This is a genomic window from Brachybacterium sillae (genome assembly GCF_025028335.1).
GTDB lineage: Bacteria > Actinomycetota > Actinomycetes > Actinomycetales > Dermabacteraceae > Brachybacterium > Brachybacterium sillae.
The window spans coordinates 345,116-460,458 of the sequence record NZ_JAFEUW010000001.1 but is presented as its reverse complement, the minus strand read 5'-3'; the positions used below and the strand labels follow the sequence as shown (position 1 = coordinate 460,458).

Below are 115,343 nucleotides of genomic sequence, written 5' to 3'. Positions count from 1 at the left end.
CGCCACCAAGCGACAGACTGAGGGCTCTGGCCTGCCCGAGCGTCCCGCCGGTGTGCGGGTGAACCTCCTGAACTGGGATGGGAAGGGCACTCCGCAGGGACTGTTCCCCCAGCGCGCCGAAGGGACGGCCTGAAATGGGCACCCTCGCGCGTCTTCTGGATCGTCGCCGCACCTCATCCGGGCCGCAGAGAGTGACTGGAGGGCGTGCCTCGCATCAGACGGGTGCGGGGAAGGGGACCTCCCGTGAGGATCTGCTGCATGCCGCTGGTCTGGAGGATGATGCGCTCCGGTCCACGTGGTTGGCTGCGTCGTGGTTGTTGGGCTATCCCGATGCGGATCTGTTCGATCGGATTCCCGCCCTGCGCACCCTCGTGGACAGTCTCCCGGAGGTCACACGAGGCCCGCTGACGAGTACTCTCGACGCCCTCGTCCAGGGTGACGCTCTGAAGCTGCAGGAACGCTACGTCGATACCTTCGATACGCGACGACGAGGCTGTCTGTACCTGACGTATTTCAGTCAGGGCGACACCCGTCGACGGGGAATGGCGCTGGTACGCATCAAGCAGGATTTTCGTGCCGGGGGTGTGGACGTCTCCGACACGGAACTTCCTGATTATCTTCCCATGGTGCTCGAGTTCGCCGCCGCGCATGATGCTGCGCGAGGAGCCAAGATCCTGAGAGATAACCGGCCAGGTCTGGAGCTGCTGCGCCTTCACCTAGCCGACATCTCGTCCTCCTGGCACGGTGCTGTCGGGGCAGTCTGCGCGACCCTGCCGCCGTTGGACGCCGACGATCGCGAGGCAGTGCTACGCCTGGCAGCGGAGGGGCCCGCCGAAGAGACTGTGGGACTGGATGGTTACGGACAGGAGTCCGACGCCCTAGATCTCCACCATCAGACCGCCGCGGCCGGAGCATGCGGTGGCACAGCATCCGCGCCGGGCCCTGTGCCCGTCGAACTGTTGAGAGGACGCCCCTGATGACCGACGTGACTATTCCCGGATTGCTGCTGTGGGTCGTGGTGCCCTACATGGTGCTCGCGATCTTCGTGCTGGGGCACGTGTGGCGTTTCCGTCATGACCGATTCGGCTGGACCACCCGTTCGAGCCAGATCTACGAGTCGAGGCTGTTGGCCATCGGGTCGCCGCTGTTCCACTTCGGGATCATCGGCATCTTCTTCGGCCACGTGGTGGGATTGGGGATACCGAAATCCTGGATGGACGCCATCGGTATCCACGACCACGTCTATCACCTGATGGCGGTCATCATCGGGCTTGCGGCTGCCGTGGCCTGCGTGGGGGGGCTGCTTATCCTGCTGTATCGACGCCGCACCAATCGCCGCGTCTTCGGGGCGACCACGTCCGGGGACAAATTGATGTACCTCGTACTGACGGCGGTCATCGTGTTCGGGGTACTCGCCACCGTTGTCCACTCCGTCTTCGGTGACTACGACTACCGAGAGGGCGTCTCGGTGTGGTTCCGACAGTTCTGGAGCTTCCGTCCGGACCCCGTGACGATGGGACAGGCGCCGATCTTCTTCCAGCTGCACGTGCTGTCCGCCCTTGCGCTGTTCGCCATCTGGCCCTTCACCCGCCTGGTCCATGTGTTTGCGGTTCCGCTGGGGTATCTGACCCGGCCGTACATCGTGTATCGCTCGAAGGATCCGCGGAAGGAAGCGGAGCGTCGAGGCTGGGAGAAGGTGTCCTTTTGAGCGTGGCGACCCCACCGGCTCTGCTCGTGTTGGCGGGTGGCTCAGGGCAGCGTCTGGGGGGTGTCTGCAAGGCTGATCTGAGAGTCAATGGCCGTCGGCTGCTCGACATCGTGCTGGAGTCGGTCCCGACCACGACGTGTCGTGTTGTCGTCGCCCCACCGACGGTTGCTGTACCGCAAGGCGTGCATCAGACGCTGGAGAACCCCCCAGGCGGGGGTCCTGTGGCGGGAATCGCCGCCGGACTGACCCTGCTCGACAGGATCGCGCCGCCGGGTACGCCCGGAGCTCCCGCAGACGTGCTCGTTCTGGCCTGTGACATGCCGGGGGCGCCCGCATTGGTCCCCGCTCTTCTGGAAGGCGCGAAGCACCGCCGATCCTCAACGGACGGTGTCGTCGCCGTGCACCCCGATGGGCATCGCGAGCATCTCGCGTTGTGCGTGTCACGGAAGGCTTTGTTCGAGGTGCTTCATGCAGGGGGACATCGAGATCGATCGGTGCGGTCGGTCTTGGAACAGCTGACCGTGGCCCCGGTAGAGGTCCCTGCATGGGCTGCGGATGACATCGATGAATGGGAGCAGTGGGAGCGATGGGAGTCTCGGACATGAACGCCACCAAGCCGCCGGTCACACAGACCGCGCAGTGGGCGACATACCTGGAACCATGGATCCGTCAGGTGGAAGCGGAACTCAACCTTGGGCAGGACACCGTCGATGTCGACCGCGTGCACCAGATGACGTCGGTGGTGGCCGAACACATTCAACGGTCGATGGCGCCGATCGCCTCGTACCTCGTCGGGTACGCCGTCGGGCGCGGAGCCCGGATCGAGGAGGCATGCGTCGTTGTGGAGCGCCTCTGCCGGGAGAGTGACGCCGCTCCCTCGCGGTGAGGATCGTTACGAGCCGTTGAACTCCCCGGCCCGCACCATCCGCAGCACGGGTTCCCCGGCCTCATCGGTGGCCTCCAGGTCGAGCTCTGCCTCGAGGGCCCAGTCGCGGTCGCCCTCGGGGTCGGCGAGCACCTGCCGGACCCGCCAGATCTTCGATTCCTCCTGGATCTGCAGCAGCTGCGGGGAGCGGGCGGCATCGTCGATCCCCACGTGGTCGTGGCGGTCGTAGTAGTCGTCCATCGCCGCGGCCCACCGGTCGCGGTCCCATCCGTCGGCGCCGTCGAGTTCCGCCAGACGCTCCTCCCGCTCGAAGGCGAAGTGCTCGACCCGCTGCCACATGGCCGCCCGGACCATGGTGCGCAGCACCTTCGTCTGCGCCGACAGGGCCCGCGGGGAATCGGGTCGCAGCTCACCGGCCACGTCCGGGGCTCCGTCCTCGGGATGAGCGAGGGCCTCCCACTCATCCAGCAGGGAGGAGTCGATGCCGCGCACCAGCACACCCAGCCACTCCAGCATCTCCTCGAGCTGCTCGGTGCGCAGATCCTGCGGGATCGTGCGGCGCAGGGTGCGGTACGCGTCGGAGAGGTACCGCAGGACGATGCCCTCGGAACGCGCCAGCTGGTACCGCTGGACGAACTCGCTGAAGGTCTGCCCGGTCTCGTAGATCTCCCGCACGATCGACTTCGGGGAGAGGTCCTCGCCGCGCAGCCACGGGGCATGCCGCCGGTAGATCTCCAGCGCCGCGGTGAGTTCCTCCGCGAGGGGTTGAGGCCAGGTGACCTCCTCCAGGCGGGCCATCCGCTCGGTGTACTCCACACCGTCGGCCTTCATCTCGGCCAGCAGCTCCCCGCGGGCCGCGTTCTGCTGCGCCAGCAGGATCGGCATGGGGTCGTCGAGGATCGCCTCGATGGTGGAGACCGTATCGAGGGTGAGGGTGGGGGAGTCCTCCTCGAAAGAGTCGATCATCGCGATCGCGAACGGTGCGAGCGGCTGGGTGAGGGTGAAATCCAGCTGCAGGTCCTCCACCAGGGCGAGCCGTCGACCCAGGTGGTCGGGCTCCGGCAGCACCTGCACGATGTCCGCATCGATCAGGCCCCGCAGGATCTGCACCGCCTCCCGGACCAGTGCCAGCTTCTGCGTGGTGGTCTGGTGGCTGGTCATGATGAGGTGCCGGGCGGAGGCGACGGCATCCCCCGGGCGGGCGATCAGAGCCAGCGCCATCGCCGGGGTGAAACGCAGGTGAGGACGCAGCGGCGCGGGCGGGTTCTCCACCAGCTTCGTGAGGTTCGCCTCGGACCACGAGATCGCGCCCTCGGGCACCTTGGGCTTGGGCTCCCTGCGTTTCTTCTTGGCGTTGTTCGGCACCGCCCCGGACTCGACCCGGGCGGCGGCCTTCGCCTGTTGCTTGAGGAACTCGACCGTCCACGGTGGCGCCTGCACCACCACGTGCCCGATGGTGTCGAATCCAGCGCGGCCCGCCCGCCCGGCGATCTGGTGGAACTCGCGGGCGTTCAGCAGCCGCATCCGCCGCCCGTCGAACTTCGCCAGACCCGTCAGCAGCACCGTGCGGATCGGCACGTTGATCCCGACGCCGAGGGTGTCGGTGCCACAGATGATCTTCAACAGGCCCGACTGCGCCAGACGCTCCACCAGGCGGCGGTACTTCGGGAGCATCCCTGCGTGATGCACCCCGATACCCTCGCGGACCAGCCCGGACAACTGCCGGCCGAAGCCCTTCGCGAAGCGGAAGTCGCCGATCAGGCGACGCACCTGCTCCTTCTCCTCGGCGGTGAGGATGTCCTGGCGCCGCAGGGCTAACGCCTGCTCCACCGCGTCCTTCTGGGTGAAGTGGACGATGTAGACGGGGGCGTCGCGCTCCTCCAGGATCTGCGCGATGGTGTCGGGCAGGGTCTCGGTGGACCAGCGGAAGTCGAGCGGCACCGGGCGTGGGGCGTCGGCGATGACGCTCACATCGCGGCCGGTGCGGTCGGTGAGATCACGCTCGAGATCGGTGGTGTCACCGAGGGTGGCACTCATGAGCACGAACTGGCAGTCGGGCAGTTCCAGCAACGGCACCTGCCAGGCCCAGCCGCGCTGCGGATCCCCGTAGTAGTGGAACTCGTCCATCACGGCCAGACCGACGTCGGAGAACGAGCCCTCCCGCAGGGCGTGCTGGGCGAAGATCTCCGCGGTGCACACCAGGATGGGGGCGTCGTGGTTGACCGAGGAGTCCCCGGTCATCATGCCGACGTTCTCCGCCCCGAACTGTGCCACCAGGTCGAAGAACTTCTCACTGACCAGGGCCTTGATGGGCGCTGTGTAGTAGGAGCGCTCCCCACGGGCCATGGCCGCGAAGATCGCGCTGTAGCCGATGGTCGTCTTGCCGGAGCCGGTGGGGGTCGCCGCGATCACGTGATCGCCCGCGGCGATCGCCAGCAGGGCCTCCTCCTGATGCGGGTACAGCGTGCGCCCGATCTGCGCCTGGGCGGCGACGAAGGCGTCGACGATCGCGTCCTGGGAGGCGGGGGCGTCGGGCAGGTGATCTGCGAGGAGGGGCATGCCCCCAGTCTCTCAGGCGGGGCCGACAGACGAGGTCGGCAGCAGGCCCTCACGAGCCGGGCGCCGGGCGCAGGGGTTCCAGAATCGTCAGCAGCCGCGCACGGAGGTCCTGCGAAAGCTCCGCAAGGGCACGCTGACGACGCACGTACTCGGCCTTCCCGGCGGCGGTCTCGATCGGCACCACGCCGTATCCGAGGGGCCGCACGTCGTAGGGGCTCGCTTCCATGTCTAGCACCCGGATCTCCCGGGCGTGTTCGAAACAATCGAGCACCAGCTCCGAGGGCACCAGCGGCGTCATCTTCATCGCCCACTTGTACAGGTCCATCCCCACGTGCAGGCACGCGGGATTGTCGAGGTCACGCTGGGCCGGACGCGTCGGCTGCAGGGTGTTGCGCGGCGCCGCCGACGGGGTGAAGAAACGGAAGGCGTCGATGTGGGAACACACCAGGCGCTCCCGTTCCACCACCGCGTCGGTCTCCTCCTGGCTGAGCCGCAACGGGAGGTCTTCATGCCGCTGCTGCCCGGGCCGCAGACCGTGGACCATCGCCCACTCGTGCAAGCCGAAACAGCCGAACTGCGGTGTCCGGGCGGGGAGGGAGGACCGTTGCAGCAGCTCCGTGACGAAGGCCAGGGCGTCGGCACGCTCGGCGATGAACCGGGACACGTCGGCGCGGCGCAGGATACGGCCGGTACCGGTGGGATCGGGGGAGTCCGTGTACCAGTGGCGGCCGCATTCATCGGCATCGGCCAGGGGCGGCCGGCCCTCGCCCGGTTCATCGGCGGCGGCGTCGTAGGCGATCGCCCACCCGGGGTGCCAGCGGCGCAGGCGGGCGGAGGAGAAGGGGTAGTAGGTGGTGAGGAAGTCCTCCACCGGGTGCTTCTCCCCGCGGGCCCGACGCTCACGGATGCTCGCGGTCAGGGTGTCGGCCCGAGCCTCGTGGGCGGCGCGGGCGCGGCGAGCCTGCTCGGCCGTCATGACGGATTCAGGCGTGCCCACGGCCGCTCCCGGGAAGATCCTCCGCCTCGGCCACGGCATCGGCTAGAGCGGCGCCTGCTCCTGCATACAGGTGGACGACGGTCCGCAGGCCGTGGTTGTGCAGCTCCGCGACGTCCTCGCGGTACTGGGCGATCGCCGCGATCTGGCGATCATCCCGATCGGACCCCGCGGCGCGCAGGCGGCGCAGCGCCTCGAGGTTCGCATGCTGCGAGGGCAATGCCAGGATGATCGCCTCGATGTCGTCGTCCTCGCGCACGCGCGCCCAGAAATCCGCGTCGGTGGCATCCCCCTCGATCACCCGCACGCCCTGCTCCCGCAGCACCTCCACCCGCTGGGGGTCCTGCTCCACGCCGAGCACGGGTATGCCGTACTCGGTCTCCAGTCGCTGGGCGGCCACGCGACCCACCCGCCCCATGCCCAGCACGATCGTGCGGGCGTCCCCGAGATCCAGGGGGCGCTCCTCGGGATGCAGGCGTTCCACGGGCCTCGGGCCCAGCCAGGAGGAGATACGGGTGGCGAGTCCCACCGACAGCGGGTTCAGCAGGCCTGACAGGACGAAGCTCGCGGCCACCGCGATCACCAGTGAGTTCAGCCAGTGCGCATCGAGGGTGCCGTCGTCGACCCCGAGTGCGGCGACGATGAGTGCGAACTCGGAGAAGTTGGTGAGGGTCAGGGAGGCGAGGACGGCGGTGCGGTGGCGCATTCCCAGCCACATCAACAGCAGCCAGTAGCCCACGCCCTGCATCGGCAGCAGCAGAAGCATCAGCAGCCCCTCCCGCACGTTCGCGAGGTCGGGCAGACCCAGGTAACCGATGTTCACGAAGAAGCCGACCAGCAGCAGCTCGCGCACGGAGGCGACGGTGCGCGCGAGTTTGTCGGCGCCGTCGTGGCGGGCGAGGATCACGCCCATCACCAGGGCCCCGAGCTCCCCGGAGAGCCCCAGCCAGGTGAACAGGGCGTATCCCGGGACCAGCGCCATGAGCACCCCGAACAGCACGCCCAGGTCACCGTCACCGAGATGCGGCCAGTGCCGGGTGGCCCACACCAGCAGGGGGATGACCGCCACCAGGGCCAGGGCCCATGGACGCGGCGGATGCCCGGTGGACACAGAGATGATCACCACCGCTGCGATGTCCTGTATCAGCAGGATGCCGATGGCGATGCGGCCGTACAGCGAGGAGGTATCGCCGCGGTCCTGCAGGATCTTCAGCGCCAGGATCGTCGAGGAGAACGACAGCAGCAGGCCGATCACAGCGACATCGCGCCAGGAGGCCGGGGCCAGCAGCGTGGCGGCCGCCAGACCCGCCAGGCCGAGGGCCGACAGCACCGTCACCGCGAGCATGTGCGCCGTGGCCGTGAGCCACACCTGCGGGCGCAGCAGAGTGCGCAGATCGAGGTGCAGGCCGATGGTGAACAGCATGAGCGCCACCCCGACCTCCGCCATCACCTCGAGGCCCGGGGGAGCGGCCACCCCGGCGATACTGAGGGCGAATCCGGCGGCGAGATATCCGATCAGGGGTGGCAGACGCACCAGGTGGGCCAGGGCACCGAGGCCGAAGGCCGCCAGCACCGGAACCACGAGGACGTCCATGGGAACATTCTGGCCGATCCGGGACGCGCCCGGCGGCGCGCCTAGACTGGAGCCCATGCGCATCGCCCGTTACACCACCGGGGAGGATCCCGCCTACGGCATCGTTCAGGAGAAGGACGGCCGCGACATGGTCTACGGCATCACCGGGGACCCTCTCTACACCGAGATCCGCCCCACCGGCCGGATCCTGCCGCTGGACGGGGTGCGGTTGCTGGCCCCGGTGATCCCCCGCTCGAAGGTGGTGTGCGTCGGCCGCAACTACGCCGAGCACGCCCGCGAGCTCGGCAATGAGGTGCCCGAGCAGGCCCTGTTCTTCCTCAAGCCCAACACCGCGGTGGTCGGCCCCGGTGAGCCGGTGATGCTGCCCGCCTACAGCCGGGAGGTCAGCCTCGAGGCCGAGCTCGCCGTCGTGATCAAGCACATGGTCAAGGACCTCACCCCCGAGCAGGTGCCCGCCGCGATCCTCGGCTACACCTGCGCGAACGATCTCACCGCACGCGATGCGCAACGTGACGAGTCGCAGTGGTTCCGCGCCAAGGCCTTCGATACCTCCTGTCCGCTGGGGCCGTGGATCGAGACGGATCTCGACCCGTCGTCCCTGCGTATCGGCTCGGCCGTCGACGGGCAGAGCGCCCAGGACGGCACCACCGCCGACATGTTGCGACCGGTGGCCGAGCTGATCGCGGAGATCTCCCACGTCACCACGCTGCTGCCCGGTGACGTGGTGCTCACCGGCACCCCGGCCGGGGTGCGCACCGTCGAGGCCGGCAGCACGGTCGATGTGACCATCGAGGGCATCGGCACCCTCACCTCACCGATCGTGCGACGCTGACCACCGCGCGATCCCGCCCCCACCCGCGCCACCTGTACCCGAGGAGACCCCTGTGACCGGCACCGTCACGCCCGACGCCCCCGCCACCGGCAGCGACGTGCGCGTCCGCTTCTGCCCCAGCCCCACCGGCACGCCGCACGTCGGACTGGTGCGCACCGCCCTGTTCAACTGGGGGTACGCCCGCCATACCGGTGGGAAGCTGATCTTCCGCATCGAGGACACCGATGCCAAGCGCGACAGCGAGGAGTCCTACCAGCAGCTGCTCGAGGCCATGCGCTGGCTCGGCATCGACTGGGACGAGGGCGTCGAGGTCGGCGGGCCGCACGGTCCCTACCGCCAGTCGCAGCGAAGCGAGATCTACGCCGACGTCATCGAGCGGCTCAAGACCGCCGGCCACATCTACGAGTCGTTCTCCACCGCCGAGGAGATCGCCGACCGCCACCGCGCCGCCGGCCGCGACCCACAGATCGGGTACGACGGGTACGACCGCGACCTCACTGAGGAGCAGAAGCAGGCCTTCCGGGACGAGGGCCGTGAGCCCACCTGGCGTCTGCGGATGCCCGATGAGGACATCACCTTCTCCGACCTGGTGCGTGGGGAGATCACCTTCCGGGCGGGTTCCACCCCCGACTACGTGGTGGTCCGCGCCAACGGACAGCCGCTGTACACCCTGGTGAACCCGGTCGACGACGCGCTGATGGGTGTCACTCATGTGCTGCGTGGTGAGGATCTGCTCTCCTCGACGCCACGGCAGATCGCGCTGTACCGCGCGCTGGTCGACATCGGAGTGGCCGATCGGATCCCCGTCTTCGGGCACCTGCCGTACGTGATGGGGGAGGGCAACAAGAAGCTCTCCAAGCGCGACCCCGAGTCCAACCTGTTCCTCTACCGCGAGCAGGGGTTCCTGCCCGAGGGCATGGTGAACTACCTGGCTCTGCTCGGCTGGGGCTACAGCGCCGACCAGGACGTCTTCACCCGGGAGCAGTTCGTCGAGCGCTTCGACGTCGCCGATGTGAACCCGAACCCGGCGCGCGTGGACCTCAAGAAGGCGACCGCCCTGAACGCCGACCACATGCGTCTGCTGCCGCCGGAGGAGTTCACCGAGCGGATGGTGCCGTACCTGCAGGGGGCCGGTCTGCTGAGCGATCCGCCGACCGCCGAACAGCGCGCTCTGCTGGTGGCCGCGACACCGCTGGTGCAGCCCCGCATGAACCTGCTGGGGGAGGCGCCGGACATGCTCCGCTTCCTGTTCGTCGACGATGCGGATCTGGAGGTCGCCGAGGAGGCCTTCGCGAAGCTCGGGGAGGATCCCCTGGGCGTGCTCGACCGGGCGATCGCAGAGATCGAGGCCCTTCCCGAGGATGATTTCCGGGCCGAGACCCTCGAGTCCACCCTGCGCGCAGCGATCGTCGACGACATGGGGGTGAAGCCGCGCCTGGCCTTCGGTCCGCTGCGCAGCGCGGTGTCCGGCCGCCGGGTCTCGCCGCCGCTGTTCGAGTCAATGGAGCTGCTGGGGCGCCCCTCGACGCTGGCCCGTCTGCGGTCCTTCCGGACGCAGCTCGCCGCGCGCGCCTGAGTCGCCGGGTGGGAGACCTCACAGGCCGCAGGGCCTCTACGGCTTTGCGCCGAGGTCTCGGGAGCAGGTATGGTCGTACCTCGGTACGGCGCGGCCGATGCCTTCGGGAGACCGGGGGAATCGACCGGAAAAGTGCCTTCCACCATGGGGTATGGTGTAATTGGCAACACGGCTGATTCTGGTTCAGTTGTTCTTGGTTCGAGTCCAGGTACCCCAGCGCTGAGCGATTCTTCGGGATCGCGACGCTCGCGCCCCGTTCGTCTAGCGGCCCAGGACGTCGCCCTCTCACGGCGGTAACACCGGTTCAAATCCGGTACGGGGTACGAAGCAGTCGCCGCGGCGGCTGCCCTGCCCCGTTCGTCTAGCGGCCCAGGACGTCGCCCTCTCACGGCGGTAACACCGGTTCAAATCCGGTACGGGGTACGAGCAAGGCCGGCACACACAGGTGTGCCGGCCTTCGTCGTGGAGCCGGTTGTGTCACCAGCGGTCGATAGGATCAGGCCATGACCACCAGCACCCCCAGCCCGCAGCCCGCTACCGACCTCCCCGTCGTGGTCGTCGGCATCTCCGACTCCGACGATTCCGACCGCGCGATCCGCTGGGGTGCCGAGCACGCCCGTCGCATCGGAGGGCAGCTGCGCCTGGTCCACGCCTTCGTGTGGCCTCTGCTGAACGTGGACGTCGACCCGGTGCCCGGTGTGGCGGGCTCCGGTCTGCGCGCCGGGGCGGAGACGCTCGTCGCGCATGCCGAGGCGGTCGCCCGCGAGGTCGCTCCCGAGATCCCCGTCCTCACCGAGATCGTGGAGGGACGCTCGGCCGACGTGCTCGTCACCGAGTCCCGCGGGGCCGCGGTGCTCGCGGTGGGCAGCCGCGGGCTCGGCCGGATGATGGCCGTCGTCATGGGCTCCACCAGCCTCGCCCTCGCCCGCTACGCCGCCTGCCCCGTGGTGGTGGTGCGCGGCGATGAGGCCACCGACGGTCCCATCGGCGTGGCGTACGAATCCTCCGACCTGGGGGAGCAGGCGCTCGAGCGCGCCGGACGCCTGGCGGCCGCCTATGAGGCCGAGGTGCACGTCGTCATCGGCGTCCACACCCCCGCCGCCGAACACGACCGGATCCTCGCCCACACCCGGCAGGCCGTGGCCCGCGCCGGCGTCGACGTGCCCGTGAAGCTGTCCGACCTCGCGACCGCACATTCGGCGAAGGACCTTGTCGCCGCGAGTGAGGGCTCCCGCATGCTCGTCGTGCCCGCCGCGTCCGAGGGGCTGGCCTCGGCGTCGTCGCGAACCGGCGCTGTGGTGCAGCTGGCCCACACGCCGATCTGGATCGAGCGTCCGCTGCAGCACCGCGGCTGACCGCGGGGTCAGACCCCGCTGTGGCGCAGCACGTCGCTGAGGTGGTTCGCCGAGGCGATCACCGCGGCAGCGTGGAGGCGTCCCGGCTGGCGAGTGATCCGTTCGATCGGTCCGGAGACCGACAGCGCCGCGACCACCCGGCCGTTGGGCCCGCGCACGGGTGCTGACACCGAACCGACCCCGGCCTCGCGCTCACCGACGGACTGGGCCCAGCCGCGACGGCGCACCGCCGAGAGCATGGTGGCAGTGAAACGAGCCCCGTGCAGACCGCGGTGCATGCGGTCGGGCTCCTCCCACGCCAACAGGATCTGGGCAGCCGACCCCGCCTTCATCGACAGCGCCGCGCCCAGGGGAACGGAGTCACGCAAGCCGATCGGACGTTCCGCGGTGGCGACGCAGATGCGGTGGTCCCCCTGACGGCGGTAGAGCTGAGCGGACTCCCCGGTGCGATCCCGCAACGCGGCGAGCACCGGGCCTGCCGAGGCGAGCAGGCGGTCCTCACCCGCGGCACTGGCGAGCTCCCCGAGCCGCGGTCCCAACACGAACCTGCCCTGCATGTCCCGCGCGACGAGGCGATGGTGCTCCAGCGCGACGGCCAGCCGATGGGCGGTCGGTCGCGCCAGCCCCGTGGATTGCACCAGCTGCGTGAGGGTGGCGGGCCCGGTCTCGAGGGCCCCGAGCACCGTCGCGGCCTTGTCGAGCACCCCGACGCCGCTGCCCCCGTCCGGGGAGATCTCTGTGGTGTCCATGGGTCGATATTGCCGTCTTGAAAGTTGAGACGCAACTGCAGTGGTGCGAGTCGGCTTCCATGATGGGGCGAGCGCCGGGGCGTGACAGGTACGCCCTGACACGGCGATGACATCGCGAGGACAGGCCCTCCGGCCCGGGACGCGCGACGGTCGTCGCGGAGAGGCCGCGGCACGGAAGGAGCAGGTGGACGATGGCGGGCACGCTCGCGGAGAAGGTGTGGAACGACCATGTGGTGCGTCGTGGGGAGAACGGCGAGCCCGACCTGCTCTACATCGACCTCCACCTCCTCCATGAGGTCACCAGCCCCCAGGCCTTCGACGGCCTGCGGCAGGAGGGACGCGCCCTGCGCCGGACCGATCTGACGCTCGCGACCGAGGACCACAACACCCCGACGGTCGACATCGACCGTCCGATCGCCGACATCACCTCCCGCACACAGATCGAGACGCTGCGCCGCAACGCCGAGGAGTTCGGGGTGCGGCTGCATCCGCTGGGGGACATCGAGCAGGGCATCGTGCACGTGGTCGGTCCGCAGCTGGGCCTGACCATGCCGGGCATCACCGTGGTGTGCGGTGACTCCCACACCTCCACCCACGGTGCCTTCGGGGCGCTCGCCTTCGGCATCGGAACCAGCGAGGTGGAGCATGTGATGGCCACCCAGACGCTGCCGCTGAAGCCGTTCCGGACGATGGCCGTGACCGTCGAGGGCACCCTGAAGCCGGGCGTGACCGCGAAGGACATCATCCTCGCAGTGATCGCGAAGATCGGCACCGGCGGTGGGGCCGGTCATGTCATCGAGTATCGCGGCGAGGCCATCCGGGCGCTCTCCATGGAGGGCCGCATGACCATCTGCAACATGTCCATCGAGGCGGGTGCCCGCGCCGGGATGATCGCCCCCGATGAGATCACCTTCGAGTACGTGAAGGGCCGGCCCCACGCCCCGCAGGGTGCCGACTGGGACGAGGCTGTGGCCTACTGGCGGACGCTGCGCAGCGACGACGACGCCGTGTTCGACACGGAGGTCGTGATCGACGCCGACGAGCTGGAGCCCTTCGTCACCTGGGGCACGAACCCCGGGCAGGGACTGCCGCTGAGCGCCACCGTGCCGGACCCGGCCGCGATCGTCGACGAGTCCGAACGGGTCGCTGCCGAGCGCGCTCTGGAGTACATGGATCTGCAGCCCGGCACCCCCCTGCGGGAGGTCGCCGTCGACACCGTGTTCATGGGCTCGTGCACCAACAGTCGGATCGAGGACCTGCGGGCCTTCGCCGACGTGATCCGCGGCCGCACCAAGCACCCCGACGTGCGGGTGCTGGTCGTCCCCGGCAGCGCCCGCGTGCGTCGCCAGGCCGAGGATGAGGGGCTGGATCGGGAGTTCCTCGCCTTCGGGGCGGAGTGGCGACAGGCCGGGTGCTCCATGTGCCTGGGCATGAACCCCGATCAGCTCGCGCCGGGGGAGCGATCCGCCTCCACCTCCAACCGGAACTTCGAGGGCCGGCAGGGCAAGGGCGGGCGCACCCACCTCGTCTCCCCGGTGGTGGCCGCCGCCACCGCCGTGCGCGGCACCCTGTCCGCGCCGTCAGACCTCGACGACACGCCGCACGGCTCCACCGCAGCGCAGCGCGGCGCCGCCGCCTGAGTCGAGCCCGCCGCGACAACCGGGCGCCCCCACTCCGTACCTCCTGGAAGGACCCCTCCCGTGGAAGCTGTCACCACCCACACCGGCGTCGGCGTGCCGCTGCGCCGCAGCAACGTCGACACCGACCAGATCATCCCCGCCGTCTACCTCAAGCGGGTCACCAAGACCGGCTTCGACGACGGCCTGTTCGCCGCCTGGCGCCGCTCCGACGATTTCGTGCTGAACCAGCCCGCCTACCGCTCGGGATCCGTGCTGGTGGCCGGCCCCGACTTCGGCACCGGCTCCTCCCGGGAGCATGCGGTCTGGGCGCTGCGCGACTACGGGTTCCGGGCCGTGCTCTCCAGCCGCTTCGCCGACATCTTCCGCGGCAACGCCGGCAAGCAGGGGCTCATCGCGGCCCAGCTGGCACAGGACGACATCGAGCTGCTGTGGAAGATCCTGGAGGAGCAGCCCGGCACCGAGGTGACCGTCGACCTCTCAGAACGCCAGGTGCGAGCCGCCGGGACGGACCTGCCCTTCGTCATCGACGACTACACGCGCTGGCGCCTGATGGAGGGCCTCGACGACGTCGGCCTCACGCTGCGGCACGCCGCCGACATCGACGCCTTCGAGGCACGGCGTCCCGCGTGGATGCCCAGGACGCTCCCGACGCGGACGGCATCGGGGGTCTGAGCGTCGCACGCGCCACGACTCACCGACTTCCCGAGGCCGCTCCGGTAAGGTGAGTCGGTCCCCGGGCCCCGTGCCCGCCCCTCACCCTGTCCAAGGACACCATGAACTCGACCTTCAACGTCCGCGGCGGCCGGCCGCTGTCCGGTGAGATCACCGTGCGCGGTGCGAAGAACCTCGTCTCGAAGGCGATGGTCGCCGCCCTGCTGGGCGAAGAACCCAGCACCCTGCACTCCGTGCCGGACATCCGCGACGTGCAGATCGTCAGCGAGCTGCTGAAGGTGCACGGCGTCAAGGTGGAGCGCGACGTCGACGGCGGCCTGCTGCGGATGGACCCGTCCAACGTGGAGCGGGCCCACGTGGTCGACATCGATGCCCATGCCGGGTCCTCCCGCATCCCGATCCTGTTCTGCGGACCGCTCCTGCACCGCCTCGGGGAGGCGATCATCCCGGACCTCGGCGGCTGCCGCATCGGCAACCGGCCGATCAACTACCACCTCGACGTGCTGCGCAACTTCGGGGCCGTGGTCGACAAACGCGAGATGGGCATCTCCATCACCGCGCCGAACGGCCTGCGGGGTGCGAAGATCCACCTCGAATACCCGAGCGTCGGAGCCACCGAGCAGGTGCTGTTGACCGCCGTGCGGGCCGAGGGCATCACCGAGCTCACCAACGCCGCGGTGGAGCCGGAGATCGAGGACCTCATCGCCGTGCTGCAGAAGATGGGCGCGATCATCTCCCTGCAGACCGACCGCACCATCACCATCGAGGGTGTCGAGCGTCTGGGCGGCTACGAGCACGTGGCCCTGCCCGACCGTATCGAGGCCGCCAGCTGGGCCTGCGCCGCCCTGGTCACCCGCGGTGACGTGTTCGTCCGCGGTGCCCAGCAGAAGCCGATGAGCACCTTCCTCAACATGTTCCGCAAGATCGGCGGCGGGATGGACATCACCCCGGAGGGCATCCGGTTCTTCCACCCCGGCGGACCGCTCCGTTCCATCGCGGTGGAGACCGACGTCCACCCCGGTTTCATGACCGACTGGCAGCAGCCGCTGGTGGTCGCTCTGACCCAGGCCGAGGGCATCTCCATCGTCCACGAGACGGTGTATGAGAACCGCCTCGGATTCACCAGCGCGCTGAACGACATGGGTGCGCAGATCCAGGTGTACCGCGAATGCCTCGGTAGCTCCAGCTGCCGTTTCGGACGCCGCAACTTCAACCATTCCGCCGTGATCTCCGGCCCGAAGCCCCTCCACGGCGCGGAGATCACCGTGCCGGACCTGCGCGGCGGCTTCAGCTACCTCATCGCGGCCCTGGGCGCGGAGGGGGTCTCCCGGATCCACGGCATCGACCTCATCGACCGCGGCTATGAGAGCTTCCGCTCCAAGCTGACCGCCCTCGGGGCCGAATACTGGGAGGACTGACCCCATGCAGGAACGGCCGCTCGACTCCTCGGACGCCATCACCCCGACCGGTGCGGCCGGGTCCCTGGCCCTGCGTGACATCCCGGCACCGGACTACTGCGATGTCGTGATCGTGCCGACCCGGGGCGTGGACGAGCCCGACCCGCGGGTGTGGGCCGAGGCGATCTTCGCGCATGAGAACAGCACGCTCGGTGCCCGCGGTCTGCGGGCGCTGCGCGATGAGGCCGTTCGGCTCCTCGACATGGTGCCGCCGCCGGAGAGGACCTACGTCACCAACGAGGTCCGCGGCAGCGAGGCACTGATCGTCGACGACACCCCCGATCTGCGGGTACGCATCGCTGTGGCGTTGCTGCCCGGTGGCACCCTGCTGCAGGTCACCACCGCCGTGCAGTACCGCACGCTGCGCGGGCGTCTCGCCTTCGCACCCCGTCGCCTCATGCATGCCGCGGCGGTGCACACCCTGGCCCGGCGCGCGCCGGCGACCGTCCGACGCCGGGCTCGTGCCCGAGGCGAGCTCACGACCGGGCCCGGGGGCGGGCTCCGTCTGCCCCGCGCCGCCGCCCGGTTGTTGCCTCCGTCGGCATCCTCCGACCGTTCGTGACCGCCCAGGAGGCCCCCATGAGCCCGCGCACCACCGTCGCCCTGCTCTTCGGCGGTCGCAGCAGCGAGCACGGCATCTCCTGCGTCACGGCCGGCGGTGTCCTCTCGGCTCTCGACCCCGCCCGGTTCGACGTGGTGGCCGTGGGTGTCACCCGCCAGGGCCGCTGCGTCGAGGTGTCCTCCGACCCGGAGCACTGGCAGATCCGCGACGGCCGCGCCCCCGAGGTCCCCGTGGACGGTGACGAGGTGCTCCTGCCCCTCGAGGCCGTGCCCCACGGCGGACGTACCGAACTGCGCGTGGTGCGCGACGGTCGTGTGGAGCACCTGGCGGACGTCGACGTGGTGTTCCCGCTGCTCCACGGCCCTTTCGGGGAGGACGGCACCGTCCAGGGCCTGCTGGACCTCGCGGACATCCCGTACGTCGGCTCCGGGGTGCTGGCCTCCGCCCTGTGCATGGACAAGGCCGCCACCAAGCAGGCCCTGCAGGCCGCCGGGATCGCCGTGGCACCCGGGGAGCTCGTGACCGCCGCCCAGTGGGTCACCGACCCGGACGCCGTGCGCACGCGCCTCGAGACGCTGCCCCTGCCGTGGTTCGTCAAGCCCACCCGTGCCGGCTCCAGCATGGGTGTCACCCGTGTGCACACGCCCGACGGTCTGGAGGAGGCGATGCGGATCGCCGTCGCCGAGGACCCGCGCGTGCTGGTCGAGACCGAGGTCGAGGGCCGCGAGATCGAATGCGGTGTGCTGGAGGGACGCGACGGCGAGGCGCCGCGCACCACGGCGCCCGGTGAGGTGATCCTCGGGGACGATCTCGACTTCTACGACTACGAATCGAAGTACTTCGGCAAGGGCACCGTCACCATCCAGGTGCCCGCCGAGCTCACACCGGAGCAGAGCGACCGGGTGCGGCAGGTCGCCGCCGAGGCCTTCACCGCGCTGCGGCTCGAGGGACTCGCCCGGGTCGACGTGTTCGTCACCCGGCAGGGTGAGGTCGTGGTCAACGAGGTCAACACCATGCCCGGTTTCACGCCGTTCTCCATGTTCCCTGTGCTCTGGGAGAACATGGGCCTGACGTACTCGGACCTCGTCGCGGAACTCATCGAGCTGGCGCGATCCCGGCCCGTCGGGCCGCGCTGACCCAGGGGCACCGCCGCGTCGAGACCTGCACGATCAGGTCAGGTCCTCCGGGCCGACGCACTGCCGGTCCACCGGAAGGGGCGCCACCAGCGGCGCGAGGGCCAACGGCACGGCGGAGGGCTGATCCGGCGCCACGCTGCGGGGCACCGTGACGTCGATCGCCGGCAGGCGCCCGTAGGTGGTGAAGTGCACGATGCCGTCGTCACCCTCCTCCACCAGCCAGTCGACGCTCACCCCGTTCTGGTCCTCCAACCTGGTGCATTGGTCGGTGGTGGGGCCCGGCGGCACGACCCCGCAGCGCAGGACGATCGTGTCCGCACCGCTGCCCCAGGCGACAGTGCCCTGACTCGTGGTCTCGGACCGCGGCAGCCCCTCCATCTCCCCCGGGGCACCGACCACCAGATCGGCGCAGCGGGGGTCGGCGGCCTCCGGCCCGGGAGGGACCCGCACGCCGCAGGAACTCGCCGTCACGACGAGCAGCAGGGCAGCACCGATGCGGGCCAGGGCGCGCGGCGAGCGGGGGAGTCCGGAGTGGGGGAGCACGGTCCGAGCCTATCGGGCGTGGGGGCACCTGCCCGCCCGTCGGTCCGCGTGGGCCTCGGGCACACTGGGGGCATGCGTCTCGACCAGCTCAGCGAAGACGGGATCCTGGAGCGGATCGTCCCGGCCATGGCCGGGGTCGCGGCCGCCGATCCCCGCACCCGGGACGCTCTCGGGAGCGTCCTGGTCGGCCCGGGGGATGACGCCGCGGTGCTGCAGCTTTCCTCGCCGCGCCTGGTCGTCACGACCGACACCCTCACCGAGGGCCAGGACTTCCTGCCGGATGCGACGCGACCAGCATGGATCGGGGCGAAGGCGGCAGTGCAGAACCTCGCGGATGTCATCGCGATGGGAGCCCGGCCCCTCGCCCTGGTGGTGAGCCTCAGCGCCCCGGGAGGTGCCCCCGCCGAGGCGATCGAGGAGATCATGACCGCGCTGTCGGCGCGGGCGGCCCGCAGCGGCGCGATCGTCGTCGGCGGCGATCTGGGACGAGCCGAGGCTTTGTCACTGACCGTCACGGCCCTCGGGGTGCTGCCCGATGGGCGCGCGCCCGTGCTCCGGAGCGGCGCCCGACCGGGGGACATCCTCGCGGTCAGCGCGGGGCGGCTGGGACGCTCCGCCGCGGGCCTGGCGCTGGTGCTCAGCGGGCGGCGCCCCGGCCGGTGTCGCGATGACCGTGAAGAGGAGCTCCTGGCCTGGCATAACGCCCCGGACCCGGACCTGCGACGGGGGTTGATCGCCGCTGAGAACGGGGTTCACGCAATGCTCGACCTGTCCGATGGGCCCGTCCGCGATGGCCTACGGATCGCTCGCAGCAGCGGGGTCGACCTCGACCTCGACGGTACGGCCTTCGCCGCGGACGTGGCGGCCCTGTCACCGGTGGCGCGGCGCCTGCTGGACGAGGTGGAGGCGGCATCCGACGGGGCTCCCGCCGGAGCCGCTGCGGGAGCCCCCGGCGGTGCCCTCCACAGGGCACGGGAGTGGGTGCTTCACGGCGGTGAGGAACACGCCCTGCTCGCCTGTTTCCCCGCCGGTGCGCTGCCGGAGGGTTTCCGTGCGATCGGCCGGGTGCAGGAACCGGAGGATGGCGACGCGCCCCAGGTTCTCCTGGACGGTGACCCGGTGCCCGGTGCCCCCTTCGACCACTTCAGCGGGTGAGAGGGCACACGGCGCCAGAGCACCGAGAAATCCCCCAGGACCTGCGGCGTAAGGTGGTCGACGACCATCCCACGACGCGTCACCAGCATGGAGCAGGAGGACCGCCCCCATGCCTCAGACCGTGAAGGCCCTGCAGAAGACCGGACCGGACCAGCCGTTCCGTGTCGCCGAGATCGAGCGGCGCGACCCGCGGCCCACGGACGTCGTCATCGACATCAAGGCCGCCGGCATCTGCCACAGTGACATCCACACCATCCGCAACGAGTGGGGTGAGGCGCATTTCCCCCTCACCGTCGGCCACGAGATCGCCGGGGTCGTGGAGGCCGTCGGCGATGAGGTCACCCGCGTCAAGGTCGGTGACCGCGTCGGCGTCGGCTGCCTCGTGGACTCCTGCGGCGAGTGCGAGCAGTGCCGCGCCGGCAACGAGCAGAACTGCCTGAACGGCGCCGTCGGCACCTACAACAGCGAGGACGTCGACGGCACGATCACCCAGGGCGGGTACAGCCAGAAGGTCGTCGTCGACGAGCGCTTCGTGCTGACCATCCCCGACGCGCTCGAGTTCGACGTCGCCGCGCCGCTGCTGTGCGCCGGCATCACCACCTACTCGCCCCTGGCCCGCTGGGGCGCCGGTGAGGGCCGGAAGGTCGCGGTGCTCGGCCTCGGCGGGCTCGGCCACATGGGTGTGCAGATCGCCGCGGCCATGGGAGCCGAGGTCACCGTGCTCACCCGTACCCTGCGCAAGGAGGCGGAGGCCAAGGAGCTCGGCGCCACCCGGGTGCTCGCCACCTCCGAGGACGGCTTCTTCGAGGAGCACAAGGGCGAGTTCGACCTGATCCTCAACACCATCAGCGCCGATATCCCCGTCGACAAGTACCTCGGCCTGCTCGCGCCGTACGGGACCATGGTCGTCGTCGGCCTGCCTCCGGAGCAGCAGCCGATGAGCTTCGGCAGCGTCATCAGCGGGGGCAAGGCTCTCGCCGGGTCGAACATCGGCGGCATCCGCGAGACCCAGGAGATGCTGGACTTCTGCGCCGAGCACGGCCTGGCCGCGCGCATCGAGAAGATCGGCGTGGATGAGGTCGACGCCGCCTATGACCGGGTCGTGGAGGGCGACGTGAAGTTCCGCGTCGTCATCGACACCGCCACCTTCGAGGACGCGCCGGTGGCCTGATCGCCGGCCGCCGGAACGACGTGAGCCCCCGTCCGGAAGGACGGGGGCTCACGAGTGCGCGGGGAAGAGGCTCAGGCGGAGAGCTTCTCGACCTTGCCCGCCTTGATGCAGGAGGTGCACACGTTCAGACGGCGGGGGGTGCCCTTGATCACGGCGCGCACGGTCTGGATGTTCGGGTTCCAGCGGCGCGAGGTGCGGCGGTGCGAGTGGGACACGCTCTTGCCGAAGCTCGGGCCCTTGGCGCAGAGGTCACACGTAGAAGCCACGGTTCGTCTCCTGAAGAAATCGGTTCGCAGGTGGGTGCCCCCACCTCGGCGGTCCCGGCACCGAGCAGGGCCGCATCCCGAAGGGGGCGGGCCGAGGGTGCCGACGGGCGAGCGCCGGTGCACAGGGCAACCCCGGCAGCATAACCGACCCGGCCCCTTCGCCGCAGGGGGGTGGGGCAGTCCAGGTTGTGGAACCTGCCACAGGCCCGGGGTGGCCGGAGACTCGGGGCGGCCGGAGACCGGGGAGGCGGAACCCTCGGATGTCGGCGGCCGATGGCACCATGATGCCGACCGGGATGATGCGATGCCATCGCGTGAGAGCGGGCCGAAGAGTGCGAGCGGACGAGCATGGGGAGAGGAGCCGAGGTGGAGGATCCCACGGCGACGCTGCACCGCCTGTTCACGCCCAAGGAGCTGCGCGCGATCCAGGCGCTCGGGGTGGAGGACCTCGACGAGCTCCTGCGGGTCACGCCGCTGCGGTATGTGGTGCCCGGGCCGCTGCGCGCGTTGGACGATGTCCGCGACGGGGAGGAGGTCTCCGTCATCGTGCAGGTGCGCCGCGTCAGCGACCGGCCGATGCGCAACCGTCCCGGGCACCTGCTGCAGGTCCGGGTCGGTGACGACGGCGGGGCCCTCGACCTCACCTTCTTCCTGCGCAAGAAGCACCAGGTGGCGTGGCACCGGGGCCAGCTGACCGAAGGGCGGACGATTCTGGTGCGCGGCACCGTGGAGCGTTCCCGCGACGGATCCCCGCAGATCGTCCACCCCGAGTACGAGGGGTACGACCCGGCCGCCGCCGACGCCGCCGAGCTGCGCCGGCCCCAGCCGGTGTACCCGTTGCGAGAGCGGATGAACCAGGCGGGCATGCGGCGCCTGTTCGCGACCGCCCTGGAGCACGCGGGAGAGCTGACGGATCCCCTGCCGGAGGCGGTGCTGCGCTCCCAGCAGCTGCCTCCCCTGGCCGAGGCGCTGCGCCTGCTGCACGCGCCCCACAGCCTCGCCGATCCCCCCGTGGCACTGCGGCGTCTGGCCGCGGAGGAGGCCTTCGTCCTGCAGACGATTTTCGCCCGGCGTCGCGCCCTCGATGCCTCCCTCACGGCCCCGTCGATGACGGCCGACGGGCCGCTGCGCCCGCTGGTCGAGCAGCGTCTGCCGTTCACCCTCACCGCCGGGCAGCAGGAGGTCGGGGCGCAGATCGATGCTCTCCTCGCCCAGCCGCATCCCACCAGCGTGCTGCTGCAGGGGGATGTCGGCTCCGGCAAGACCGTGGTGGCACTGCGCGCGATGCTGCGGGCCGTCGACTCCGGCCGGCAGGCGGTGCTGCTCGCCCCCACGGAGGTGCTCGCCGCGCAGCATCACCGCACGATCATGGAATTGCTGGGGGATCTCGGGCTCGGGGGGAGGCTGGATGCCGCGCCCGACGCGACCGCCGTGCGCCTGCTGACCGGTTCGCTGCCGCAGTCGCAGCGTCGGCAAACCCTCGCGGACATCCTCTCCGGGGAGGCCGGGCTGGTGATCGGCACCCACGCACTGCTCACCGACACCGTGGAGTTCGCCTCGCTGGGCCTGGTCGTGATCGATGAGCAGCACCGCTTCGGCGTCGATCACCGGCGCCGACTGCGCTCCAAGGGAGAGGCGGACCTCAGCCCCCATGTGATCGTCATGACCGCCACGCCGATCCCGCGCACCGCCGCCCTCGCCACCGTCGGCGACCTCGATGTGCTGTCCCTGCGTGAGGCCCCCGGCCGCCGAGCCGGCATGAGCAGTTTCGTGGTGGAGGAGGGCAACCCGGCCTGGTTGCGCCGCATGTGGGAACGCACCGCCGAGGAGATCGCGGCCGGGCATCGCGCCTTCGTGGTGTGCCCCCGGATCGACGAGACGGAGGACACCACGGCCGGGGAGGATGGGCGGGTGCCCCGCGGGGTGGTGCAGACCGCCGCCCGTCTGTCCCGGTTGCCGGCTCTCGACGGGGTCCGCATCGGTATGCTCCACGGCCGCATGGGGGCAGAGGAGAAACGGCAGGCGATGGAGCAGCTCGCCTCCGGGGAGGTCGACCTTCTCGTCGCCACCACGGTGGTGGAGGTCGGCGTGGACGTGCCCGAGGCCACCGTGATGATCGTGCTGGATGCCGAACGGTTCGGCGTCTCCCAGCTGCACCAGCTGCGCGGCCGCGTGGGCCGCGGCAGCGCCCCCGGCATCGCCTTCTTCGAGACCCGCGCCCCCGGGGACTCCGACACCGCAGAGCACCTGCGGGCCGTCGCGGGGACCCTCGACGGATTCGCCCTGGCGGAGCTCGACCTCGGCCGTCGCGGCATCGGGGACCTCGTGGGGACGGAACAGTCCGGCCTCGGCCGCACCCTTCGGTTCCTCGACCCGTTGCGGGACCGGGCCGTGGTGGAGTCCGCCCGGACCGACGCCCAGCAGCTCGTGGCGCACGATCCCCAGCTGTCGGCCCACCCGGGGCTGGCCGCCGCGATCGACCGCCGCCTGCGGGATGTCGATCCCGACGTGGAGAGGAGCTGACGTGCCCCGCATCATCGCCGGACGCCTCGGAGGCCGTCCCATCCCCGGCTCCGTCGGGCCCGGCACCCGTCCCACCTCCGACCGGGTACGAGAGGCCGTGTTCTCCCGGCTCGACGGCTGGGATGCCCTCGACGGCGCGCGGGTGGCCGATCTCTACGCCGGCACCGGGGCGCTCGCTCTCGAGGCCCTCTCCCGGGGGGCCGCCCACGCCCTCGTGGTCGAGGCCCACGGGCCCACTGCTTCCACGCTGCGCCGCGCCACCCGGGCACTCGGGCTCGCCGACGTCACGGAGGTGCGCCACGGCCGCGCCGAACAGTCCGTCGACGCCCTCGCCCCGGGCAGCCTCGACCTGGTGTTCCTGGATCCGCCCTACGACGTGGCGACCGTGCAGATCGAGGATCTGCTGCAGCGGCTCCTGCCCGCGCTCACCCCGGACGCCGTCGTGGTGGTGGAGCGCTCCGCCCGCGGGCAGGAACTGCAGTGGCCCCAGGGATATGCCGACGACGGCGCGAAACGGTACGGGGAGACCGTCGTGCACTACGGCGGGCCTACAGTGGCGGCATGACCACCCTCGTGCTGCCGGGATCCTTCGATCCCTTCACCCTCGGCCACCTCGACCTCGCACGTCGCGCCGCCGCCCTGGCTGATGAGGTGGTCATCGCCGTCTCCCACAACCCCTCGAAAGCGGGTCTGCTCAGTCTGGAGCAGCGCCGCAGAGCGATCGAGGAGACCCTGCAGGCGGAGGGCCTGGCTCCGCGGGTGCGGGTGGAGGACCTGCCCGCCGGCCTGCTGGTGGACTTCTGCCGCCGCATCGGCGCCCGCGCCGTGGTCCGTGGCCTGCGCTCACAGCTCGACCTGTCCTATGAGGAGCCCATGGCACGGATGAACGCCCACCTGGCGCAGGTCGACACCGTCTTCCTCCTCACCGACCAGAGCCTCGCCCACATCTCCTCCAGCCTGGTGCGGGAGGTGCACGCCCTCGGCGGTCCGGTGGAGGACATGCTCCCCTCCGCGTCCGTGGAGGCGCTGCGTCGCGTCTGATCGCCCTCCGCTGACACGGAGCCACCCGGGGGCCGCATCCAGGCGGTCCGCCGTATCCTGGACGACGCCCGCGGCCACCGCTGCGGGCACCTGCATCAGCGCACCGAGGAGACACCGTGACCAGCCCGACCACCCCAGGTGACCTGCGCTTCGACGTCGTCGACCTCATCTCCCGCCCGGGCGCCCACCGGCACGTGGAGGCGACCGTCCGCGCCACGGACGACACCGAGGGCGGGTTGGCCATGCGGGTTCCCGTCGGTGACCCCCTGCACGTCCAGGCGCACCTGGAATCCGTGGTCGAGGGCATCTTCGTCAGCGGGACCGTCGAGGCCCGTCTCACAGGGGAGTGCTCCCGGTGCCTGGACCCGGTCGAGCAGCACATCGACGCCCGCCTCGATGAGCTGTTCAGCTACCCCGAGAAGGTGCCCTCCGACGTCGACCCCGACGAAGTCGTGATCCTCGAGGGCGATGCCGTCGACCTGGCGCCACTGGTGCATGACGCCCTGGCCGTCGCCGCCGACGACCGCCCGCTGTGCCGGCCCGACTGCCCGGGGCTGTGCGCCCAGTGCGGTCTGCGCCTGGAGGATGACCCCGACCACCACCATGAGGTGATCGACCCCCGGTTCGCCCTCCTGCAGCAGCTGCTCGACGAGGGGGATGAGCGCGGCGACCGCGGCCCTGAGGGGGCCGCCCACTGATGGCCCGAGCCCGGAAGCTGCGCCCCGCGGCGGATCCCGAGGGGCTGGTGCAGGCACTCCCGCTCGATGGCGCCCAGGCCGCCGACCTGCGCGAATCCGGCCTGTTGGAGCTGGCGCTGACCCACCGGTCCTACGCCTTCGAGCACGAGGCCACCCCGCACAACGAGCGCCTCGAGTTCCTCGGCGATTCCGTGCTCGGACTCGCCACCACCGAGCACCTCTACACGACCTACCCGACCGTCCCCGAGGGAGTCCTGGCGAAGCGGCGCGCCGCGATCGTGTCGATGCGGGCGCTCGCGATCCTCGCCCGCCGCCTGCACCTCGGGGACTACGTGCGCCTGGGCCGCGGGGAGGACCTCTCGGGCGGACGGGAGAAGCCGTCGATCCTCGCAGACACCCTGGAGGCGGTGTTCGGAGCGGTCCACCTGGCCTGCGGTCCCGACGTCTCACGCCGCGTCGTGCTGGAGGTGCTGGCCCCGCTGCTCGACTCCGACGAGATGCTCGAGGCCGGGTTCGACTTCAAGACCCGTCTGCAGGAGATCGCCGCCGAGGTCGGTACGGTTCCCGTCTACACCGTCACCGGATCCGGCCCGGAGCACTCCCCGGTGTTCACCGCGGTCGCGACCGTGCAGGGAGTGGTGACTGCGGAGGGCACCGGTCCCTCCAAGAAGGAGGCCGAGCTCGCCGCCGCGCAGCAAGCCGTCCGCGCGGTGCTCACGGAACGCGGCGAGTCGCTGTTCCCCCGGGCCTGATCGACGATGCCCGAGCTGCCCGAGGTCGAGGTGGTGCGACGCGGTCTGCTGCCGCATGTGCTCGGCCGGGAGATCACCGCGGTGCGCATCGGCGACGAACGGTCCGTGCGCCGCCAGAGTGGGGGTCCCCGGGAGCTCCTCGACCGCCTGCCCGGCACGCGCGTCACCGCTCTGGCCCGGCGCGGGAAGTTCCTCTGGTGGCGGCTGGCCGACGCCCGGACCGGGCGACCGTGTGCGGACGCGCTCATGGTGCACCTGGGGATGAGCGGCCAGTTGAGAGTGCGAGGTGGCGCCGACGGCACGGCGCAGGAGCCGGTGGCGCAGGAACCTGTGGCGCAGGAAACGGTGGCGCAGGAGGGACCCGCGTCCGATCCGGTGCGGCACCTCCGGGTGCGCCTCACCCTGGAAGGCGGTGTCACCGTCGACTTCCTCGACCAGCGACTCTTCGGTGGACTGTGGCTCTCCCCGCTGGTCGCCGCCCCCGATGGTCTCCCCGCCGGATGGGGCAGCACCGATGAGCAGCTGCCCGTGGACGCCTCCCACATCGCCCGGGACCTGCTCGATGAGCACGCCGACCTCCCGGGCATCGCCCGCGTCCTGCGGGGACGCAGTGCCGGCGTGAAGAGCCTGCTGCTGTCTCAGCAGATCGTCTCGGGCATCGGCAACATCTACGCCGACGAGGCCCTGTGGGCGGCCCGGGCGCATCCCGCCCAGCCCGGTCGGGACCTGTCGCAGATCCGAGCGCTGCGGATTCTCCGCACCGGCCGCGAGGTGATGCAACGGGCTCTCGAGGTCGGGGGTACCAGTTTCGACGCGCTGTACGTCAACGTCGATGGTCGCTCGGGGTACTTCGCGCGCTCCCTCGATGCCTACGGCCGGGAGGGAGAACCGTGCCGGCGGTGCGGGACACCGCTGGTGCGCACGGTGGTCGCGCAGCGCTCCAGCCACCTGTGCCCGCGCTGTCAACGACTGCGTTCATCGGGCGGTGCGGCACGGGTGGCGGCGTCGGGGCGATGACACCTCTGGACCCCGGTGGACGGGATCCGGCCCGGGGGACAGTAGCCTTGACCCGTTGAGACCATCTGCTGAGTGAGGAGAACCGTGTCCGAGGAGTCGACCCTGCGCGTGATGATCGTCGACGACCACGAGATCGTGCGACGAGGCATCATCGGTGTGATCGACGCGGCCCGGGACCTCGAGGTGGTCGGGGAGGCGGGATCGGTGACCGAGGCGCTGCGCCGCCTCCCGGCGGTGCGGCCCCAGGTCCTGGTCGTCGACCTTCAGCTGCCCGACGGCACCGGCATCGACGTCATGAAGGCCGCACGTGATCTGGATCCCGAGCAGGTGATGCTGGTGCTCACCTCCTTCGACGATGACGCGGCACTGCGTGAGTCCAAGGCCGCCGGTGCCCGCGGACTGCTGCTGAAGTCCTCCCGGTCCCTCGAGATCGTGCAGGCGGTGCGGTCTGTGGCGCGTGGTGAGGAGATCTGGCCCGCCCAGGCCGCGCACGACGAGCCGGAGCTGCCGGAGACCGATCAGCGGATCGTCTCGCTCATCGGCGACGGGCTCTCCAATCGGGAGATCGCCGAGGAGCTCGGCATCGCCGAGAAGACCGTGAAGAACCGTCTCACCTCCATCCTGCACACCCTCGGTCTGCAGCGCCGCACGCAGGTGGCGGCCCGGGAGGCGGCGCGGCGTCGGGCCGACTGGCGCTGATCCCGCGCGGCCGCCCCGCTCACACCGGCGGCAGTGTGACCCGCCAGGAGATCATCGTGCCGGGATCCAACGGGATCGCGTCGACCCAGCCGGAGTGACGGCGGGCGCGGCTGGCCATGTTCGCCAGGCCGCTGCGGCGCGTCACCGACGGGTCGATCCCGCGGCCGTTGTCCGACACGTTCACCTGCACCACCCGGTCCACGCCCTCATCGATCACCCCGATCGCGACCGCCACCGCGCTGGCGTGCGCGTGCCGTGCGGCATTGGCCAGACATTCCCGGACCACCGCGACGACGTCCTCCGCGATGTCCTCCGGGATCTCTCGGTCCAGCGACTCCGGCGGTGACGGCAGACGCAGGCTCGGGGCGAAACCCAGCCCGGCGGTCGCCAGCCCGGCCTCATGGCGCAGCCGCTCCGTCAGCGTCGCCTCGGGGCGGACGCGTCGCAGGGACTGCACGATCTGACGGATCTGCGCGACGGCGTTCTCCACGCCGCGGGTGCTGGATCCCAGGCGGCGGACGACCGTCTGCGGCGTGGAGGCTCCTGATTCGGCCTCCGCCACCAGTGATTCGAGTTCCATCCCGACCGCGAACAGTTCCTGGATCGCCAGGTCATGCAGATCGCGGGCGATCCGCGCGCGTTCGTCCTCGGCATCCTGAGCCGGCTGATGGGTGACGTCGCGCAGGGCGAGGGAGACCAGCGCGGCGATGCCGTCGACCCGGTCGGCCGTGATCCAGGGTTCGCTCTCCGCGACCACCAGCAGCGCCCCGGGGCCGTCGGGACCGCGCAGGCCGGACTGGCGCCGCAGGGGGAGGTCGGTACCAGGGACGGCGTCGGTGCGGCCGTTCAGGGCCGACAGACGCGCGGTCTCCCCGCTGTGGATGGCGGCGCACAGGATCTGGTTCTCGTGCAGCTCCTGTCCCAGCAGATCCGCGCTGGCCGGACCATCGGCCAGTTCCACCGTCCAGCAGCCGGGCCCCAGCGGCAGCACCAGGGCCACGGTGGTGTGGGGCCCGGATTCCGCCGACGCCATCGCCACCAGTCGCCCGAGCACCTCTTCGAGATCATCACTGGCCAGGACGGCGTCGAGCAGCTCACTCATCGAGGGGCGCCGACTCATGAGGGGACCTCCGGTTCGGGAGACGGGGACGGGGGGAGAGGCGGGGTGGCACCGGGGTGCGCCGGCATCGGCAGGGGCCGCAACGGCAGGAGCGGCACGGCCGCCGGCAGGGCGTCACGCTGGTGCGTGACCACCACGACGGTGCCCTCCGGAGGAAAGAGGCCGTCGGGGCCGGGATCGAGGATCCGGTGCAGCAGGCGCCGGGCGCGCTCCGGATCGAGGTGCTCCGTCGGCTCGTCCAGCAGGGTGAGGGGGCTGCGGCGCAGCACCGCGCGCGCCAGCAGCAGACGCCGCCGCTCCCCACCGGAGACAGTGGTCCCGGCCGCGCCGAGCAGGGTGTCCAGACCCTCGGGAAGCGACCGCACCCAGTCGTCGAGCTCCACGTCGGTGAGTGCAGCGAGGATCTCCTCGTCGGAGGCATCACCCCGCGCCACCCGAAGGTTCTCCCGCACGGTCGTCCCGAAGACATGGGCGTCCTCCGCGTAGCAGACGATCGTGCTGCGCACCTCCGTCGCGGACAGATCACCCACCGGGCGGCCGTCGAGGAGAACCTCTCCGTCGAGCGGCGGCAGCAGACCGGCGAGGGTCTGCAGCAGCGTCGACTTCCCCGCCCCGGAGGGGCCGACGATCGCCAGCCGTGACCCCGAGGGGAGGTCGAGGTGCACCGGCTCCGTGAGGGGGCGGCCCCGAATCCAGCCGACCCGCAGCGCGTGGGCTGTCAGGCGGGCGGCGGGGACGGGGACCGGCGAGGGGTGCGGGGGAGCGGCCGGCGCGCCCGTGCCCGTGGCGTCGGACTCCGTGCCCGTGGCGTCGGACCCCGAGCTCGTGGCGTCGGACGTCGCAGCGGAAGGCCCGTCCGTCTCCATCACTTCCGCGAGGCGGCGAGCGGCAGCTCGGGAGCGGGCGTATTGGGTCGCCGCCGCGGGAAGGGTCTGCGCCGCCTCGAAGGACGACAGCGGCAGCAGCACCAGCATGCCGATCACCCCGGCGCTCGCGGTGCCACCGGCCCAGGCGGGTCCGGCGGCGAGCAGCGACCCGGCGACTGCCAGGACCATCGCGGCGGGAGAGGCCGCGGCCGCGACGGCACTGGGGAGCGCGGCGGCATCGACGGCACGATCCTGGGTGCGCTGATCCTCGTCCAGACGGTCCAGGGCGGCGTCGAGGCGGTCCTCCAGGCGCAGGGCGGAGGCATCATCCAGCACGTGCAGCACCCCGGCGGTCACGGCGCCGCGGGCAGTGACCATCTCCTGCCCGGGTGCCTCGGCGGCGCGCAGTGCCGCCCAGGGAGCGACCACGTAGGCCAGCAGCAGGGAGGCCCCGACCGCCAGCGTCGCCGGCAGGGAGATCGCGGCGAAGGTGACGAGGGCCGCGACCCCCAGCACCACGGCGACGGCAGCCGGCACCACGGCCCGGATCACATGATCCCCGAGCTCCTGGGCGTCATCGCCGAATCGGGCCAGCAGCTCACCGCGACGCACGCGGGCGAGCGGGGTGCCGTGGGCCGCCACCCGTGCGAAGAGGTTCGCCCGGAGATCCACCACCCCGCGCAGCGCCACATCATGGGTGAGCATCCGCTCCAGCCAGCGGAAGGCACCGCGGGACACCCCGAGGGCGCGCACCGCCACGACCGCGACGGTGAGATCGAGCACCGGTGGCATCGTCCAGGCGCGGGTCACCAGATGGGCGGAGACCGCGGCCAGGGCGAAGGCGGCCCCGAGGGTCGCGGAGCCCGCGCCGATGGCTGCGAGCAGTCGCGGACGCTCCAGCTGCAGCAGGGGCATCACCCGGGCGAGAGCGTGGGACGCGCGGCGGCTCATCGGGTCACCTCCACGATCGTCCGGGCGGCAGCGGCGGTGCGGCCACGGTGGGTGACGACGAGCACCGTCCGACCCTCGGCGGACCATCGCCGCATCAGCCCGACGACCAGCTCCTCACTGGCGCCGTCCAGGTGCGCTGTCGGCTCATCCAGGATCACTACCGGGGCGGAGCTCAGCACGGCTCGCGCCAGAGCCAGGCGCTGTCGCTCCCCGAGGGAGGCCCCGGATCCGTCCCGGCCCAGCACGGGTTCCTCCTCGCGAGCGGCCAGCATCGTGTCCAGACCGACCGCGGACAGTGCCTCGTCCAGCTCGGCGTCGGAGGCCTCGGGCCGGGCCTCTCGCAGGACGTCGCGCAGGGGCCCGGGGGGCAGCACCGGACGCTGCGGCAGGTGCACGATCTGATCCCAGTACGTCCGGCGCTGCAGGGCGGTCACGTCCACGGCGTCCCCGCCGGCGGGGATCACCTCGGCGTGACCCTCGTCGGGCTGCAGCAGCCCCAGGAGCACGTGGACGGCGGTGGTCTTCCCCGCGCCACTGGGGCCGATCAGCGCGAGGCTGTGGCCGGGAGGCACCTCGAGGTCGAGCCGGTCGGGTGCGTGGCCCCCATCGCGCGAGCGGACCCCCACGCCCCGCAACCGCAGGGTGCACCGGCGCAGGTCCGGGGCGGGGAGGGTTCCGTCGGCGGGGGCGGGTTCCTCCAGGACGGTGAAGACGGCATCGAGCGCGGCGAGACCGTCGGTGGAGGCATGGAACTGCTGCCCGACCTGCCGCAGCGGCAGGTACGCCTCGGGGGCGAGCACCAACACCGCGAGGGCCGGGAACAGCTCCATCTGCCCGTACACCAGGCGCATGCCGATGGCGACCGCCACCAGAGCCACGCACAGCGTCGCCAGGAGTTCCAACACGGTCGAGGACAGGAACGCCACCCTCAAGGTGTCCATCGTGGAGCGGCGGTGCCGGTCCCCGAGGTCGTGGACGGTGCGCTCCGGGCCGCGTTCGCGTCCCAGGGCTCGCAGCGTCGGCAGACCGTCGACCAGGTCGAGGGTCTGTGCCCACAGACGGCGCTGATCCGCCAGCAGCCGCTCGGAACGACCCTGGGTGAGCAGGCCGATGAGGATCATGAAGATCGGCACCAGGGGAAGGGTGCCCAGGACGATGAGCCCGCTGGTGAGATCCAGCAGGGTGATCGCCACGAGGGCCAGCGGGGTCACGGTCGCGGCGAGCACCAGCTGCGGCACATACCCCACCAGGTAGGGACGCAGCAGCTCCAGGCCGGTGGTGGCGAGGGTCGCCAGGTCACCGCCGCGCCCGGCCCCAGCGCGAGGGCCGAGCAGCGCGGCATGCTCCACCACATCACGGCGCAGCTCGGCGACGGCCGCGGTGGCGGCCCGATGCCCCGTGCGCTGCTGGAGGAACACCGCGCCGGCGCGCACCATCAGCACCCCCAGCAGGGCCAGCAGCACAGCTGGCTGCGCGCTCGGGAGCACACCGTCGACCAGCAGATCCGCACCGATCCGAGCGAGCAGCACGGCGGTGAGGATCACGCACACCGCCTGCAGCAGTCCGAGACCGACGGTCAGTGCGAGGTGCCCACGGGCCGCCCGGACATGCCGCACGAGCCGCGGATCGATCGGCGCGGGGCGCCGTCGACCGCGGCTCGTGACGGGGGTGTCGGTCATGCGGTGGTGGAGCGGGCGTCAGCCCTGATCGAAGGCCTCGCGGTAGCGGGAGCGGACCATGGCCCACATGCCGCCGGCGGGGGTCTCGACCTCGTCCTCCGTCACGCGACGGCGGAACACCCAGTAGGTCCACACCTGGTAGGCCAGGACGATCGGCAGCAGGATCACAGTGGCAATGGTCATGACCATCAGGGTGTGCTCCGAGCTGGAGGCGTTCGCCACGGTCAGGGAGAGCGCGTCGTCACCGCGGGCCGGCAGCAGGTAGGGGAACAGGCCGCCGAACAGCTGGATCGTCGCCGCGGCGATCGCCAGGCTGCTCGCCGCGAAGGCGAGGCCCTCCTTGCGGGCCCGGTTCAGCGGGATCACCGCCACCAAGGCGAGGGCCGCCACCAGCAGCGGAAGCCAGGTCAGCACGCTGCGGGAGTAGGCCAGCTGGGCCCAGATGAGGAAGATCGCGCCACCCACGATGGTGGGGATGATCAGCTTCCCGGCCAGAGAGTGTGCCCGCTCGCGAACCTCGCCGGTGGTGCGCAGTGCCAGGTACAGGGTGCCGTGCAGCCAGAACAGCAGCACGAAGACCAGACCGCCGAGCAGGCCGAAGGGGTTGAGCAGCCCGAGCAGCGAGGTGGTGATCCAGCGGTTCTCGTCGATGCCGACGCCCTGGACGATGTTGGCGAAGGCCACGCCCCACAGCAGCGCCGGGAGCAGCCCGCCGATGACGTGCATGATGTCCCAGGTGCGGTGCCAGGTCGGGTTGTCGATCTTGTCGCGGTACTTGAAGGCGCACACGCGCACGATCAGTGCCACGAGGATCAGCAGCAGGGCCAGGTAGAAGCCCGAGAAGAGCGTCGCGTACATCTCCGGGAAGGCGGCGAACATCGCGCCGCCGGCGACGATCAGCCACACCTGGTTGCCGTCCCACACCGGGGCGATGGTCCGCAGCACCTGGCGGGTGCGGGTGTCGTCACCCTTGCCGATGGCGGCGACGTTCATGCCGACGCCGAAGTCGAAGCCCTCGAGCACGAAGTAGCCCAGGAACAGGACCGTCAGCAGGATGAACCAGAGGGTCTGGAGCGCGGTGGTGTCCATGATCGAGACCGTTCCTCTCAGTAGCCGAAGGACAGCACGGGGGTGTCGACCTCGCCCGTGGAGCGTTCACGACGCGGGGTGGGGATGCCCTTGCGCGCGGTGCTGCGCATCAGGTGGAACCACACCACCGCGAGCACCCCGTACAGGAGGGTGAAGACGGCCAGGGAGGTCACGACCATCCAGGCCGGATGGTTGGAGACACCCTGCATGGTCAGCAGGCTGATGGTCGGGTCACCCATCGGGTTGGGCGCGACGACCCACGGCTGGCGGCCCATCTCGGTGAACACCCAGCCGGCGGTGTTGGCCAGGAACGGCATGGCGATCGCGAGCACCGCGAACCAGGCGAAGGCCTGGGAGCCGGTGGTGCGGGCGGCCTCGCCCTTGCCGCGGGTGGCCAGCAGTGCCCAGAGGGCCAGGATGCCGCTGAACGCGGCCAGGCCGATCATGAGGCGGAAGCTCCAGTAGGTCACGAACAGGTTCGGCCGGTAGTCGACGGCCTGCTCGGTGCCCTCGATGTCGGTGGCGGTGGCGCCGAACTGGGCGGCGTACTCCTCCTGCAGGGCGTCCACGCCCTTCAGCTCAGCGTTCGGATCGTTGGTGGCGAGGAACGAGGTGAGGTTCGGGATCTCGATCAGGTGGGTCACGCTCGAGCAGTCGGCCGTGAACGCGTCCGGCCCGCCGATGGTGAGGATGGAGAAGGGGGCACCCTCCTGCGTCTCGCACAGCGCCTCGGCCGAGGCCATCTTCATCGGCTGCTGCTGGAACATGATCTTCGCCTGCGCATCACCGGAGACGACGAGGACGACGGCGGAGATCAGCATGACGATGACACCGAAACGGGTGGCGGGGCGGAAGATCTCCCGCGCCATGTGCCAGTGGCTCTCGGCCTCGCGTGAGCCGACCGGGGCCGCCTCGGCCATCCGGTGATGACGGACCATGTGCCACGCCGCGACACCGGTGACGAACGCACCGGCGGTGAGCCAGGCCCCCGAGATCACATGGGGGAAGGCCACCAGGGTGGTGACGTTGGTGAGGACGGAGATGATCCCGCCCTGGGCCGGATCGAGTTCGGCGCGACCGGTCTCCGGGTTGAAGTGGGCGCCGACCGGGTGCTGCATGAAGGAGTTCGCGGCGAGGATGAAGTACGCCGAGAGCATGGTGCCGATGGCGACGCACCAGATGGTGAGCAGGTGCAGCTTCTCCGGCAGGCGGTTCCAGCCGAAGATCCACAGGCCCAGGAACACGGACTCGAGGAAGAAGGCGGCGAGGCCCTCGAGGGCCAGCGGGGCGCCGAAGATGTCACCGACGAAGCGGGAGTACTCCGACCAGTTCATGCCGAACTGGAACTCCTGCACGATGCCGGTGGCGATTCCGATGCCGAAGTTGACGATGAGCATCGACCCGAAGAACTTCGTCAGGCGGGTCCAGGCGTCGCGGCGGACCGCGTCACGGGAGGTGTGGGCGATCGTCTGCATGATCGCCACGAGCAGCGACAGACCGATCGTGAGCGGCACGAAGATGAAGTGGTAGACGGTCGTGATGCCGAACTGCCATCGGGCCAGATCGAGGGCGTCCATGGTGTCTCCGGGAACAGGGATGGGGTAGTGCGCTCTTAACCTACTCCCGCGTACGCGCGCGTGCACCGGGACGATGGTCCCCCAGCGTGCCGCCTGACCGTGAGAGGGGACTCAGGTGACGCGGATCTCTCCCCGTAGACTCGCCGGGACAGCGACCCGTCGGGTCCGACCGTCCCCGCCGACTGGAGGAACCATGACCGCCAAGCAGTCCATCCTCGGCCGCATCGCCCAGCTGACCCGAGCCAACATCCACGCCCTGTTGGACCAGGCCGGGGATCCGGAGAAGATGCTGGATCAGATGATCCGTGACTACACCGATTCCATCCGAGAGGCCGAGACCGCGGTCGCGCAGACCATCGGGAACCTGCGTCTCATGGAGCAGGACCAGGAGGAGGATCGCCGCGCCGCCGAGGAGTGGGGGCGCAAGGCGCTCGTGGCCTCCCAGCGCGGTGATGAGCTGCGCGCCCAGGGGAACACCTCGGAGGCTGACCGTTTCGACGCGCTCGCCCGCGTCGCCATCGAGCGTCAGATGCAGGCCGAGGAGGAGATCCGGGCGGTGCAGCCGTCGATCGACTCACAGAACGAGGTCGTGGGCAAGCTGAAGTCCGGGCTGGACATCATGCACGGCAAGCTCAACGAGCTGCGTTCGCGTCGGGATCAGCTGGTGGCCCGCTCCCGCGCGGCGCAGGCGCAGAACCGCATGGCCGACGCCATGGGCGCCATCGACGTGCTCGATCCCACCAGTGAACTCTCCCGCTTCGAGGAGAAGGTGCGCCGCGAGGAGGCGCGCGTCATCGGCCGCGAGGAGCTCGCCGCCAGCAGCATCGACAACCAGTTCGAGGCACTCGAGGTCGAAGCGCGTCGGGTGGATGTCGATGAGCGCCTCAAGGCCCTGAAGGCCGGGACCCGACCGGCCGACGCGATCGAGTCCTGAGACCGGTCACCGGCCCGGCCGGCCGATGGTCCTACGGCGGCGGCGCGACCAGGGTTCTCCCCGGTCGTGCCACCGCTCTGTGCCATACTGGCTCGGATCCGTCGTCGCCCCGTACCGGGTGAGGGCGGCCTCCCGGCGTCGATCCGCCGCACCGGGTCCGCGAGAGCTCGCGACCGTGATGCATCGTCGATCGACATCGCTGCGCTCTGTCGAGCTGCGCGACGGCGAGGAGACACGACTTCCGTCCTCCGGGACGATGACACGCAGGGCCCAGGGTGCGCTGGTGACCCGTGAGGAGCCTTCCCATGGCCGATACCGACCGCACGCCCTCGGACTCGTCGGACTCGACGCCCGAATCCTCCACCGCCTCCGCACCGCGCCGTCGGCGACGCGCCGGAGCGCCCGCCGGGGCGCCGACCGTGACGGTCCCGGAGGCCCCGGCCGGCTCCGAGGGCCAGGCCCCGACGCGGCGCACCAGCGTTCCCGAGCAGCATGCGGCCGCGGAGAGCACCGAGTCGGCGCCCCGCGCTCGTCGCCCGCGTCGGCGCGCCGGATCCCCGGCCGGGGCACCGGTGATCCCGGCGGAGACCGCGACGTCGGTCGAGGGGACCGCGTCGGTGGAGTCCGCCGACGCCCCCGCGGCCCCCGAGACGCCCGAGACGGTGGAGGTCCCCGAGGCGCCCGAGACGGTGGAGGTCCCCGAGGCGCCCGAGACGGTGGAGGGCGCGGACCGGGTCGATGCGATGGAGCAGGTCGAGGCTCCGCAGTCCCCTCAGGAGGAGGCTCCCACGCCGACGCCGGGTGGCATCGCCGATGATCTGCGCGCCCTGGCGGCCTCGCATCCGAGCCCGGAGGCTCCGGCCCGCACCGCTGCCGAGCGGGAGCAGGCGCAGATGGACTTCGCTTCGCTTCTCTTCCAGGCGCCCGTCGCGCCGACCGCCCGCGCTGCGGGTGACGACACCGGGACGGGCGACGAGGACGACGCTGCCGCGGATGAGACCCCGACCACCGAGGTCGCCTTCGACTCCGGGGAGGGAGCGCGCCGGTCGCGTCGCCACTCCCGCCGGGCAGGTGCCCCCGCTGGTGCACCGCGCAGTGAGGGCGATCCGCAGGACGAGGACGACCGGAACGCCGCCTTTGATGAGACCTCGACGGAGACCTCGACGGAGACCTCGACTGAAGGGGAGGCCGAGGGGGAGACCGACACCGCCACCGACCAGGATGAGCGTTCCGGGGAGGGCGGTGGCCGTCGCCGCCGACGCCGCGGGGGGCGTGGCCGTCGCGGCCGTGGCCGTGGGGAGGACGCCGCCACCTCCGAGGACGATTCCGCCTCCGATGATGCTTCCGGTGAGGGCCGGGACGCGGACCGAGCGGACCGGGATCCCGAGGACGGTGAGTCCGAGGGGGAGGGCCGCGAGGTCTCCGAGGACGACACCACCGGTGAGGATTCCTCCGGCGGGGAGGGTTCAGGTGGCTCCTCCAGCTCCCGGCGTCGGCGTCGGCGCCGCCGCTCCGGCTCCTCCCAGGGGGAGGACGCCTCGCCGGATGATCCGCCGAACACCGTCGTGAAGGTCCGCGAGGGCCGCGACGAGGTCAAGGCCGTCAAGGGCTCCACCCGCCTGGAGGCCAAGAAGCAGCGCCGCCGGGAGGGCCGCGAGTCGGGCCGCCGCCGCAGCGTCATCACCGAGGCCGAGTTCCTCGCCCGCCGTGAGAGCGTCAAACGCTCCATGGTGGTGCGCGAGATGACCGGGCGTACCCAGATCGCGGTGCTCGAGGACGATGTGCTCGTCGAGCACTACGTCGCGCAGAAGACCCAGACCTCGATGGTCGGCAACGTGTACCTGGGCAAGGTGCAGAACGTGCTGCCCAGCATGGAGGCGGCCTTCGTCGACATCGGGAAGGGCCGCAACGCCGTGCTCTACGCCGGCGAGGTCAACTGGGATGCTACGGGTCTCGACGGCCAGCCGCGTCGCATCGAGCTGGCGCTCAAGAGCGGCGACTCCGTCCTGGTGCAGGTCACCAAGGACCCCATCGGCCACAAGGGCGCCCGCCTGACCAGCCAGATCTCTCTGCCGGGTCGTTACCTGGTGTATGTGCCGGGCGGATCCATGACCGGCATCTCCCGCAAGCTGCCCGATACCGAGCGCAATCGCCTGAAGAAGATCATGCGGCAGGTGATCCCCGAGGACGCCGGTGTCATCGTGCGCACCGCCGCGGAGGGCGCCAGTGAGGAGGAGCTGGCGCGGGATGTCGAGCGTCTGCAGGCGCAGTGGGAGAAGATCCAGAAGGCCCAGAAGTCCAAGAGCGCCCCGGTGGCGCTCTCCCAGGAGCCCGACATCGCCATCAAGGTGGTGCGTGACGTCTTCAACGAGGACTTCACCTCGCTGATCGTCGAGGGGGAGGGCGTCTACCAGGACGTCCACGAGTACGTCTCCGCCGTCGCGCCGGACCTGCTGGAGCGGGTCACCCGCCACGTGGGTGACAAGGACGTGTTCGCCAAGCACCGGATCGACGAGCAGCTGCTCAAGGCGATGGACCGCAAGGTGTATCTGCCCTCCGGCGGCTCGCTGGTGATCGACCGCACCGAAGCCATGACCGTCATCGACGTCAACACCGGCAAGTTCACCGGTTCCGGCGGGTCGCTCGAGGAGACGGTCACCCGCAACAACCTCGAGGCGGCGGAGGAGATCGTCCGCCAGCTGCGACTGCGCGACATCGGCGGCATCATCGTCATCGACTTCATCGACATGGTGCTCGAGTCCAACCGCGACCTGGTGCTGCGGCGACTGGTCGAGTGCCTCGGCCGCGACCGCACCAAGCATCAGGTGGCGGAGGTGACCTCGCTGGGTCTGGTGCAGATGACCCGTAAGCGCGTCGGCCAGGGGCTGGTGGAGACCTTCTCCCACAGGTGCGAGACCTGCAACGGCCGCGGTCTGGTGATCGACCTCGACGGCACCCCGGTGGAGCACTCCCACGGCACGGACGAGGAGTCCTCCGGCGGCTCCCGTCGTCGGCGGGGCAAGAACCGCGGGAAGTCCACCAACGGGTCTGCCAAGGACGCGGTGAACGACCTGCTCGAGGGCCGCAGCGCCGACGTGCACCGGCTGGAGCAGGACGAGAAGTCCCGCGAGCTGGCGCGCGCGACCATCGCCTCGATCGCCCGGGCCACCACCACCGCGCGGTCCGCGCCGGAGGTCGTGGTCGACGGCGAGGTGGTCAGGGTCGATGACGCGCAGGTGTCGGACTCCGACACCTCGGAGGAGTCCCGCGCCGAGAGCCCGGAGGAGTCGACTGCCGACGCTTCGCAGGCTGCGACGTCGGCGGAACCCTCGACCGGTGAGCAGGAGCACTCGCCCGAAGGGTGACCAGTTCCACAGCTGACGGGCGGTATCCGTGCAGGTCGCGGGCCGGTTCATGGTTGACCTGAGCGGAACCGCCGCCGTAAGCTATCCCCTGGCGCTTTTCCGCGCCGAGTCGTGCCCGCCCTCAGGGTTTCGCGCGACCGCGCGTCCTGCGCCAGGAACCCGAACGGTGGATGCCGTGAGGGGGTGCGGTTCGACGGTCGACGGTCGGCGACGACCACGGCGGGATCGCAACAGGTTTCCGATGAAGATGGAGCAGTGACGTGGTGTACGCAATCGTCCGCGCAGGCGGTCGTCAGGAGAAGGTGTCGGTCGGCGACACCATCGTGATCAACCGCGTGGCCGGCGAGGCGGGCGCGAGCGTCGAGCTCACCCCGGTGCTGGTCGTCGACGGCGACAAGGTCACCTCCGGCAAGGACGACCTCGCCAAGGTGACGGTCTCCGCGGAGAAGGTCGAGGACCTGCGCGGTCCGAAGATCCGCATCCTCAAGTACAAGAACAAGACGGGTTACAAGCGGCGCCAGGGCCATCGCCAGGAGCTCACCCGCCTGAAGATCACCGGCATCGCCTGAGCGGCGAGGCTACGGGACCAGAACGAGAGAAGGTTCGACATGGCACATAAGAAGGGCGCGAGCTCCTCGAAGAACGGTCGCGACTCGAACGCGCAGCGTCTCGGCGTGAAGCGTTTCGGCGGCCAGGTCGTCGGCGCGGGCGAGATCCTTGTGCGTCAGCGCGGCACCAGCATCCACCCGGGTGACGGCGTGGGCCGTGGCTCCGACGACACCCTGTTCGCCCTCGTGGCGGGCACCGTCGAGTTCGGTCGCAAGCGTGACCGCAAGGTGGTCAGTGTCGTCGCCGACGCGTGATCCCGGCCCGGGCGCACTGCCCGGACCCCATGACCTGAAGAGGGGCGGAGCGAGCAGCTCCGCCCCTCGTCGTCCCTCCCCACCTCGTCACCCGCGCCGCCCGCCCCGAGCAGGCTTCCCGTGGAAGGAACACCCATGGCCACCTTCGTCGATCGCGTGGTGCTGCACGTCGCCGGCGGCAATGGCGGACACGGTGCCGCCTCCATCCGCCGTGAGAAGTTCAAGCCCCTGGCGGGGCCCGACGGCGCCAACGGCGGCCGCGGTGGGGACGTGATCCTCGAGGTCGACCCCTCCACGACCACCCTGCTGGCGTACCACCACAAGCCGCACCAGCGCGCCACCTCCGGGGACTTCGGCAAGGGGGACATGCGCGCCGGCGCCAACGGCGAGGACCTGGTGCTGCCGGTGCCCGACGGCACTGTCGTGACCACCCAGGACGGTCGTGTCCTCGCGGACATGGTCGGCGTCGGTACCCGCTTCGTCGCCGCTCGCGGCGGGCAGGGCGGCCTCGGCAACGCCGCCCTCGCCTCCCCGAAGCGCAAGGCTCCCGGTTTCGCCCTGCTCGGTGAGCCCGGTGAGGAGCGCAGCCTGGTGCTGGAGCTCAAGTCCGTCGCGGACGTCGCCCTCGTCGGCTACCCCAGCGCCGGGAAGAGCTCCCTCATCGCCGCGATGAGCGCCGCCCGTCCGAAGATCGCCGACTACCCCTTCACCACCCTGGTGCCGAACCTCGGGGTGGTCGAGGCGGGGGAGTACCGCTACACCATCGCCGACGTCCCCGGCCTCATTCCCGGTGCCAGCCAGGGCAAGGGCCTGGGTCTGGACTTCCTGCGGCACATCGAGCGCTGCCACGTGATCGTGCATGTGCTCGACGCCGCCACCCCCGAGTCGGACCGCGACCCGCTGCACGATCTCGAGGTCATCGAGGGGGAGCTGGCGGCCTATGCGGAGCGGCTCGACGCGGAGGTCCGCGCGGGGGATGACCCGGTGGGCACCGCGCGCATGCCACTGATGGAACGGCCGACCGTGGTCGTGCTCAACAAGACCGACCTGCCCGACGGCGCCGACATGGCCGAGATGGTCCGCGATCATCTGGCCGACCGCGGGGTGCCGGTGCTCGAGGTCAGCGCTGTCTCCCACAAGGGCCTGCGGGAGCTGTCGTTCACCCTGGGGCGGTTGGTGGAGCAGGCCCGCGCCGCCCTGCCCGAACCGACCCGCGCCCCGATCGTGCTCACTCCCCGTGCCGTGGACGAGGTGCCGTTCCGGGTGGAGAAGGAGCAGTACGAGGGGGACGTCGCGTACCGCGTGATCGGCGACAAGCCGGAGCGCTGGGTGCGGCAGACCGACTTCCGCAACGACGAGGCCGTCGGCTACCTCGCGGATCGCCTCGCGAAGCTCGGGGTGGAGGAGAAGCTGTACGAGGTCGGCGCCCGCGCCGGGGACACCGTGGTGATCGGCCCCGGGGAGGACGCGGTCGTCTTCGACTGGGAGCCGACGATGGTCGGCGGGGCCGAGCTGCTCGGCGCCCGCGGGACCGACGTGCGGCTGGAGGATCGTTCGCGACCCACCCGAGAGGCCAAGCGCGCCGAGCAGAAGGCCCGCACCGCAGCCCGCATGGAGCGGATCGCTGCGATGGAGGAGGAACGTCGGGCTGGCCACTGGTCCGATCCCTCCCGCGTCGACGACCCGACCGGACTCGAGGGGCGCGAGGGCTGACCCGTGCCGCGTCGTGACCCCGAGATCCACGCCCCCGCCGACACGCGCCAACCCGCGCGATTGCGTGGCCGCGGTGACGTCGGTGGTGCCCGTCGCGTGGTGGTGAAGATCGGCTCCTCCAGCCTCACCGATGCCACCGGGCATCTCGATGCGGCGCGCGTGCAGGAGCTGACGGACACGGCGGCGGCCTGGCGGGCGCGAGGCACCGAGGTGCTGCTGGTGTCCTCGGGGGCGATCGCCGCGGCCCTCGGGGTGCTCGGGCTGGAGCACCGGCCCTCCGAGATCGGTGCCCAGCAGGCCGCCGCCGCGGTTGGACAGTCGATCCTCGCCACCGCCTGGTCCCAGGCCTTCGTCCGGCACGGAGTGGTGACCGGGCAGGTGCTGCTCACCGAGAGCGATGTGATCCGCCCGGTGACGTACCGCCACGTCCGCACCGCCCTGGAGGAGATGCTGCGGCTCGGGGTGGTGCCGATCATCAACGAGAACGACACCACCGCCACGCATGAAGTCCGGTTCGGGGACAACGACCGCCTGGCGGCGCTGGTCGCGCAGCTGATCGGAGCCGACCTGCTGGTGCTGCTCACCGACGTCGACGCCCTGTACACCGCCCCGCCGAGCAGACCCGGGGCGCGGCGCCTCGCGACGGTGGAGGATCCCCACGCTCTGCAGGGGGTGGAGATCGGATCCGTCGGGTCCCGCGTCGGCACCGGTGGCATGGTCACGAAGCTCGCTGCGGCGCAGCACGCCGTCAGCACCGGAACCGCCACCCTTCTCACCGCCGCGCAGAGGTTCGCCGAGGCCGCCGCGGGTGAGGACGTGGGCACCTTCTTCCCGGCGCAGGAGGGCCGGCGCCGCTCCCGGCTGATGTGGCTGCGGTTCGCGGCGCGCGGAGCCGGGCTGCTGCACGTCGATGCGGGCGCCGCCGAGGCGCTGCGCAGCGGACGCCGCTCCCTGCTGGCTGTCGGCGTCACCGGCGTCGAGGGCGTCTTCGGGCCCGGGGTCCCGGTGGACGTGATCTCCGCCGACGGCTCCCCGATCGCCCGGGGACTCGTCGCCTACGGCAGTGATGACCTGCGATCCATGTGCGGCCGCAGCACCGCCCAGCTGCGCCGCGAGATGGGGGAGGGCTACGCCCGCCCCGTCCTGCACCGGGACGACCTGGTGCTGCTGTGACCCCTGGGGGCCGGGCTCACCGGTTCCCTCTCCATCCACCACCGGGGAGTTCTCTTCATGCCACGTCCCGTTCTCGGCATCATCATCGCCAGCATCCGCCCGCAGCGCGTGGGCGACAAGGTCGCCCGCTGGATCGCGGAGCTCGCTGACTCCACGGGGGAGTGGGAGGTCGACCTCATCGACCTGGCTGAGGTGGATCTGCCACTGCAGACCGGAGAGCCGAAGTCCCCCATGGCCGGGAACTACACGCAGGAGCACACCAAGCGGTGGAGCCGCCGGGTGAACCGACTCGACGCGATCATCATCGTCACCCCCGAGTACAACCACGGGTACCCGGCGCAGCTGAAGCTCGCCCTGGACAGCCTGGGTCGCGAATGGGCCTACAAGCCGCTGGGTTTCGCCTCCTACGGCGGCATCTCCGGGGGCCTGCGGGCGGTGGCGCAGCTGAAGCTCACCGCGGTGTTCCTGCGGATGGTGGTCTCTGCCGAGGCACTGGTCGTGCCCATGGTCCACGCGCAGATCGTCGACGGGCGTTTCGAGCCCACCGATCAGCAGGCGGCGGGCACCGAGCGGATGCTCACCGACCTGGCACAGCTGCAGCGGGCCCTCGCTCCGCTGACCATCGACGTGCCGGTGCAGACGCAGGAGGAGGCGCAGGAACAGTCGGCCGACGAGGCCGGCAACCCCTCCGAGTCCGACGAGCCGCACCCCGTGGACGAGCGCCGCTGACGCGGCGACACCACCGTAGGGTGGGCGCATGAACACCACCCCCAGTCCGGACCCCTCGCCCGCGGCCGACTCCGCCGACGCCACCCGCGAGGGAGTGCTCGCCGCCGCCCGGTCCGCTCGGGCCGCCCAACCGGCCCTTGCGCGTCTGCACCGGGACCGTAAGGACCAGGTGCTGCGGGCCATGGCCGACGCCCTGGTGGAGGCTGCCCACGAGATCGTCACGGCCAACGCCGAAGACCTCGAGGCGGCGGACCGCTCCGGGATAGAGGCGGGGCTGCGGGACCGCCTGGCACTGGACCCGCAGCGGGTCACCGCCATCGCCCAACAGCTGCGGGACGCCGCCGCGCTGCCGGACCCCGTCGGAGAGGTGGTGCGCGGTTCCGTCCTCGCCAACGGGTTGGAGCTGCGGCAGGTGCGGGTGCCGCTCGGCGTGGTCGGCATGGTCTACGAAGCGCGACCGAATGTCACGGTGGACGCCGCCGGTCTGGCGCTGAAGTCCGGGAACGCGGTGGTCCTGCGCGGCGGTTCCGCGGCGGTGCACTCCAACACCGCCCTCATCGGTGTGCTGCGGCGGGTGCTCGGGGAGCAGGGCCTGCCGGAGGATCTGATCGTCGGCATCGACGCCTTCGGTCGCGACGGCGTGGACGTGCTCATGCGGGCCCGCGGCCTGGTGGACGTGCTCATCCCGCGCGGCGGCGCCGGGCTCATCCGCCGGGTGGTGGAGAACTCGACGGTCCCCGTGATCGAGACCGGCACCGGCAACACCCACGTCTTCGTCGACGCGAGCGCGGACCTCGACCAGGCCGAGGCGATCATCGAGAACGCGAAGACACAGCGCATCGGCGTGTGCAACGCCCTGGAGACTCTCCTCGTGCATCGCGATGTGGCGGCGCGGGCGCTGCCGCGGATCGCCCGGCGTCTCGCCCCGCACGGGGTGACACTGCACGCCGATGAGGCCGCCCGCGCGGTGCTCACGTCGGGGACCGACGGTCAGGCGGGAGCGACGTCGCTGCGGGTGGTCCCGGCGCAGGAGTCCGACTGGGACACCGAATACCTGGACCTCGATCTGGCGGTGGCCGTGGTGGACGACCTCGATGCCGCGCTGGAGCACATCCGTGCGCATTCCTCCGGCCACACCGAGTCGATCCTCACCCGGGACCTGACTTCCGAGCGGCGGTTCCTGGCGGAGGTGGATTCCGCGGTGGTGATGGCCAACGCGTCCACCCGGTTCAGCGACGGCGGCGAGTTCGGCTTCGGCGCGGAGATCGGTATCTCCACCCAGAAGCTCCACGCCCGCGGGCCGATGGGCCTGCCCGAGCTGACCACCACGAAGTGGATCGTCATCGGCCAGGGGCACGTGCGCGCCTGAGGGCGAGGTGGGGACGCCCTGTGGGATGATGGGGCCGCTTCCGACGTGTGAAAGGTGCACCATGCTCGAGAACATCGTGATCCTCGCCGAGGCCGGCTCCCATGAGGCCGGAGGGATCAACCCCTACCTCGTGGGGCTGGCGATGCTGGTCGTCCTGCTGTGCCTGCTGGGCATCACCTACCTGTTCAGCGGCCTGAACCAGACCCGCCGCGGTTCCGGTTCCACCGCCCCGACCGCCCGTTCCGAGCACGAGCGCATCCCCGGCGTTGCCGACCAGGGTCCGCGTCACTGACCCCCCGTCACTGACACGGATGGAGTCCCAGCGGCGCCGCATCGGCGTGATGGGCGGCACCTTCGACCCGATCCATCACGGGCACCTCGTCGCCGCCAGTGAGGTCCAGAGCGTCTTCGGTCTGGATGAGGTGATCTTCGTGCCCACGGGACGCCCGTGGCAGAAGGAGGGGCGTGCGATCTCCGACCCCGAGCATCGGTACCTGATGACGGTGATCGCGACCGCTGCGAACCCGGTGTTCACCGTGTCCCGCGTGGACGTCGACCGACCCGGCGCCACGTACACCATCGACACGCTGCGCGACCTCACCCGTCAGCATCCCGACGCCGACCTGTTCTTCATCACCGGTGCCGACGCCCTGCAGTCCATCCTCACGTGGAAGGACAGCCAGGAGATGTTCGAGATGGCCCATTTCGTGGGTGTCACCCGGCCCGGGCACGAGCTCGACACGGGCGGCCTGCCCGCCGACCGGGTGACCCTCATCGAGGTGCCGGCCATGGCGATCAGCTCGACGGCGTGCCGGGAGCGCGTCGCCAGTGGCGCGCCGGTCTGGTACCTCGTGCCCGACGGCGTCGTGCAGTACATCACCAAGTACCACCTCTACACAGGAAGCGGGGAGAGCCATCGTGACCTCTGACCCCACCACGGAGACGGGCACGCCCCGCCGCCACGGCCGCCGCGCCCGCGCCCTGACCCCGGAGGAGCAGGCGCGACGGGACGAGCTGCTCGCCGCCGAGAAGGACGCCGCGGCGGAGCCCGGCACCGCCACGGAAACGATCAGCCTGCGCGGGGTCGTCGCGCCGCCGACGTCCGACACCCCGCTGCCGACCGTCCGGCGCAGCGGCCGCCGTGCGCGCGTCATCGAGATCGACGAGGAGCCGCGTCCCGAGGACCGACATGCTGCCGAGACCGTGGTGACGGGGGAGCCGGAAGCGGAGCATCACGCCGCTGGTGCCGACACCTCCGCCGGTCCCCACTCTGATGCGGCCACGACGGGCGCACCGGAGGCGTCGGCGCCGACTGTGTCCCCGACCGTGTCGGCCGAACCGGTGACGGCGGTGTCCACCGCGACCGCGACGGCTGAACCGCCCGTGCAGATCGCGCGCGATGAGGACGGGGTGGAGCTCGGCGAGCTGAGCGGGTCCGAGGCCCCGAGCCCGAAGCCCTCACCCCGGTTCGACGGGCGCGTGCTGCACCGCCCGGAGTCCGCCGGCGGCCGCTCGATGCTGTGGATCGTGTGGGCGCTCGTCGCGTTGGCGGTGCTCGCCCTCATCGTGCTGCTGCTGACCGGTGTGCTCGGCGGGTCCCAGACCTCCGCCGAGGCCCTCGCCCAGGCCATCCTGACCCCGATGATCGAAGAGGTTCCCACGCAGTGACCGCCCCCCAGGAGTCCATCGACCTCGCCCGCGTCGCCGGCCAGGCCGCCGCCGACAAGCTCGCCACCGAGGTCATCGCTCTCGACGTCTCCGAGCAGCTCGTCATCACCGACATCTTCCTGGTGTGCTCCGGCTCCAGTGAGCGCCAGGTCAACGCCATCGTCGACGGCATCGAGGAGGAGCTGCTGAAGACGCTGCGCCGCAAGCCCGTGCGCCGCGAGGGGGAGCGGGATGCACGCTGGGTGCTGCTGGACTACACCGACATCGTGGTGCATGTGCAGCACGCCGAGGACCGGGCCTTCTACGCCCTCGAGCGGCTGTGGCGCGACGCGCCCGTGATCGACCTGCAGCTCGACACCGGACAGCCCGCGTGACGGGACGCGGGCCCGCCCCCTCCGCCGGCACGGGTGTCGCACCCGGCCCCGAGAGCGCGGGCCGCAGCCTGCTGATCCTCGCCCGGCACGGGCAGACGGATCACAATGTGGCGCGGCGCCTGCAGGGACAGATCGACATTCCGCTCAACGCGCGCGGACGTGAGCAGGCGGTGGCACTCGGCCGCAGCCTGGCTGCGGCGCCCCCCGATCTGATCATCACGAGTCCGCTGGGGCGGGCCCAGGAGACCGCGCAGGCGGTGGGCGACGCCACCGGAGCACCCGTGCAGGTGGACGCCGCGTTCTTGGAACGGGGCTTCGGCCAGTGGGAGGGCCTGACCTACGACGAGATCGATCAGCGGTGGCCCGAGGAATATGCCTCCTGGCGCGAGGACGATGCCGTGCAGTTGCCGCAGCTGGGCATCGAGGACCGCCCCGCGGTGGCGCGACGCGTGGGGGAGCGGTGCCGACAGTTGCTGGGTGAGCACCCCGGCCGTCGGATCCTGGTGGTGGCGCACGGTGCCGCGATCACACTGGGGATCGTGGACCTGCTGGGACTGGACCCGTACGCGTTCCGCGGGCTCTCGGGCCTGGGCAACTGCCATCGCAGCGAGCTGGAGTGGCTGCAGCGGGACCCCGAAGGCCGCCTGATGAGGCTGCTGTCACACAACCAAGCTCCCGATTTCGCGTGACGGCGGATCGGCGCTAAGCTTGAACGGTCGCCGCGGCGAGGAGCGAGTCTCCGGACCGAGGCAACACCCACGGGGCTATGGCGCAGTTGGTAGCGCGCTTCCATGGCATGGAAGAGGTCAGGGGTTCGAATCCCCTTAGCTCCACCATTGATCCCGGAGTGAAACCTCTGGCATGGAAAATGCCGGTGAGGGTTGGCTCCCGGTTCTCGGGTTCGTGAGCGAGAGGCTCGCCCTTCGGGGCGGGCCTCTTCGCGTTGGCGGGAATGGTGCGCTGGCTGGCGGCATGTGCGGCGTGGAGGCGCAGTGCGGGGTTGAGGAGCTGGTTGAACGGCTCGGCCAGTTCGCCCTGGGTGCGGAGCTGTCCGTGCTCGTCGGGGTTGATGCGCACGACCTCGTAGAAGACCTGGTTGAGCTGTCGCTTGATGTGCTCTGGTGCTGACTTGTAGAGCTGGTCGCAGTCCTCCGCCAGGGTGAGTGCGTCGGAGAGGTTGGTCAGGACGCTGTCGTGGTCGGCGGTAGCGCCCTCGAGCTCTCGCTTGATCTGTCAGTGACCGCCAGTAGCGTAGGACACGGCACTATGAGCACAACTTCAGACGCGCCCTCGGCGCGGAGGAGCACAACCCGATGAAGCGCAGAGTGGCACGACCATCCCGCTGCGGCTGCCACCGAGCCGCCGCGGTTTCGTTGCGCTCGCGAAGGCCTGCTCGGAGGGCACGCTGATGACCTCCCAGCTGACTGACTACCAGGCGAAGTACTACGCCCACGAGCTGCAGCGCAGCTACGCGAACGATCACGTCGGCAAGCTCGCCGGCCTGCTGTTCGATGCCCAGGTGGAGCCGAAGCCGCATCAGATCGATGCGGCGTTGTTCGCGTTGCAGACACCGTTCCTGCCGGGCGTGATCCTCGCTGACGAGGTGGGTCTCGGTAAGACGATCGAGGCGGGCATCGTCATATCGCAGTACTGGGCCGAGCGCCGCCGCAGCCTCCTGATCGTTGCCCCGTCGAGCCTGCGGCAGCAGTGGCAGCAGGAGCTGTACGAGAAGTTCCTGATCCCGTCTGCCATCCTCGACCCGAAGTCGAAGGACGCGCTGCTTGCTGCTGCGGGCGGTCGCTCGGCGCAGGTGCTGATCTGCTCCTACGAGTTCGCGCTCCGGCACGAGACCTCACTGCTCAAGGCATGGGATCTCGTAGTCGCGGACGAAGCACACAGGCTACGGAACTACTGGACGGGTAAGACGAAGGCTGCCGAGGCGGTGGCGCACATCGTCAAGGGCGCCCACAAGACGGTGCTGCTGACGGCGACGCCGCTGCAGAACAAGCTCGAGGAGCTGTACGGGCTGGTGTCGATCTTTGACCCGGACTACTTTTACTCGCTTGATGCGTTCCGTGAGCGGTATGTCAAGAATCGCGACCTTGGCGGTGACGACGACCTGGTGGAGCGGGTCGCGGCGGTTTCGAAGCGCACGCTGCGGCGTGACGTCGACAAGTACATCCACTTCACCAAGCGCCTGCCGCTGACGGTCGAGTTCACCCCGTCGCCGGATGAGGTGCGGCTCTACGACCTGGTGAACGACTACCTGCAGCGCGACGAGCTGTTCGCCTTCGCGGGCAGCCAGCGTCACCTCTCTGCCCTGATCATCCGTAAGCGCCTCGGATCGTCGACCTATGCGGTCGCGAGCACGCTGGAGAACATTGCGAACCGCCTGGCGGACGAGGTTGCGGCCGGGCGGCGCCGCGATGGTCGCGGTGGCCTCGTGGCAGCCGACTTCGCCGTCGACGATGAGATCACCAGCGAGGAGTTGGAGGAAGCCGAGGAGATCGACGGCACCGCCAACGGTTCCCGCTCGTCGTCGTTGCCGCTGGACGCGTCGCTGCTGGAGGCGATGCGTGCTGAGGTTGCCGAGCTGCGCGAGTACGCGGCGCTTGCTCGTTCGATCACGGAGAACCAGAAGGCGGTCAAGCTTGGTGAGGCGCTCGACCTTGGCTTCGAGCGGCTGCGTGAGCTGGGTGCTCCTGAGAAGGCCATCATCTTCACGGACTCGACCAAGACGCAGGAGTACATCGCCCGCTCGTTGCGTGAAGCCGGTCGTGGCGAGGGACTCGTCTTGTTCAACGGCTCGAATAACGGGCCTGAGCAGACTGCGATCTACCAGGCGTGGCTGGAGAAGAACAAGGACGGTGACCTGATCACCGGCATCGCCGCAGTGGATCGCCGCAAGGCGCTCGTGGATTACTTCCGCACCGAGGGCACGATCATGATTGCGACCGAGGCGGCGGCGGAGGGCATCAACCTGCAGTTCTGCTCGATGCTCGTCAACTATGACCTGCCCTGGAACCCGCAGCGGGTTGAGCAGCGCATCGGACGCGTGCACCGCTTCGGACAGAAGCACAACGTCGTCGTCGTGAACTTCTCGAACAAGGGCAACATCGCCGAGCAGCGCATCCTGGAGTTGCTGACGAACAAGTTCCAGCTGTTCTCCAGCGTCTTCGGCGCGAGCGACGAGGTGCTCGGAGCGATCGAGGATGGCCTGGACTTCGAGAAGACGATCAGCGACATCCTCACCCGCTGCAGGACCGCCGAGGAGTTGGACTCGGCGTTCAGGGAGCTGGAGGAACAGTACGCGGGCGAGATCTCACGTGAGATGGCCAGCGCCAAGGCGAAGGTCTTCGACAACCTCGACCCCCATGTCCAGGATCGCCTCAAGGCGTATGACACACAGTCCGGCGAGGTGCTCAACAAGTTCGAGCGCCTCCTGCTCGCGGTGACCCGGCACGAGCTGGACGAGTACGCGACCTTCGAGGGCGATGGGCGCACCTTCGTGTTGAACCATTCGCCGGTGAAGGACGCGCCGACCGGGCGCTACTTCTTCAAGTCACAGCCGCTGGAGAACGCCCACCAGTACCGCTACGCGAGCCCGCTGGCCCAGCACGTGAACGAGGCCTCGAAGACCCATGACACGCCAGCGCGGGAGCTGACGTTCTCGCTGAGCCAGTCGGAGCGTGTGAGCAGCGCGATCCGGGCGCTGGAGGGCGCGAGCGGTGAGCTGACGGTGAGCGTTGCGACCTTCCGCATGAAGGCACGCGATGAGGACATCTCCGAGTCCTACATGCTCGCCGGCGCGCTGACCGACGACGGCCGGTGGCTCGACGAGGAATACGTCGCAGACATCCTCGACCTGGCCTGTATTGATGTTGGGACGCAGCCGGTGGCGATCGACGCGGCACGCTTCACGCCGCACCTGGACACTCGACGGGCGGAGCTGGAGAAGGAAGTCCAGGGCCGCAACTCCCGCTACTACGACCAGCAGGAGGAACTGCTCTACCGCAATCAGCAGGATCGCAAGGCCGAGCACGAAGGCAAGATCCGTGAGTACCGGGCCAAGGAGAAGGAAGCCCGCAAGCTCGCCCGGCAGGCCGACGACCCGATGGAGCAGCTACGACTCAAGAAAGAGGCCCGGAAGTGGGAGCAGCGTGCCGAGGAGGCCGACGAGGACTTCCGGGACGCGCGCAAGAAGCTCCGCGCCGAGGCCGACAAATACCTCGAGCTGATCGAGCAGGCTCTCCAGGGCACCCAGGAGACCGAGCACCTGTTCACGATTCGCTGGCGGGTTGTCACATAGACCACGGATCATTCACAAACCCGACGCAAATTGTTAAAATCATGAAAGAGAATCACCCGAATGACTGACGAGATCTACGAAACACCATCCACTACTCCGAACTTCCGGACCGAGCTGGCGGCGCAGCTTGCCGATCTGATTCCCGAGGCTATCGCCGACGGCAAGGTGGATGTCGAGAAACTCAAGGAACTGCTCGACGGCGACGTAGCCGATAGCACCGAGCGTTTCGGACTGTTCTGGCCCGGCAAGAAGCGCGCCCTGCGAGCAGCGCAGGAGCCGACCACGGCGACGCTGAAGCCGGACTTCGAGAACTCGAAGGACTGGGACACGACGAAGAACGTCTTCATCGAGGGTGACAACCTCGAAGTGCTCAAGATTCTGCAGAAGCACTACCACGCGAAGATCAAGATGATCTACATCGACCCTCCGTACAACACCGGCAAGGACTTCGTCTACCCGGACAACTACAAGGAAGGTCTCGACACCTACCTCGAGTGGACACGTCAGGTCAACGAGGAGGGCAAGAAGGTCACGACGAACGCCGAGACCGAGGGCCGCTACCACTCCAACTGGCTCAACATGATGTACCCGCGCCTGAAGCTCGCGCGGAACCTACTGACACAGGACGGTATCATGTTCATCTCGATCGACGAGAACGAACTCGCCCACCTCGTCCGTCTCTGCGAGGAGATCTTCGGGTCCGACAATGTCCTCGGCGCCTTCCCCGTGATCATGAATCTCAAGGGCAATCAGGATGCCTTCGGCTTCGCTGAAACCCATGAGTTCGTCATCGCATGCGCTCGCAACAAGGCGGCCTGTGTGCTGAACAAGTTCCCCGTCGACGAGGAGAAGGTCCTCGCTGAGTGGCAAGAGGACGATCACGGCCTGTTCAAGGAAGCAGACAACCTTCGCGCCACTGGCGTCAACGCTCCGCGAAGCAAGCGGCCGAAGCTCTGGTACCCGATTTTCATCGATCCGGAGACCGGTGACTTCTACGTCACTGAAGACGATGAGCCGAAGGACCCGGCACACGACACTTTGTGGCCACTTAACCCGGCGGGCGATGAACTCAGCTGGTACTGGAGCAAGGCCAAGCTGAATGCTGAGAAGCACAACCTGATCCTGAAGCACACAAGTAACGGCTGGCAGTTCTATAAGAAGCAGCGCCCTGATCTTGGCGATCTCCCCAGCAGCAAGCCGAAGTCCATCTTCTTCAAGCCTGCTTACAGCACGAGCACTGCGACTAAGCAACTCAAGGAGCTTCTCGGCGGCCGCTACTTCGATGGCCCCAAGCCGGTTCCTTTCCTGGCTGACCTCGTTCAGATCGGGACGACCTCTAAGGACTCGATCGTTCTTGACTTCTTTGCGGGCTCGGGGACAAGCGCACACGCAGTGATGGAGCAAAACGCTCGCGACGGTGGTTCTCGCCGTTTCATTCAGGTACAGCTGCCCGAGCCCACGCCCGTTGGGTCGGAGGCGCGCGGTGCGGGCTTCGACTCCATCGCAGCAATCTCCAGGCGACGAATCGAACTGGCGGGAGAGAAGGTCGCGAAGGACTTCGCGCTGTACATCAAGGCGCGCGATGAGGCACTCGATACTGGATTCCGCGCGTTTCGTCTGGCCGATACGAACTTCTCGAAGTGGAGGCTCTCGAGCGATGTCGAGGAAGACGCGCTTCAGCAGCACCTGCTCAGTCTTCGTGACAGTGCGACTGACGATGCGTCGGCCGATGAGCTGCTCACTGAGATCCTGCTCAAGCAGGGCTACTCGCTGTCCGAGGACATCTCGCCTGCTGAGGTCGGTGGCCTAGACGTCCGGCTTGTGCGTGACCGTGACGGAGATGTCGCCGTGCTGGCGTACCTGAACGAGCACGTGAAGCCGACGCTCGAGCAGCTCCGTGCGCTTGTTGATGAGTCTCCGACGCGGATCATCGTGCTCGAGGACGCATTCCAGGGCGATGACGAACTCAAGACCAACCTGGCCCAGCTCTGCAAGAGCAAGGGCATTGAGCTCTGGACGGCGTGATGAGCAGCGGGTTCAAGTTCGACGCCAGTCAGCCGTATCAGCTGGATGCAATCGCGTCCGTGGTCGACCTGTTCGACGGGCAGCCGAAGGACGCAGAGAAGCTGGTCACCACCCTGCGTGGTGCAGCGGTACTGCCCGACTCGGATCAGGCCGCACTCGATATCGATCTCACGCAGGAGGTCGGTGCGGTCGGTAACAGCCTCGTGCTCGACCGCGACCTGATCCTCGCGAACCTGCAACGTGTGCAGGATCGCAACGGCCTCGAGGTCGCGCCGTCGCTCGCGGGCGACGCGCTCGACTTCGATATCGAGATGGAGACCGGTACGGGTAAGACCTACGTCTACCTGCGCACGATCTTTGATCTGGCCGTCCGGTACAACTTCACGAAGTTCGTGATCCTCGTGCCCAGCGTGGCGATCCGCGAGGGCGTCAGCACGAGCATCCGGCTCATGCGCGAGCACTTCGAGAACCTCTACAAGCCGCACGGCATCACCTTCGATGCCTCCATCTATAGCGGCAAGAGCGCCGAGGAGGTGCAGTCATTCGCGACGTCCACGAACGTGCAGATCCTGATCATGACGATCGACTCGATCCGTGGCAACGCGAACACGCGCATCATCCACCAGACGCGCGACAAGCTGAACGGCCTGCGCCCGATCGACTACCTGAAGGCGACCCACCCGGTCGTGATCATGGACGAGCCGCAGAACATGGAGTCACAGCTCTCACAGTCGGCGGTCGGCGAACTCGATCCCGTCTTCACACTGCGCTACAGCGCGACGCACAAGAAGCAGCGCAACGTCGTCTACCGCCTCGATCCCGTCGACGCCCACGATCTCGGGCTGGTGAAGCAGATCGTTGTGGCAGAGGTCGCCCAGCAGGGTGCCGATGCGACGCCGTATATCAAGCTGGTTGAGGTGCGGCGTGAGCCGTCGTGGTCGGCCCGGCTGGAGCTGTCCTGCCGCAAGGCCGATGGCTCGCTTGAGCGCCGGGTCGTGAGCGTGAGGCAGCACCAGGAGCTGTCGGATGCACGCCTGACGAACAACCCGATCTACGAGGGCTGGCGCATCAACGAGATGAGCATCGAGCCTGCCTACGTCGACCTCACCACCCACGGCTTCCTCTACGAGGGCGAGAGCATCGGCGCCTCGGCCGGCGCGATCTACAAGGAGATGATCCGCGAGACCGTCCGTGAGCACCTGCGCAAGGAATCGAAGCTGCGAGCCAAGGGCATCAAGGTGCTCAGCCTCTTCTTCGTCGACAAGGTCGCCAGCTACCTGGGCGACGGCACGAACAACGACGATGCCAACGGCGACTTCGTGCAGTGGTTCGACGAGGTCTTCGTCGAGGAACGCGCGAAGTCCGCGCGCTACCAGGAGCTGCTGCCGCAGGCGCCGAGCGAACTGCGCCGGGCCTACTTCTCCCAGATCAAACGCGGCAAGACGACCACCTTCCAGGACTCGTCCGGCACCACTAAGGCCGATGACGACGCCTATGAACTGATCATGCAAGACAAGCAGCGGCTGCTCGACGAGAACGAGCCCGTGCGGTTCATCTTCAGCCACTCTGCCCTGCGCGAGGGCTGGGACAACCCGAACGTCTTCCAGATCTGCACCCTGCGTGAAATGGGCAAAGAAGTTGAACGCCGCCAGACGCTCGGACGTGGCCTGCGCCTCCCCGTCGCCAAGACCGCTGACGGCTACACCCGTGTTGCTGACCGTGGTGTTGCGACGCTGACGGTCGTGGCGAACGAGTCGTACACGAAGTTCGCAGACGCGCTCCAGCGCGAGTACAAGGACGCCGGTGTCGAGATCGGGCGGGTGCGCCGGGCCGAGTTCTCGAAGATCCCGCTGCAGGACGAGAACGGTACGCTCACCGACGACCAGTTCGGCTACCAGCGCTCCGTCCTCGTCTGGGAGCACCTCAAAGACAAGGGCTTCATCGACAAGGACGGCGTTGTCACTCCGAAGTTCCAGCCGAACCAACTCGGCTTCGACCTCGGCCTGCCCGTCGACTTCGTCTGGGCTGAGCCGATCATCATCGAGCTGGTCGAGCGCGCGAACATCGGCAAGTACGTCAAGCCGGTCAGCAAGCGTCAGCCACGCGTGCTCAACAAGCAGCTCTACTCGACACCGGAGTTCGAGGAGTTCTGGGAGACGATCAGCCAGAAGACCACCTACCGCGTCAAGGTCGAGCGTAAGCAGCTGATTGAGAACGCCATCCAGGCGATCCGTGAAGCGCCGAAGATCGACGCGCTGCGCATCCAGGTCACCCGCGCCGGAGTCAAGGTGTTGCGAGGCGGTGCCAAGGGCGAAGAACTCGGCACCCGCTCGGCCGATCTCAAGGGCAGCTACGACCTGCCAGACATCATCACGGAGCTTCAGGAAGCCACCTCCCTCACCCGCAAGACCATCGTCGACATCCTGATCGGCAGCGGCCGGCTGGGCGAGTTCATCAGCAACCCGAACGACTTCATCACGATGGTCAAGCGCGTGCTCAAAGCGGAACTCGGCGCGCTCCTTGTCGATGGCGTCCAGTACGAGCGGATCGCGGGCTCGGTATACGAGCTGCGCGAGCTGCAGAAGGACGGTGAGGAGGAGAAGGAGCGCTTCCTCGACCAGATGTACAAGGTGCAGCACACTCAGAAGACCGACTTCGACTACGTCGTCTTTGACTCGGACGTGGAGCGCCAGTTCGCGGAGCTGCTCGATTCCCGCGAGGACATCAAGCTGTTCATGAAGCTGCCCGCCAAGTTCAAGATCGACACCCCGGTCGGCCCGTACAACCCCGACTGGGCGATCATCAAGCAGGAGGACGGCGAGGACCGGATCTACATGATCCGAGAGACGAAGAGCACGCTCGACGACTCGAAGCTCCGCCCGACAGAGCTCGCCAAGATCAAGTCCGCCAAGCGCCACTTCGAAGCCATCGGCATCGACGACTACGCGCGGGCAGTACCGGAGAAATGGAACCTCTAATGCGTGCAGTTGAAGTCCAGATCCACAACTTCCGCAGTATCCACGATGCGAGGATTCGGCTCGAGCCGCTCTCACTGATCGCCGGTGCCAACAATGCGGGCAAGAGCAACATGATTGATGCGATCCGCTTGTTCTATGGCGACCTGAAGTGGGATGACGCTCGCGACAAACCGAAGGTTGCCTCGGGCGACCCCGAGGCATGGGTTGAGGTGGAGTTCAAGCCGACCGAAGATGAACTGGCGCAACTGAAGGATGACTACAAGAGTGCCGACGGCACATTCCGGGTTCGCAACTACGTCAGTCCGTCAACGGGCGCCGACGGAAAAGCCCGCTCGGGCTACTACGCCTACGAAAACGGCAACCTCTCTAACAACCTCTTCTACGGCGCGAAGAACGTCGGCTCCGGCAAAGTTGGTCACATCGTTTACATCCCTGCGGTGAGCAAGATCGATGAGAACACCAAGCTGACCGGCCTGTCAGCGCTGCGTGAGCTTGTAGCCGAAGTGCTCAACAAGGTTGTGGCCGACAGCCCCGCATACAAGCACCTGACGGAAGCATTCGGCACCTTCGAGGGCTCAATTAAGACGCAGGCAAGCGCTGATGGTCGGTCTCTCGAGTCGCTCGAGGAGGAAATAACTGATGAGATATCGAGCTGGGAAGCCTCGTTCTCGTTGGCAGTTCAGAGTATTCAGCCTGAAGAAATCCTGAAGACCCTGATCAAGCCCCAGCTCATTGATGAGACGCACGGCGGAGAAATTGATCAGTCGGGATTCGGCGCGGGGTTCCAGCGGCATCTGATCTACACGCTCATCAAGCTAGCCGCGAAGCACGCAAACCCGCCGAAGGCGTCGTCCAGCGAGAAGAAGGAGTTCACGCCGCAGCTCACCTGGATTCTCTTTGAGGAACCGGAAGCCTTTCTGCACCCGTCGCAGGAAGAAGTACTGCACGACAGCCTGCTGAAGCTCGTACAGGACGGCAAAACGCAGGTGTTGCTAACGACGCATAGTTCACGGTTCGTGAGCCAATCGATGGACGACTTGACGAGGCTGATCCGTCTCCGTCGAGATGCAGGTGTGACCACCTCGTATCAGCTATCCCAGTCACAACTTGATCAGCTCTTTGCCGACGCACTCGTCGCTGACGATAGCATCGTGCCGCACGGCAATAGTGCAGTCGGTGTCAACAAGGCGGCGATGATGGCGTCGTTGAAGACCGAACTTTGGATGCAGTCGACTCGGACCACCGCATTCTTCAGTCAGCGGGTCATCCTTGTCGAGGGGCCGAGCGAGACTGCGCTCTACAGGTATCTCACGACGCGCGGGCACATGGAGCCGCCGGTTCGCGGTCTCGCTGTCATCGACTGCATGGGCAAGTTCAATATCCACCGCTTTGTCGCGATTTTGAGTGCCTTCGGCATTGATCACTCGGTGCTCTACGACGGTGACAATGGCAGCGCTCACGACACCGAGGTTACGGAGGCCATCAGCGAGGCAAAGACTACGTTTACGAAGCGGATCACTCGGTTCGCACAAGACCTCGAAACTGAACTTGGCATCGTTCCGCTCCCCAGGAAACAGCCCGAGTCGAGTCGGAAGCCGCAGTATGTGCTCTACAACCTCGAGTCCGGGCTAGTTGAACAAGCAAAGATTGATGCCCTCAAGCAGGAGTTTGTGAACCTCGCGACTGCGTCGTAGCAAAAGTCCGAAGAGAAGGCCAGCATCATGCGCGAAATCAAGTTCCCGCGCTCCGGGAAGGTGTTAACAGCTGAAGAAGCGGGATATACTGACATGGTCAATCGGGTTCGGGACAGCGAGTTCGAGAAACACCTCCACGAGGGGTTATATCCGGCAGCGCAGGACAAGCAGAAGGCGCTAGCCTCGATGTTTCATGGGGCTGGTGAGCGGGGTGGGTCGGCGTCGTTGCCGGTGTTCAGCTGCTGATTCTGGCATTCGGGTGTGACAGATCGTCGCAGTGTCCGTTGCGGGCGGTCGGGTTCCACTCCCGAGAAGAGATGCTGCTGGTCGGTGGGGCGGGTGGAGCCGCCTGGTCAGGTCTGCGCGACGGCGGTGCGGAGCCGGTTGACGCCGGTCAGGACCCTCACGGCTTCGGGTGCATGTTCGGCGAGGTGGAGGAGGTTGTGCCGGGCGCGGCGCACGAGAGTCGCGGGGATCTCGAACAAGCGTGCGCGGAGCCGTTTGGGTTCCCACTTCCTCGCGTCATGGCCGGTCAGCGCGATGGTCTGCATCCAGGCGACGAGCTCGGGGGCGAGTTGGATGATCTGGCACCAGATCTGGTTCTGCGCGAAGCCCTGCAGCGGGAACTTCATCAAGCCCAGGTCCTTGGCGTTGCGGATCCGGTCTTCGCAGCGTGCACGGCGACGGTGACGCAGCTCCAAGACCGGGAGCTGGCCGCGCGGGGAGTTGGTGGCGAACGCGGTGATGCGCATCCCCTCGTGATCGGTGATCCGCAGCTGCGCCCCAGGATGAGGACGTTCCTTCCGCACGATCACCCGCATCCCGGCAGGCCACCCGGACAGGTCCAGCAGTCCGGTCAGCTCCGCCACCCACGCCCCGTCGCGGATCCCCTCGTCCTCGGTGTCGTAGGCGGGAGTCCACGCCTCCGCCTCGTCGAGGCGTTTCAGCAGGTCGGGAGTGTTTGCGGGGAGGGTGAACCCGACTGAGTAGGCCAGACGCTGCCGCTGGAGCCAGGCCAGGAAGTCCTTGGTGCCGCCGGCCCCGTCGGTGCGGATCAGGATCTTCTTCGACCCCCGCCCGCCCCGGGCCAGCAGGCCCGCAGGCAGCTGCGCGAGAGCCTGCCGGGTGACGGTGATGTGATCAGCGGCGGTGTTCGAGCCGGCGTTGCCGGGGCGCAGCTGGATCGCCAGTGGTTCCCCGGTCCCTTCGCTGCCGTGGTCCAGGAACGCACACAGCGGGTGGTATCCGAACCCGCGTTTGAACGTCGGTGCGGCCTGCTCCTTCTCACTGTGGACGTTGATCAGGGTGGCATCGAGGTCGATGACCAGCGGGTTCTTCGCACTGACCCCCGCAGCCGGGGAATGCGCTCCGGCGAGGGTCCAGGCTCTTTCCCGCGCGGCCCGGCGGGCTTTCGAGATCGCCTCGATCACGGTGGGCGCGTCCTGGGCGAGGGTGGTGAGCGTGCGGGAGATCGTGGGGGTCGAGGCGACATCACCGAACAGGCCCGGCTCGCAACGCAGCAGATCAGTATCCGAAGCGTGCTCGCCGCCGATTGCGAGAGTGAGTGCGAGGTCCAGCAGGACCTTCGCCGCGTGGTGCTCGGCCAGCGGTTTCGTCCAAGGAGCCAGTGCTTCACGCAGCGAAGAGGCGAGGCCGGTGGCGTGGATCGTGTCGGTCAGCAGCACCGCGCCGGCGTGTGAGACCGCGGGGACCTCAGCGATGTCCACGCGCGGACGGGGGTAGAAGAACAAGGTAGGGTGGGACACCTGAAAGGTGCTCCTTCCAGCGGATGGCTACGAGACTCAACACCCCGTATCATCCCAGGCCAGGAGCACCTTTCTCTATGCCTTCCACCCATCGAGACCACACCGCTATGAAAACTCGAGGCTACTGGGTGACGAGGTCCTGATAGTCAGGATGCTTGTCGATCCAGTTGCGGACGTAGCTGCACTGCGGGTCGACGGTCTTGCCCGCCTCGCGGATGGCATCGAGGGCCGTCCGCACCAGGGTGGAGGCGATGCCGCGACCTCCGTACTCGGGATCGACCACGGTGTGGGCCATGACGATCAGGTCCTCACCCTGCGGTGTGGTCTCCGTGAACCCCGCGAGCTCCCCGGCGACATGCGCCTCGAAGCGGTGCTCCTGCGGGTTGTGGTTGACGACGACATCCGTGGACATGCGGTCCTCCTTCGGTGCGGACGGGTATGACCAGCCTAATCGGCGTCGGCCGGGACTCCCGGGGGACCGGCGAGTAGGGCGGGTTGCGCGGCCACGCCGGGGGAGCGACCGAGGATCCGTGCCTCACACTCCCCGATAGTTGATATGGCAACTACCAGGGGAGGGTGGTTAGCGTGCAGACACACGCCTGGAGCGGACCCGGGGGAGAGGCCCTCGGTCCGAGACCAAGGAGGAATCCTCATGGCTGCCGAGTACACGCGTCTGGATCGGGACAACGCCGCCGTCCTGCTGGTGGATCATCAGACCGGGCTGTTCTCGCTGGTGAAGGATCAGCAGCCCGACCAGTTCAAGAACAACGTGCTGGCCCTCGCGGATCTCGCCGACTACTTCGAGCTCCCCACCATTCTCACGACATCCTTCGAGGAGGGCCCGAACGGCCCGCTCCTGCCGGAGATCGTGGAGAAGTTCCCGAACGCGCCGTACATCGCCCGACCGGGGCAGATCAATGCCTGGGACAACGAGGACTTCGTCAAGGCCATCGAAGCCACCGGCAAGAAGCAGCTGATCATCGCCGGCATCGTCACGGAGGTGCGCGTCGCCTTCCCCGCTCTGTCGGCGATCGAGGCGGGATACGACGTGTTCGTCATCGCCGACGCGTCCGGGACGTTCAACCAGATCACCCGCGACGCGGCCTGGGAGCGCATGAGCGCCGCCGGAGTCCAGCTCATGACCTGGTTCGCCGCCGCGAGCGAACTGCACCGCGACTGGCGCCGTGACGCCGAGGGACTTGGCCAGCTGTTCGCGGACCACATTCCGGACTACAAGAACCTCATGGCCTCCCAGGAGGCTCAGGCGAAGGCTGCCGCCAAAGCCTGACCGGTCAAAGCTGCCGAAGCACATGTCGGCCACGTATGGACGGCCGCCGGCCCGGATCCACGGATCGGGGTCGGCGGCCCGTTCTGTTCATCGATCGCTGCCGGGCGGTGTGCGTGGGGTCGGTGTGGTTATCGGGTTTCGTGTCCGGCTCGGGGGTTGGGGTGGCCTTCGGTGTCGGGGGTGCGGTCAGGAACGATGGGTTCGGGGGGCTGGGTGGAGTTCGGGTTCACCAAGCGGGATTCGAGGGAATTGGAGTACAGCGGCACGGGGTCGGAGTCGATGGTGATGGTGCCGTCGATGTCCTGCCAGGGGCCACCGTTGACGGAGAACTGTCCGGCGAACGTGGTGGTCAGGGTGATGTCATACCAGCCCTCGGTCTCGTAGTAGTAAGCGACCTCTTCAGACGGATACGGCTTGCCGCGTTTGGTGGTGGTGATGGTGGCGCCATCACCCATCGACCAGGTGTAGGAGACCGGGATCGCTCGGACCTGGACGGGAGTGCCCAGCAGCGTGGTGTCGAGAATCTGATCGGTGGGCTCGACATACAGGACGGTGGGGGAGTTGACCGGGATCCACCCGGCCTCCGGGCCCGCATGCGGCACCAACGGTTCGACGGGCAGGCGAGCGAAGTCCTCCCGTGTCACCGTGATCACCACCGGCGCCCCCGCCCCCGCCACACCGCCAGTGCTGCCGGGTTGTCCGGGGGTGACACACCGGAACCCCAGGTCGCTGGTCGCGCCGGTCGCGACCTCCGTCCGCGTCCCACGCTGCGAGTAGGCATCGGCCGCGGCCCCCGAGGCACCAGGCTGCGGGATACCCACGACATCCGACCCGGTCAGCCGCCACCGGGCCTGACCCTGCGCCTCACAACTCCCCGCCGCGAAACCACACTCACCGGCCTCCGAACACTCCGGAGTCACCGCCTCCTCACGCTCCCACCACGTCGTAAACGCCGGAAGACGACGAGAAGCGCCGCCCGCGGATGCTGGCCGCACCGTGGAATCACCACTACCCGGCTTTTTGCCTTCCCTATTTGCTGTCGCCCTGTCTCGCAGAGTAACCAGAATCGCGTTCCTCTTGTCAGGGTCTCCGGTGGGCGTCGTGTCGTACTCTCCAATCGTTGAGTCGCCGGGAGAGAGAGGGGCTAGATTCTCGAGAGCGACCCACGGGGCCAGGGAAAGATTCGACGAGTGAGAGGCAGTCGGATCCAACGCCCGACTTTCATCGGCGTAGACGCTGAAGATTGCTCCGAAGAGTACGATCCAGACCAAACATAGAGCAGGGGCCGGAGGGTGAAGTCTCGAATGCCCTGAGCAGACTTTGAGTGCCATGAGGTCAGTCCCCCTGAAGTGGATCGTTGCTCTGGATTCCCAACTCGCCGACGACCCACTCGCCGTCGATCCATTCAAGAGCAGCGGCCGCCTCTGAGCTGTCATCGTCCGCGCTCCCAGAGGTTGCCGAATCGGCACCTTCTTTCGGCCGTAGGGTGCCCGAAACAATGTACTCAGCGACGTCACTCTCTTGAGTATCGACGTTGACCACCTCTAGGTCGACGGTTGCGCTGACCGCCGCCTCACTTCTCATCGATTCAAAACGCTCAATGAGGTCATGGCATCCGGTGCAGTCGGCGGCTGACATGTCTCGCATTAGAGAACCATCCCCGGTACGTCGGGTCCACGACATGGCGTCGACGTAGAACCTGAACGCCTGTTCCGCGCCTTCCTGAGTGTGTTGGTCCATGCCCGGGTAGTCCTTGGGGTCGGGCTTGGGGATGTTCGCGACCACGGTTCCGCCGCCATCGGATGCGCCACCGTCGGTAGTGCCGCCGCCATCGCTCGGTGCGCCCGGGGTCGTCTCCCCGCCGCCGTCAGAGGTGACCGGGAAGTCCGAGACCACCGTCGGGGGAAACGTGGCTGCGTCCCTCGAGCCCTCCCCACCACAGGCCGCGACACCCAGCATCACGACCCCCGCCAGGGCAACAGCCCCCAGACGGCGCACCCCACCGGGCCGACGTCGGTCGGCCCACGTCGGGAGAGGCGTCTCCTGGGCAGAGACAGCGGCGGTGGTCGTTTCAACGCTCAGCGGGGGCATCACGAAGTCCTCGAGATCGGCGACGGGTCCGCTCAGCACCCTAGCCAGACGTGACCCCCGGCACATCGGTCGAAGGTGCCCTGTGGACAACCACGGCCCACCCCGGTGTGGCGTCACCCTGCGGCGCGTTCCGCGCCGCTCCGGTTCTCGCGCCCCCGTCGGCTTCGGCTGGGAACCGCAGAGCCCTGCGTCAGGCCCCGTCGACCCCCAGGCCCTTCAGGACCTCGGGCGCGGCAGCGCCGGCGGCGCGGGCGATCTCCTGCGGGTCACCCACGACGACCAGGAGGGATCGGGCCCGCGAGAGCCCCACATACAGCATGTGCGCCGCTCGTTCCGGACTCTGGAAACCGTTGACCGCCAGCACCACGACGCTGCGCTCCAGGCCTTTGAAGTTCAGGACGTGACCGTAGAACACGTCCTCGTTGGCGAAGAAGTCATCCCAGTAGCCGTCATACCCCATCAGCTCCACGGCGGCGCGCTGCTCCGGGTGGCGACGTCCCGTCGTCAATAGCGCGATTTCTCCGGGTTCCCATCCGTCCTCGATCAGCAGGTCCACGCAGTCATCCGCGGTGGAGACCGCAGACTCTGTCGGACAGGCGATGAACCGCACCGGGGATCCCTCGTCCAGGCGGGGGGTCTGAGGGGCTCCCGCCAGTGGGGCGAACGCCCGGGCGATGGTCGCGGTGGAGCGGAGGTTCTCGTCCAGGGGGAAGGGGCTGAGGGTGATCGGGGCGCTACCCGTCCGATCGAACACCGTCTGGTGCGCGTCGGTGAACACGAACAGCACTCCCTCGTCCGGATCCCGCAGGCACACACGCAGCCCGTCCCACCACAGGTCCGCGAAGTCCTGAGCCTCGTCCACCACGATCGCGTCGAACAGCTCCTCCGGGGGCTGGGCGGCCGCCACCTCCGGCAGCGCCCGCGGCAGATGCTCCTCGTAGAAGGCGGCGATCGTCTCCCGCTGTTCCTGGGGTGAGAGCGCGTCCCCACCCCGGGCCAGCAGGTGGGCCTGCTCGTCGTCCGCGCCCCAATGCACCGGGAGGTCGTGGAACAGGCCGACGTAGGCGGGTCGTTCATTCAGGGGCCACTGCGCCGCCAGCAGTTGGAAGTGACGAGCGAGCCCGCGGGAGTAGCACAACAGTGCGGTCCGGTGACCCTCCCGCGTCAGATGCCGCGCCTTGATCATCGCCAGGTGCGTCTTCCCCGAGCCGGCGCCGCCGACGATCTGCGCTCGGTTCTGGTAGCGCAGCAGGGCGATCATTCGTTCCTGCTCGCGGGTGAGGTCATTGCCGACCGCTTCGATCCGCTGCGACAGCACCCGGTGGTTCTCGACAGCGCGGTGCGTGCCGCGCAGCATCTTCACCACGGCGTCGGCCTGCGCCTCGTCGAGCGGGTCGTGGTGGTCGGACCCGTGCAGGGTCAGCGCCCGCGTGATCCGACCTGCCAGGCGCGGGAGATCTGAGGAGTCGAGCATGATCGACCGCGGGGCGTTCGGTACGGACCATCCACCCGGCAGAGTGGAGAACGGCACCGCCACCAGGTGCACGATCCGGCCGAGGGGCCGGGAGGACCGGTGGTTCACCCACCGCAGGAGGGTGTGTTTGGCCGTCTGGGCCTGATCCGGCGGTGACGGGCGCAGAACGCGGGTGGTGCCCTGCGCGGACAGCTCCCACTCGCCCGCGCGCACCGTAACGGCCCCGCCCTTCACCTCGATCACGGCGACCCCGACCCCCGGCCACAGGACCAGCAGGTCGATCTCCACCTCGTCGGTGCCGTCGGTGAGCCGTTGACCGGCGATCAGCGTCGCGTTCGCGGGCAGCTGGGAGCGTAGGTGCTCCCAGACGGTGCGCTCGGAGTCGGTGATGAAGTCCGGGATCGGCGGGATGAGGCGGGGCATGGCAGGAGTCTGCCAGCGCCAGCCGGGTCAGCGAACCCCGCGGTCGCCATCCCGATCGGTGTCGCGGATGGCCGTGCCGGACTCGTCGATGACCTCGACGACCTCCCGCTGCACCTCGCCGGAGACGATCTGGGTGCCGGTCTTCCTCACCTTGCGCACGATCACGCGCTCCACCGGGACCACCTCCATGGTCACCACCGGGCGCTCCTCCGACAGGACGATCTCGAGGGTGTCGTCGTCCTGGGCATCGATGATGTCGCCGCCGAGGCCGCCGCGCTCCCCACGACCCTCGGCCGAATCGGCGGTGGCGGTGGGGGCCGGGGTGTCGCCGACGACGCCGTCGGCGTCCTCCTCGATGATCTCGATCTCCTCGCGGCGGACCGTCACCTGCAGGGTGCGCTCCTCCTCGACGATGCGCTTGCGGACGCGGACGCGTCCGGAGACGACACGCTCGGTGCCGACACGCAGGTGCTCCTCGTGGACGGTCAGCGAACCGCCGTCGTGGGTGATGCCGTCGTCGGTCAGGCCGAGGTTGTCCGTGCGGTCGTGCTCGTGCGCCATGCGTCTCTCCTTCGCTGAGGCGGTCGGCCCGGAGTGTCGCGGCGCGAGGCCGCATCACCGGTGAGCCGGTCCGTCGCCACCATTGTGTGGCGGCCCTGAACGTACGTCACCTCCCCGGACGATGACTGACCGTTCGATCCGGCGGGCGCGGCCCGACGCGATAGCTCTCAGGCGGCTGCGCGTGCATCCACCATCAGATCGGCGGGCATAGGTCGATCGAGCTCCCACACGATCCGCATCGGACGGGACCCCTCGGCGTTCACGAAGCTGGCGGTTCCCAGGCAGGTGAACGGCTCGGTGCCGAGGTCCCCGTTCTTGGCGCGGCGGACGAACAGCACCACCTGACTGCCGCGCAGGCGATGCTCGCGATAGCGACGACCGGTGGGGCTGTCCACCGAGGTGGTGCTCTGCGACTCCCAGGGGTGAGGGCTGCTGACCTAGCGCTCGGACATGGTTCGTCTGTCGGACCCTCCTCCTAGGCTCAACGGGAGTCGATCTGGCGCGCCGTGGGTCCGATGTCACGGACGCCACGGCTGCCGAGCGCGCCTTGGAGGGTGCGCTTGAGGCATCATGTCTTGTCTGATTGGAGGCCGCTCATGACCTACAACTCGCTGGAGCTATGCGCCGGGGCAGGTGGGCAGGCGCTGGGGCTCGAGGAGGCCGGCTTCGAGCATTCGGCGCTAGTGGAACTTGACGAACATGCCGTCCAGACTCTTCGTCTGAATCGTCCCGAGTGGAAAGTGATTCAGGCCGACCTCTTCACATGGGAGGCGCCTTGCGATTTGAAGGGTGTAGATTTGCTGGCCGGTGGAGTTCCGTGCCCTCCATTTTCGCATGCCGGGCTCCAACTGGGCGAAGCGGACGAACGCAATCTTTTTGATCGCGCACTGGAAATCGTGGAAACCGTGAGCCCAAGAGGGGTCATGATTGAAAACGTTCGCGGGCTTCTGGACCCTAAGTTTGATGCCTACCGCCAGAAGATAATGTCCCGCCTGGAGGGAGCGGGCTACGTGGCCGAATGGCGTTTGCTGAACGCGTCTGACTATGGCGTACCGCAACTGCGACCACGTTCCATTTTGATTGCACTCCAATCGCAGGATTTTGCCAATTTTCAATGGCCCGCGGGGGGCGGGGAGCCAACGACCGTAGGTGGAGCACTTATCGATCTCATGGCGTCCAACGGTTGGGAAGGTGCAAGTAGCTGGGCGATGGGCGCTGATCGGATCGCGCCCACTCTCGTCGGCGGAAGCAAGAAGCATGGCGGTCCAGACCTTGGCCCGACGCGCGCTAAAAAAGCCTGGGAGGCATTGGGGGTTGACGCCCGAGGTGTTGCTAACGAAGCCCCAGCGCAGGGTTTTGAGGGATCGCCGCGCCTAACCGTCCGCATGGCCGCACGAATTCAAGGCTTTCCTGACAGCTGGTCTTTTGTTGGGCGGAAGACTTCTGCCTATAGGCAGGTCGGCAATGCGTTCCCGCCACCGGTGGCTGAGGCGGTGGGTCGAGCTATCAGGATGGCATTTGAGGCGACAGATCGGAATGCAAATTCGTCGACCGTTCGGGCAGCTCGGACCAGTGGGCGCGCGCAGAACGCGGTCCTCGTTTCTGGCGGCACAAGTGAGCAGATCGTATTCCAGCTCTGACGCTATGATCCACCCCTCGATGAATGAACGAACGCCTTTAGGGCGCACGGGGGCAGCTGGATACGCTCCTATTGCCCTCTAATCAACGGTGCCATAACGGGGGATGCGTCCGTTGCATTTTCCATTTTCCAGTAAGACCCGTCGATCTGAACGCCCTCCGACTCTGAACTGGGGGATACCCTGATGCTCACGAACTCGCCGGGTCGAGGAACTTGCGCCCTTAGGGACTCGGCGAGCTTTACCTGATACGAATAGTCGCCCGAGAGGATAATAATCCCCTCACTTCTCAGGGTACTCCGTGCTCCGCCGTTGTTTCGGACTCGTTTCATGTAATCCTCTTGTCGAGCAACTGTCGCAACGACATTGCGGGTGATACGTCGATTCAGAGCCCTGCGGAACAGTTCATTGACTCGCTTCTGTCCGCTGCCGTGTGACAAGATTGCTCTCGTGGTCTGGTCCGGGAGTTGGAGTAGAATGTTTGGGGGCATTGAGTTGTTGCGAAATATCCATGTGATGTTGTCGCGACCTTCTTTGTTGAGTCCGGTCTTTCGGTCGCGATTTGCCCCCGTTCGCCTGAACTCTTTGCGAACTCGCACTATGCCCATGCTCCATCTTGACGTTGAGTCATCGGCCGTGCAGACGAGGACTAGTTGCTCGAACGACTCTGGTGGGAGCATCCAGGCGGACGTCAAGGAAAACTTGCAGTCCACCTCGTGTCCCGCGATTCGGTAGTCTAGGAGTGTTCCACTCTCGAAATTGAATTCTCGCTGAAGGTTGATTTCAATCAGAGTGCCAAAATGGGTTTTTTCCGTCTTAAATAGTTGGTCTACTCGATAGCGGCCCGTACGTTGTCCATCATAAAGTTGGTCGAAGGTTGCACGAAACGTCCGCGCGGTGCGCAATCCATCCGGATCTATCTCGTGAATGCGTGTGACCACATCTGAAAGTGCCACGTCGACGTTTTCTCCCGGTATGTAAAATCCGAGGTCGTACATTCGCTTGCTTCTCTCGCTTTGTTCTTTCGGGGTATCGGTATATACCTGGCTTCGGTCAACCTCTTGGATTGTGCTGCAGGCGAGTGCAAATCGCGTTCAGCACGGGCACATCACCGGGTGCCCACGCGTAGTCCTCGAAGGACTCTGTGGGGATCCATTCGAGGGCGTCGTGGTCGGTGCTCCCGGTCGGCGCGGGCCCGGTGAGCGTCGCGAGGTAGCAGGCGAGGCGGATGGTCCGACCGTTCTGCTCGGTGCGGGAGGTCGCCACATGCTCCCCGATACGCACCTGCACGCCGAGCTCCTCACGCAGTTCCCGCTGCAGCGCCTGCTGCGGGGTCTCCCCGGGTTCCACCTTCCCGCCGGGAAACTCCCACAGGCCACCGGCGGACCGCTCGGGGGCGCGGCGTGCGGCGAAGACCCGCGAGGGGTGGGCCGCAGGGTCGACGATGACAGCAGCCACCACGTCCAGGGGAGGTTTCTCTGCCCCCTGAGGATCGAGGCCCGCGTCGGAGAAGTGTGTGGACTGGTCGGTGCGCGGGGTGTTGGTGGCGTACGAGGTCTGGGTTCCGCGTCGCGTGACGGAATCGGCGGCGTAGTGCACCCCCGCGGTGATCGCGGCCCGGATGTCGCGGGTGCGCGTCCAGTGCTCGGCGAAGGCTCCGATGAACGCGTCGCCCGCTCCGGTGGTGTCGACCGGCGTGACCCGCGGCGCCTCGATGAGTTCGGAGCCCGACGGATGCACCCACAGCGCCCCGCGGGCGCCGAGTGTCACGATCATCTGAGCGACGCCCTCTGACAGCACCTCGGACGCGGCCTCGGTGACCTGGTCGATCGTGGAGAGGTCGGCGACGTCACGGCCGGTGAGCAGCGCCAGTTCGGTTTCGTTCGGCACCAGGAACTCCACCCCTCGCAGCTGCGAGACGTCGAGGTGGGGGTCGGCCGGAGCGGGATTGAGCAGCACGGGGATGCCGAGCTCGCTGCCGAGGCGGATGGCGGCGTGCACTGTGGCGAGGGGGATCTCCAGCTGCAGGACGATCAGGTCGCAGGTGGTGATCCGCTTTCGCGCGGCGAGGACGTCCTCGGGGGAGAGGTGGGCGTTCGCACCCTTCACGATGAGGATCGAGTTGCGTGACTGCGGATCGACGAAGATCGGGGCGACCCCGGAGCTCGCGCCGTCGGTGCGCAGCACGTGGGTGGTGTCGATGCCCTGGTCACGGAAGTTGGCGAGGGTCATGTCCGCGAAGGCATCGTCACCGACCCGCGCGACCATCACCACCTCGGCTCCGCACCGTGACGCCGCCACCGCCTGATTCGCCCCCTTGCCTCCGCAACCCAGGGCGAAATCCGGTGCCTCGAGGGTCTCGCCCTCGACCGGCATGCGGTCGATGTACGTGATGAGGTCGACCATGCTCGACCCGATGACGGCGATGCGCATGATGTCGATTGTGCCGCGGGGCGGATGGTGGCGTTGCGGGAAGGGCGGTTGCCGGGGCGGGGGCCGACGGTCCCGGCCGACCGGCTACGGAGCCGACGAGACTGGGAGCATGAGCATCCTCGTCGCCTATGCCACGCACACCGGTGCCACCCGCACCCTCGCCGAGACCATCGCCGAGACGCTCACTGCGCAGGGCTGCGAAGTGGCACTCGCGGACATCGCCAACGACCCCGACCCCGGTGCTCATGAGGCCGTCATCCTGGGCTCCGGTATCCGCATGGACGCTCTCGAGAAGAGCGCCATCGCATGGGCCGATCAGCACCGGGAGCAGCTCGCCGGCCGCCCCGTCGCGCTGTTCACCTGCTCCGGGTCCGCCGCGGATCCCCGCAAGGAGGGCAAACAGAAGGGCACCGATCATTTCCTGGCCCGCGCGGGCTTCACCCCCGTGGCCGTCAGGAACTTCCCCGGGTGGGTCATCCTCGACAAGATGGCCCTGCACGAGCGCGCGCTCATGCGCACGCTGCGGACACCACTCGGTGACTTCCGCGACCTTCCGGCTGTCGCCGCGTGGGCCCGGGAGATCAGCCCGTTGCTGGTCGCCTGAGCCGAGCCCTCTGCCAGCGGGGCGTCAGCACCCGGTGAGTGGGCGGCGGCGCCAAGGGTACGGTGCGGGTGGCCGCGTCAGCGTCGACACCGCAAGATGACGCCGCGCCTCCTACAGCTCTGGCCGGAGTGACGGCGCGCGGTGGATCCCGAACTCGCGGGCAAGAGCACGCCGCGCCGCATACCATCCGCTGAGCCCATGCACCCCCGGTCCCGGGGGTGTGGCCGCCGAGCACAGATAGGCCCCGCCGCCCAGATGGAACGGATCGGGCGCGGCGCTCGGGCGCGCGATCATCCGTGCCAGACTCACCCGGCCCAGGGCGATGTCCCCCGCGACCAGGTTGCGGTTGTGCTCGTGCAGGCGCGCCGCCGGCACCGCATGGGCGGCGACGATGACGTCGCGGAACCCCGGCGCGAAGCGCTCGATCTGCGCGATCACCGCGTCCGACGGGTCCCGCGGTTCCCCCGCCGGGACGTGCGCATACGTCCACAGGGGCCGCAGCGCCCCGACCGCCCGCGACGGGTCGAGGATCGTCGGATCCGAGGCGAGCACCACCGGCCGCTGCGGCATCCGCCCCCGTGACACGGCATGCTCGGCCGCGGCAATCTCAGCGCGGCTGCCCCCGATGTGCACGGTTCCGGCGCGCCCCACGTCACCGTCACGCCACGGCACCGGGCCCGACAGTACGAAGTCCACGGTCGCGGCCCCGTCCCCATGCGGGTAGCGCCGCAGCGCCCGATGGGTGCGCGCAGGGATCCGGTCACCGAGGATCCGGGCTGCCTGGGCGGCGTCGGTGTCCAGCAGCACCGCTCGGGCGGGCGGCAGGTCCGCGTGTCCGTGTACCGGGTGGCCGGTGACCAGCCGCGCCCCATGGGTGTGCAGGTCCGTCACGAGGGCGTCGACGATCGCCTGGGATCCGCCGACGGGGATCGGCCACCCTCCGGCGTGGGCAAGGGTTCCCAGCAGCATCACCGTTCCGGCGGCGGCCGGGCTGGGGAGATCGACGATCGCATGTGCCGCGACACCCGTGAGCAGTGCGGGGGCGGCTTCCGACTTCCACGGGCGATCCCACAGGGCCGTGCCGTGGCGGGCGACCGCGGCGACCAGTCGCGCGGCGAGGACCATCCCCTCCCGGGTGCGGGCCGTCCGGGGGAGGCTGCGTTTGTCGGAGAGGATCAGCTCCACCAGGTCGGGCCAGTGGGCGACGAGCGGCCCGAACAGGCGGCGCCACGTGGCACCGTCGGGCCCGAGGCCGTCCACCGTCCGCTCCAGGTCGCGCCAGGCGATCGCAGCGGGTCGGCCCTCGAGAGCTTGCGCATAGGAGACCTCCGGCACCCGCAGGTCGACACCTCGGGCCGCGAGGTCGAACTCCCGCAGGAAGGGGCTCGCGAGGGCCATCGGATGCACCGCCGAGCACACGTCGTGGGCGAGGCCCGGTACCAGCCCCAGATCCAGGGTGCGCGCCCCGCCGCCGAGGGTGTCCTCTGCCTCCAGGACGGTCACCTGCAAGCCCGCCCGGGCGAGAGTCACCGCCGCGGCCAGACCGTTCGGGCCGGAACCGACGATGACAGCGTCGGTGGGTGCAAGGGCGTCCTCGCAGCCAGCCTCGGGGGCGGTGCCTCCGGGGGAGGGTGAGGCGGCAGCGGCCTGGGGAGCGTGCGCTTCCGGAGTGCCCGCGGGCACGGCGAGCGGGGTCGACGTCGACGGTTCAGGGGCGGTGTCCACCCGGTGAGTCTACGGAGCCCGGGAGGGACACCCGGTGACGGGGACGCGCCGGTTCGCGGCACGGCCCGCACCCCGGGGATACTCGGGTCAGGAGGTTCCCCGCATGACGTCACGACCAGCACCCGCGACCGGCGACGGTCTGCGGCCCCTCGGGACGCTGTGGCGGCTGGCCGCGGTGCTCCTGTGCGTGACGGTGCTGGTCGGAGCGAACCTGCGACTGACCAACGATCCCTTCCCCTTCGGGGTGCTGGAGCAGTACGCGAAGGGCATCGATCCGAACGGTGAGGTGCGCGAGGCCTGCCTGCTCGGGGTCACCGCCAGCCGCCCGTTGCCGTTCGAGATCCCCTTCGGCCGGCAGGTCGGGACGGAGCGCGCCGACGTGGAGCGGCGACTGCGTGCCGGCGGCACGGGACCGGAGCAGCTCGCCCCGCTGGCCGCCGCCTATGCGCGAGCGCACCCGGAGGACCCCCTCACCCGGCTCGAACTGTGCGAAGAGGTCACGACCCTGCACGACGGCGCCCCCGCCGGGCCGCCGCAGCGGGTGACCGTCGCGGTGTGGGAGGCGCCGTGACCGCCACCCGGGCCGATGCCGCCGACCTGCCGGTGCTGCGCTGGCTGATGCCGCCGCTGCCCGTCGCCCGCGCCGCCCGACTGCACCGTCTGGTCGCCGTGGTCGTGGTGCTCGACGTCCTGCTGTTCGCCGATGATGTGCCGGCCCACGCCCGCAGCCCCGAGTTCTACCGGCCCCTGCTGCTGGCCCGGCTGCTGCACCTCCCGGCCGTCACCCCGACCCTCGCCGGGATCCTCCTCGTGGTGATCCTCACCGCCGCGGCGATGGTCATCGCGGGGCGCACCCAGCGCATCGCCGGCGCGGTCCTGGCGGTGTCGTTCTGGGTGTGGATGCTGTGGTCGCAGAGCTACGGGTACGTCTCCCACGACCAGATGGCGCTGATGGTCGCCGTCGCCGTGCTGCCGACCGTCCCCGCCCTCACCAGCAGATCCGAGAGGGTCAGTCGCGCCGCCGGGTGGGCTCTGCGCAGCATCCAGCTGGCCGTGGTCGCCACCTACGTGCTGTCGGTGCTGGCGAAGACCCTCTACTCCGGCTCGCCCGCGGCGTGGGCGAACAGCGCCATCTTCACCTGGGCGTTCATCCGCCGCGGCGCCCCGTGGGTGGAGTGGACGCTCCAGCTGCCCTGGCTGTTCGTCCCCGCACAATGGGCGGTGCTCCTGATGGAACTGGGCACCGTCCTCGCGCTGGTGCTGCGCGGCCGTGCCCTGTACACCCTGATCGGGATCGTGCTGCTGTTCCATCTCGGCACCCTCCTCACCCTCGGCATCCACTTCCTGCCCACCGTCGTGTGCTGGGCGGCGTTCCTGCCGCTGGAACACCTCCGTGTGCCGACACTCCGCCGACGCTCCCAGACCTCCCCGGAAGAGACCCCCGCTGAAGACTGACACCGTGACGTCGCGCTCCACCGACACCGCCCGCTTGGTCTCCATCGACCTCGCCCGCACCCTCGCGATCGCGATGATGTTCACCGCGCACGTCGCCCCGTCCGACGGGCCCGCCCGCATCCTCCTCGCCACGGAATTCCTCACCGCCCCGCTGTTCGCCTTGCTCGTCGGTGCCGCCGCGCAGCTGGCGCACGACCGCGCCCCGGACCCCGGCATGTGCTGGTCACCGCCGTGCGGGCGGTGTGTGTCATCGCTCTCGGGATGCTGCTCGCCCTCAGCCGCGCCCAGGTGGTGATCGTGCTGGTACCGCTCGGAGTGCTCATGCTCGTGTCCGAAGCCCTGGTGAGGACGCGCACCGCGTGGCTCGGAGCTCTCGCTGTGCCGGTCGCCGCTCTCGCCATGACTCTGCCCCTGGTGATGCCGGGTCTGCGCACCGCTGAACCGCCGCGGCCGCTTCTCACCCAGCTGGTCGCCCTGATGGGCGGTGCCGGGCCCTACCGTCTCTCCGCGTTCACGCTGTACGCCATCGCCGGGATCCTGCTGGTGCGGTGGCTGCGGGGCCGCCCCTCGCCAGCTCTCACCGGCCTGGCCGGTGTGGGGGCTGCGGCGGTGATGGGCGGGTTGCTCATCGCGCCGAACCTGCTGGGTCTGTGGGAGGTCCATGCCTACGACGGCACCTGGTCGGAGACCCTTGGTGACCTCGCCGGTGCCACGGCGGTGGTGCTCGCCTGCTGGACTGCGACAACGCTGCTTCCCCGGACCGGCGGGGTCGGCACAGCCCTGCGCGTGCTCGCCACCCCCGGGGCGACGGCCCTGACCGCCTACTGCCTGCAGATCCTGGTGCTGCACGTCCACGGCATCGTCACCGGCGGCGCCCGCGATGACTCCTGGGGGATGCTCGCGCTGCTGTTGGTGATCGGCCTCGGGGTACCGATCGTGTGGGCTGAGATCACCCGTCGCGTCACCGCGCCGCGCTCGCCGTGGCGCCGTGGCCCCGTCGAAGGGGTCATCGAACTGCTGGTGAGGCCCCTGCGGGGACGGGGGAATCCCCCTGCGGCCAGCGGCGTTCACCTCCCGTGACCACCCCACCACGGTTCTCCGACACGGCCCCCTCGAGGGGGGAGACCGCGAACCCGGGCAGCCCGCTGCGGGAATCCCCGGCTCCGGGCAGCCCGCTGCGGGAATCCCCGGCTCCGGGCAGCCCGCTGCGGGAGACCGATGTGCTGGTGATCGGCGGGGGACAGGCCGGGATCTCCGCCGCCCACCACCTGCTGCGCCTGGGTGCCGTGCCCGCCGACGATCTCGCCCATGCCGCCACCCCGCCGTCGCGACCGCACGGCACCCCGACCGCGCGCCGCCATGAGCTCATCGGACCGGCCCGCCGCGTGATCCTCCTCGACGCCGAGGACGGGCCCGGCGGGGCGTGGCGTCACCGCTGGCCCTCCCTGACCATGGCGACCGTCAACCGCATCGCCGACCTGCCCGACATGCCGCTGCGGGACATTCCCCCGCAGACCCCGGCCCGGGAGGCCGTCCCCGCCTACTTCGCGGAGTTCGAGCAGCGTCGCGCACTGCCGATCGAACGACCCGTGCGGGTGCTGCGGGTCGAGAATGAGGACCCCCACGCCGGTACCGACTCCCCGCTCCTGGTCCGGGTCGCGCGACCGGACGGCACCCCCCTGCCCACCATCCGCACCCGTGCTCTGATCAACGCCACCGGCACCTGGACCCGTCCCCACGTCCCCTTCGTGCCCGGCATCCACAGCTTCCGGGGTCGCCAGATGCGCACTGTCGACTACCGCGGTCCCGAAGAGCTGCGCGGACGGAGGGTCGCCGTCGTCGACGCCGGGATCAGCGCCACCGGGTTCCTCGCCGAGCTGTCCGCCGCCGGGGTCGACACCGTCTGGTACACCCGCCGCACCCCCGTGTTCCGCGACGGCCCGTTCGAGCCGGAGGTGCAGGGACGGGCGGCTGTCGCCCGCGTCGAACAGCGTATCGCCCGGGGACTGCCGCCCGAATCCGTGGTGTCGGTGACCGGGCTGCGCTGGACCCCCGAGCTGCGTGCCGCCCGCGACCGCGGCGCCCTGCAGCGCCGACCCATGCCCACCAACATCGTCCCGGAGGGCCTGGTGGAAGCCGACGGAACAGTCACCCCGGTGGACGTGATCCTGTGGGCCACCGGGTTCCGCGCGGCCCTGGACCACCTGGCGCCGCTGCACCTGCGCACCCCCGGTGGCGGCATCCGCATGGACGGCACCCAGGTGGCGGCGGACCCGCGCATCCACCTCGTCGGCTACGGACCCAGTGCCTCCACCATCGGTGCGAATCGTGCCGGGCGGCGCGCCGTCCGCACCCTTCTGCGTCACCTCCGGCAGGGCGATGAGCAGCGGGAGGACGACCCCGCGCTGCCGCCGACCGTCGACACGCTGCACGAGGTGCCCGGGTGAGCACCCCCGACACGGGCCTCATCGTCGGCACCGACGGACTCGCCCGCCCCGCCTGGGCGAGCAGCCACCCCGACCTGCGCCGCTACTACGACACCGAATGGGGCATGCCCGTCACCGACGAGCGGGGCGTCCTGGAACGCGTCTGCCTGGAGGGCTTCCAATCGGGCCTGTCGTGGGCGACGATCCTGCGCCGCCGCGACGGATTCCGGGCCGCCTTCGCCGGATTCGACCCCGACACCCTCGCCACCTGGGGAGAGACACAGGTGGAGGCGCTCCTGCACGATGAGCGGATCATCCGCCACCGCGGCAAGATCACCGCGACCCTCACCAACGCCCGCGCCACCGTGACGCTGCGCACCACCGCCGGACTCGGTGCCACCGGCGACCTGCCCGTCGGCAGCACCCTCGCCGACCTCGTGTGGTCCTACCGGCCCGCCCGCACCCCCTCGCCGCACTCTGCGGCGGAGATCCCCACCACGAGCCCGGAGTCCCACGCTCTGGCGGGGGAACTGAAGGCCCGCGGGTTCCGCTTCGTCGGGCCGACGACGATGTTCGCGCTGATGGAGGCGATCGGGATCATCGACACCCACCTGGTCGGCTCCCACCGGCGCGGATGCTCCGGCCTCTGGCAGCCCGACGGCGCCCCCGCCTGACACACACCGTCACACCCCTCGCGACCGACGGGTCACCGGCCCGACCCTGGGAGGCATCCGAACCGAGGAGGTGCCATGGGAACCGCCCAGATCCACGCGGGACATCGCCCCAGTGACGACCCGCACGGGGCCGTCGTCGCCCCCATCTACGCCACCAGCGCGTACGCCCACCCGGATCACGCCTCCCTCGCCGACCTCTTCGCCCGCCGCCGCGAGGGCTTCGCCTACGCCCGCTCCGGCAACCCCACCACCGCTGTGCTCGAACGGCGCATCACCGCCCTGGAGGGCGGCATCGGGGCGATCGCCGTCGCCTCCGGCCAGGCCGCGACCACCATCGCCCTCACCGCCCTGCTGGCGCCCGGTACCCACCTCGTCGCCTCCGAGCTGCTGTACGGCGGCACCCGGGAGTTCCTCGACGACACCCTCGTCGACCTCGGTGTCACCACCACCTATGTCTCCCCGTGGGATCTCGGCGCCTGGCGGGACGCGCTACGGCCGACCACGCGTGCGATCCTCGTGGAATCCGTGGCGAACCCCGGGGCGCACCTGGTCGACCTCGACGCCATCAGCCGTATCGCGCACGGCGCTGACGTGCCCGTCGTCGTCGACTCGACCCTCGCTTCCCCGGCGCTGTACCGGCCGGGGGAGCATGGCGCCGACGTCGTCGTCCACTCCGCCACCAAGTACCTCGCCGGCCACGGCACCACCCTCGCCGGGCTGATCGTCGACACCGGTCGCTTCGACCCCCGCCGCCACCCCGAGCGCTGGGAGCGTCTGACCACGCCGAACCGTCGCTTCGGTGTGACCTTCGCCGACGAGTACGCCCGCGGCGGCTCCGGCCTGCTCGCCTTCGCACGGGCGAAACTCATGACCGACTTCGGCGCCACCCTGCCGGCGCAGTCCGCCCACACCGTGCTGCTTGGCATCGAGACCCTCGACCTGCGCATGGAGCGCATCTCCCGCACCGCTGCGGCGCTCGCCGCCCATCTGCGGGGCCTGCCCGGGGTCGCGGCGGTGCATCACCCGTCCAGTCCCGGTCGCCCCGACGCCGAGCTGCTGACGCGGGACTTCCCGGCCGGCTGCGGCGGCGTGTTCGCGATCGACCTCGCCCCCACCGCCGACGACCCGACGGGGGAGAGTGCCGCGGCACGGTTCTGTGACGCCCTGCGGCTGTTCACCCTCGCGGTGAACCTCGGCGATGTGCGCTCACTGGTGGTGCATCCCGCCTCGACCACCCACTCGCATCTGACACCGGAGCAACAGCGCGCCGCCGGGGTCGGCCCCGCCACGGTGCGGCTGTCGATCGGGCTGGAGGATGAGTCCGACCTGCGGGCGGACCTGGAGCAGGCGGTCGCCGCGACGCGCTGACCGCGAGGCCACCCCGTCGTCCGGGACGGTCCATCGCCCGATTCACCCTCCCACCGGAGGCACCGGGAGGGTGATGGCTGTGGCCTCCGGTGGAGGACGTGGAACCATGACCGCCCTGTACTTTCACTTGCGTGGAAAGTGGAAGTAAGGGCGGCGGGCCCGCGCGGCCTCAGCGCCCAGGCGGGCGAGCGCGGGCCACCACCCGTCAGGCCTCCGCAGGCTCAGCGCCCAGGCGGGCGAGCTCCTCCTCGATGATGCTCGGATCGAGCTTCTGGAAGATCGGGGTCGGCTTCGCGACCGGGGCCCCGACCTGCACCTCGCGGTGCGCCCAGGCGGGGGTGTCGGAGTACTCGCCGGTGATGATCGGGTAGGGGTCACCGCCGTCGAGGTCCTCGACCTCCTGCATCTGCGGCATCGGCGCGATGACGAGGCTGCCACCCAGAGCCTTCTCCACCTCATTGGCGGAGTGCGGCAGGAACGGCGCCAGCATCGTGTTGAGGTCGGTAACGGTCTGCGCGAGGACGTGCAGCACAGTCAGCAGGCGCGGCCGCTGGTCCTCGGTCGTCATCTTGAACGGCTCGGTCTCGGAGACGTACCGGTTGGCCTCGCCGACCAGGCGCATGATCTCGGCGATCGCGGCGCGCTGGCGGTGAGCCTCGATGAGACCGCCGACAGTGACGAAACCGGCCTCGATCTGGTCGAGGAGGTCACGGTCGATCTGCTCGAACTCCCCGGCGGCGGGGATCTCACCGACGTTCTTGGCGATCATCGCGGCGGTGCGGTTGACCAGGTTCCCCCAACCCGCCACCAGCTCGTTGTTGGTCCGGGAGACGAACTCTGACCAGGTGAAGTCGGCGTCCTGGTTCTCGGGGCCGGCAGCGGAGATGAAGTACCTCAGCGCATCGGCCTGGTACCGCTCCAGCACATCGCGCACGTAGATCACGACGCCCTTGGAGGAGGAGAACTTCTTGCCCTCCATGGTCAGGAACTCACTGGAGACGACCTCGGTGGGCAGGTTGAGCTGCCCGAACTCTCCGGGGGTGCCGCCGTGATCGCCCGCACCGTTCTGGGCCAGCAGCTCGGCCGGCCAGATCTGGGAGTGGAAGACGATGTTGTCCTTGCCCATGAAGTAGTAGCTGAGGGCCTCGGGGTCGTTCCACCAGCGGCGCCAGCGGTCCGGATCGCCCAGTCGGCGCGCCCACTCGATGGACGCCGACAGGTAGCCGATGACGGCGTCGAACCAGACGTAGAGGCGCTTGGTGGGCTGGTCCTCCCAGCCGGGCACGGGGATGCCCCAGTCGATGTCACGGGTCATCGCGCGGGGCTTGATGTCCTCGAGGATGTTCTGGCTGAAGCGGATCACGTTCGGGCGCCACAGACCGGTGGCCTCACGCTCGTCGAGCCAGCGGCCGAGCTCCGAGGCGAGGGAGGGCAGGTCCAGGAACCAGTGGGTGGTCTCGACAAACTTCGGGATCTCGCCGTTGATGCGGGAGACGGGGTCGATGAGATCCGTCGGATCGAGCTGGTTGCCGCAGGCGTCGCACTGGTCACCGCGGGCGCCGGGGGTGCCGCAGATCGGGCAGGTGCCCTCGATGTACCGGTCGGGCAGGGTGCGACCGGTGGAGGGGGAGATCGCCGCCATGGTGGTCTGCTGCACCAGGTACCCGTTGTCCCGGACCGCCACGAACATGCGCTGCACCACGTCGTAGTGGTTGCGGGTGGTGGTGCGGGTGAACAGGTCGTACGACAGGCCGAGGGCGACGAGGTCCTCGACGATCAGGCGGTTGTTGCGGTCGGCGAGCTCCTTGGCGGTGATGCCCTCGGCGTCGGCGGCCACCAGGATCGGTGTGCCGTGCTCGTCAGTGCCGGAGACCATGAGCACGTCGTGCCCGGCCATGCGCATGTACCGGGAGAAGACGTCGGAGGGGACGCCGAAGCCGGCGACGTGACCGATGTGGCGGGGACCATTGGCATACGGCCAGGCGACCGCGGACAGCACAGTGCTCATGTCGACCAAGTCTACGGACGCGCGAGGGTGGCGGTGGCGCAGGGGTGTGGCACAGGGGATGTCGTGCGCGCGGGCACCGTCGGCGGCTTCGGACCGCGCGGTGTGGAGACTCGCGAATGGCGGGCATTCCCTGCCCGGATTGCGGGTGGCGGGACCGGTCGATGAGGACACGGGGTGTCCGCCACTCGTCAGGGTCACGGTGGGCCTCAGCCTCCTGAGCGGGCCCGCCCGATAGCCTGGCGATCCGGCACCCCGGTGTCACCGCGTGTCGCACCGCACCGGCGCGATGCCCGCACCGCTCCCGTGCGACACCTCGGAGTGCCGAGCATCTGCCCACCGACCATGAGGAGGTCGGACATGCCCTCGGATCGACAGCCGCACGTGACGGGCGGCCCTGCCGCTCCCCGGCCCACGCAGCCCACCCGGCCCACGCTGCAGGGACGCTTCGGGATGAGCGCCTCGACGCACTGGCTGGCGACCGCCACCGCCCAGTCGGTGCTGGAACGCGGAGGCAACGCGGCCGACGCCGCGGTGGCGGCGGGGTTCGTCCTGCACGTGGTGGAGCCCCACCTGAACGGCCCCGGGGGCGACCTGGTCGGCCTGGTGCACATGGCCGGTGACCCCGAAGGGGCGCGGGTGCTGATGGGGCAGGGTCCGGCGCCGCACCGGGCGACGATCACCCGGTACCGCGACGAGGAGGGCCTGGTCGACATCCCCGGCTCCGGCGCGCTGGCGGCCGCCGTGCCGGGAGCGGTCGACGCCTGGCTGCTGCTGCTCGCGCAGCACGGCACCTGGGACCTCGCCGACGTCCTCGAGTACGCGATCGACCTCGCGGAGAACGGGCACCCGGTGCTGGAGCGCGTGTGCACCACGATCGAGGCGATGGCGGCGTACTTCCACGAGCACTGGCCCAGCAGCGAGGCGCTGTGGTGCCCCCAGGGGCAGGTGCCGCGCCCGGGCGAGCTGATCCGGAATCCGGAGTACGCCCAGGTGCTGCGGGAACTCGTGGCAGCGGGGGAGGCGGCGACGACTCCGGAGAGGGTGGCGCGGATCGAGGCGGCCCGCGTCTGCTGGCGCACCGGGCGCGTCGCCCAGGAGATCGCTCGGTTCGTGACCCGCCCGCACCGGCACGGCGACGGCCGCGACCACGCGGGTGTGCTGACCGTCGAGGATCTGGCCGCCCCGGTCGCGAGGTTCGAGGCCCCCGTGCGGGGCCGTTTCCGCGACGTGGAGATCCTCAAAGCCGGCACCTGGACGCAGGGTCCGGTGCTGCTGGAGGCTCTCGCACTGCTCGACCCGCTGCCGGATGATCACCTCGACCCGCCCACCGCCGACGGCGCCCACCATGTCCTCGAAGCTCTGAAACTCGCTCTCGCCGACCGCGACGCCTGGTACGGCGAGGACGGGCCCGACGCGTCGGTACTCCTGGAGACCCAGCGGATCGAGGAGCGCCGGCAGCTGATCGGACGGACCGCCCGGGCCGGTGGGGAACCGGGCGATGCGGCGGGGCGCGCGCCGTGGACGCCGACGATCCGGGCGGCGGAGTCATCCGCCCCGCTGTCGGGAGAACCGACCGTGCGGGTGTCCCGCGCAGACGGCACGCCCGGTGGGGTATCCCGCACCGCCGACACCCCCGAACCCCCGACGCCGGCGACGGCCGAGAGCCGGGCAGTCCCGACCGACGCTCCCGAGCCGCCGATGCCGCGGGCGGAACGGGGCGACACCTGCCATCTGGATGTCGTGGATCGGTGGGGGAACGTCGTGGCGATCACGCCCTCCGGGGGATGGCTGCAGTCCTCTCCGACGATCCCGGGTCTGGGGTTCTGCCTGGGGACGCGCCTGCAGATGTGCTGGCTCGATGAGGCGTCCCCCTCGGCGCTGCGGCCGGGCGCCCGGCCCCGCACCACGCTCAGCCCCACTCTGGTGCAGCGCGACGGCCGCACCATCATAGCGATGGGCACCCCCGGGGGTGACCAACAGGACCAGTGGCAGCTGCCGCTGCTGCTGCGCCTGCTCGTGCAGGGCGTGCCACCTCAGCAGGCGATCGACGCCCCGATGCTCCACACCACCGCGTGCGTCGGCTCCTTCGCACCCCGGCAGCAGGAACCGTACGGCGTCGTCGTGGAGAACCGACTCGGGGAGGAGGTCATCGCGGAGCTGGAGGCACGCGGCCACCGCGTGACCCGGGCCGGTGACTGGTCCCTCGGGCGGCTCAGCGTGGTCACACGCGACCCCGACACCGGGATCCTGCAGGCGACGGCCAACCCCCGGGGTGCCCAGGGGTACGCCGCAGGGCGGTAGGTCACGCGGCGAGGGAGCCCGGTTCGCGGTCGAGCGACGATCACGGCCGTGGCGGCCGGCGGGCGCGGAGAGGTCTGCGTGGGGAGCACCACTAGGCTGGCGGCATGAGCACAGATGGTCTGACCGCTGCCCAGCAGAAGATGCGCGCCGCAGGCGTCGCCGACGCCGCGATCAACACGTTCACGCACTACTACGGCCAGCTCGCCGACGGCGTCACCGGCACGATCCCGGAGGACACCATCGAGCCGTACCTCGATCCGCCGAAGCTCGCCGACCTGACCGTCGACCCGCAGGTCGCGCAGGACGCCTTCGACAAGCTCGTGGTCATCAACCTCAACGGCGGTCTCGGCACCTCGATGGGTCTCGACGCCGCGAAGTCCCTGCTTCCCGTCCGGGACGGCAAGAGCTTCCTCGACATCATCGTCGAGCAGGTTCTCGCCGCGCGCCGGGCCACCGGGGCCCGGCTGCCGCTGCTGTTCATGAACTCGTTCCGCACCCAGGCCGACACCCTCGAGGTGCTTGCGAAGTATCCCGACCTGCCCGTCGGCGACCTGCCGTTGGACTTCCTGCAGAACAAGGAGCCGAAGCTCCGCACCGACGACCTCACCCCCGTCGAATGGCCTGCCGATCCCGACCTGGAGTGGTGTCCGCCCGGCCACGGCGACATCTACACCGCTCTGCTCGCCTCCGGGGTGCTGCAGAAGCTGCTCGACGCGGGCTTCCGCTACGCCAGCGTCTCCAACTCCGACAACCTCGGGACTGTCCCCAGCCCGGAGATCGCCGGTTGGTTCGCCTCCAGCGGCGCCCCGTACGCCGCCGAGCTGTGCCGCCGCACCGCCGCCGACCGCAAGGGCGGTCACCTCGCGATCCGCAAGGCAGACGGCCGGCTGATCCTGCGGGACACTGCACAGACGCCCGCGGACGAGATGGACTTCTTCACCGACGAGCACCGCCACCCGTACTTCCACACCAACAACCTGTGGTTCGACCTCGAGCAGCTCGCCCGGGTGCTCGAGGAACGCGATGGGGTGCTCGGGCTCCCGCTCATCCGCAACGAGAAAACGGTCGATCCCTCCGACAAGACCTCCACGCCGGTGTACCAGATCGAATCCGCGATGGGCGCCGCGATCGAGGTGTTCGAGGGAGCGAGCGCGATCGTCGTCGACCGCTCCCGGTTCCTCCCGGTGAAGGCCACCAGCGACCTGATGCTCGTGCGGTCCGACGCCTACCGCCTCACCGACGACTTCGCCCTCGTGCGGGACGTCGAGGCCGCGCCGCTGATCACCCTGGCCTCCGAGCCGTACAAGCTGGTGGGTGACTTCGACCGCCGCTTCCCGCAGGGTGTTCCGTCGCTGCGTGAGGCCCGCTCGCTCGACATCCGGGGCGACTGGACCTTCGGGGCCGACGTCACCGTGCGCGGCGACGCCGTCCTCGGCGAGGAGGGCGGGACCGTGCCCGACGGGACCGTCGTCGAGAGCTGACCCGAGACCGTCGGCGCTCTCACGCCGGAGTGCCCGCGAGCTCGACCCCCGGCGCGACGACGACCCCGACGACGAGGCGGGGCGGGGCCATCACCGGCCCCGCCCCGCCTTCTCTCAGCTCAGGTCACTCCCGACCGAGGGCGTACCCCTGACCGCCGGTGACGTCCAGCGCCTCCGGCAGCGGGTTTCCGTACCGGTGGTTCGTCGCCGACACCGCCTGCTCGTGCAGGAACGCCAGCAGCTCCACGCGGCCGCTGGCGGTCGGACCACCGGTGAACAGCGCCACCTCGGGTCGCTGGGCGATCGCCCGCAGCAGGGCGTCGTCGGCCTCGCCGAGCAGACGCACCCGCAGTCGGGTGAGGGTGCCCACTCGCGCCGCGAACTGCTCCGCGGTCTCGACCTGCACCGTGACCTCGCCGACCCCGGAGCGGCCCACGACCTCGGTCAGCGCGGCGTCGTGCACGGACACCTCGACGTCCGCACCCACGAGCGCAGCGGCGGACAGCACACGCTCCAGCTGCACCGGGGTGGTGCCGGCGGCGGCCCGCACCACCGTCGGGATCGGCAGGTACCGCAGCACGTTGATCTCCCCGTGGAGGGCCTGCACGTCGCGCGGCGCGAAGGTCGTCGCCAGGTGCTCACGGTCGCTGTGGCGGGCATCGGCCAGCCACGTCGCCTCGTCCCGGGAGGTGTCCTCGTCGGTGATGTCCACCAGGTGCACCAGGTAGTTCGGTCCACCGGCCTTGGCGGTCTGCCCGATCGCCGAGCGCTTCCACCCGCCGAACGGCTGACGCTCCACGATCGCCCCGGTGATGCCGCGGTTCACGTACAGGTTGCCGGCCTCGACCCCCTGCACCCACTGGGCGATCTCCGCCGGGTCCAGGGAGTGCAGACCCGCGGTGAGTCCGTAGCTGGTGCCGTTCTGCAGCTCCAGCGCCTCCTCCAGGGTGTCCGCATGCATGATGCCGAGGATCGGTCCGAAGTACTCCGTCTGGTGGTACTCCGACCCCTCCGTGACACCGTCGCGCACACCCGGGGACCACAGGCGACCGGAGTCATCCAGCTGCCGGGGCCGCGCCAACCAGGTCTCACCCGGACCGAGCGTCGTCAGGCCCGAGCCGAGCTTTCCGGCGGCCGGTTCGATGATCGGGCCGACCGTCGCGGTCGGATCGGTGGGCATGCCCACGTGCAGCGACAGCACCGCATCGGCGAGCTGCGCCTGGAAGCGCCGCGACCGTGACACGGACCCGACGGTGATCACGAGGCTCGCCGCCGAGCACTTCTGGCCGGCGTGGCCGAAGGCGCTGTAGGCGACATCCTTCGCGGCCAGGTCGAGGTCCGCATGCGGGGTCACCACGATCGCGTTCTTGCCGCTGGTCTCCGCCTTGATGCGCAGCTGCGGCCGCCACGACGCGAACAGCGCCGCCGTGTCGTAGGCGCCGGTGAGGATCAGCTGATCCACGCGCTCGTCGGAGATCAGCGCCCGGCCGACCTCGTTCTCCGGCACGTCCACGATCTGCACCACGTCCGCCGGCAGACCGGCCTCAGCGAGGATGTCGGCGATCATGCCGCCGCATCGCCGCGCCTGCGGGGCAGGCTTCATGATGACGGCGCTGCCGGTGACCGCCGCCGACAGCACACCGCCGACGGGGATCGCGATCGGGAAGTTCCACGGCGGCGTCACCAGGGTGATCCGGCGCGGAGTGATGCTCAGGCCCGGTTCCGCGGCGAGGCGCTCCGCCTGCTCCGCGTAGTACAGGGCGAAGTCGATGGCCTCACTGACCTCCGGGTCGCCCTGCTCCAGGGTCTTGCCGGTCTCAGAGGCCATGACCTCCAGCAGCTCGGCCCGCCGATGCGCGAGCACCTGCCCGACCCGGCGCACCGCCGCCGCCCGCTCGGACGCCGACAGGGCGCCCCAGCGGCGCTGCGCCTCGATCGCCCGCTGGAACACGGCCTCGACCTCGTCGGTTCGCTCGATGCGCGCTGCGTCGATGGTGGCGGTACCGAGGGTGGAGGTGCGGATCCGACGCGTGATCTGCTCACCCCACTGCTGGTTCGCGGCCACGGACATGTCGGTGTCGGGGGTGGAGCGGAACGCGCCCGGGCGCGCCGGCAGCGCGGCGGAACCCAGCTCCGGCAGACCGGCCGCCCGCTCCTCCGCACGGTTCTGCACGCGGTGCGTCGGCTCCGCGGTCTCGGTCAGCGCCCGCTCCAGCGCGCGGCGGAAACGACCCTCCTCGCGGCGGAACAGCTCCTCGCTGGAGTCGAGTTCGAACACCGCCGACATGAAGTTCTCCGGGGAGGCGTTCTCCTCCAGGCGCCGCACCAGGTACGACACGGCGACGTCGAACTCGCGGGGGAGACCACCGGCACATACAGGCGCATGGAGCCGACGGTCTCGCGGACCACGGCCTGCTGGCCGGGAGCCATCCCGGCGAGCATCTCGAACTCGATGCCGCTGTCCGGGGTCGGCGCGATGCCCCGCTCCGTCATGAGCAGGTAGGCGAAGGCGGCGTCGAACAGGTTGTGCCCGGCGATGCCCAGGTGCACGGCCTTCAGCTTCTCCGGGTCGATGGCGTCCAGCAGCACCCGCTTGTACTGGGCGTCGGACTCCTCCTTGGAGCCGAAGGTCGCCAGCGGCAGACCCTTCAGGGACGCATCGACACGCTCCATGGCGAGGTTGGCGCCCTTCACCACGCGCACCTTGATCGGGGCGCCGCCGCGGGCCACGCGGTCCTGCGCGAAACGCAGCAGACGCGCCATCGCGGCGGAGGAGTCCGGCAGGTACGCCTGCAGCACGATGCCGGCGGGCAGGGACATCAGCTCCGGACGATCCAGCAGCTTCTCGAACACCTCGAGAGTCAGCTCCAGATCGCGGTACTCCTCCATGTCCATGTTGATGAACGTGGTGGGGGAGGTGCGGGCCGCGTCGAGGTACAGCGGCAGCAGCGTCTCGACGATGTGGTCGACGGTCTCCTGCGCCCCCCACAGCGACAGGTGGTCAACGATCGAGGAGACCTTGATGGAGACGTAGTCGACGTCCTCGCGCTGCACCAGGGTGCGCACACCCTCCAGGCGACGGTTCGCCTCGCGGGCGCCGAGGACGGCCTCGCCGAGCAGGTTGATGTTCAGCTCGGTGCCCTGGGCGCGCAGACGGGCGATCGAGCGGGCCAGCATGGGGTCTCGGGAGTCCAGCACCAGGTGGCCGACCATGCCGCGCATGACCGCGGCGGCGGTGCGGACCACCACGTCGGGGGCGACGTGGGAGGCGGTACCGCCGAGACCGACGATGCGGCGCAGGGGCGCGGGCAGGAACGACGGCGGATCGGCGGCGAGGCGGCGCAGCTCCGCGGCGGCGGCGCGGGGGTCCTCCGTGCGGATCACGCGATCCACGAACGCCACGGTGAACTCCAGGCCCTTCGGGTCCTTCAGCAGCTCCGCCAGCATCGTCGCCGCGGCGGGCGTGGGGCGGTGGGATGCGGCCTGCACCCAGGTGCGCACCTGCTCCGTGACCTGTTCCGGGGTGACGGTGGTGGCCAGGGCCGGCTGTGCCTGCGTCAAGGGTGTCTCCTTCGACAGTGGGCGCGACGGGGGTCCCGGCGCGCGGTGGGGTCGTCCGGTGGGACGGCGCTCATCCTATGAGTCGGCCGGAGCCCACGACCGGGCCCGTGGGCCCGATCTCGATCACACTACGTCCGCGGCGGAGACCACCGGGTATCGGATGGGACCGGAGGTGGCGATCGACCCCATCGAACGGCCGCGGGGCCTCGCCTTCCGTGCGTGATCCGAGACAGCCCCAGTCCCGATGTGACACGATCGACGTGCATCTGCGGGGCCGGGGCCCGGTCGGCCCTCGGTCCAGCCCCCTCTCATCCCTGGGAAGGACACCACCATGAAGAAGGTCATCCTGTTCATCGGTCTCGCCGTCGGGTTCGTGCTCGGCTCGAAGATGGGCCGTGAACCCTACGAGAAGATCGAGTCCGCCGTCCGCGGTGTCGCCGAGGACCCGACCGTCCGCGCCAAGGCCGACGAGGCCAAGCAGAAGGCCACGCAGCTGGCGCAGGACGCCGCTGCCACCGCCAAGGAGAAGGCCCCCGGCGTCGCCGATCAGGTGAAGGCCACCGTGGCCCAGGGCACCTCCGCCGTCAAGGACAAGGTCTCCGGCGGCTCCTCCGACACCTCCACCGGTGCGGACCTGCCCACCGGTGACGTCGACGGCGTGGCCGGCGGCGACGCCCAGGTGGGGGACAAGCCGCTCGGCGCCTGATCCGGCGGCGCGCGCCGCAGCGCGCCCGATCCCCTTTCCGTCCGCCGGTCAGGCGGACGCTCGCGGCGGGTGTGGTGGTCCGATGACCGCGGCACCCGCCGCGCTCTGCTCCTGCATGAAGCACTGCCCGCACAGCGACTCGTACGTCACACTGCCCGCGCCGTCGATCGCCACCTGGTCCCCATGGAACACGTGACGCCCGTCCACCACGCGGCAGTTGAACTCCGCCTGGCGGCCGCAACGGCACATCGTCGGGAGCTTCTCGAAGTTGTCGGCCAACTGGAACAGACGGCTCGACCCCGGGAACTGGCGGGTGAGGAAGTCGGTGCGCAGGCCGTAGCAGATCACGGAGATGTCATCGACCTTCGCGACCAGGAACAGCTGGTCGATCTGCTCGGGCCGGAGGAACTGCGACTCATCCACCAGCACGCAGTGCAGCGGGCGCAGACCCCGCCGGTCGGCCTCCACCCGGATCGCCTCGCGCAGATCCTCCTCGGCGCCGATGAGCACATCGACGCGGCGGCGCGCACCCCCGCGTGCCACCACCCAGTCCTCCCCCTTGGTGTCCAGGGCGGGTTTCACGGTGATCGTCGCGAGTCCCCGCTCGGCGTAGTTGTACGCGGTCTTGATCAGGGTGTCGGACTTCCCGGAGTTCATCGCCCCGTACTTGAAGTGCAGCTTGGCCACGCAGGTCCTCCGGGTCAGCAGCGGAATGGTCCGGCCGGGCGCCGACTGGCGCGGCCGGGAGCGCCCTGCAGTCTACGAGGCTGACGGGGTCGGGGCGGGGCGTCAGCGATCCAGACGGGCGGTGGATACTGGGCGCATCCCCGAGGCCCTGGAGGTGCCGTGAGTTCTCCGTCGGGTGACGGCGCCCGCCCGAGCGGGCAGCGCAAGCCCCTGACCCGACCCAGCAGCGCTCACCGCAGCGGGCGGGAGGCCCTCAGCCGGCGCCTGGCCGCGGGCGATCCCCGCAGCGATCAGGAACCGACGCGTCGCATCCCCGTCGGCCTCAGCTCCTCCTCCGTCTTCCCCCTCGGGCTCGAGCACTGCTTCCGGATCAGCGCGGAGCTCGGGTACGACGGTGTCGAGGTGATGGTGTCGGTGCCGAAGGACACCCGCGACGCCGCCACCCTGCGGGAGTATTCCCAGCGCTACGAGCAGCCGATCCTGTCTCTGCACGCCCCCACGCTGTTCTTCCTGCAGAGCGTGTGGGGCCTGTCGCCGTGGCCGAAGATCACCCGCACCGTGGAGCTGGCTCAGGAGCTCGGCGTCCCGACGGTCGTGGCGCATCCGCCGTTCCGCTGGCAGGGCAGCTACGCCCGTGAGTTCGTCGACGGCGTCGCGCGGCTTGAACGGGAGAGCGGTGTGGCGATCGCCGTGGAGAACATGTACCCATGGCGGCTGGGGGTGCGCGAGGCGATGATCTACCTGCCCGATCATGACCCCACCGACGAGGACTACGCCCACGTGACCGTGGACCTCTCCCATGCGGCCACCGCCGGGGATGACGCCCTCGCGATGATCGACCGCCTGGGGGACCGGCTCACCCACCTGCATCTGGCCGACGGCAGCGGTACCACCACCAAGGACGAACACCTGCCGCCGGGGGAGGGGAACCAGCCCTGCGCGGAGGTGCTGCGTCGGCTCGCGAACCGCGGCTGGGGCGGCTCCGTGCTGCTGGAGGTGAGCACCAGCGGCTCCGAGGAGAAGCGGCGGGAGACCCTGCGCCAGTGCCTGCTCTTCGCCCGCCACCACCTCGGGCACCACCTGGAGATCCCCGAGGCCCGGTGACCGCGCGCGCCGAGAGGCGCCCCGGGGCCGGATGGCGAGCCGAGTCGGGGGGCGCACCGGCGTGGCGGCCACCACCTGCTCGGGCATCGGTCAGGTGACCGGTGGGACAATGGGACCCCCGTGCCCGGGGAGACATCACTACGCCCACAGAAGGACGGACGAGGCGAGGCGTGAACGGCAACACCACCATCCAGCATCGCAACACGGCGCTGCTCGCCGTCGAGGCCACCGAGGCGCAGGTTCCCGTGACCTCCGACGAGATCGACGAGATGCTCGCCCCCGCGCGGCGTCGGCTGCGTCTGCCCAAGGGCGTGCTGCAGCGCGTGGCGGGGGTGTACGAGCGGCGCTGGTGGCGTGACCCGGAGAACGGTTGGCGCCAGGGCATCGTCCTGGCCGCCGAGCGGGCCCTCGCCCACGCCGGGATCACCCGCGACCAGGTGGGCCTGATCATCAACGCCTCGGTGTCGCGGCAGAACCTCGAACCGGCCGTCGCCACCAGCGTCCACCATGCGCTCGGGCTGCCGATCTCCGCGATGGACTTCGACATCACCAACGCCTGCCTCGGCTTCGTCAACGCCATGACGATGGCCGCCGGCATGATCGACACCGGGCAGATCGAGTACGCCCTGGTCGTCGGTGCCGAGGACGTCGAGCGCGTGCAGCGCGGCACTATCGAGCGTCTCAACTCCAAGGGCGCCACCCGGGCCGATTTCAACAACCAGTTCGCCTCCCTCACCCTCGGCTCCGGTGCCGCCGCGGCGGTGCTCGGCCCCGCCGACCGCCACCCCGAGGGCCACCGCCTGGTGCGCACCCATGCCCGTGCCGGCACAGAGCACCACGAGCTGTGCATCGGCAACATGCACGACATGCGCACCGACTCCGAGGGGCTGCTGGAGAACGGCATCTCCCTGATCATGGACACCTGGCGGGCCGCGAACGAGGGCGGCGCCGATCTGCGCTCCGTCGACCACTGCATCCCCCACCAGGTCTCCATGGTGTACACCCGCAACTTCGCGAAGATCAGCGGTGTGGGCATGGAGAAGATCCCGGTGACCTTCCCCGACTGGGGGAACGTCGCCGCGGAGGCCGTGCCCATGACCCTCGCCAAGCATCAGCCGAACATCCAGCGCGGCGACCGGGTGCTGCTGCTGGGTGTCGGTTCCGGACTCAACACCGCCTTCATGGAGGTCACGTGGTGAATCGCCGCTCCGACGACGGCACCGAGGTCCCTGCGCTGCCGGGGGTCGACCCGAGGCTCTCGCGACGGATCGAGGTGCGCGACCACACCGGTGAGCGCCGCCGCTGGCACCTGCTGGACTCCGCCCCGCTGCTCGCGGAGCGCGGCATCCGGCCGGTCGGCACGATCCTCGCGGTGCATGGCAACCCGACGTTCTCGTTCCTGTTCCGCTCCCTGTTCACGCAGGATCTGCCGTGGCGGGTCATCGCCGTGGACCAGCTGGAGATGGGCTGGTCGGAGCGCACCGGTATCACCCGCCGCCTGCAGGACCGCATCACCGACCTGTCGATGCTCACCGACGCCCTCTCCCTGCACGGGCCGATCGTGACCATCGGTCATGACTGGGGCGGTCTGGTCTCCGTCGGCTGGGCGCTGGACAACCGCCACGACGTCGTCGGCATGGTCCTCACCAACACGGGGGTGCACCAGGAGCTCGACCAGAAGCTCCCCGCCGCCCTGCAGCTGGCGACGAGCCCCGCGGTGCTGCCCGCCACCACGTCGATCAGCGACGCATTCCTGCGCACCACCCTCGCACTGCACCCGCAGCTCACCCCGGAGGTGCGGGAGGCGTACCTGGCGCCGTATCGCGTCCGGGCACGTCGCCGCGGCATCGAGGCCTTCGTGGCGGACATCCCCGCCGCCGCCGACCACCCCAGCCGCGCCACCATGGACCGCGTGGCCGAGGACCTGCGCGGCCTGGACGTGCCGACCCTCATGGTGTGGGGGCCGAAGGACGTCACCTTCTCCGATCGTTTCCTGCGCGACCTGCTGGACCGGGTGCCGCATGCCGACGTGCACCGCTACGAGGGCGCCTCCCACCTGGTGTGGGAGGACCGGCCCGTCGCCGCCCTGGTCGCCGACTGGCTGCGCGACACCTTCGGGGAGGACCCGCAGCACGCCGAGCGACCGCAGCATCGTGCGGTGTCCGACGCCGCCGAGCAGGCCCCGCCGATGCACCTGGGGGAGGCGATCATCCGCCACGCCGCGGATCCGCTGCACCGCCATGAACCCGCCGTGGTGGAGATGACCGGCACCGGTCCCGGACGCACCATCAGCTGGGGCCAGCTGGCCACCCGCGTCGAGGATCTCGCCGCCGGGATGCTCGCCCACGGCATCCGCCCCGGCCAGCGTCTCAGCATCCTCGTGCCGCCGGGGGCGGACCTCACCGCCGTGCTGTACGCCAGCCTGCGGATCGGTGCGGTCGCGGTGATCGCCGACGCCGGCCTCGGCGTCGAGGGACTCACCCGCGCCGTCATCGGCTCCCACCCCGACCACATCATCGGCATCCCGAAGGCGCTGGCCGCGGCCCGGACCCTCGGCTGGCCGGGCCGACGGATCTCCGTCGCGCAGCTGCCGACGATCGACCGGCGCGTCCTCGGCGTCGACACCAGCATCGCGCAGCTCGCCGCGGAGGGTCGCCGCATGCGGGAGCTCGGGGCCCCGCTCGACCAGCCCTGGCCAGATCAGGACGCCGATGCCGCCGTGCTGTTCACCTCCGGCTCGACCGGGCCGGCGAAGGGCGCCGTGTACACCCACCGCCAGATGGGGGCCATGTTCGCCGCTGTCGGTGACACCCTCGGGCTGCAGCCGGAACGCGGGCTCGTCGCCGGGTTCGCGCCCTTCGCGCTGCTCGGCCCGGCCCTCGGCGCGCCGTCGGTGGTGCCCGACATGGATGTCACCCGGCCCGGGGAGCTCACCGCCGCGGCCCTGGCCGACGCCGTCGAGACCCTGGGTGCGCCCGCGGTGTTCACCGCCCCCGCGGCGCTGCGCAACATCATCGCCACCGCCGGTCCGCTCAGCGACCACCAGCGGGAGGTCCTCGCCCGGGTTCCGAGCTTCTTCTCCGCCGGGGCGCCGATTCCCGCGCACCTGTTGGAGGAGCTGCGGGATGTCCTGCCGAACGCCCGGGCCCTCACTCCGTATGGGATGACGGAGTGCCTCGCGGTGACCGCCATCGACCTCGACGGCATCCGCGCCGCCGGGGAGGGCGACGGCGTCGTCGTCGGGCGGCCGGTGCCGCGCGTGCGGGTGGCGATCCAGCCCCTGGACGACAGCGGACGCCCCGCGGGGGAGCCCACCGACCGCCCCGGCGTGGTCGGCGAGATCCTGGTGCAGGCGCCACACGTGCGTGACCGCTACCTCATGCTGTGGGGCACCACCCGCGAATCGTCCCGGGTGCCGGGATGGCATGCCACCGGGGACGTCGGGCACCTCGATGCCGATGGCCGCCTGTGGGTGGAGGGCCGCGTGGCCCACGTGATCGCCGCTGCCGACGGGCTGCTCACCCCGGTGCGGGTCGAATCGGCCGCCGAGAGCGTGCCGACGGTGCGCCGGGCCGGAGCCGCCGCGGTGGGCCCCCGCGGCACCCAGCAGCTGGTGGTCGTCGTCGAGACCGTCGAGGAGGCACGGCCCGGGACCCCGACGCGGCCGCGAGCCGCCTCGACCGCCCTGCAGGAGGCCGTCCGGCGGGCGGTGCGGGAGGCGACCGGTCATGACGTCGTCGCCGTGTTCACCACCCGCACCCTGCCCACCGACGTGCGTCACAACTCGAAGATCGACCGGGCGCGCCTGTCACGCTGGGCCGAGGACAGCCTCGCCGGGCGGGTGGTGCCGCTGTGACCGTGCTGGTGACCGGCGCCTCCGGGATGCTCGGACGCACCGTCGCGGAGACCCTGAGGGACCGTGGCGAGCAGGTGCTGACGTTCCAGCGCCGACCTGCCGGCATCCCCGGCACGCGCGACATCACCGGCTCCCTCACCGACCCCGCGGCGGTGCGCCGCGCGGTCGAGGGGGCCGACGCGGTCATCCACCTCGCGGCGAAGGTCGGGATCGCCGGCACCGAGGCGGACTTCGCCCGCGTCAACATCGACGGCACCCGCACCCTGGTGGAGGCCCTGCAGGCGCAGGGCGGCGGCCGGCTGGTGAACATCTCCTCCCCCTCGGTGGCGCACCTGGGCCGCGCCATCGTCGGCCTCGGTGCCACGCCGCCTGACCCGCAGCGCGCCCGCGGCCCCTACGCCCGCACCAAGGCCGCCGCGGAACAGCTGGCCATGGCGGCCGACGGTCAGCACGGACTGCTCGTCACCTCCATCCGCCCCCACGTGGTGTGGGGACCGGGTGACACGCAGCTCGTCGGGCGGATCGTGGAACGCTCCGCCGCCGGGCGCCTGCCACTGCTCGACGACGGACTCGCCCTCATCGACACCACCTACGTCACCAACGCGGCCGACGCCATCGTCGCCGCGCTCGACCGCCTCGACGAGGTCCACGGGGAGAGCTTCGTGGTGACCAACGGTGAGCCCCGGACCGTCCGGGACGTGCTCGGAGGCTGGTGCGATGCCGCCGGGGTGCCGCGCCCCCGGTGGAAGGTCCCCGGGTCGGTCGCCCGCCTGGCCGGGCGGGTGATCGAGAACGTCGTCGCCGCCCTGCCTGGGGAGAAGGAACCACCGATGACGGAGTTCCTCGCCGAGCAGCTGTCGACCGCCCACTGGTTCGACCAGCGCACCACCCGGGAGCGGCTGCAGTGGACCCCTGCGGTCAGCCTCGACGAAGGATTCGCCCGGGTGGCCGACTGGTACCGTGCCCACCCGGTCTCCTCGCGAGGGTGAGGACTCTCGGAGCCCCCACCGGGCCCCGTGACCTGTGATACTGGGATGCGGCGCGGACCGGGATCCGGCCCTGCCGCCACCACCCCCCGTCACTGCGCTCCGAGGAGCAGACCATGAGCCCCGATCCCCGCGACCCGGACAGCCCGGTGCGGACCACTGCCGCTGTCGACCCGTCGGGAGCCCCCGCTGGACCGGGCGGCGGAGCCGTCGCCGTGGATGAGGTCGATGTTCTCGACCCCGCTGAGGAGGAGGCTCTGCGCGCCGAGATTGACGCCGAGCTCGCCGCGGAGCGTCGCGCCCGCCGCCGCGCCCCCGACCGGCTGACCGGAGCGGTGCTGGTGATCGGGTCGCTGGTCGGCTGGATCGCCTCCGTCATCCTGTTCATGGAGCGGCTGTTCCTGGCGGCGAACCCCGGGGCGAAACTCAGTTGCGACATCAGCCCGTTCGTCTCCTGCGGCGGCGTGATGCAGTCCTGGCAGGCGAACACCTTCTACATCCCGAACATGGCGGTGGGCCTCGGCGGTTTCGCGATCATGGGTGCGGTGGGCTCGCTGCTGCTGTCCCGGGCGGTGTTGCCGCGCTGGTTCCGCTGGGCGTCCCTGGGGGGCACCACGTTCGCCTTCGCCTTCGTGCACTGGCTCGCGATCAACGCGATCTTCATCCTGGGCAAGCTCTGCCTCTGGTGCATGGTGGTGTGGACCGCCACCGCCCCGATGTTCTTCGTGAATCTCGCCCACGCGATCGAGGACGGGCAGCTGCGCCTACCCGCCCCGGTGGCCCGCGTGCTGCGGCACTGGGTGGTGTGCACCCTGCTGTGGTACCTGCTGGTGATCCTGGTGATCGCCGTGATCTTCGGCCGACGTTTCCTCGCCTGGTGGGGAATGCTCTGATCCACTGATCCGAGCCCGACTCCCGCTGCGTTTCCTCCCCAGGGGCCGGGTATCCCCAGCGCGACGACGGGGCCGCGCGCGTGGTGCGGGAGGCGCCTAGCGTCCGGGGCATGAGTCGACTCAGCCCCGTTCCCCCCGGCCGTCGCGTCGGGCCACGCCACCGCGCCGCCGTGGACACGGCACCCGCCCCGGAGGCGGAACCCCTGGTGGAGGTGCGCGATCACCGGGAGACCGTGCGCAGACCGTGGTGGCAGGACATCCCCCGCCCCAGCGCCGGGAGCATCGGCGGCGTGGCCGTGCTGCTGGTCGTCGCGGGCGGTGCCGTGCACCTGGCGACCGCCGGGACCGCCCTGCCGCCGGCCGACCTCGGTCTGGACCAGCCGCCATCGGCCGCGGCCACGGAGAGCGCCCGCGCTGAGGAGATCGCCGGCGGGGCGGTGACGCCGTCCTCCTCGGAGGCGGCGCCCGCGGGAACATCGCCACCGGGAGCGTCCGCACCGCCGGCACCCCCCGTGCCCGTCCCCGCCGACCCCGGTGCGACGGAACCGGCGCCGGGTCCGCTGATCGTGCACGTCACCGGGGCCGTAGCCACCCCGGGCATCGTCCGTCTCAGTCCCGGGGCGCGGGTCGCTGACGCGGTCGACGCCGCCGGGGGCACCACGACGGAGGCGGACCTGCAGCAGGTGAACCTGGCCCGGCCGGTCGTCGACGGGGAGCAGGTGCACGTGCCGCGGCCGGGGGAGGAGCCTCCCCTCACGGCCTCCGGGCCCGCCGGGCCGAGCTCCGCACCGGGCGCGGGGACCGGCCACGATGTCGGCACGTCACCGGAGTCGGGCACCGGCGGCGGGGAGGTGGACGGCTCGGGATCGTCACGGGTGAACGTCAACACGGCCGATGCCGCCGCGTTGGAGGAACTGCCGGGCATCGGCCCCGCCCTGGCGCAGCGCATCATCGACCACCGCACCACCAACGGGCCCTTCACCTCCGTGGACCAGCTCGATGAGGTCTCCGGCATCGGGCCGGCGATCCTCGCCGACCTGCGGGACCGGGTCACGGTGTGACCGGCCCGGCCACCACCGCGGGGAGGGACACCCGTCGACGGGGTCCGGAGCTGCGACTGCTGCCCGCGGCGGGCGTGGTGTGGGCGGCGGCCATCACCGGATCCCACACCGGGGTGCGGGGTGCCGCAGCGGTGATCGCGGCGGTCCTCGCCACCGCCGGGATCATCGGCCTGCTGGTGCCCGATCGTGGCCTGCGACGGGCCCTCCTGCGCCACGGTGCCCTGCTGCTCGTGCTCACGGTGCCGCTGCTGCCGTCCGTGCAGACGACGACGGCGACCCGCGTGACCCTCGAGGGCGCCGGCGCTCGTGGGGCGATCCTCACCGGGCAGGTGCGACTGCTGGGCGAACCACGAACGGCCACACCCCCGGCATGGGCCACGGAGGATGCGGCCGCCCCCGCAGGGCGTCTCGCCACCGCCCGGCTGGAAGGCGGTCCCGTGCGGATCGGCTCCCGCGAGGTCATGCTGCCGCGGGGCACCCGGGTGATCCTGCGGGACACGGACGGGATGCCCCTGGGTGCAGCCCGCGCCGGGGACGTGCTCGAGGTGCGCGGCAGCCTGCGCATCGACGGCACCTACCGCGAACTGCGGATCAGCTCGGCCCGGACGGTGCAGCGGGAGACGGGTCCCCGTGCGGTGCTGCGCGCCCATGCCCTGCGCAGCACCGCGCATCTCCCGCCGGACGTCGCCGCCCTGGTGAGAGGCATGAGCATCGGCGACACCCGCGGCCTGAGCCAGGACACCGAGGAGGCGATGCGCCGCTCCGGGATCTCCCACCTCGTGGCCGTCTCCGGAGCGAACATCGCCCTGATCCTCGGAGCCGTCGTGGGCCCGCTCCTTCTGCTCGGAGTGCCGCGGCGGACGCGACTGGCGGTCGGTGCCCTCGCCGTCACCGGATACGTGGTGCTCGTCGGGCCGGAACCGAGCGTGCTACGGGCCGCCACCATGGCCGCACCGCTCCTGCTGGCCCGGGCGCTCGGCCACCGCGCCCACGCCACCGCCTGCCTCGCCCTGACCGTGCTGATCTGGGCCCTGCACGATCCGGGCACCGCCGCCGGCATCGGTTTCGTGCTGTCCGCCCTCGCCACGGCGTCGATCCTGCTTCTCGTGCCTCCGGCCGCACGTCTTCTGCGTGATCTCACCGGCAGTCACCTGCCCGGCTCGGTCGCGGCCACGGTGGCGGTGCCGCTGGTGGCGCAGATGGTCTGCACCCCCGTCCTGGTGCTGCTGGCGCCGGAGATGTCCGCCTGGTCAGTGCTGGTGAACCTTCTGGTTGCACCGCTGGTGCTGCCCGCCACCCTCGGTGGTGTCGCGGCGGTGCTGCTCGGGCCCTGGTGGCCGGCCGCGGCGCGGTGCTGCGCGACGGTCGCCGGGGGCGCCGCGGAGATGATCGTCCGAATCGCCCGAGCGGCCGCAGAGCTCCCCGGTGCCCGGATCCCCCTGCCCGACGGGCCCCGCGGAGCCCTCCTCGCCACCGGGGTCCTTCTCGCCCTGGCCGTCGCCGCGGCCCTGCGGCACCGCCGGCCGGTGAGGTGGCTCCTCGCCGCCGTGCTCGTCGCCCAGCTGACGGTGCCGGTGCTGCAGCGCACCCCCTGGGGGCCCACCCCGGACTGGCAGGTGGCACTGTGCGACGTCGGGCAGGGCGACGCCCTGCTCATCCGCCCGGCACCGACCACGACCGTCCTCATCGACACCGGACCTGATCCGGAGAATCTGCGCCGCTGCCTGGACCACCTGCGGGTGGAAAACATCGACCTGCTGGTCCTCACCCACCCCCACGCCGACCACACCGGCGGGATCCCGGCCCTCACCGGGGGACGCATCCCTGCCGCACAGTGGGTCTGCCCCCTGCCGGAGGCCCGCAGCGCCGTCGTGCCCGGGGTGCCGGTGCGGGCGGTGCAGCGCGGGGACGCCACCCGCCTCGGACAGGCGACCGTGGAGGTGCTGTGGCCCCCGGATGCCTCCCAGGCCCGGGCGGCGTCCGCCGCCGAGACAGGTGGGGGAGAGGATGATGACGCCAACGACTGCTCCGTCGTCCTGGATGTCCGCCTGCACGGCGGCCCGCGGATCGTCGCCCTCGGGGACCTCGAACCCGTGGCGCAGCGACGCCTGGCCGAGCTGCAGCCCGGCCCCGCCGCCGTGGTGAAGGTGGCCCACCACGGATCCCGACGCCAGGATGCCGGGCTCTACCGGCAGCTGTCCCCGCGGCTCGCCCTGATCGGTGTCGGCCGGGACAACAGCTTCGGCCACCCGACCGCGCATACCCTGGATCTGCTGCGCAGCAGCGGCGCCGGGGTGGTGCGCACCGACGAGCACGGCACCGTGGTGCTGCCGCGCGGGGATCTGCTGGCCCCTCGGTCTGTCACCGCTCCCCGATAGGATCGGCGCGGTCCGCGGGGACTGAGGAGAGGGAGGGCATGAGCGACGTCGAATGGCACAGCGTGACGCCGGCGCCGATCGTGCTGCTGCACGGCAGCGAGTCGCTGCTGGCCCAGCGCGCCCTGGAACGGCTGAAGGAGCTGGCCCGCACCCGCGACCCCGAGGTCGCGTTCCACGAGATCACCTCCGAGGGAGCCACCGCAGGGGCGCTCAGCGCGGTCACCAGCCCCTCGCTCTTCGGTGAGGCCCGGTTCGTCGTCGTCCCGGATCTGCAGAGCGCCCCCGAGCCGCTGATCACTGAGATCGACGCCTACCGCAGCGCGCCGGAACCCGACGTCACCCTGGTGCTGATCCACCGCGGCGGCAACCGCGCCAAGAAACTCCTCGACGCACTGCGCAAGGACCGGACTATCCCCCGGGTGCCGTGCAACCCGATGAAACGCCCCGCTGACAAACAGACCTTCGTCATGGCGGAGTTCACCCGGCAGGCACGGCGCATCCGGCCCGAGGCCGCTGCGGCCCTGGTCGACGCCTTCGGCTCCGACCTCTCGGAGCTCGCCGCCACCGCCCGGCAGCTGCTCGAGGACACCACCCCCGAGGACGGGTCCACTCCGCCGCCGCTCGACCTCGACGACGTCCGTACGGTCACCGCCGGGCGAGTCGAGACCACCGCCTTCGCGGTGGCCGACGCCGCCCTCGCCGGGCGGGAGTCCGACGCCACCCGGCTGCTGCAGCAGGCACTCCTGGGCGGCGTCGACCCGGTGCCGCTGGTCGCGGCGGTCGCCTCCAAAGTGCGGGGCGTGGCGAAGGTCAGGGCCCCCGGGGCTAATGCCGCAACCCTCGGCATGCCCGACTGGATGGTGCGCAACCTGCAGCGCGATGCCCGCGCCTGGTCCGACCGGGGGCTCGCCCTCGCCCTGGAGGCCGTCGCGCAGACCGACCATGAGATCAAGGGCGCGGGCCGGGATCCTGCCTGGTCACTGCAACGGATGATCCAGCGGATCGTGCGCTCCCGACGCACTCGCTGAACGTCACCACATGCGACAGCGCCCCGCACGGTGAACCGTGCGGGGCGCTGTCGGGGCCGGGTCAGATGCCCGAGCAGAGGTCGAGGATCAGGCCTTGGCCTTGGCGACCAGCTTCGCGAGACCGGACTTGCGGTTCGCGGCCTGGTTCTTGTGGATCACGCCCTTGGAGACGGCCTTGTCCAGCTTGCGGGAGGCGGCCTTCAGCGACTCCTCGGCGGCGGCGGTGTCACCGGCGGCCACGGCGGTGCGGACCTTGCGGACGTAGGTCTTCAGCTCGCTCTTGTACGCCTTGTTGCGCTGGCGGGCCTTCTCGTTGGTCTTGATCCGCTTGATCTGGGACTTGATGTTTGCCACGTGGAACTCTTTCCGTCCTGCGTCGATGGGTCGTCGAGGGGCCGAGGTGCGGGACCCGACGGGGACCGGCGGTGGGGTTCGCCTGGAGACGTCGGGACCGGGTCGCCGCCCCGATCACGCGCCCGGGTCGCACCGGACGCGGTCTCCCGGACACGGAAGGGAGCCGCCCAGTGCGCACACCGGTCGGTATGCACGCATACAGCAGGTCAGGCTACCAGAACAGCTCCGGCTGCCCCGCGGTGACCAGGGGTGGTCTGCGTCCCATCCGGGCCCACGGTCAGACCCGCCAGCCATGCTCCTGGATGAGGGCGCGCGCCACGCGCTCGTACCGGGCGCGGTCCAGCCGGTCCCCCTCCCGCCGCACGGCCTCCACCGGCAGACGCAACAACCGGTCGATCCGCACCTCCGAGGGGCGCCGCTGGCGGTCCCATGCCCCGGTGCCGATATCCACCCAGCGGTGCCCGTGCTCGTCGACATGATCGCCGCTGCCGCGGTCGCGGCTGGTGAGCATCAGCGCCACGAGCACCTGACCGCTGCCGTCGCTGCCTCCGAGCCGCGCCTCCTCACGGGCGAGCACCAGCACCGGGCGATCCTTGCCCCGGCCGGGATCCTCCTCGAAGGGCACCCACGACCACACGATCTCCCCGGGGTCCGCGGCCGCATCATCATGCGGCGCGTACTCCAACCGCACCGGGACCCGCGCGTCACGGTCGGCGAGCACCCGGTGGACCACCGCATCGGCGGTTCCCGACGAGGCACGTCCCGTGCCGGCGCTCCCGGTCGATCGGGCACTCTGGCCGCCGCGGTGCGGGCCGCCACCGTGGGGAGCACTCTGGTCACCGCCGAGCGGCTCTGTGCCGCCCCGCTGCGCCTCGAGCAGGCGACGCTGCGCGGCACGCATGGCGGAATCGGCGAGTCGGCGGGCACCGCGCTGCACGTTCGGGTTCTGCAGAACGGTCCGCGCCAGGCGGACGAGGACGGATCGGTTCGGCATGTGCACCTCCGGGTCGATCGTCGGACCCTCCCATCCTGCCCGAGCGTGCCTGGACGCCGTGGTCCGGTGAGCCCGCGACGGGGGATGCGCTTAGATTGGGGGGCATGTCAGGCGCGTCACTGTTCAGCGGATATGAGCCCGGTGGTGACGGCGACGAGATGATCGCCGCCGACGGCACCGTGCGTGAGACCTACGCCGGCCTCCACGCCGGTCTCACCGACCTCGGCGTCGAGGAGTTCGGGGCCCGCTCGGAATCGCTCGCCCGCTCCTACCTCGCGCAGGGCGTGACCTTCGACTACGCCGGGGAGGAACGGCCGTTCCCGATCGACGCAGTACCGCGGGTGATCGCCCCCGAGGAATGGGCACGGGTGTCGGTCGGCATCGCGCAGCGGGTGAGGGCACTCGAGGCGTTCCTGGACGACCTCTACACCGAGCAGAGGGCCATCGGCGACGGCGTCGTCCCCGCGGAACTCGTGAGTTCCTCCACCTATGTGGTCGAGGCGATGCGCGGCTACCGGCCGCCGAACGGTGTGCGCATCCACATCTCCGGGATCGACCTGGTGCGCGACGGCTCCGGCGGTTTCCGGGTGCTGGAGGACAACGTGCGCACCCCCAGCGGCGTCAGTTACGTGCTGTCGAACCGCCGCGCCATGACGCAGACCTTCCCGGAGCTGTTCGCCCGCTACAGCGTCCGCCGGGTCGACGAATACCCGGGCCGGCTGCTGCGGGCGCTGGAGGCCGCCGCCCCGGAGAGCGCCGGAGGGGACCCGACGGTCGTGGTGCTCACCCCCGGCCGCTACAACAGCGCCTACTTCGAGCACTCCCTCCTGGCCCGCACCATGGGCGTCGAACTGGTCGAGGGCAGCGACCTGGTGGTCCGCAACGACCGCGTCTACATGCGCACCACCGCCGGTCTGCAGCGCGTCGACGTGATCTACAAGCGCACCGACGACGACTTCCTCGACCCGGAGGTGTTCCGGCCCGACTCCATGCTCGGGGTGCCGGGCCTGATCCGGGCGGTGCTCGCCGGGACCGTGGTGCTCGCCAACGCCGTGGGCAACGGCATCGCCGACGACAAGCTCACCTACACCTACGTGCCGGACCTCATCCGCTACTACCTGCGGGAGGAACCGGTGCTGCCGAACGTCGACACCTGGCGCCTGGAGGAGGACCATGCCCGCGAGGAGGTCCTCGACCGCCTCGAGGAACTGGTCGTGAAGCCGGTCGACGGCTCCGGCGGCAAGGGCATCGTCATCGGCCCCCGCGCCACCCGCGCCGAACTCGACGAGCTGCGGGCCCGGTTGGTGGCCGATCCGCGCGGCTGGATCGCCAAGCCGATCGTGCAGCTGTCCACCATCCCCACCCTGGTGGAGGACGGGCCCGAACCCCGTCATGTGGACCTGCGGCCCTTCGCGCTGAACGACGGGGAGGACGTGTGGGTGCTGCCCGGGGGACTGACGCGGGTGGCGCTGCCGCGCGGCGAGATGATCGTGAACTCCTCCCGCGGCGGCGGGTCGAAGGACACCTGGGTGCTGGCGGGGGAGCGGCCCACGCTGGTGCAGGTGCCGACCCCCACCGGGGTGATCTCGCGCGTCGATGCCGCCGGCACCGATGAGCAGCTCGAGGATGGCGACATGGACCGCGACGACGAGCGTCTCGCTGAACCCGCACCCATCACCGCCGCGATCCCCATGATCGTGGTGGAGCAGCCGGTCGACGGCGCCACCGACCAGCACGCCACCGACCCGCACCCCACCGACGAGGAGGCCCGCTGATGCTGTCCCGGATCGCCGACTCGCTGTACTGGATCGGCCGGTACGTCGAGCGGGCCGACCAGACCGCCCGCATCCTCGACGTCGACCTGCAGGTGCTCGCGGAGGACGCCACCCGTCCCGCCGAGGACCGGCTGCAGGAGATCCACCGCATGTTCGGCCGCCCCGCGGCGGCAGCGGAGGACCTCACCGCCCAGCGGACCCTCGACCTGTTGGCCACCGACCGCTCCAACCCGTCGTCGGTCGCCGGGTCGCTGCTGGTGGCGCGGGAGAACGCCCGCGGTGCCCGCGAGGTCCTCTCCACCGAGGTGTGGGAGGCCCTGAACACCACGCGCCTGGAGCTGCCGCGCACCGTCCACCCCTCGCGGATGCACGCGTTCTTCCGCTGGTCGAAGGACCGCTGCGCCGTGATCAACGGCCTGGTGGAGGCGTCGATGGTCCGCGATGAGGCGTGGCTGTTCCTGCGGATCGGGCAGCTCATCGAACGGATCGACATGATCTCCCGCATCCTGCAGGCCCACGACCTGGAGGACACCGACGACGGCGCGGTCGCCGTGCTGCTGCGCACCTGCAGCGCCCATGAGGCCTTCATCCGCGCCTACCGCGGGCAGGTCAGCGCCGCCCGGGCCACCGAGTTCCTGCTGCTGGACTCCCTGTTCCCCCGCTCCATCGCGCACTGCCTGGCGGAACTGGAGACCGCCCTGGAGACCCTCGCCCGGCTGCACGGCACCGCCTTCGACCGGCTCGGCACCGAGGACCCGGCGCGGCGCGCCGTCGGCGCCGCCCTGGCGAGCCTGCGCTACCGGCGCCTGGGGGAGGTCACGGGCAACCTGCAGGACGAGATGGAGCACCTGCAGACCGCCATGCGGTGGATCTCCGGCGCCCTCGACACCCAGTACTTCTCCCCGCAGCAGGGGGGATGAGCCCCACCCGGCCCCTGTCGGAGGCGATGCCCGGCACCGGCGCGTGAGACGATGGGGGACGCCGTGCGCACCCGCGCGGCGCGACCCCGTGAGGAAAGGATCCCGACCGGTGCCGAGGATCGCCGCTGCGGACGCGCTGGACATCCAGCCGGCGTCCACCCCCGTCGACCGCCTGCGCAATTTCTGCATCATCGCGCACATCGACCACGGCAAGTCGACCCTCGCCGACCGGATGCTGCAGCTCACCGGGGTCGTGGATGAGCGGGCCATGCGCGCCCAGTACCTCGACCGCATGGACATCGAGCGCGAACGCGGCATCACCGTCAAGAGCCAGGCGGTGCGCATGCCCTGGCAGGTCGACGGCGTGAACTACGCGCTGGACATGATCGACACCCCGGGCCACGTCGACTTCACCTACGAGGTCTCCCGCTCCCTCGCCGCCTGCGAGGGCGCGATCCTGCTGGTGGACGCCGCCCAGGGCATCGAGGCGCAGACCCTGGCGAACCTGTACCTGGCGATGGAGAACGACCTCACCATCATCCCGGTGCTCAACAAGATCGACCTGCCGGCCGCGGACCCCGAGAAGTACGCCGCGGAGATCGGCCAGCTCGTCGGCGTCGACCCCTCCGAGGTGCTGCGGGTCTCCGGCAAGACCGGTGTCGGAGTGCCGGAGCTGCTCGACCATGTGGTGCGCACCCTGCCCGCCCCGCACGGGGAGGCGGATGCCCCCTGCCGCGCCATGATCTTCGACTCCGTCTACGACACGTATCGGGGTGTCGTCACGTATGTCCGCGTCGTCGACGGGAAGCTCAACCCGCGTGAGCGCATCCAGATGATGTCCACCGGTGCCCAGCATGACCTGCTGGAGATCGGTGTGATCTCCCCGGAACCGAGCCCCACGCAGGGCCTCGGCGTCGGGGAGGTCGGGTACCTCATCACCGGGGTGAAGGATGTCCGCCAGTCGAAGGTTGGTGACACCGTCACCACCGCCCTGCGCGGTGCCACGGCTCCGCTCGCCGGGTACTCGGATCCGAAGCCGATGGTGTTCTCCGGCCTGTTCCCCATCGATGGTTCGGACTACCCGGATCTGCGGGACGCGCTGGACAAGCTGAAGCTGAACGACGCCGCCCTGAACTATGAGCCGGAGACGTCCACCGCGCTCGGGTTCGGGTTCCGCGTCGGCTTCCTGGGGCTGCTGCATCTGGAGATCGTGCGCGAGCGTCTGGAGCGGGAGTTCAACCTCGATCTGATCGCCACCGCCCCGTCGGTGGTGTATCAGGTGACGATGGAGGACGGCACCGAGATCGAGGTGCTCAACCCCTCGGACTTCCCCGAGGGGAAGGTCCGTGAGATCCGCGAACCCGTCTCCCGCGCCACCATCCTCGTGCCCAGCGACTACGTGGGCACGGTCATGGAGCTGTGTCAGACCAAGCGCGGGCAGTTGCTCGGCATGGACTACCTCTCCGAGGACCGCGTCGAGCTGCGGTACACGCTGCCGCTGGCGGAGATCGTGTTCGACTTCTTCGACCAGCTGAAGTCCCGCACCAAGGGATACGCCTCGCTCGACTACGACGTGCAGGGTGAGCAGGCGGCTGACCTGGTGAAGGTCGACATGCTGCTGCAGGGTGAGCCGGTGGACGCCTTCAGTGCGATCGTGCACCGCGACAAGGCGTACACCTACGGCGTCGAGATGGCCGGGAAGCTGAAGAACCTCATCCCGCGCCAGCAGTTCGAGGTGCCGATCCAGGCGGCGATCGGGTCGCGGATCATCGCCCGCGAGAACATCCGCGCGATCCGCAAGGACGTGCTGTCCAAGTGCTACGGCGGCGACATCTCCCGCAAGCGGAAACTGCTGGAGAAGCAGAAGGAGGGCAAGAAGCGCATGAAGGCGATCGGCTCCGTCGAGGTGCCGCAGGAAGCCTTCATCGCGGCGCTCTCCTCCGACGATTCCGGCGCCAGGGACGGCAAGAAGAAGTGACCCGTCCGGTCGTCGCGGCAGTGTGCCTTCCCTCGTCAGTGTTCATGGCGCAGACCACCGGGATTCGCTCGGGCATCGACAAGCGGCCGGTCTGCGGCCGCGTCGAGATCGGTCGCCTGGGCCTGCAGGGCGACTATCAAGGCGATACCTCCCACCACGGAGGCCTATTCAAGGCGGTGTACTGCGTATCGCGAGAGATGCGCGAGGACATCGCTCGTCAGGAGGGCCGTACCCTTCCGGACGGTGCGTTCGGGGAGAATCTCGTGACCGTCGGGATTGATACCGACGAGGTGCTCGTCGGACAGCGGTGGCGTGTGGGCGGTGCCGTGCTGGAGGCGACGTGTCGCCGCGATCCGTGTCAGACCTTCGCCGACTGGATGGGCGATCCCGGGTGGCCGCGTCGCTTCCGGTCGGGCGGGCGCAGCGGGGCCTATTTCCGAGTCATCGAGCCGGGGTCGGTACAGGCCGGGGACCCGATTGAGGTCCTCACAGTTCCCGACCACGGAGTGAGCATCGGGCAGACGTTCCGCGGGCTGCAGGCTCACCAGGCGCGAGCTCTCCTCGACTGGGCGGTCGAGACTACGACGGTGTTGTATGAGTCCCAGGTGCGCAGCTGCCTGACGATTCTGGATCGACAGGGCCAGCCGACCACCTTCCCCGCCGCCCTGCGGAGCACCGGACGGTGAGACCGACGTCGCCGACTCCCGCGGACCGCCCCGATCTGGCCGTCTACATCCACGTCCCGTTCTGTGCCGTGCGATGCGGGTACTGCGACTTCAACACGTACACCGCCACGGAGCTCGGCGGTGGTGGCTCCCAGGCCGAGTACCCCGCCCACGCGATGCGCGAGATGGACCTGACCCTCGCCGACGACGCCGCCCATGGCGTCGCGTATGAGCGCGTCTCCACCGTGTTCTTCGGCGGCGGCACCCCGACCCTGCTGCCCGCCGGGGAGCTGGTGGCGATGCTGAGGCACCTGCGGTCCCTGATCCCGTGGGCGGATGACGCCGAAGTGACGACCGAGGCGAACCCGGACTCGGTGACCCGTGCCTCCCTCGAGGAGCTCGCCGCGGGCGGCATCACGCGGGTCTCCTTCGGTATGCAGTCGGCGGTGCCGTCGGTACTGCGCACGCTGGACCGCACCCATGATCCCGAGCGGGTGCCGCAGGTCGTCCAGTGGGCAAAGGACGCCGGTCTCGACGTGTCCCTCGACCTCATCTACGGCACCCCGGGGGAGACCCTCGCCGATGTAGAGCGATCGGTGCGAGCGGCCCTGGCCTGCGGCATCGACCACCTCTCCGCCTATTCCCTGATCATCGAGGGCAACACCGCCATGGCCCGGCAGCTGCGGCGCGGGGAGATCGCCGAACCCGATCCGGACGTCATGGCCGATGCCTACGAGCTCATCGACGATCTCGCCGCGGCGGACGGACTGAGCTGGTACGAGGTGTCCAACTGGGCGCGCGGGGAACGACACCGCTCCCGGCACAACCTCGCCTACTGGCGGGGAACCGACTGGTGGGGGATCGGGCCGGGTGCGCACCGGCATCGACGCGGCCTGCGCGCCTGGAACGTGAAACATCCCAGCCGCTACGCCCAGCGGATCGCCGCGGGGCAGCTCCCGAGGCAGGACGAGGAGCACACCACCGCGGAGGAACAGCGCACCGAACGGGTGATGCTCGGACTGCGGATCGTCGACGGGCTCCCCGTGGAGGACGTCCCCGAACAGGGCCGCGCCGCGATCGAGCTGCACCGGGAGCGGGGCCACCTGGAACCCGCGGCCCTCGCCGACGGACGCCTGGTGCTCACCCGCTCCGGCCGCTTGCTGGCCGACGCCGTTGTGCGGGACCTGCTCGCCTGACCCCGACGAGCGAACCCCGGCCACCCGAGGGGGCGGCCGGGGTCCGGCAGGTCGAGGGGTCGGGCGGACCGATGGTGTCAGCGGAACAACCGCAGGTTCACCGGGTAGGGCCACCACTCGCGGTTGTTCGCCTTCACCGCACCGATGATCGCGAAGATCACCTGCACCAGCGGGATCACCCCGACCAGCATCATCGCGGGCGTGCCCAGGCCGAGCGTCACCACCGAGAAGATGCCGGTGGCGATGATGGCCACGAAGGTGAGGGCCGCGGTGGCGATCGAGCTGGACAGGGCCTCGGCCGCATTGAACCGCACGAAACGGTTGCGGTCCTTGTACATGAGGAAGATGATCAGCGGGCCCAGCCACTGCAGCGTCCCGAAACTGATCAGAGCCCCGATCACGACCGAGAGATGCGCGAACAGCGCCCACATGGTCGCGTCCGAGTCGGAGACGGACTGACCGGTGATCGGACCGGTGTAGACACCGGCGGTCCCGGGCGGCGGCGTGTCGGACCAGGAACCGGCCTGCCCACCGAACGGGGTCTGACCGTCCGTGGCCTGTCCGCCGAACGGAGCGGAGTAACCCTGCTGGCCGGAGCCCTGCGCACCGTACTGCGACTGTCCGTACGCGGACTGCTGCTGGCCGAACGGTTGCTGACCATAGGCGTTCTGCGCCTGGCCTGAGGACTGCTGGCCGTAGGGGTCCTGGGCTGACCCGTAGGACGGCTGATCGTACGACTGCTGCCCGTACCCGTTCTGCTGCTGCCCGTACCCGGCGCTGCTCTGCTGCTGGTGACCACTGCCGGACTGGGATTGCCACTGGGCCCCATCGCTCTGGAACTGCGTCGAGCCCCCAGCGCTCTGGGACTGTGACTGGTCGGGGACGGGCGAGAACGGCGTGGAGCCTTCCGCGAGCGGTCCGCGGGGCGGCTCGGGCGCGGAGGAGGGCGTGTCGGTCATGGTCTGCTCCCTTCGAGGGCCGTCGGCGACGACCGGTGTGGACACGTCGAGCCTACGGTCCCGCACCCAGGGCGCGCCTCCGTCCACAGTCGATGGCCGTCTCCACCGAGGGGTGGACGGGCGCACCCGCCGAGCGGGAACGCGAGGACGCGGCGTGTCACCCCTCCGGGGCGGTGACGAAATCGATCAGCTCCTCGATCCGGCCCGACAAGGAGGGCTCCACGTCGGCGTAGGACCGGACCGTGCTGAGGATCCGCTGCCACCCCTCGGCGATGTCGGCCTGACCGGCGTGCGGCCAGCCCAGCGCCCGCAGCGTCCCGACCTTGATGTCCTGGCCCTTGGGGACGTGAGGCCACTGCTCCAGACCCACCCGTGCCGGTCGCACGGCCTGCCACACATCCACGTAGGGATGTCCGAGCACCAGCACGTTCCCGCGGGCGCCGGGCACCGCCATCGCCTGTTGCGCCAGTCGGGTCTCCTTCGATCCGGCCACCAGATGGTCCACCAGGATCCCCAGGCGCCGGCCGGGCCCGGGCGCGAAATCCTGCACCCGTTCGGGGAGGTTGTCGGCACCGTCGAGCATCTCCACCACCACGCCCTCGATGCGCAGATCGTGGCCCCACACCTTCTGCACCAGCTCGGCATCGTGGCGGCCCTCCACCCAGATGCGGGACGCCCGCGCGGTGCGGGCCCGGGCGCCCTCCACATACACGCTGCCGCTGGCGCTGCGCTTCGCCACCGGGCGCGTGGCGGCGCGGCGGGGCGGCACCAGCACCACCGGCTTGCCGTCGATGAGGAACCCAGGGCCGAGGGGGAAGCTGCGTCGGCGACCACGGCCGTCCTCGAGCTCCACCAGCACACCACCGGGGGACTTCTCCAACCGCACCACCGCCCCGCAGAACCCGGTGCTCGCGTCCTCGACGACGAGGTCCCGGGCCACCGGCACCTCGGTCGCGGCGGGGCGTCGACGGTGATGGGCCGGGGGAGCGGAGCTGAGGACGTCGTGCCCGTAACGGTCGGGGAAGCTCGGAGGGGTCACCCGTGGGAACGTAGCGCACCCCGGCCCTGCCCGATCCGACCGACACACATGCCGGGGGTTCCCCGTCCATGGGGACTTCTCACCATCGCACGCGGGACGTGCCCTGGGACACACTGTGCGCGCCGAACCCCGGTGCGAGCTCGTCCCGAGCCGATCCCGTCCCATTCTCAGGAGAGAACCATGGCCCTGTCGCTGTCCTCCGTCTCCCGCCGCGCCGCCGCCTTCGTGGGTGGTGGCCTGATCGCCGCGTCCCTCGCCGTGGGCGGGGCCTCCGCCTCGCAGGCGGCCGCCTCCCACTACAACACCGACCCCTACGCGACCGGATGCGCCGACAGCGCCCGCGTCATCGCCACCAAGACCGTCAGCGGCGGCACCGCCACCATCAAGCGCTCGAACGTGTGCGGCACCAACTGGATCGAGTACCGCGGGATCGCCCAGACCACGTACAAGCGCGGGTACGACTCCGGGACGGGCAAGTACACCCAGATGGAGATCGACAAGGGCGGCTACGCCTACTCGATGCAGTCCTTCGCGCCGTACCCGACCAAGTTCACCGGCGTCATCAGCATCAACGGCACCACCTGGGCGGGCTCCTGCACCGGCGAGACCTGCTCCTGGACGGTGACCGGTGGTTCTTCCACTCCGGCGCCCTCGACCACCCTGTCGGCGAAGGTCGACGCCTTCGTGGCGAAGTACAACGGCAAGTACGTCGACTTCGACGGGTACTACGGGGCCCAGTGTGCGGACCTCGCGCAGCAGTACGCCCGCGAGGTCGTGGGGGCCTCCCGGTTCTCCTCGCCGGTCACCGGCGGCGCCCAGGACTACTGGACCCACTACGACACCTCGAAGTTCACCCGCGTCTCCGCCGGCAGCACTCCGCGCAAGGGTGACGTCGCGGTGTGGCGAGGCGCCGAGTGGAACAGCCCCAAGTACGGTCACGTGGCGATCGTCCTGGCGGACAACGGCTCCAGCATCAAGGTCCTGAGCCAGAACCCCGGCGCCACCAAGATCACCACCATCACCAAGAGCGATCTGCTCGGATACCTCCGCCCCGTCGGCTGATGTCCGCAGTCGCGATCATTCGCCACTGACAGGCCGCCATGCCCGTCGCTTCCGCCGTCACGGCGCGGGGCGACGGGCATGGTGTGTTCCGGGCCGCTGCGTCCGCGAGCTCCGGGGCCGAGAGCTCCGGAGCCGGGCCTCCTCCCTCACAGTGAACGCGTCGGTCCGTCCGCGTCGGCGTCACCTCGCTAGACTTGGCACTCGCAAGCTCGGAGTGCCAGGCCTCGGGAGGTGAACCGTGGACGCCCGGAAGCTGCAGATCCTCGGCGCCATCGTCGAGGATTACGTCGCCACCAGGGCGCCCGTCGGCTCGAAATCCCTGCTGGAGCGCCACAACCTGGGGGTCTCCGCCGCGACCGTCCGCAACGACATGTCGGTGCTGGAGGAGGAGGGCCTGATCGCCCAGCCCCACACCTCGGCCGGGCGCGTCCCCACTGACAAGGGCTACCGCACCTTCGTCGATCATGTCGCCCGCGTGAAGCCGCTCTCCGCCCCGGAACGCCGCGCCATCCAGTCCTTCCTGGAACAGGCGGGGGATCTCGACGATCTTCTCGGGCGCACCGTGCGGCTGCTCGCCCAGCTCACCCACCAGGTGGCGCTGGTGCAGTATCCGGTGCGCCGTCAGGCACGGGTGCGCCATGTGGAGCTGGTGAAGGTCGCCGAGACGATGCTGCTGGTCGTCCTCATCACCGAGGCCGGACGGGTGGACCAGCGCACCATCCCGCTGCTGCATCCCCGACCGGCAGAGTTCTACGAGTCCCTGCGCGACCGCCTCAACGCCGGTTCGGTGGGGGAGCAGGTCACCGACCTCGCGCCGCGCCTGGCGGACCTGCCCGCCGAGCACGAGCCTGCCGACCGTGCTGCCGTCGACGAGGTGCTGGATGCCGTGCGCGCCCTCGTGGAGGCTCGCGCCGAGGAAAGGTTCGTCGTCGCGGGCACCGGAAATCTCGCCCGCAGCGCCGAGGACTTCTCCCGGGACGTGCAACCGCTGCTGGACGTGCTGGAGGAACAGATCGTCATCCTGCGGCTGCTGTCGGAGCTGAACGGCGAGCCCGGCACCGTGGAGGTGCGCATCGGCCAGGAGATCCCCGATGCCTCCCTCGCCCAGGCGGCGCTGGTCGGAGCGGGATACGGAGCCGGTTCGCAGATCGCGATCCTCGGCCCCACCCGTATGGACTACGTCACCGGTATCAGCACCGTGCAGGCGGTCGCCCGGTATGCGGCCCGCTTCCTCGAATAGCCTCGGCGGCGGCCCGGCGCGGCCCGCCCCACTGCACTCCGCCCCCATCCCTCGACGACAAGGAACCGACCCGTCGTGACCGACGACTACTACGAGCTTCTCGGCGTCTCCCGTGACGCCTCCACCGAGGAGATCAAGAAGGCGTACCGCAAGAAGGCCCGCTCACTGCACCCCGATGTGAACCCGTCCGCGGAGGCGGCCGAGGAGTACAAGAAGGTCTCCGCCGCCTACGAGACGCTCACCAACCCGGAGAAGCGCCGCATGTACGACATGGGTGGCGGCCCCGACATGGGTGGGATGGGCGGCTTCGGCGGGGGCGCCGCCGGCTTCGACTTCGGGGACATCTTCGACATGTTCACCGGGGGAATGCGCGGGCGCGCCCAGGGCCCGGTGCCGCGGCAGCGGCGCGGCGGTGACCAGTTGCAGCAGCTGCGCATCGAGCTGCGCGACGTCGTGTTCGGCGCCGAGAAGCAGATCTCGTACACCACCGCGGTGCTCTGCGGCACCTGCCAGGGAAGCTGCTGCGCCCCCGGCACGTCCCCCACCCGGTGCACCCAGTGCCAGGGCACCGGTCACGTGCAGCGGGTGACCCAGTCGCTGCTGGGGCAGATGGTCACCATGTCCCCCTGTCCCGTCTGTGAGGGCCACGGCGACGTCATCGACTCCCCCTGCACCACGTGCTCCGGCCACGGTCGCGTGATCGAGGAGCGCACCCTGACGGTGAAGATCCCCGCCGGCGTCGAGAACGGCACCCGCATCCAGCTGCGCTCCCAGGGCGAGGTCGGGGAGGCCGGTGGTCCGTCCGGTGACCTCTTCGTGGAGCTGTCCGTCGCGGACGATCCGCACTTCGTGCGCGACGGCGACGACCTCGTCACCCGCGTGCGCATCCCCATGACCAGCGCCGCCCTCGGCACCACGATTCCGCTGACCACCTTCGATGGGGAGCGTGACCTGGAGCTCGAGCCCGGTGTCCAGCCGGGTGAGCAGCTCACCCTCAAGGGTCTCGGCGTGACGCCCCTGCGCCGGGAGAAGCGCGGAGATCTGCGGGTGATCGTCGATGTCGTGGTGCCCACCAAGCTCTCCGAGGAACAGCGGCAGATCCTCGAGCGGTTCGCCGAGGCGCGCCCCGAGGAGAAGCACGGACAGGTGCGGCAGGGCTCGCAGGGTGTCTTCGGGCGCCTGCGCGACGCCTTCCGCGGCTGACCGCTCCCCGACACCTCTGTCCGTCGACCGGCCAGGAGACCCCGTGCCCACCACCCCGCCGCAGTTCCTCCTGCTCGAGGGATCCCTCCGGGACCTGCGCGAGGGCTCCGTGGTGGAGCTGCGCGGAGACGAGGGCCGGCATGCCGCGAAGGTCGCCCGGATCGGCACCGGGGAGCAGGTGCTGTTGACCGACGCCGATGGGAGCCAGGTGCGCTGCCAGGTGGAGGCCACCGGGAAGGAGCACCTGCAGCTGCGATTGCTGTCCGACCCGAGTGAGCCGCTGCGGCGGCGACCGCGCCTCGCCCTCGTGCAGGCCCTCGCCACCGGGGGTCGTGATGAGCAGGCCGTGGAAGCCGCGACCGAGCTCGGGGTCGACCGGGTGACGCCGTGGATCGCCGATCGGTCCGTGTCGGTGTGGAAGGGAGAGAAGCTCGCCAAGGGCCGTGCCAAGTGGCGCGCCACCGTGCACGCCGCGGTGAAGCAGTGCCGCAGGCCCGGTATCCCCGCCGTGGACGAGGCCCTCACCAGCCGGGCACTCGCCGAGGAGATCGCCGCGCGGGTCTCCGACGGCGGTGTCGTGCTGGTGCTCCACGAACAGGAGTCCGCCCGGATCAGCACCGTCCTGCCGCAGCTGCGGGAGCGGGTCGATGCCGCAGACCTGCCGGAGGTGACCGTCGTCGTCGGTCCCGAGGGAGGCATCACCGAGGATGAGCTCACCGCCTTCCGGGAGGCAGGCTCCCGGTCCGTGCTGCTCGGCCCGGAGGTGCTGCGCTCCTCCACCGCCGGGCCGGCGGCCATCGCCGCGCTGAGCCTGGCCCTGGGGCGCTGGGACTGACGTGCTCCGCGCGACGACCGCCGCCTCGCGTCTTCCGGTGCTGCTCGACTGTGACACCGGCATCGACGATGCACTCGCCCTGACTTACCTGGCATGCCGCCGGGAGGTGGAGCTGCTCGGTGTCGTCTCCACCGGCGGCAACGTGCCGGTCGATGTGGTTCACCGCAACAACCGCGTGCTCTGCAGGCTCCTCGGCCTGGGTGGCGTGCCGGTCGCACGTGGCGCCGATGCACCGCTGGTCGAACCCCCGATGTATGCCGACGACACCCACGGGCCCGGCGGCCTCGGATACGCCCGACTGCCGGAGTCTCCACGGACCGCCAGTGACGGGGGCGCAGACTCCGAGGCACGTGGCAGCGGCCTCGGACGTCCAGGCGGTGGCGATCCCGACGGCTGGGACGGCGCCCGGCTATGGGTCGAGCTCGCCCGCGCCCATCCAGGCCAGCTGGTCGGAATCGTTCTCGGACCCCACACCAACCTCGCGCGGGCCCTCACCCTCGAACCGGAATTGCCGCGGCTGCTGCGTCGCCTGCACATCATGGGCGGGGCGATCCATCATCGCGGGAACACCGGTCCCACCAGCGAATGGAACATCGCCGTGGATCCGGAGGCCGCCCAGCAGGTGCTCGCAGCCTTCGCCAGCGCCCCCCAGCTTCCCGTCCTCGGGCCCCTCGATGCCACCGAGCAGATCGTCTTCACCGAGCAGACGGTCGCGTCTGTCGCGGCTCTCGGTGACCACCCGGTGGTGCCGATCCTCGGTGATGCGCTGCGCTGGTACGTCGACTTTCATGAGGCCGACGGTTTCGGCCGCATCTGCCACGTCCACGATCCCTTCGTCACCGCCCATGCCGTCGAGAGCCACCTCGATTCCGCGGGGGCGCAGAGATTCGCCAGCACCAGCCCCTTGGCGGTCGATGTGGAACTGGTCGGAACCCTCACGCGCGGGCAGACCGTCGGAGACCCGCTCGGACGTTGGGGACGACCGCCGACCGTCGAGGTGCTCCGAGACGTGGATGCCGACGCGGTCATCGAACATCTGCTCGAGGTGCTCGGCCACCTGGGGTGAGGCCCGACATGGTGCCGAACT

At 69.9% G+C, this 115,343-nt stretch carries 99 protein-coding genes, 4 tRNA genes and 2 pseudogenes (1 of these 105 cut by a window edge); 76 read left to right on the top strand and 29 right to left on the bottom strand.

Features of this window, described 5'->3' with window-relative positions; all coding sequences use genetic code 11:
- The 5 genes in view from narH to JSY14_RS02085 are tightly spaced (at most 2 nt apart) and all read left to right on the top strand, a layout consistent with a single transcriptional unit that may run on beyond the window.
- Positions 1 to 133: the end of a nitrate reductase subunit beta gene (gene narH, locus JSY14_RS02100; protein WP_259557109.1), read on the top strand. It extends 1,511 nt beyond the left edge of the window; the window shows 133 of its 1,644 coding nt (coding positions 1,512-1,644); its start codon lies off the left edge, out of view; the stop codon is at positions 131 to 133.
- Position 134: 1 nt separating this feature from the next.
- Positions 135 to 977 (top strand): nitrate reductase molybdenum cofactor assembly chaperone, encoded by an 843-nt coding sequence (gene narJ / locus JSY14_RS02095; RefSeq protein ID WP_259557108.1) that lies wholly within the window; start codon positions 135 to 137, stop codon positions 975 to 977.
- Complete coding sequence (narI, locus tag JSY14_RS02090; protein ID WP_259557107.1) at positions 977 to 1,708, top strand: respiratory nitrate reductase subunit gamma; 732 nt, start codon at positions 977 to 979, stop codon at positions 1,706 to 1,708. Before narJ ends, narI begins: the two co-directional genes overlap by 1 nt.
- A 2-nt stretch (positions 1,709 to 1,710) precedes the next feature.
- Positions 1,711 to 2,313: a molybdenum cofactor guanylyltransferase gene (gene mobA / locus JSY14_RS12495; protein ID WP_432803590.1), complete on the top strand. Its 603-nt coding sequence runs from the start codon at positions 1,711 to 1,713 to the stop codon at positions 2,311 to 2,313.
- On the top strand, positions 2,310 to 2,594 hold the full coding sequence (locus tag JSY14_RS02085) for a DUF6457 domain-containing protein (RefSeq protein ID WP_259557106.1): 285 nt from the start codon (positions 2,310 to 2,312) through the stop codon (positions 2,592 to 2,594). The genes mobA and JSY14_RS02085 overlap by 4 nt, the downstream gene beginning before the upstream one ends.
- Before the next feature lie 6 nt (positions 2,595 to 2,600).
- Here the strand turns inward: JSY14_RS02085 and JSY14_RS02080 are convergent, their stop codons facing one another.
- From JSY14_RS02080 to JSY14_RS02070, 3 genes are read right to left on the bottom strand one after another with little or no spacing between them, the layout of a single operon-like run.
- Entirely contained in the window at positions 2,601 to 5,153 is a 2,553-nt protein-coding gene (locus JSY14_RS02080; RefSeq protein ID WP_259557105.1) for a DEAD/DEAH box helicase, read from the bottom strand.
- 49 nt (positions 5,154 to 5,202) lie between these two features.
- Positions 5,203 to 6,129, bottom strand: coding sequence for a 3-methyladenine DNA glycosylase (locus tag JSY14_RS02075; RefSeq protein WP_259559504.1), 927 nt, complete (start codon positions 6,127 to 6,129; stop codon positions 5,203 to 5,205).
- 7 nt (positions 6,130 to 6,136) lie between these two features.
- Positions 6,137 to 7,741 (bottom strand): cation:proton antiporter family protein, encoded by a 1,605-nt coding sequence (locus tag JSY14_RS02070; protein WP_259557104.1) that lies wholly within the window; start codon positions 7,739 to 7,741, stop codon positions 6,137 to 6,139.
- Positions 7,742 to 7,796: 55 nt separating this feature from the next.
- Between JSY14_RS02070 and JSY14_RS02065 the strand changes: the two genes are divergently transcribed.
- The 6 genes from JSY14_RS02065 to JSY14_RS02040 all read left to right on the top strand — a co-directional run bounded on the left by JSY14_RS02065 (position 7,797) and on the right by JSY14_RS02040 (position 11,504).
- Positions 7,797 to 8,573, top strand: coding sequence for a fumarylacetoacetate hydrolase family protein (locus JSY14_RS02065; RefSeq protein ID WP_259557103.1), 777 nt, complete (start codon positions 7,797 to 7,799; stop codon positions 8,571 to 8,573).
- Between the two features lie 52 nt (positions 8,574 to 8,625).
- Positions 8,626 to 10,149, top strand: a complete 1,524-nt coding sequence (gene gltX, locus JSY14_RS02060) for a glutamate--tRNA ligase (RefSeq protein WP_259557102.1) — start codon at positions 8,626 to 8,628, stop codon at positions 10,147 to 10,149.
- Between the two features lie 145 nt (positions 10,150 to 10,294).
- Positions 10,295 to 10,366: transfer RNA gene (locus JSY14_RS02055), tRNA-Gln, on the top strand.
- 33 nt (positions 10,367 to 10,399) lie between these two features.
- Positions 10,400 to 10,472: transfer RNA gene (locus JSY14_RS02050), tRNA-Glu, on the top strand.
- Positions 10,473 to 10,499: 27 nt separating this feature from the next.
- Positions 10,500 to 10,572 (top strand) — tRNA-Glu (locus JSY14_RS02045).
- 80 nt (positions 10,573 to 10,652) lie between these two features.
- Positions 10,653 to 11,504: a universal stress protein gene (locus tag JSY14_RS02040; protein WP_259557101.1), complete on the top strand. Its 852-nt coding sequence runs from the start codon at positions 10,653 to 10,655 to the stop codon at positions 11,502 to 11,504.
- An 8-nt stretch (positions 11,505 to 11,512) separates the two neighbouring features.
- Here the strand turns inward: JSY14_RS02040 and JSY14_RS02035 are convergent, their stop codons facing one another.
- Positions 11,513 to 12,253: an IclR family transcriptional regulator gene (locus JSY14_RS02035; RefSeq protein WP_259557100.1), complete on the bottom strand. Its 741-nt coding sequence runs from the start codon at positions 12,251 to 12,253 to the stop codon at positions 11,513 to 11,515.
- A gap of 191 nt (positions 12,254 to 12,444) precedes the next feature.
- Here JSY14_RS02035 and leuC point away from each other — a divergent pair, with 191 nt between their 5' ends.
- The 5 genes from leuC to JSY14_RS02010 all read left to right on the top strand — a co-directional run bounded on the left by leuC (position 12,445) and on the right by JSY14_RS02010 (position 17,720).
- Complete coding sequence (gene leuC, locus JSY14_RS02030; protein ID WP_259557099.1) at positions 12,445 to 13,893, top strand: 3-isopropylmalate dehydratase large subunit; 1,449 nt, start codon at positions 12,445 to 12,447, stop codon at positions 13,891 to 13,893.
- Positions 13,894 to 13,953: 60 nt separating this feature from the next.
- Positions 13,954 to 14,565, top strand: coding sequence for a 3-isopropylmalate dehydratase small subunit (gene leuD / locus JSY14_RS02025; protein WP_259557098.1), 612 nt, complete (start codon positions 13,954 to 13,956; stop codon positions 14,563 to 14,565).
- A 101-nt stretch (positions 14,566 to 14,666) separates the two neighbouring features.
- A complete protein-coding gene (gene murA, locus JSY14_RS02020; protein ID WP_259557097.1) occupies positions 14,667 to 15,983 on the top strand; it encodes a UDP-N-acetylglucosamine 1-carboxyvinyltransferase in 1,317 nt (438 codons plus the stop codon).
- 4 nt (positions 15,984 to 15,987) lie between these two features.
- The gene (locus JSY14_RS02015; protein WP_259557096.1) at positions 15,988 to 16,584 is read left to right on the top strand and encodes a DUF2867 domain-containing protein; all 597 of its coding nucleotides are present in this window, start codon (positions 15,988 to 15,990) and stop codon (positions 16,582 to 16,584) included.
- A 17-nt stretch (positions 16,585 to 16,601) separates the two neighbouring features.
- Positions 16,602 to 17,720: a D-alanine--D-alanine ligase family protein gene (locus tag JSY14_RS02010; RefSeq protein WP_259557095.1), complete on the top strand. Its 1,119-nt coding sequence runs from the start codon at positions 16,602 to 16,604 to the stop codon at positions 17,718 to 17,720.
- A gap of 33 nt (positions 17,721 to 17,753) precedes the next feature.
- Here JSY14_RS02010 and JSY14_RS02005 read toward each other — a convergent pair whose 3' ends face one another.
- Positions 17,754 to 18,263, bottom strand: coding sequence for a DUF3515 domain-containing protein (locus JSY14_RS02005; RefSeq protein ID WP_259557094.1), 510 nt, complete (start codon positions 18,261 to 18,263; stop codon positions 17,754 to 17,756).
- Positions 18,264 to 18,335: 72 nt separating this feature from the next.
- On the opposite strand from JSY14_RS02005, the gene JSY14_RS02000 reads away from it, so the two are divergent.
- A complete protein-coding gene (locus tag JSY14_RS02000; protein ID WP_259557093.1) occupies positions 18,336 to 19,418 on the top strand; it encodes a thiamine-phosphate kinase in 1,083 nt (360 codons plus the stop codon).
- Positions 19,419 to 19,527: 109 nt separating this feature from the next.
- The gene (locus tag JSY14_RS01995; RefSeq protein ID WP_259557092.1) at positions 19,528 to 20,589 is read left to right on the top strand and encodes an NAD(P)-dependent alcohol dehydrogenase; all 1,062 of its coding nucleotides are present in this window, start codon (positions 19,528 to 19,530) and stop codon (positions 20,587 to 20,589) included.
- Between the two features lie 71 nt (positions 20,590 to 20,660).
- Here the strand turns inward: JSY14_RS01995 and rpmB are convergent, their stop codons facing one another.
- Positions 20,661 to 20,855 (bottom strand): 50S ribosomal protein L28, encoded by a 195-nt coding sequence (gene rpmB / locus JSY14_RS01990; RefSeq protein ID WP_259557091.1) that lies wholly within the window; start codon positions 20,853 to 20,855, stop codon positions 20,661 to 20,663.
- 366 nt (positions 20,856 to 21,221) lie between these two features.
- Between rpmB and JSY14_RS01985 the strand changes: the two genes are divergently transcribed.
- The 7 genes from JSY14_RS01985 (at position 21,222) to JSY14_RS01955 (ending at position 27,585) form a co-directional block, all read left to right on the top strand.
- Positions 21,222 to 23,378 (top strand): ATP-dependent DNA helicase RecG, encoded by a 2,157-nt coding sequence (locus JSY14_RS01985; protein WP_259557090.1) that lies wholly within the window; start codon positions 21,222 to 21,224, stop codon positions 23,376 to 23,378.
- A gap of 1 nt (position 23,379) precedes the next feature.
- Positions 23,380 to 23,943, top strand: coding sequence for an RsmD family RNA methyltransferase (locus JSY14_RS01980; RefSeq protein ID WP_259557088.1), 564 nt, complete (start codon positions 23,380 to 23,382; stop codon positions 23,941 to 23,943).
- The gene (coaD, locus tag JSY14_RS01975) at positions 23,940 to 24,419 is read left to right on the top strand and encodes a pantetheine-phosphate adenylyltransferase (RefSeq protein ID WP_259557087.1); all 480 of its coding nucleotides are present in this window, start codon (positions 23,940 to 23,942) and stop codon (positions 24,417 to 24,419) included. The genes JSY14_RS01980 and coaD overlap by 4 nt, the downstream gene beginning before the upstream one ends.
- A gap of 116 nt (positions 24,420 to 24,535) precedes the next feature.
- Positions 24,536 to 25,117 (top strand): YceD family protein, encoded by a 582-nt coding sequence (locus JSY14_RS01970; protein ID WP_259557086.1) that lies wholly within the window; start codon positions 24,536 to 24,538, stop codon positions 25,115 to 25,117.
- Complete coding sequence (gene rnc, locus JSY14_RS01965) at positions 25,117 to 25,869, top strand: ribonuclease III (protein WP_259557085.1); 753 nt, start codon at positions 25,117 to 25,119, stop codon at positions 25,867 to 25,869. Before JSY14_RS01970 ends, rnc begins: the two co-directional genes overlap by 1 nt.
- 6 nt (positions 25,870 to 25,875) lie before the next feature.
- On the top strand, positions 25,876 to 26,886 hold the full coding sequence (gene mutM / locus JSY14_RS01960; protein WP_259557082.1) for a bifunctional DNA-formamidopyrimidine glycosylase/DNA-(apurinic or apyrimidinic site) lyase: 1,011 nt from the start codon (positions 25,876 to 25,878) through the stop codon (positions 26,884 to 26,886).
- Between the two features lie 84 nt (positions 26,887 to 26,970).
- Positions 26,971 to 27,585, top strand: coding sequence for a response regulator transcription factor (locus tag JSY14_RS01955; protein WP_432803589.1), 615 nt, complete (start codon positions 26,971 to 26,973; stop codon positions 27,583 to 27,585).
- 19 nt (positions 27,586 to 27,604) lie between these two features.
- Here JSY14_RS01955 and JSY14_RS01950 read toward each other — a convergent pair whose 3' ends face one another.
- Genes JSY14_RS01950 through JSY14_RS01930 form a run of 5 tightly spaced genes read right to left on the bottom strand, consistent with a single transcriptional unit; the run spans position 27,605 to position 34,867 of the window.
- A complete protein-coding gene (locus JSY14_RS01950; protein WP_259557079.1) occupies positions 27,605 to 28,705 on the bottom strand; it encodes a sensor histidine kinase in 1,101 nt (366 codons plus the stop codon).
- Positions 28,702 to 30,522 carry a thiol reductant ABC exporter subunit CydC gene (cydC, locus tag JSY14_RS01945; RefSeq protein ID WP_259557078.1) on the bottom strand — a complete coding sequence of 607 codons (1,821 nt, stop codon included), beginning with the start codon at positions 30,520 to 30,522 and terminating at the stop codon, positions 28,702 to 28,704. Before cydC ends, JSY14_RS01950 begins: the two co-directional genes overlap by 4 nt.
- On the bottom strand, positions 30,519 to 32,201 hold the full coding sequence (gene cydD, locus JSY14_RS01940) for a thiol reductant ABC exporter subunit CydD (RefSeq protein WP_259557077.1): 1,683 nt from the start codon (positions 32,199 to 32,201) through the stop codon (positions 30,519 to 30,521). The genes cydC and cydD overlap by 4 nt, the downstream gene beginning before the upstream one ends.
- An 18-nt stretch (positions 32,202 to 32,219) precedes the next feature.
- Positions 32,220 to 33,290, bottom strand: coding sequence for a cytochrome d ubiquinol oxidase subunit II (gene cydB / locus JSY14_RS01935; protein WP_259557076.1), 1,071 nt, complete (start codon positions 33,288 to 33,290; stop codon positions 32,220 to 32,222).
- 17 nt (positions 33,291 to 33,307) lie between these two features.
- Positions 33,308 to 34,867: a cytochrome ubiquinol oxidase subunit I gene (locus tag JSY14_RS01930; RefSeq protein ID WP_259557075.1), complete on the bottom strand. Its 1,560-nt coding sequence runs from the start codon at positions 34,865 to 34,867 to the stop codon at positions 33,308 to 33,310.
- A 193-nt stretch (positions 34,868 to 35,060) separates the two neighbouring features.
- On the opposite strand from JSY14_RS01930, the gene JSY14_RS01925 reads away from it, so the two are divergent.
- The 20 genes from JSY14_RS01925 (at position 35,061) to JSY14_RS01830 (ending at position 58,307) form a co-directional block, all read left to right on the top strand.
- Positions 35,061 to 35,801 (top strand): PspA/IM30 family protein, encoded by a 741-nt coding sequence (locus tag JSY14_RS01925; protein ID WP_259557074.1) that lies wholly within the window; start codon positions 35,061 to 35,063, stop codon positions 35,799 to 35,801.
- Between the two features lie 305 nt (positions 35,802 to 36,106).
- Entirely contained in the window at positions 36,107 to 39,166 is a 3,060-nt protein-coding gene (locus tag JSY14_RS01920; protein WP_259557072.1) for an Rne/Rng family ribonuclease, read from the top strand.
- A 260-nt stretch (positions 39,167 to 39,426) separates the two neighbouring features.
- Positions 39,427 to 39,735, top strand: a complete 309-nt coding sequence (gene rplU / locus JSY14_RS01915) for a 50S ribosomal protein L21 (protein ID WP_259557071.1) — start codon at positions 39,427 to 39,429, stop codon at positions 39,733 to 39,735.
- 39 nt (positions 39,736 to 39,774) lie between these two features.
- A complete protein-coding gene (gene rpmA, locus JSY14_RS01910; RefSeq protein ID WP_259557070.1) occupies positions 39,775 to 40,029 on the top strand; it encodes a 50S ribosomal protein L27 in 255 nt (84 codons plus the stop codon).
- A 135-nt stretch (positions 40,030 to 40,164) separates the two neighbouring features.
- Positions 40,165 to 41,742, top strand: coding sequence for a GTPase ObgE (gene obgE, locus JSY14_RS01905; protein ID WP_259557069.1), 1,578 nt, complete (start codon positions 40,165 to 40,167; stop codon positions 41,740 to 41,742).
- A gap of 3 nt (positions 41,743 to 41,745) precedes the next feature.
- Positions 41,746 to 42,915: a glutamate 5-kinase gene (gene proB / locus JSY14_RS01900; protein WP_259557068.1), complete on the top strand. Its 1,170-nt coding sequence runs from the start codon at positions 41,746 to 41,748 to the stop codon at positions 42,913 to 42,915.
- 57 nt (positions 42,916 to 42,972) lie between these two features.
- The gene (locus tag JSY14_RS01895) at positions 42,973 to 43,644 is read left to right on the top strand and encodes an NADPH-dependent FMN reductase (RefSeq protein ID WP_259557067.1); all 672 of its coding nucleotides are present in this window, start codon (positions 42,973 to 42,975) and stop codon (positions 43,642 to 43,644) included.
- A gap of 28 nt (positions 43,645 to 43,672) precedes the next feature.
- Entirely contained in the window at positions 43,673 to 45,013 is a 1,341-nt protein-coding gene (locus JSY14_RS01890) for a glutamate-5-semialdehyde dehydrogenase (protein WP_259557066.1), read from the top strand.
- Between the two features lie 61 nt (positions 45,014 to 45,074).
- A complete protein-coding gene (locus JSY14_RS01885) occupies positions 45,075 to 45,305 on the top strand; it encodes a hypothetical protein (RefSeq protein WP_259557065.1) in 231 nt (76 codons plus the stop codon).
- A gap of 19 nt (positions 45,306 to 45,324) precedes the next feature.
- The gene (gene nadD / locus JSY14_RS01880) at positions 45,325 to 45,942 is read left to right on the top strand and encodes a nicotinate-nucleotide adenylyltransferase (protein ID WP_432803588.1); all 618 of its coding nucleotides are present in this window, start codon (positions 45,325 to 45,327) and stop codon (positions 45,940 to 45,942) included.
- Positions 45,932 to 46,681: a hypothetical protein gene (locus JSY14_RS01875; RefSeq protein ID WP_259557064.1), complete on the top strand. Its 750-nt coding sequence runs from the start codon at positions 45,932 to 45,934 to the stop codon at positions 46,679 to 46,681. The genes nadD and JSY14_RS01875 overlap by 11 nt, the downstream gene beginning before the upstream one ends.
- Positions 46,678 to 47,055: a ribosome silencing factor gene (rsfS, locus tag JSY14_RS01870; protein WP_259557063.1), complete on the top strand. Its 378-nt coding sequence runs from the start codon at positions 46,678 to 46,680 to the stop codon at positions 47,053 to 47,055. Before JSY14_RS01875 ends, rsfS begins: the two co-directional genes overlap by 4 nt.
- Positions 47,052 to 47,744, top strand: a complete 693-nt coding sequence (locus tag JSY14_RS01865) for a histidine phosphatase family protein (protein WP_259557062.1) — start codon at positions 47,052 to 47,054, stop codon at positions 47,742 to 47,744. Before rsfS ends, JSY14_RS01865 begins: the two co-directional genes overlap by 4 nt.
- A gap of 71 nt (positions 47,745 to 47,815) precedes the next feature.
- A tRNA-Ala gene (locus JSY14_RS01860) sits at positions 47,816 to 47,891 on the top strand.
- Between the two features lie 145 nt (positions 47,892 to 48,036).
- Positions 48,037 to 48,183, top strand: coding sequence for a hypothetical protein (locus JSY14_RS01855; protein WP_259557061.1), 147 nt, complete (start codon positions 48,037 to 48,039; stop codon positions 48,181 to 48,183).
- Positions 48,184 to 48,463: 280 nt separating this feature from the next.
- A complete protein-coding gene (locus JSY14_RS01850) occupies positions 48,464 to 51,364 on the top strand; it encodes an SNF2-related protein (RefSeq protein WP_259557060.1) in 2,901 nt (966 codons plus the stop codon).
- Between the two features lie 60 nt (positions 51,365 to 51,424).
- Positions 51,425 to 53,389 (top strand): site-specific DNA-methyltransferase, encoded by a 1,965-nt coding sequence (locus JSY14_RS01845; RefSeq protein WP_259557059.1) that lies wholly within the window; start codon positions 51,425 to 51,427, stop codon positions 53,387 to 53,389.
- A complete protein-coding gene (locus tag JSY14_RS01840; RefSeq protein ID WP_259557058.1) occupies positions 53,389 to 56,367 on the top strand; it encodes a restriction endonuclease in 2,979 nt (992 codons plus the stop codon). The genes JSY14_RS01845 and JSY14_RS01840 overlap by 1 nt, the downstream gene beginning before the upstream one ends.
- A complete protein-coding gene (locus JSY14_RS01835; protein ID WP_259557057.1) occupies positions 56,367 to 58,061 on the top strand; it encodes an ATP-dependent nuclease in 1,695 nt (564 codons plus the stop codon). The genes JSY14_RS01840 and JSY14_RS01835 overlap by 1 nt, the downstream gene beginning before the upstream one ends.
- 27 nt (positions 58,062 to 58,088) lie before the next feature.
- Positions 58,089 to 58,307: a hypothetical protein gene (locus JSY14_RS01830; RefSeq protein WP_259557056.1), complete on the top strand. Its 219-nt coding sequence runs from the start codon at positions 58,089 to 58,091 to the stop codon at positions 58,305 to 58,307.
- A gap of 107 nt (positions 58,308 to 58,414) precedes the next feature.
- Here JSY14_RS01830 and JSY14_RS01825 read toward each other — a convergent pair whose 3' ends face one another.
- Together JSY14_RS01825 and JSY14_RS01820 are read right to left on the bottom strand one after the other, a co-directional pair.
- A complete protein-coding gene (locus tag JSY14_RS01825) occupies positions 58,415 to 59,827 on the bottom strand; it encodes an IS1380 family transposase (protein WP_432803587.1) in 1,413 nt (470 codons plus the stop codon).
- A 121-nt stretch (positions 59,828 to 59,948) separates the two neighbouring features.
- Positions 59,949 to 60,251 (bottom strand): annotated as a pseudogene (locus tag JSY14_RS01820) (GNAT family N-acetyltransferase); the annotation flags it as partial.
- A 228-nt stretch (positions 60,252 to 60,479) separates the two neighbouring features.
- On the opposite strand from JSY14_RS01820, the gene ycaC reads away from it, so the two are divergent.
- Complete coding sequence (gene ycaC / locus JSY14_RS01815; protein WP_259557054.1) at positions 60,480 to 61,115, top strand: isochorismate family cysteine hydrolase YcaC; 636 nt, start codon at positions 60,480 to 60,482, stop codon at positions 61,113 to 61,115.
- Positions 61,116 to 61,243: 128 nt separating this feature from the next.
- On the opposite strand, the gene JSY14_RS01810 is transcribed toward ycaC, so the two are convergent.
- The 5 genes and pseudogenes from JSY14_RS01810 to JSY14_RS01790 form a co-directional block, all read right to left on the bottom strand.
- On the bottom strand, positions 61,244 to 61,768 hold the full coding sequence (locus JSY14_RS01810; protein WP_259557053.1) for a PKD domain-containing protein: 525 nt from the start codon (positions 61,766 to 61,768) through the stop codon (positions 61,244 to 61,246).
- A gap of 682 nt (positions 61,769 to 62,450) precedes the next feature.
- Positions 62,451 to 63,206: a DUF6318 family protein gene (locus tag JSY14_RS01805; protein WP_259557052.1), complete on the bottom strand. Its 756-nt coding sequence runs from the start codon at positions 63,204 to 63,206 to the stop codon at positions 62,451 to 62,453.
- Positions 63,207 to 63,396: 190 nt separating this feature from the next.
- Positions 63,397 to 65,103, bottom strand: a complete 1,707-nt coding sequence (locus JSY14_RS01800; RefSeq protein ID WP_259557051.1) for a nuclease-related domain-containing DEAD/DEAH box helicase — start codon at positions 65,101 to 65,103, stop codon at positions 63,397 to 63,399.
- A gap of 27 nt (positions 65,104 to 65,130) precedes the next feature.
- Entirely contained in the window at positions 65,131 to 65,664 is a 534-nt protein-coding gene (locus JSY14_RS01795; RefSeq protein WP_259557050.1) for a YsnF/AvaK domain-containing protein, read from the bottom strand.
- A 167-nt stretch (positions 65,665 to 65,831) separates the two neighbouring features.
- Positions 65,832 to 66,071: pseudogene (locus JSY14_RS01790) on the bottom strand (hypothetical protein); the annotation flags it as partial.
- 189 nt (positions 66,072 to 66,260) lie between these two features.
- On the opposite strand from JSY14_RS01790, the gene JSY14_RS01785 reads away from it, so the two are divergent.
- Positions 66,261 to 67,304: a DNA cytosine methyltransferase gene (locus tag JSY14_RS01785; protein ID WP_259557049.1), complete on the top strand. Its 1,044-nt coding sequence runs from the start codon at positions 66,261 to 66,263 to the stop codon at positions 67,302 to 67,304.
- A gap of 68 nt (positions 67,305 to 67,372) precedes the next feature.
- Here the strand turns inward: JSY14_RS01785 and JSY14_RS01780 are convergent, their stop codons facing one another.
- Positions 67,373 to 68,299: a NaeI family type II restriction endonuclease gene (locus JSY14_RS01780; protein WP_259557048.1), complete on the bottom strand. Its 927-nt coding sequence runs from the start codon at positions 68,297 to 68,299 to the stop codon at positions 67,373 to 67,375.
- Between the two features lie 55 nt (positions 68,300 to 68,354).
- Entirely contained in the window at positions 68,355 to 69,734 is a 1,380-nt protein-coding gene (gene rbsK / locus JSY14_RS01775) for a ribokinase (RefSeq protein WP_259557047.1), read from the bottom strand.
- A gap of 109 nt (positions 69,735 to 69,843) precedes the next feature.
- Between rbsK and JSY14_RS01770 the strand changes: the two genes are divergently transcribed.
- A complete protein-coding gene (locus tag JSY14_RS01770; protein WP_259557045.1) occupies positions 69,844 to 70,338 on the top strand; it encodes a flavodoxin domain-containing protein in 495 nt (164 codons plus the stop codon).
- A 111-nt stretch (positions 70,339 to 70,449) separates the two neighbouring features.
- On the opposite strand, the gene JSY14_RS01765 is transcribed toward JSY14_RS01770, so the two are convergent.
- On the bottom strand, positions 70,450 to 72,063 hold the full coding sequence (locus tag JSY14_RS01765; protein WP_259557043.1) for a phytoene desaturase family protein: 1,614 nt from the start codon (positions 72,061 to 72,063) through the stop codon (positions 70,450 to 70,452).
- Positions 72,064 to 72,166: 103 nt separating this feature from the next.
- On the opposite strand from JSY14_RS01765, the gene JSY14_RS01760 reads away from it, so the two are divergent.
- The 7 genes from JSY14_RS01760 (at position 72,167) to JSY14_RS01730 (ending at position 77,986) form a co-directional block, all read left to right on the top strand.
- Positions 72,167 to 72,634 carry a hypothetical protein gene (locus tag JSY14_RS01760; RefSeq protein WP_259557042.1) on the top strand — a complete coding sequence of 156 codons (468 nt, stop codon included), beginning with the start codon at positions 72,167 to 72,169 and terminating at the stop codon, positions 72,632 to 72,634.
- Entirely contained in the window at positions 72,631 to 73,518 is an 888-nt protein-coding gene (locus JSY14_RS01755; RefSeq protein ID WP_259557041.1) for an HTTM domain-containing protein, read from the top strand. Before JSY14_RS01760 ends, JSY14_RS01755 begins: the two co-directional genes overlap by 4 nt.
- A 4-nt stretch (positions 73,519 to 73,522) precedes the next feature.
- On the top strand, positions 73,523 to 73,813 hold the full coding sequence (locus JSY14_RS01750) for a hypothetical protein (protein ID WP_259557040.1): 291 nt from the start codon (positions 73,523 to 73,525) through the stop codon (positions 73,811 to 73,813).
- Positions 73,780 to 74,598, top strand: a complete 819-nt coding sequence (locus JSY14_RS01745; protein WP_259557039.1) for a hypothetical protein — start codon at positions 73,780 to 73,782, stop codon at positions 74,596 to 74,598. Before JSY14_RS01750 ends, JSY14_RS01745 begins: the two co-directional genes overlap by 34 nt.
- Positions 74,595 to 75,965, top strand: coding sequence for an NAD(P)/FAD-dependent oxidoreductase (locus JSY14_RS01740; protein WP_259557037.1), 1,371 nt, complete (start codon positions 74,595 to 74,597; stop codon positions 75,963 to 75,965). The genes JSY14_RS01745 and JSY14_RS01740 overlap by 4 nt, the downstream gene beginning before the upstream one ends.
- A complete protein-coding gene (locus tag JSY14_RS01735) occupies positions 75,962 to 76,618 on the top strand; it encodes a DNA-3-methyladenine glycosylase I (protein WP_259557036.1) in 657 nt (218 codons plus the stop codon). Before JSY14_RS01740 ends, JSY14_RS01735 begins: the two co-directional genes overlap by 4 nt.
- A gap of 75 nt (positions 76,619 to 76,693) precedes the next feature.
- Positions 76,694 to 77,986: an O-acetylhomoserine aminocarboxypropyltransferase/cysteine synthase family protein gene (locus JSY14_RS01730; protein WP_259557035.1), complete on the top strand. Its 1,293-nt coding sequence runs from the start codon at positions 76,694 to 76,696 to the stop codon at positions 77,984 to 77,986.
- A 205-nt stretch (positions 77,987 to 78,191) separates the two neighbouring features.
- On the opposite strand, the gene metG is transcribed toward JSY14_RS01730, so the two are convergent.
- On the bottom strand, positions 78,192 to 79,994 hold the full coding sequence (gene metG, locus JSY14_RS01725; protein WP_259557034.1) for a methionine--tRNA ligase: 1,803 nt from the start codon (positions 79,992 to 79,994) through the stop codon (positions 78,192 to 78,194).
- Positions 79,995 to 80,351: 357 nt separating this feature from the next.
- Here metG and JSY14_RS01720 point away from each other — a divergent pair, with 357 nt between their 5' ends.
- Positions 80,352 to 82,295 carry a gamma-glutamyltransferase family protein gene (locus JSY14_RS01720; protein WP_432803586.1) on the top strand — a complete coding sequence of 648 codons (1,944 nt, stop codon included), beginning with the start codon at positions 80,352 to 80,354 and terminating at the stop codon, positions 82,293 to 82,295.
- A gap of 104 nt (positions 82,296 to 82,399) precedes the next feature.
- The gene (locus JSY14_RS01715; protein WP_259557032.1) at positions 82,400 to 83,776 is read left to right on the top strand and encodes a UTP--glucose-1-phosphate uridylyltransferase; all 1,377 of its coding nucleotides are present in this window, start codon (positions 82,400 to 82,402) and stop codon (positions 83,774 to 83,776) included.
- A gap of 124 nt (positions 83,777 to 83,900) precedes the next feature.
- Here JSY14_RS01715 and JSY14_RS01710 read toward each other — a convergent pair whose 3' ends face one another.
- Positions 83,901 to 86,063 (bottom strand): aldehyde dehydrogenase family protein, encoded by a 2,163-nt coding sequence (locus JSY14_RS01710; RefSeq protein WP_432803645.1) that lies wholly within the window; start codon positions 86,061 to 86,063, stop codon positions 83,901 to 83,903.
- The gene (locus tag JSY14_RS01705) at positions 85,976 to 87,337 is read right to left on the bottom strand and encodes a proline dehydrogenase family protein (RefSeq protein WP_259557031.1); all 1,362 of its coding nucleotides are present in this window, start codon (positions 87,335 to 87,337) and stop codon (positions 85,976 to 85,978) included. The genes JSY14_RS01710 and JSY14_RS01705 overlap by 88 nt, the downstream gene beginning before the upstream one ends.
- 331 nt (positions 87,338 to 87,668) lie before the next feature.
- On the opposite strand from JSY14_RS01705, the gene JSY14_RS01700 reads away from it, so the two are divergent.
- A complete protein-coding gene (locus JSY14_RS01700; RefSeq protein ID WP_259557029.1) occupies positions 87,669 to 88,043 on the top strand; it encodes a hypothetical protein in 375 nt (124 codons plus the stop codon).
- A 48-nt stretch (positions 88,044 to 88,091) separates the two neighbouring features.
- Here the strand turns inward: JSY14_RS01700 and JSY14_RS01695 are convergent, their stop codons facing one another.
- Positions 88,092 to 88,730: a thymidine kinase gene (locus tag JSY14_RS01695; protein WP_259557028.1), complete on the bottom strand. Its 639-nt coding sequence runs from the start codon at positions 88,728 to 88,730 to the stop codon at positions 88,092 to 88,094.
- Positions 88,731 to 88,889: 159 nt separating this feature from the next.
- Here JSY14_RS01695 and JSY14_RS01690 point away from each other — a divergent pair, with 159 nt between their 5' ends.
- The 8 genes from JSY14_RS01690 to holA all read left to right on the top strand — a co-directional run bounded on the left by JSY14_RS01690 (position 88,890) and on the right by holA (position 100,036).
- Positions 88,890 to 89,834, top strand: a complete 945-nt coding sequence (locus JSY14_RS01690) for a sugar phosphate isomerase/epimerase family protein (protein ID WP_259557027.1) — start codon at positions 88,890 to 88,892, stop codon at positions 89,832 to 89,834.
- A gap of 170 nt (positions 89,835 to 90,004) precedes the next feature.
- Positions 90,005 to 91,033, top strand: a complete 1,029-nt coding sequence (locus JSY14_RS01685) for a 3-oxoacyl-ACP synthase III (RefSeq protein ID WP_259557026.1) — start codon at positions 90,005 to 90,007, stop codon at positions 91,031 to 91,033.
- Complete coding sequence (locus JSY14_RS01680) at positions 91,030 to 93,690, top strand: alpha/beta fold hydrolase (RefSeq protein ID WP_259557025.1); 2,661 nt, start codon at positions 91,030 to 91,032, stop codon at positions 93,688 to 93,690. Before JSY14_RS01685 ends, JSY14_RS01680 begins: the two co-directional genes overlap by 4 nt.
- Entirely contained in the window at positions 93,687 to 94,679 is a 993-nt protein-coding gene (locus JSY14_RS01675) for an NAD-dependent epimerase/dehydratase family protein (protein WP_259557024.1), read from the top strand. The genes JSY14_RS01680 and JSY14_RS01675 overlap by 4 nt, the downstream gene beginning before the upstream one ends.
- 113 nt (positions 94,680 to 94,792) lie before the next feature.
- Positions 94,793 to 95,569: a vitamin K epoxide reductase family protein gene (locus tag JSY14_RS01670; RefSeq protein WP_259557023.1), complete on the top strand. Its 777-nt coding sequence runs from the start codon at positions 94,793 to 94,795 to the stop codon at positions 95,567 to 95,569.
- A gap of 110 nt (positions 95,570 to 95,679) precedes the next feature.
- Positions 95,680 to 96,630, top strand: coding sequence for a ComEA family DNA-binding protein (locus tag JSY14_RS01665; protein WP_259557022.1), 951 nt, complete (start codon positions 95,680 to 95,682; stop codon positions 96,628 to 96,630).
- The gene (locus JSY14_RS01660) at positions 96,627 to 99,008 is read left to right on the top strand and encodes a ComEC/Rec2 family competence protein (RefSeq protein ID WP_259557021.1); all 2,382 of its coding nucleotides are present in this window, start codon (positions 96,627 to 96,629) and stop codon (positions 99,006 to 99,008) included. The genes JSY14_RS01665 and JSY14_RS01660 overlap by 4 nt, the downstream gene beginning before the upstream one ends.
- Positions 99,009 to 99,046: 38 nt before the next feature.
- Complete coding sequence (gene holA / locus JSY14_RS01655) at positions 99,047 to 100,036, top strand: DNA polymerase III subunit delta (RefSeq protein WP_259557020.1); 990 nt, start codon at positions 99,047 to 99,049, stop codon at positions 100,034 to 100,036.
- Positions 100,037 to 100,123: 87 nt separating this feature from the next.
- Here holA and rpsT read toward each other — a convergent pair whose 3' ends face one another.
- Positions 100,124 to 100,390, bottom strand: coding sequence for a 30S ribosomal protein S20 (gene rpsT / locus JSY14_RS01650; RefSeq protein WP_259557019.1), 267 nt, complete (start codon positions 100,388 to 100,390; stop codon positions 100,124 to 100,126).
- A gap of 277 nt (positions 100,391 to 100,667) precedes the next feature.
- The gene (locus JSY14_RS01645) at positions 100,668 to 101,384 is read right to left on the bottom strand and encodes a type II toxin-antitoxin system PemK/MazF family toxin (protein WP_259557018.1); all 717 of its coding nucleotides are present in this window, start codon (positions 101,382 to 101,384) and stop codon (positions 100,668 to 100,670) included.
- Between the two features lie 104 nt (positions 101,385 to 101,488).
- Between JSY14_RS01645 and JSY14_RS01640 the strand changes: the two genes are divergently transcribed.
- The 5 genes from JSY14_RS01640 (at position 101,489) to hemW (ending at position 107,918) form a co-directional block, all read left to right on the top strand.
- A complete protein-coding gene (locus tag JSY14_RS01640) occupies positions 101,489 to 103,159 on the top strand; it encodes a circularly permuted type 2 ATP-grasp protein (protein ID WP_259557017.1) in 1,671 nt (556 codons plus the stop codon).
- Positions 103,159 to 104,079 (top strand): alpha-E domain-containing protein, encoded by a 921-nt coding sequence (locus JSY14_RS01635; RefSeq protein WP_259557016.1) that lies wholly within the window; start codon positions 103,159 to 103,161, stop codon positions 104,077 to 104,079. Before JSY14_RS01640 ends, JSY14_RS01635 begins: the two co-directional genes overlap by 1 nt.
- Positions 104,080 to 104,188: 109 nt before the next feature.
- Positions 104,189 to 106,057 (top strand): translation elongation factor 4, encoded by a 1,869-nt coding sequence (gene lepA / locus JSY14_RS01630; protein ID WP_285892239.1) that lies wholly within the window; start codon positions 104,189 to 104,191, stop codon positions 106,055 to 106,057.
- Complete coding sequence (locus JSY14_RS01625; RefSeq protein WP_259557015.1) at positions 106,054 to 106,743, top strand: MOSC domain-containing protein; 690 nt, start codon at positions 106,054 to 106,056, stop codon at positions 106,741 to 106,743. The genes lepA and JSY14_RS01625 overlap by 4 nt, the downstream gene beginning before the upstream one ends.
- A complete protein-coding gene (gene hemW, locus JSY14_RS01620; protein WP_259557014.1) occupies positions 106,740 to 107,918 on the top strand; it encodes a radical SAM family heme chaperone HemW in 1,179 nt (392 codons plus the stop codon). Before JSY14_RS01625 ends, hemW begins: the two co-directional genes overlap by 4 nt.
- A 77-nt stretch (positions 107,919 to 107,995) precedes the next feature.
- On the opposite strand, the gene JSY14_RS01615 is transcribed toward hemW, so the two are convergent.
- Together JSY14_RS01615 and JSY14_RS01610 are read right to left on the bottom strand one after the other, a co-directional pair.
- Positions 107,996 to 108,877, bottom strand: coding sequence for a DUF4870 domain-containing protein (locus tag JSY14_RS01615; RefSeq protein ID WP_259557013.1), 882 nt, complete (start codon positions 108,875 to 108,877; stop codon positions 107,996 to 107,998).
- Positions 108,878 to 109,034: 157 nt separating this feature from the next.
- Positions 109,035 to 109,916, bottom strand: coding sequence for a DUF3097 domain-containing protein (locus tag JSY14_RS01610; RefSeq protein ID WP_259557012.1), 882 nt, complete (start codon positions 109,914 to 109,916; stop codon positions 109,035 to 109,037).
- Between the two features lie 180 nt (positions 109,917 to 110,096).
- On the opposite strand from JSY14_RS01610, the gene JSY14_RS01605 reads away from it, so the two are divergent.
- The 5 genes from JSY14_RS01605 to JSY14_RS01585 all read left to right on the top strand — a co-directional run bounded on the left by JSY14_RS01605 (position 110,097) and on the right by JSY14_RS01585 (position 115,322).
- Positions 110,097 to 110,978, top strand: coding sequence for a CHAP domain-containing protein (locus JSY14_RS01605; protein WP_259557011.1), 882 nt, complete (start codon positions 110,097 to 110,099; stop codon positions 110,976 to 110,978).
- Between the two features lie 238 nt (positions 110,979 to 111,216).
- On the top strand, positions 111,217 to 112,218 hold the full coding sequence (hrcA, locus tag JSY14_RS01600) for a heat-inducible transcriptional repressor HrcA (protein WP_259557010.1): 1,002 nt from the start codon (positions 111,217 to 111,219) through the stop codon (positions 112,216 to 112,218).
- 75 nt (positions 112,219 to 112,293) lie between these two features.
- A complete protein-coding gene (gene dnaJ / locus JSY14_RS01595) occupies positions 112,294 to 113,421 on the top strand; it encodes a molecular chaperone DnaJ (protein ID WP_259557009.1) in 1,128 nt (375 codons plus the stop codon).
- Positions 113,422 to 113,464: 43 nt separating this feature from the next.
- Positions 113,465 to 114,256: a 16S rRNA (uracil(1498)-N(3))-methyltransferase gene (locus tag JSY14_RS01590; protein WP_259557008.1), complete on the top strand. Its 792-nt coding sequence runs from the start codon at positions 113,465 to 113,467 to the stop codon at positions 114,254 to 114,256.
- Between the two features lies 1 nt (position 114,257).
- On the top strand, positions 114,258 to 115,322 hold the full coding sequence (locus JSY14_RS01585) for a nucleoside hydrolase (RefSeq protein ID WP_259557007.1): 1,065 nt from the start codon (positions 114,258 to 114,260) through the stop codon (positions 115,320 to 115,322).
- Positions 115,323 to 115,343: the final 21 nt, after the last annotated feature.

Bases quoted from the DNA above. Each gene is read 5' to 3' on its own strand.
- JSY14_RS01805 (WP_259557052.1), bottom strand. From the start codon at position 63,206: ATGCCCCCGCTGAGCGTTGAAACGACCACCGCCGCTGTCTCTGCCCAG.
- JSY14_RS02040 (WP_259557101.1), top strand. From the start codon at position 10,653: ATGACCACCAGCACCCCCAGCCCGCAGCCCGCTACCGACCTCCCCGTC.
- JSY14_RS02065 (WP_259557103.1), top strand. From the start codon at position 7,797: ATGCGCATCGCCCGTTACACCACCGGGGAGGATCCCGCCTACGGCATC.
- narI (WP_259557107.1), top strand. From the start codon at position 977: ATGACCGACGTGACTATTCCCGGATTGCTGCTGTGGGTCGTGGTGCCC.
- cydC (WP_259557078.1), bottom strand. From the start codon at position 30,522: ATGAGCCGCCGCGCGTCCCACGCTCTCGCCCGGGTGATGCCCCTGCTG.
- JSY14_RS02010 (WP_259557095.1), top strand. From the start codon at position 16,602: ATGAGCCCGCGCACCACCGTCGCCCTGCTCTTCGGCGGTCGCAGCAGC.
- JSY14_RS01745 (WP_259557039.1), top strand. From the start codon at position 73,780: ATGCTGCTCGCCCTCAGCCGCGCCCAGGTGGTGATCGTGCTGGTACCG.
- JSY14_RS01730 (WP_259557035.1), top strand. From the start codon at position 76,694: ATGGGAACCGCCCAGATCCACGCGGGACATCGCCCCAGTGACGACCCG.
- JSY14_RS01930 (WP_259557075.1), bottom strand. From the start codon at position 34,867: ATGGACGCCCTCGATCTGGCCCGATGGCAGTTCGGCATCACGACCGTC.
- JSY14_RS01665 (WP_259557022.1), top strand. From the start codon at position 95,680: ATGAGTCGACTCAGCCCCGTTCCCCCCGGCCGTCGCGTCGGGCCACGC.
- JSY14_RS01615 (WP_259557013.1), bottom strand. From the start codon at position 108,877: ATGACCGACACGCCCTCCTCCGCGCCCGAGCCGCCCCGCGGACCGCTC.
- JSY14_RS01645 (WP_259557018.1), bottom strand. From the start codon at position 101,384: ATGCCGAACCGATCCGTCCTCGTCCGCCTGGCGCGGACCGTTCTGCAG.
- JSY14_RS01895 (WP_259557067.1), top strand. From the start codon at position 42,973: ATGCCACGTCCCGTTCTCGGCATCATCATCGCCAGCATCCGCCCGCAG.
- JSY14_RS02015 (WP_259557096.1), top strand. From the start codon at position 15,988: ATGCAGGAACGGCCGCTCGACTCCTCGGACGCCATCACCCCGACCGGT.
- JSY14_RS02075 (WP_259559504.1), bottom strand. From the start codon at position 6,129: ATGACGGCCGAGCAGGCTCGCCGCGCCCGCGCCGCCCACGAGGCTCGG.
- ycaC (WP_259557054.1), top strand. From the start codon at position 60,480: ATGGCTGCCGAGTACACGCGTCTGGATCGGGACAACGCCGCCGTCCTG.
- JSY14_RS01850 (WP_259557060.1), top strand. From the start codon at position 48,464: ATGACCTCCCAGCTGACTGACTACCAGGCGAAGTACTACGCCCACGAG.
- JSY14_RS01635 (WP_259557016.1), top strand. From the start codon at position 103,159: ATGCTGTCCCGGATCGCCGACTCGCTGTACTGGATCGGCCGGTACGTC.
- holA (WP_259557020.1), top strand. From the start codon at position 99,047: ATGAGCGACGTCGAATGGCACAGCGTGACGCCGGCGCCGATCGTGCTG.
- JSY14_RS02080 (WP_259557105.1), bottom strand. From the start codon at position 5,153: ATGCCCCTCCTCGCAGATCACCTGCCCGACGCCCCCGCCTCCCAGGAC.
- JSY14_RS01720 (WP_432803586.1), top strand. From the start codon at position 80,352: ATGCCCTCGGATCGACAGCCGCACGTGACGGGCGGCCCTGCCGCTCCC.
- JSY14_RS02070 (WP_259557104.1), bottom strand. From the start codon at position 7,741: ATGGACGTCCTCGTGGTTCCGGTGCTGGCGGCCTTCGGCCTCGGTGCC.
- JSY14_RS01800 (WP_259557051.1), bottom strand. From the start codon at position 65,103: ATGCCCCGCCTCATCCCGCCGATCCCGGACTTCATCACCGACTCCGAG.
- JSY14_RS01830 (WP_259557056.1), top strand. From the start codon at position 58,089: ATGCGCGAAATCAAGTTCCCGCGCTCCGGGAAGGTGTTAACAGCTGAA.
- JSY14_RS01795 (WP_259557050.1), bottom strand. From the start codon at position 65,664: ATGGCGCACGAGCACGACCGCACGGACAACCTCGGCCTGACCGACGAC.
- JSY14_RS01890 (WP_259557066.1), top strand. From the start codon at position 43,673: ATGAACACCACCCCCAGTCCGGACCCCTCGCCCGCGGCCGACTCCGCC.
- JSY14_RS01920 (WP_259557072.1), top strand. From the start codon at position 36,107: ATGGCCGATACCGACCGCACGCCCTCGGACTCGTCGGACTCGACGCCC.
- coaD (WP_259557087.1), top strand. From the start codon at position 23,940: ATGACCACCCTCGTGCTGCCGGGATCCTTCGATCCCTTCACCCTCGGC.
- JSY14_RS01845 (WP_259557059.1), top strand. From the start codon at position 51,425: ATGACTGACGAGATCTACGAAACACCATCCACTACTCCGAACTTCCGG.
- narJ (WP_259557108.1), top strand. From the start codon at position 135: ATGGGCACCCTCGCGCGTCTTCTGGATCGTCGCCGCACCTCATCCGGG.
- rpmA (WP_259557070.1), top strand. From the start codon at position 39,775: ATGGCACATAAGAAGGGCGCGAGCTCCTCGAAGAACGGTCGCGACTCG.
- JSY14_RS01640 (WP_259557017.1), top strand. From the start codon at position 101,489: ATGTCAGGCGCGTCACTGTTCAGCGGATATGAGCCCGGTGGTGACGGC.
- JSY14_RS01770 (WP_259557045.1), top strand. From the start codon at position 69,844: ATGAGCATCCTCGTCGCCTATGCCACGCACACCGGTGCCACCCGCACC.
- mutM (WP_259557082.1), top strand. From the start codon at position 25,876: ATGCCCGAGCTGCCCGAGGTCGAGGTGGTGCGACGCGGTCTGCTGCCG.
- obgE (WP_259557069.1), top strand. From the start codon at position 40,165: ATGGCCACCTTCGTCGATCGCGTGGTGCTGCACGTCGCCGGCGGCAAT.
- JSY14_RS01925 (WP_259557074.1), top strand. From the start codon at position 35,061: ATGACCGCCAAGCAGTCCATCCTCGGCCGCATCGCCCAGCTGACCCGA.
- JSY14_RS01605 (WP_259557011.1), top strand. From the start codon at position 110,097: ATGGCCCTGTCGCTGTCCTCCGTCTCCCGCCGCGCCGCCGCCTTCGTG.
- rnc (WP_259557085.1), top strand. From the start codon at position 25,117: ATGGCCCGAGCCCGGAAGCTGCGCCCCGCGGCGGATCCCGAGGGGCTG.
- JSY14_RS01760 (WP_259557042.1), top strand. From the start codon at position 72,167: ATGACGTCACGACCAGCACCCGCGACCGGCGACGGTCTGCGGCCCCTC.
- JSY14_RS01835 (WP_259557057.1), top strand. From the start codon at position 56,367: ATGCGTGCAGTTGAAGTCCAGATCCACAACTTCCGCAGTATCCACGAT.
- JSY14_RS02085 (WP_259557106.1), top strand. From the start codon at position 2,310: ATGAACGCCACCAAGCCGCCGGTCACACAGACCGCGCAGTGGGCGACA.
- metG (WP_259557034.1), bottom strand. From the start codon at position 79,994: ATGAGCACTGTGCTGTCCGCGGTCGCCTGGCCGTATGCCAATGGTCCC.
- JSY14_RS01670 (WP_259557023.1), top strand. From the start codon at position 94,793: ATGAGCCCCGATCCCCGCGACCCGGACAGCCCGGTGCGGACCACTGCC.
- JSY14_RS01995 (WP_259557092.1), top strand. From the start codon at position 19,528: ATGCCTCAGACCGTGAAGGCCCTGCAGAAGACCGGACCGGACCAGCCG.
- cydD (WP_259557077.1), bottom strand. From the start codon at position 32,201: ATGACCGACACCCCCGTCACGAGCCGCGGTCGACGGCGCCCCGCGCCG.
- nadD (WP_432803588.1), top strand. From the start codon at position 45,325: ATGGAGTCCCAGCGGCGCCGCATCGGCGTGATGGGCGGCACCTTCGAC.
- murA (WP_259557097.1), top strand. From the start codon at position 14,667: ATGAACTCGACCTTCAACGTCCGCGGCGGCCGGCCGCTGTCCGGTGAG.
- JSY14_RS01950 (WP_259557079.1), bottom strand. From the start codon at position 28,705: ATGAGTCGGCGCCCCTCGATGAGTGAGCTGCTCGACGCCGTCCTGGCC.
- JSY14_RS01710 (WP_432803645.1), bottom strand. From the start codon at position 86,063: ATGTCGGCGGTGTTCGAACTCGACTCCAGCGAGGAGCTGTTCCGCCGC.
- JSY14_RS01700 (WP_259557029.1), top strand. From the start codon at position 87,669: ATGAAGAAGGTCATCCTGTTCATCGGTCTCGCCGTCGGGTTCGTGCTC.
- cydB (WP_259557076.1), bottom strand. From the start codon at position 33,290: ATGGACACCACCGCGCTCCAGACCCTCTGGTTCATCCTGCTGACGGTC.
- JSY14_RS01840 (WP_259557058.1), top strand. From the start codon at position 53,389: ATGAGCAGCGGGTTCAAGTTCGACGCCAGTCAGCCGTATCAGCTGGAT.
- JSY14_RS02035 (WP_259557100.1), bottom strand. From the start codon at position 12,253: ATGGACACCACAGAGATCTCCCCGGACGGGGGCAGCGGCGTCGGGGTG.
- rbsK (WP_259557047.1), bottom strand. From the start codon at position 69,734: ATGCGCATCGCCGTCATCGGGTCGAGCATGGTCGACCTCATCACGTAC.
- JSY14_RS02000 (WP_259557093.1), top strand. From the start codon at position 18,336: ATGCGTCTCGACCAGCTCAGCGAAGACGGGATCCTGGAGCGGATCGTC.
- JSY14_RS01785 (WP_259557049.1), top strand. From the start codon at position 66,261: ATGACCTACAACTCGCTGGAGCTATGCGCCGGGGCAGGTGGGCAGGCG.
- leuC (WP_259557099.1), top strand. From the start codon at position 12,445: ATGGCGGGCACGCTCGCGGAGAAGGTGTGGAACGACCATGTGGTGCGT.
- JSY14_RS01715 (WP_259557032.1), top strand. From the start codon at position 82,400: ATGAGCACAGATGGTCTGACCGCTGCCCAGCAGAAGATGCGCGCCGCA.
- JSY14_RS01885 (WP_259557065.1), top strand. From the start codon at position 45,075: ATGCTCGAGAACATCGTGATCCTCGCCGAGGCCGGCTCCCATGAGGCC.
- JSY14_RS01780 (WP_259557048.1), bottom strand. From the start codon at position 68,299: ATGTACGACCTCGGATTTTACATACCGGGAGAAAACGTCGACGTGGCA.